Source organism: Micromonospora sp. NPDC048063, from assembly GCF_043202855.1.
Classification (GTDB): Bacteria; Actinomycetota; Actinomycetes; order Mycobacteriales; family Micromonosporaceae; genus Micromonospora.
The window spans coordinates 1-83,680 of sequence record NZ_JBIDBG010000024.1 but is presented as its reverse complement, the minus strand read 5'-3'; the positions used below and the strand labels follow the sequence as shown (position 1 = coordinate 83,680).

Genomic DNA, 83,680 nt, shown 5'->3' with positions numbered 1-83,680 from the left:
AAGAACCTAATGATCAGCCGGAATCGATCTGCCGAGCCGGCAGATGGTGCTGGAAGAAGTTGCCCGAGTGGTGCCCACTCAAGCTGCCGAACTCAGACATGCTCACCTCCGTCGTCGGCGGGGTGTCGACCAGCCGCGTCGGACCAATCCTGGCTGTTCAACCGCGCCCACCGACTGACGACCCGGCAGGGGCTTGCGCCGGTGCGCGCAGGTCGGGACGTCACCGTGACTGAACGCGGGCAGCGACCACGGCACCCGGGAGCGCCAGGAGGTCATCCACGCCAGGGTCTCCGCTGAGCGGTGCCCTTGAGTGGCGCTGCCGGTGCAGGCGCCAGAGTGCCCGGCCCTCTACTCGCCTCCGAGGTGGGACGGAAGGTCTGCGGTGACCGGCGACTCATAGGTTCTGTGGTGAAGGACGGTGCGGAAGGACCATTCCGCCGAGGTGAAGCTGACGTCGAGATGGCGGCCAGGTTCTCTACTTACCCACTTGCGCAGGCCGACGAGAACCGTCTTGACGGTGGAGGGAGAGACGGGAAGGAGCAGCACAAGTCTGGGCTGCTCGTCGGGTCCAGGGTGGTAGGGCGAATCTTTGGTTGTGATTGGCGCAGCGTCGACCTGCCGATGCAGTGCCAGGTACAGCATTAGCAGCTCATGCTGCCAGCGGGGATCGTCGTTGGGGAACCGGTCATTGGACGCCGCGAGAGTGAGTGTGGCCATCCCATCTCGATCTTCGTCGGGAATGTCGAAGAGTTGCTCCTGCTGAGGGCTGTCACCCTGTGAGCGCCGGCGCTTCCGAGGTTCGCGCAGTGCGGCCAGCGCTGTCATGCTCGCCGCGAAGTTGGCCATCGCGGCACCCTCACCGGCTGGAAAGGCGTCGTGCAGCAGATGGTCCGCCTGCCCGTGATAACCGAGGTCGGTCAGGTACTCGATCAACTCGATCGCCGCTGCTGTGCCGTCCTTCGGCGAAGAGGGGTGCACCATCCGGTTGCGCAGTTGGTAGATCCGACGCACCGCCTCGACATGGGCAGCAGGGGTCCGCTGGCGAAGCCGGCGGGCGCCGGGGGTGCCGAGAGAAGAACGCTGCAAGAGCTGCTCGAAGCGGTCCAGGTCGCCGTCGTGCTCAGTCACGGGACCCACCTCCCTGATGCGCTGTCTTCTCCTTCTTGCGCCACCGGTGCAGCACGCCCTCGATCGCTCGGACGGAGGTCTCGCCCAGCAGCTCGACCATCTCCTCCTGGCTGTAGCCGTCCAGGGTGAGTGCCACAACCGCGCGGGTCCGGGCGTCGGCTCTGGTGAGGTCGTCGCGGACCCGCTGATTTCCGACGGTGATGACCGCCGGGTCGTCGACGTTGCTCTCCACGGGCGTGATGAGCCTCGGGTCGCCACGGTCCTGCAGGTGCCACCGCCTGCGCTGTGCCCGGCGCGTACGCATCTGGTTGGGGAATTCGTACAGGCAGGCACCCATGAAGTAGGTGGCGAGGCTGGCGCCGCCCTCGAACCGCCAGCCGCCGCCCACGAGGGCGTTCTTGCGGAACCGGGGCAGTGCCAGTGCGACGGTCATGATGGCCAGCTCCTCCCGGGCGTCGGAGTCGCGGAACAGTTCCTCCAGCTCGGCCTCGCTGGGGTTGAGTGAGAACCCTCGCGTTGCGGTCAGGGTGAAGACGTAGCCGGAGTGCATCCAGCCGCGGAGCACTGCCATGCCGTAGGCGGCGAGCTCGTCCTCGAAGCGCCGGTACCGGGGGCCGGTGAAGTCCCCGGCGGCGAGGTCTGCCAGGAGGAGCCGGTCGGCCTCTCGGCGCTGCAAGTTCTCCTGCAACCGCCGGGTGTCGTCGGCGAAGAGCTTGTTCATGTTGGCGAGCACGTCCGGCAACGGAACGGGCTGCCCTAGGTTGAAATCGGCCCGGTCGGAAGGTTGTAGCGCAGCCGCGCGCGCCTCGCCCGCGGGCACCTCGCCCGCCGCGCCGCCGCCGCCAACCACCACATCGCCCTTTCGGTCGTCTCGCTTGTGCCGACCCCGGTGACGCATGGGGTCGGCTCCATCGCCGCCCGCGCCTGTGCACTCGCAGGCTCCCGCCCAGTCGCGACCGACGATGAAGACGACCCCTTGTAGGTGCGCCCGCGGGGGTCACCCCACGGACTTTCTCAAACTTTTTCTGTGAACCTTTTCCGCAGCTCACATGCCCTCAGAGCGTGGGGTGTCCCCCCGATGTGGACCTACAGCCGGGCGTCGTTCACCACCTGAATCGGAGGTTTCCGTGGCACCGTCGCCCCCCGGTCCGCTGCTGACTGTCCGCGCCGCCGTCGTGCTGCTCCTCGCGCTCGTCGTCGGCGTGCTCGCCGGCAGCCTGTCGTACCTGACCGACCATTCTGTCCCATCGGCTGTGCTCTGGGGCGGCGGTGCTGCTGGGGGTGCGCTGATGCTGTTCCACACCATCGTCGGGCGGTGAATCCCTCAGCGGGCGTGGTCGTGGTCGGCGCCGCGGTGGGCGGTGACCGGGGCGGGCGAGATGGGCGCGGCGGCCGAGACGTTTGTCGACGCTGCGCGGGGTGCGGGGAGAAACGCCTTGGCGGCGACCGAGGCTGAGTCGACCGTTGCAGTGGGCACAGCTTGGCGCTCGGCTCGAAGGGGCGGCGTGAGCTTTTCCCAGACCAGGTTGGTCAGGCCAGTGCGGAACGCCTCATCGCCATGCAGCTCGGCAAGCCGCACCACGGCGTCGGGGTTGTCGACCTCACTGATCGCCGTGGTCATCGCGGAGGCGTACGCGGTGGCGAACGCGACCTGGTCGTGGGCGTGGATGGCCGCTTGGACGTCGTCGACGCGGAACGCCTGCTTGCTACAGGCATCCAGCAGCGCCCGGTCTTCCGGGGTGGTGGCGGCGACGATCTCGGCAGGTGTCAGTGGGTCGGCTGGTTGGTGCTGCTCGGCTGCGGCCGTGGGCGTCACGGTCGGCGCCGCTGACGGCGACGGTGGAGGCGGTGCGTCACGGACTGCCTGGTGAACGGCCTGCCCGGCAGCCGTGTAGAGGGCCCGGCGCCAGGCCGGATCGTCGCACTTGAGCATCACCGCGACGGCCATCTCCGTGTTGCCGGGGTCGGCCAGCGCGTGGCTGAGCGCGGTGTCGAACGTAGCGGCGAAGGTGGGCAGATCGGTAGTGCGGGCGGCCTGCTGGACGGCTCTGTCGCCGGCGACGATCTGTACCCGGCGGTCGAGCCAGCTCTGTTCGTCGGGGGTCAGGCCCTCGCGCAGGTCGGTCGGCATCCAGTCGGTGACGATGACCGGCACCGCGGGCGGTGCGGTCGGCGTGGGTGGTGGTGGGGCGGCCATCAGGTCGATGACGGCGTTGATGGCGCGTAGCCGGCGGCGGGTGTCCAGCAGTTCGGCGCGGCGGGGGAAGGGCTGGTCGAGTTGCTCGGTGGCTCGGTCGATCTCTTCTTGTTGCTGAGCGATGCGCGCCTGCACGGTGGCTCGGGTGCTGTCGAGGTCGGTGAGCTGGTTCTCCAGCCGGCGCACCAGGCCGGTGGGGTCACCCTCGACGGCGGCGGTGAGGCTGATGGTGGTGGAGGAGTCGGGGATTCCGTGGAATTTCAGCGCGACGAGCATGCCGTCGCGGCCGGTCCAGAACACCGCGTCCACGCGGAAGCCGCCGAGCTCTGCCACGCCGTCGGCTTCGCGCTGGTCGGTGGAGGCGAGGCCCTGCGCGTGGGCGGTCAGGGCGTGTTGCAGGGCCCGGCCGGCCTCGGCGCGTTTGGTGAACCGGTGCCCGGCGACGGTGGCGGTGAACTTGTCGCCGCGAGTGTCCTGGCGGCGGCTGATCGCGTCGTCGAGGATGTCGACGCGGCGGGTGTCCTTGGTGATCCACGCCTTGAGGTCGCCGATCTGTCGGCGCAGCGCCGCCTGGGTGTTGTGGTGGGCGCGGTCGGCGCGGTCCAGGCGGGTGAGGTCCTGGGCGACCTGCTCGCGGTCCATCAGCAGCGGGTTGCCGGTGGCGATGGCCTTGATCTGGTGCGCCTGCAACGTCTCGTCGCTGACGTCCTCGATCTCGCGGGCGGAGGTGCCGCGCATGAGTTGGTCGATGAAGGTGCCCTTGCGGGCCACGGTCTGCCAACTGAAGGCGTCGAAGCTGCCGGCGACGACGTAGCGGTAGATGCTGACCTCGGCGTTCTGGTTGCCCTGACGCAGGATGCGGCCCTCGCGCTGGGTGACGTCAGCCGGCCGCCACGGGCAGTCGAGGTGGTGCAGCGCGACCGCGCGGGCCTGGACATTGGTGCCGACACCCATCTTGGCGGTGGAGCCGATGAGCACGGCGACGTCGCCGGATCGGCAGGCGTTGAACAGGCTGGCCTTCTTGGCGTCGGTGTCGGCCTCGTGGATGTAGCGGATCTTCTCCCGGGGCATCCCCCGCTCGACGAGCAGGTCGGCGAGGGCGTCGTAGACGTTCCACTTCTCCGGGTTGGGTGTGGACTGGTCGCAGAAGACGATCTGTAGGGCGCCCGGGGTGGGGTGCGGCACCGGCGTGGCGGCGTCGGGGTTGAGCAGGTAGACGGTGTCGCGGGTGTCGCGCCAGATCGCCGCGATCCGGTCGGCGGCGGCGTCGATCTTGCCGGGGCTGTTCTGCTCGCCGTCGATCAGGCGCATGTCCAGGGAGGCGGCGCGGGCCTCCCCGGAGACCTTGAGCATGTTGTCCTGCTCCGGCTCGACGCGGCGGTTGCGGATGTCGTCGACGCGCTCGTCGAGGCTGGAGATGAACTCTTCCAGCTCGGGTGACGGGTCGAGGGTCACGATGTGCGGGGCGCGTTCGCCGTCGTCCCGTTGGGTCAGCAGCGGCGTGGGCAGGGCCAGGTCCTCGGGCGTGCGGACGTCGCCGTAGGTGCGCATCATCAGCGACAGCTCGGGCACGTTGGTGTACTTGGCCAGCCGGGCGCGCATCTGGAAGCCCTGCCCGGTCGGGGACACCTCGATGGCGGTGACGACCTTGGCGAAGGTGGCGGCCCAGGTGTCGAAGTCGGTGGTGCCGGTGGCCGCCAGCAGGTCCGGGCGGAGTTGGCGGGTCACCACGTACAGCTCCCGCACGCTGTTGGCGATCGGGGTGGCGGTGGCGCCGCACACCACCCGCAGGCCCTGTTTGCGGCGGAGGTAGCTCAGCTTCATGCGGAAGTCGACCGCCCGGTCGGAGCCGTCGTGTCCGGCGTCGGGGATGGCGCTGGTGATGGTGTCGTTCTTCAGTTCGTGCAGCTCGTCGCGGTAGATGAAGTCGATGCCGGTCTGCTCGAACGTGACACCCGGGTCTCGGGCCCTGTCCAGCTTCTCCTTGATCCGTTCCTCTTTGCGCGCGAGGGTGTTCTGGAGCCGCTTGACGGTGCTGTTGCGCTTGGGGCTCTCGCCGTTGGCGATGGCCTGCTCACCGGCGCGGACGATCTTTTCGCGCAGTTCGGCCAGCTCTTCGTCGAGGAAGGCGCGCTGCTCGTCCGGGGACAGCGACAGCCGCTCGAAGAACGAGGCGGCCATGATGATCGCGTCCCAGTCGCCGGTGGCGCAGCGGGCGACGAAGCGGCGGCGCCGCTGGGTGCTCATGTCGTCGCGGCCGGCGGCCAGCAGCCGGGCTCGGGGGTAGATCTGGAGGAACTCGCGGGTGAACTGCTCCAGCATGTGGTTGGGCACCACGATGGCCGGCTTGTTGACCAGGCCGAGGCGGCGCTGTTCCATCGCGGAGATGGCCATCACGGCGGTCTTGCCGGCGCCGACGGCGTGGAACAGGCCGACCGCTGGTTCGGCGACGATGCGGGCCACCGCCTCTACCTGGTGCGGGCGGGGCACGAAGCCCACCGCGATGCCCGGCAGGGACCGGGTCACCCCGACGTAGGAGCGCGGCACGGTGGCGTTGAACATCTCGTTGTAGGTGGTGGCGACCTCGGCGGCCCGGTCCGGGTCTTCCCACACCCAGGCGCCGAAGCGTTCCTCCAACTCGATCGCCTTGGCCTGCGCCGCTGCGGTGGCCTCCACGTCGAGGGCCCGCTTGCCCTCTTCCACCTCCACGAAGACCCGGATCGGGGTCTTGGTCAGCAGCCGCTGCGCCAGGTCCGGCGCGGCCATACCCGCCGTGCCCCAGGTCGAGCGGGCCAGCACGCCGGCGCGCGAGCCGCGGACTCGCCAGTCGGATCCGCCGACGTGTTCCACCCGCAGCCCCGGGTCACGCAGCGTCTCGCGCAGGAACTGCTCGACGACGGCGGCGGGCAGGAACGGAGCGCCGAACGCCGCGTCGATCTCGCCCGGCCCGAGGTCGCGGGGCACGACACGGTGCAGCGCCCGCACGTTGGCCTCGAAACGCGGGTCTTCCTCGGCGGCGGCCTGGGCGGCGCGCAGCTTGACGCGCACGTTGCCCGACAGGTACTCCGGGGCCTCCACCAGCCGCCCCGTGTCGGGTTCGTCGTAGACCAGCTCGCCGAGCGCGGCGCGGGCCTCCGGCTCGCTGACACCCAGCAGCCGGGCCACCTCCGGCAGCCGCACCTCGCCGTGGGTGTCGACGCAGATCGCCAGGGCGTCCTGCGGGGTGTCGGCGCCGAGCTGCGGTGCCCGGGGCAGGATGACGCGCCGGGCGAAGATGTCGGCCTTGGTGGCGCGCTGGGTCGCTTCGTCGAAGTGTTCGAGGGCGAACACGGTGGCGGCGTGCGGGTCGGTCTGCCGGAACTTGCCCATTGGCGGGTTGATCCGGGCCATCTTCGGCTCGCCGGTCTCCGGGTCCGTGCGGCCGGTTGGACGCCGGGTGTACCGGTTGAGCGGCCCGTAGGCGGCTACGTAGGCGTCGTAGCGGTCGTTGAGCTGCGCGCGCAGCGCCGCTGGCGTGCCCTCGGCGGCCGGGCCTCCGTGCTCGTCACCGTCGTCGAGGGTGGCCGCCTCGGCGGACAGCAGGGCGGTCACGGTGTCGCGCAGCCCGAGCAGCGCCCGCAGCTCGGCGGCCTGCGTGGCGGGCACCTCGTGCGGCACGACCTGACCATCGGCGACCGTGGTGAAGGTGCCGTCGTCCAGGGCCTCGATGTGGCCCTCGGCGCGGTCGGTCGGCGCGAGCACCGCCAGCGGTTCGGCCGGCCGGTCGGCGTCGTCGCGGGGCGTCATGGCCAGCCCGTCGCGGCGGGCCTCGGCGACGACGTCGCGCAGTACCCGCGCCAGGTCCTCGGCCGTGTCGCCGCCCGCGCGCACGATCAGCTCGCCGTCGCGGTTCATGCCGCGCCCCAGCACCATCTCCCCGAGCACCCGCTCCGGCCGATCGAGGAAGTAGCCGTTGACGTGCTCAGGCTGCTCGGCGTCCGTGTCGAGGTCCAGGGGGCGGGTCTGCTCCCACGTCATTGCAGCAGGCTCACGGTCCGGCTCGCGGCGCCGCAGGATCAGCAGGTCGGTGATGGCCTGCGTGCCGGCGGTGGCCTGGTGCGCGCCCGAGGGCAGACGCACCGCGGCGACCAGGTCGGCCAGCGCGGCCATCTCCCGCCGGGCCGCCGGGTGCCGGGCGTCCATCGTGAAACGGGAGGTCAGCACCGCGACCAGCCCACCGGGCCGGGTCAAGTGCAGGCTCTTGATGATGAAGTGGTTGTGCAGCGAGTGCCGGCCCGGGTTGTGCCGCCGGTCGACCAGAGGCAACCGCGCGAACGGCACGTTGCCCACCGCCAGGTCGAACGCCCCGGACGGGGCCCGGGTCTCGGCGAAGCTCTCGGTGCGGATCTCCGCGTGCGGGTACAGGGCGGCGGCGATGCCGGCGGTCACCGGGTCCAGCTCCACGCCGACCATCCGCGCCGAGGTCGGGGCCAGGCCGATGAAGTTGCCGGACCCGCAGCCCGGCTCCAGCACCGTGCCGCCGTCGAAGCCCAACTCCCGCACCGCGTCCCAGATCCCCTGCACATAGGCGACGTCGGTGTAGTGCGCGTTGAGGACGGTGCGTTCCGCTGCGGCGAACTCCGCCGGCGACAGCAGCTCCCGCAACTCGGCTCGCTGCTCGGCGAAGCGGGCGTAGTTGGGGTGGTTGGTGCGGGCCTCGAACACCCCCGCCACCGCACCCCACCCGGACCAGCGGGCCAGCACAGCCTGCTCCTGTGCGGTCGCCGGCCGCCCGGCGGCCTGCACCTCCCGCAGGGTTCGCAGAGCGGCCAGGTTCGCCCGGAGCTTGGCCATCTCGCCGGCGGGCGCCAGGTCCTGTTGGCCGCTCGGCCGGAACGATTCCGTGGCATCAACCACCGCGGCGTCGGGCGCCAGGGCGGCGGGCGCCGGGTCGTCGGCGGCCGGCCCGGTGGTATCGGGGCCGGCCGCGCCGACGTCGTCGACCGGATCGGCTACCGGGTCGGCGTCACCGGGTCGTCGTTCTGGTCGTCCTCTTCCTCCGCGACCCGCTGCCACCACGGGTCGTTCGGGTCCTCCACCAGCGGCGTCCACGTCGGGCTCGCTGGCGTCGTCGACGCGCTCGGCGTCTCGCTCGACGGGTCGTCCGTCGCCGGGTCGATCAGGATCAGCTCGGGCAGGATCTCCTCCTCCGCCATCTGCTGCGCCGAGTTCAGCCGGCCCAGCTTGCCGAGGTAGCCCTCGTTCGGCTGGTCCGGACCGGCCAGCTCCCGTGCCCGCTGCTCGATCGCCGTCGCTGCCTGCTCCCCCAAAGTCGAGAAGAAGCTGTTCGGGTCCTCGATGGTCGCGTACCGCTGGGGCAGGTACGTCTGCCAGTGCCTCTGGGCCTGAGCCCCGTACCGGTTCATCCCGCGTCTCCGTCTCTGCTCGCTGCTGTTCCGGTGCTGATGTGGGCTGCTGGTCACCAGGAGCGGACGGAGGGCCGTTCGTGGTGCCGGCGCCGCTGAGCATCACCGGTGCCGGCGCGTCAACGGCGGTGTCCGGGGTCGTGGTCGCAGGTGCTGGTGGCGTGGGCATGACTGGCACACCCAGCCGTTCAGCGGCGTACGAGGCCCACCGGTCGACGAGTTCGGCGGGCTGCCCGTCGAGCATGGCGCGGATGGAGTCAGCGGCGACCGCCCGCCCCGCCCGCGTGACGAAGCCCCGCACGGCCCGGGCAACCCGGCTGGTGACCGCAGCCTCTACCAGCGGGTGGGACTCCACCACGGCGCTGGCACCGGGGTAGGCGAACCCGAGCGGACCTGGCCTGCTCGGGTGCCGGGCCACGGCAGGGGCGAGCAGTTGGTAGGCCCGTTCGGCCTGCCGGTCGTGCTCGTTTTCGAGCACGACGGTGACGCCGGCCGCCGTGTCGGCGTACGCGGTGAGCGCGGCGACCTGCGATCCGGTCAGCGCGGGCCCGGCGGGCGCCACCACCAGCGGTGCGTCCTCACCCAGCTCGTCGGCGCGTTCGGCCAGAGCGATGGCCTCCAACGCGGTGCGGGCCACGACGGCCCGGCCGGCCCGTTCGGGCTGCTCTGCCAGCCCGATGAGGCAGTCAGCCGGCCGGTAGACCGCCGTGGTGGGGCTGTGCAGCACCGGTGGCGCGTCGGTCGCCGCACCGGGCGGGGCGTAGCCGACCCACCCGACGACCGGTGCCCCGGCAGCACGGTGGTCGCGCACCCCGACCATCACCCGGTTGCGGAACCGGTCGACCAACTGCCCGCCGCGGCTGGTCGCGGCCAGGCCACTGGCCACGATCTCGGCGTCGGTAAACCCGCGCCGCCGCAGCTCGTTGACGACCGTCGCCGGCCGGTCCGGGGCGTATCCCACCGTCCAGCGCCCGTCAGTTGGCACGCCCTGTGCGGTCAGCCACCGCGATGGCCCTGGCGCGTCGTCGAGCTGCTGGCGGTAGACCTCGGCGGCGACGGCCTGGGCAGCGAGCAGCCGCTGCCGGACAGACTGGTCCACGGGCGGCGCCGGGGCAGGGCCGGCTACGTGCGCTGCCAGGGACTGTGCCCGATGCGACAGGTCATCAGCCCGGTCGACCGACGCGACGATCCGCTCGACCGTCGTGTCACGAGGCTCAGCCATCACCGGTCCTGGCCCGCGCCACCACCATCTGGCAGCAGCCCCGCCGCACGCAGTGCCTCGAACACCCGCTGGTGATCGCCCAGCACCCGCACGATCGCGTCAATCTGGTCCTGCAACCCGGTCAACGCCGCGTCGACGTCCCGCTCTGGCGTGGCCTGGCTGTGCGGCTCGCTCACGATTCCCCCGCATGATCGTTTCCGAGCACATCAAGGTAGCCGGCCGACGCATACGCCGCACCCCCGTTGCCGCGCCGCCGGTGGGCGCACCAGGGCCTCGCCGTAGCTTCCGAACCAAAAACAACTCCAGCCCTGGTCAGGGGCCCTGCGCGAACGCCTGGAGCCCAGGATGGTTATCCCATCTTTGACCAGCGCTGGAGTTGTTCTTGGTCCGGAAGCTCCCGCTTCGCCATCAGGAAGTCACTTCCCAGACCCGCCGGGGCGCAGCGGTGCGCCCCCGGATCGACGGACCGAACTCGGTCACCCCGAAGCAGCCAACCTGCGGGTCAGGATTAGCGCTGTCGACATGAACTGACGGGCGGCCCCCCTGAGTCAGCCCCTGCCGGTCAGGATGCGTCGAGCGCGCTCCAAGGCGCCAGGCGGATCGAGCTCGGCGCGGAGCCCGAGCAGGTATCCGGCGGCGCTGGTACGCCGCTCGCCCGCCGACCTGTGGGCCTCCCGGACAGCCGTGAAGGCTTGGACGGCGAGCATTCCGCCGGCGCCGATCACCGGCGAGAGATTGAGGGCGTGGGCGGCAAGGGCCGCCACCGCCGGCAGTTCCAGAGACTTCAGGCCGAAGATCGCCCTGACCGGCTCCAGGCCCAGGGCTCGTAGGCCGCGTTCGAGTTCCCGGACCGAGCTGCCCACGTCCGCCTCGACCATCGCGGCCAGTCGTGCCCGGAGGATCTCGGGATCCTCGATGCCGTCCAACTGCGCGAACTCGTCCCCCAGGCCGGTCAGGTGGGCACGGAACGCGTCGAACTCGACGGCCAACGTCCGCCGCGCCCGGACGATGTCCTGAGCGGACACCTGTTCCAGGCCGGCGGGCAGCACGGACCGCAGCGCCAGGCAGGCATACAGCACCGAGCTGGCAGACGAGGAGGCACCGGGCGGCCGGGTGTTCACCAGTGCCGCGCCCAACTCCTGCACCGTCCAGTCCTCGGGCAGCGCGAACAGCCGCGGATCGTGCGTCACTGGCAGCAGTTGGTTGGCCCGGGCGATCCGCTGCGCCAGGGAACAGGAGTAGACGGCCACGAGGCGCGGATGCATACCCACCCATGGCCCGTCGCACAGCCCCGTCAGGGGATCGAACCGTGACTTCGTTGCAAGCCCGCGATCGCGCAGCAGCCTGATGAGCGCCTCGTCGTCCCCCAGTTGGCTGGCGTGGATCCAGGCGAAACGTGATTCGTCCCAAAGCCACGGGTCGTGGCCAGAGCCACCGGCTCCCAGGTAGTCCGGGACCAGGTAGCGCCCCAGAGCCTGGGCGTCCTGCTGGACGAAGTCCCCGAATTCCCGCGCCATGCTCGCGGCCTGCGGGTACGGGTCGACGTCGAGAAGGAAGTCGAGCTCGGCGCGCAGCACACTGGCGGTCTCCGAGTCGCGCACCGGATAGTCCGGCGGTCGGACCCGCGCAACCTGTGGCAGGTAGAGGGCCGCCGCCTTCAGCCAGGTGTCGTCCTGGACATGGAAGTACGGGTAGTAGAGCCCGATGTCGCTCATCCGCATCCCTCCCGGATACCGCCGGATGATTGTCCGTGATCTATGAGGATGCCACGGTACGAGTCGCCATCTGGTTGGCCGGCGACCTGCCAGGCGACCGCGTCGACGTCAACGTCTGGGCGGCCCTCGGCCGAGGATTTCCAGTCGGTGATCGTCGCCGCGTGGACCGGCAGCGAAGCGGGCCCGCCCTCGTATCGAAGGGTGCCCGCTTCGCTTCGGGCTCTACGCCAGCCTCTCGACGCGCCGTAGCGTTGTCTTTGGTCCGGAAACTACGGGCAGCCCACCAGGGCAGCGCCCGCGCGTCGGTGCGGGTCAGTGCCCGCCGGTAGACCGGCGGTAGAACGACGCCTCCGGCGGAGCCTCTCTCGGAGATGCCCGGGGGCGACCGCCGGCGCCAGGTGGGTGAGTGGTCACCCAGGGGTGGGATCCCCTCGCGCCGGCCGCCCAGAGGGCTACCAGACCGGCTCCGGGACGACCAGGCCAAGCCGCTTCGCGGTCGGCTACGCCGAGCCTGGCCGTCCCGGAGCCGGCCCGGTCGATCGGAGATCGGCCGACACGAGGAGATCCCACCCCACCCCACCCCCAGCACCGTGCGCGGGCAAGCCCGCAACCCCGCCCACCACGGCCTACGCCGCGTCGTGCCGGTCGAGTACGTACTTGACGCTGCTCTTGGCCCACTCGCCCTTACCGGACGGGGTCGGGACCTTCTCGGCGTTCAGCCGCGCGGCGATGGCGGCCAGCGACAGCCCCTCACCGCGCAGTTCCGCCGCCCGGGTGGCCGAGGGCGGCACCGGCGCCGGCGGCCGACCCAGCCGTACACCCCGGTCCCGGGCCGCCGCCATTCCCGCCGACACCTCGGGCCGGCGCATCTCCGATTCGCTGCTCATGCCCCACAGCGTACGGCAAAAAGGTACAGAAAAAGACCCCCTGAAGCAGCTTTTCCTGTACCTTTTCCTGTACGATAGAGAGGCAAGGAACGGTCCGGCCAGGTGAGGCAACACCCGGCCGGACCAGGAAGAACAGCCCCTCTGCGAAAGGGAGTTCCATGACCCAGCGTACGACGATCCTCCGGGAGATCGACCACGACAACGAGTGCGTTGGCTGCGGCGCGCATTTCGCCAACCCGTGTTACCCGCTGTGCCCGTTCGAGACCGGCAAGTTCGGCCCGGCGGTCATCCTGCGGGCGGCCAACCGTCGAGTGCTCGACCACCCGGCCGGGGTCGGCTACGACATCGCCGGCGCCATCTTCGCCGCCGCCGTCGACCTGGCCGGCCGCGACCAGGCGCAGGCCCTCGCCGACGAGTCCCGGGAGGCGCTGGCCGACCACCTGGTCGGCCAGTGGGGGCCGAAGGCCCAGGCGATCCACAGCCAGGTGGTCTACCGCCACGGCCTCTTCGCTCACCCCGTCGAGATCGCGGCCTCGCTGTACGGCGCGGCCGACCAGGTCGACGGCAACGACCCCGACCCCAGCGACTGCTGACATCCGGCCGGGCCGGCCCACCGAGGGGCCGGCCCGGCTCCCACAAACCCAGTCAGCACATCGGAGGGATCGAGACCATGACCAGCACCACCCGCACCCGGCCCGCCCAGCTCGCACCGGTCCGCGTCGGCCGAGGCCGCGTCGTCCACCTCGGCAACCTGAGCAGCGTCACGGGCCCGGCCGGCGAGCCCCGCTACGTCCCCGGCTCGTGCGGGGCCGGCACCCGAGGCGACACCGTCACGGTCGGTGCCGCCGTCACCGCGCCGATTGACTGCCGCACCTGCACGCGCTCCAACCCGGTCCGCGTGGCCTGGATCAACGCCACGGTGATTGCGGCGACCAGCGAGCCGGTGACCCTGCCGCACACCGGACTGACCGTGCCGCACACCCAGCTCCGGGTCGACGGTCCCACCCAGCCCGGCCCCGGCCGCGCGGAGCAGTACCGGCTGTACCTCGGTGCCCGCTTCGTCGGCTGGATCACCACCCACCCGCACCGCAGTGCCACCTACCGGACGAACTCCCTCGGAGGCAGGGAACTCGACGAGTACGCCCAGCAGTGCCGGCTGTTCACCGGCGAGCCCCCCGCCGCCGTCGCGGACGTGCTGGCCGAGCTGGTCCGCGAGCACCTCGCCGCGGCGGACGTCGCCGAGCGGCTGGCCGCCTCCCGCACCCCGGTCCGGCTCATGCAGCACATCCTCGACGGCGACAGCCAGCCCGCCGGGGCCCCATACCCGATCACCTACGCCAGCGCCAGCGCACCGCTGACCACCGACCCCGCCTGGCACCGCGCGGTAGCCCGCGCCCTGCACCGCGACTCCCCCGCCGGCCCCGGCCAGCACTGGCAGATCTGGACCCCCACCGGCTGGACCCGCCTGCCCGACGTCGTCGACGTCGACCAGGACCTCGGCTGACCATCCCCGCGCCCGGGCCGCCGCCGGCCCGGGCGCGGGGACGCCGCCCGACCAGCGACACGACGGGGAGACCACCATGACTACCAGCCACCGAGCCGACGCCCGCACCATTCTCGCCACCGCCACCCCGGCCACCCATCGCCCGCTGCTGGCCTGGGCCGTGGGGATCACCGCGTGCGGTCACGCCATCGATCCCCTGACCTACTGGCGTACCCGAGACGCCCGGCGACTCGCCCCGGAGGGCGCTGGGCAGACGCTGCCCGCTGGCCGGATGCTCCGGCTTGACCGGACACGGATCGAGATCACCGACGGAGACCTCTACCGGCCGCTGCGGTTGAACTGGACCGACCTGGGCGCCGTCCTTGACACCGGCCGGGTCACCGACGACCTGATCAGCCGCTGCGAGCAGGCCGTCATCGACTGGCGCGACCACCCAGGCGGATTCCGGGGCGCCGGCTGGACCGACGTCGTCGACGCCTGCTCCCGCGCCGGACAGGCCGTGTGGGCAGCGTGCCGGCCAGCCGACCCCGGCGAGCAGCTCGACCTGTTTTCCCTCGCCGGCATCGAGAGTTGAGGCCAGCACCAGACCGGTGAGCACCTGGACGCCACGATCCCCGGGCGCGGACCGGCCGGACCAGAGTCGGCCCCGCGCCCGGGCGGCCATCGGTATCTAGCCGGCCAAGTCCATGGTCACGCGCCTGTTACCCGCATGACGACCACGGTCGCATCGTCATGACGCTTGCCCCGCCACCGCTGCGGATTCGGGTCGCTGTGCTCGCACTCTCGCACCGCACGGATGAGCGACTCGGGACCATCGGACTCGTGCAGTGCCATGACGGTCTGCCAACTCCATCCGTAGCGCTCTGTGAGACGGGAGATGCCGTCAGAGCAAAGAAGGACTCGGGTTGCAGCGTGTTGGGGCAGCGTGCCGACCAGGGCATGCTCAGCCGCAGCGGGCGACGACCCCAGCACCCAGAAGCCGCCCGGCTTGTTTCGGACGGTGGCGACATAGTCCGGTGAGTAGGTACGCACTTGGCCCTCGACGATCGGCGCATTAGGTAGGTGGTCAACCCGGTCGTCGATGACCGTCGTGTATATGTCCTGCCCTTGGTCGATGACCACTGCGCAGTCTCCGACGACCAGCCAGTCGATCCGGTCTTCGCGGACCCGGACGATCGCCCCCGTTGCTCCCGGTGAGAGCGGGTCGCTGAGGTCGCAGGTTGAGCCGTGATCGGCCATGGTGGCCTCTACGGCAGACCGGACGATCGTGGTGAGTGGCTGCTCAGGCTGCTGGCTTAGGCAACTGCTGAGGTGGATGCCGAGTCGGGTGACGACCCAGGTGACCGGGTGGATGCAGCCGCCTGTCTCTCCGGGGTATCGGCCCGCGCCGTCCAAGACCAAGGCCCACCCGTCGCCGACGGCGAGGTGGTCTTCGTTGGTGCTGTTCGGCGCCGCTGTGGTGGCGGCGGTGTAGGTGATGTGCACGTGCCGCCTTAGTCGGGGATCTTGAACCGGTACGACATCTGGACCATATCGCCCGCGATGATGGCGAGCATGACTTCGAGGGGGCGGCCGGTGACGTCGTACGTGGTGCGGGTCAGGTCGACGACCGGAGTTCCCGCCGGCAGGCGCAGCGCAACGCTTTCTGGGCCGGTGGGCATGCGGACCGACCACTCCTCTGTGATCTCGTCCAGCTCGTAGCCCGCGTCCTCCAGCCGCGCGAAGCTGCCGCCAGGGCCGGTGTCTTCGTCCTGGATTTGCGTGCCCTTGACCACGCCTAGCTCGAAGTACGAGTCGGCGAGCTGATTGGGCCTGTCGTCAACGAGGGTGGTACGCCGCCTCACCCAGACCGGGGTGCCCGCCGGGATCTTGAAACGTTCGGCGACCGCCGCGGGTGCTGGCGTCTCAGCTAGTTCACGCAGCATTTGACCAGCGGTATGTCCTTGGGCTGTTGCCTCGGCAGTCAGGATCGCCTGCCCTGACCTCCAACGGCTCTTGGCGTACCTGTCGATGCCGTGCCGACGGGCAGACGGCCGCTCCCGGACGAAGGTGCCCTTGCCCTGAACCGTGATGACCAGCCCTTGCTGCTTCAGCAGGTCGATCGCCTTGCGTGCCACAGCAAGGCTGACGAGGTTGTCTGCCGCCAGCTCGTCAAGCGTGGGCAATCGGTCTCCCGGGCGGTGGACGCCCGTTTCGATCTTCAGCCGAATGTCGTCAGCGACGCGGACTTGTAGCGGTCGAGCGTCTGTGGGGCCCGTACTCATAGACACAGACTAGACCGTCTGAAGGTCTGCATACAGAAAAGCTTGACCTGTGACCGATGGGCGACTTACCGTTGTCCGCACGTTGATAGGTCTGCATACAGACCTCGGACCTTTCTTTGGGCCACTGCGGTGACCAAAGAAAAGGCCCCGGCGGGATTGGGCCCCGCCGAGGCTGCGGCATCACACCCAAGGAGGCTCAGATGCCAGCAATGAGGGTACGTGCTGCCCGGAGCAATCCGGAGCAGACCCTACCTCGATCGATGGCCGGTGACGTGTCTGTGCTGGTGGCACGGGCGCAGGCCGGTGACGTGGAGGCGTTCGGTCTGGTCTACGACCGGTACGTCGACCAGGTGTTTCGGTCGATCTACCGGCGGGTCTCGGACCGGCAGGTCGCCGAGGACCTGACCTCGGAGACGTTCCTTCGGGCGCTGCGTAACCTGGCCAGCTTCCGGCGGCCGGGCGGCGACTTCGGCGCCTGGGTGGCCACGATCGCCCGGAACCTGGTGACCAACTACCAGGCGTCGCACCAGCGACGCGAGCGGCCGGTGGCGGAGCTGCGCGACGCGGCTTCGGTCGACCAGGCCCCGAACCCGGAGGCCGCCGCGATGGCGAGCCTGACCCGGGAGACGGTCCTCGCGGGTATCGAGCAGCTCAACCCGGACCAGCGGCGGTGCATCGTCCTGCGCTACCTGCGGGAGATGTCGATCGAGGAAACTGCCCAGGCGCTGGGCAAGACCCCGGCGGCGGTCAAGGCGATGCAGCACAAGGCGCTGCGGGCGCTGCGCGGGTTGCTGCCGGCGACGGCGGTGATGCCGGCATGACCACGATGACGCCGCTGAACAGCACCGACCGGGCCGCTGCTGTGCGGGCTGCTCAGGGACAGTCCGCTCCCGCTCAGCGGATGCCGATGGGCATCCGAGTTCTCAAGAGCCCCACCGCGCCGGCCCTGACCGCCACGAAGACCACCTCGACCACGCCGGCGACCCCTCGGGGCGTGGAGGACGTGCTGCGCATCGCCGCAGGCAGCAGTGCCGCGCGGACCCGCCAGCTGGCCGAGCGGATCAACCGCCTGGTGCAGGAGTTGACCGGGCGGGTCGAGGCGGAGGAGGCGACGCGCCAGGAGCGCGAGGCCGCCGAGAAGCGACGCCGCGAGCTGGCCGAGGCTGCGGAGAAGCTGGCGAGCCAGCTCGCCGAGGTGCGCCAGGAGCTGCGGGCGACCGGCCGCCGCGATTCCGCGGACTCGCCGCCGCGTAACCGCCGCGAGGGCGCCGCCCAGCGGGTGGCAATGCGCCAGTGGGCCGTGGCCAACGGCTACAAGGTCAAGGAGCGGGGTCGGATCTCGCGCGAGATCTGCGAGGCGTACGCGGCGGCTACCGGGTCGGAGGTGACCCAGTGAAGGCGCGGACGATGCTGCTCCCGGCCGCTGCGGTGCTGTCGGTGGCTGGGCACGTGTGGGCGGTGCGGACGGTGCGGGCGAATCGGGCCCGGCTGGCTGAGGCCCGCCGGATGGCGAGCACCGACCCGCTGACCGGGCTGGCGAACCGTGCCGGGCTGGCAGCGGCGCTGACCGATCTGGCCGGTGAGCCCTACGACGTGGCGCTCGTGGACCTGGATGGGTTCAAGCAGGTCAACGACACGTTCGGGCACGACGCGGGTGACGCGGTGCTGGTCGAGGTCGCGGCCCGGCTGTCGGCCGCGATCGACGAGGTCGACGGTGCGGTGGTCGCGCGACTCGGCGGGGACGAGATCGTGCTGATCTGCCCGTCGCCGGCGCCGATCGCGGGGCTGCTCGGCGGCGAGGTGGTGCGGGCCCTGGCCACGCCGGTGGTGCTGCCCGGCGGGCGGGAGCTGGTGGTGCGGGCCAGTGTCGGCGCGGTGTCGGCGATGGTCGGTGACGAGCCGTCGCGGGTGCTGCGCGCGGCGGACCTCGCGCTCTATCAGGCCAAGGCCGCAGGCGGCGACCAGGTCGCCGAGTACGACCGGGGGCTCGACCTGCCGGTGGTGGAGACGCGGCCGGTAGTGCGGCTGCGGGAGATGACCGAGACCGCCCGCGTGCTGGGGGGTGTGGCATGACGGCCCCGACCAAGGCGCTGGACCTGGCCGCCGCGCTGGCCAGCTACCGGACCAGCCTGCGCAAGGCGTCGGACGTCGAGTTGGAGCACCGGGCGGCGTCGGTCGCGGCGCTGCCGGGCTGGTTCGCCGGCGAGCTGCGCCAGGCGATCAACAACGAGCGTGAGTCCCGCCGGCTCGCGGACCGGCCGACGCCGGCGCGGACGCCGAAGGTCGCCGCCGGCCCGGCGGTCGCGGGAGCCCCGATCGCGGTGCTCGCGGGCCGGCTGCTGGCCGAGCACGCCGAGCAGGTGCCGCAGGTCCTGCTCTACTCCCCGGCCGTCGCGGTCGGCTTGGTCGGCGCGGTGGTCGGAGGCGGCCGGCTGGGGCGGTGGCTCGACGAGCGCCGTCATGGCCTGGCCGTGGACGTCGACGAGGCCGACCTCAACCCCCTGGGCAAGGAGCTACTCGCGCAGGTCCGGGCCCGCCGCGCGGCCGGTGGTGAGAGCTGATGCCGACGCTGCGTATCCCGACGCTGGCGGGTGTCAGCATCCGCGCGACTGGCCGGTCGAGCGTGATCAGTGACCGGCGCGGCACGGTGGTGTCGTACACCGGCCGTCTGATCCTCAACGGCCGTGAGGTGCTCTCGCCGGAGCAGGTGCGCGCCGATTGGGCCGCGCGGGGCGAGACGGCCCTGCGGGAGGCGGACCGGACCGAGCACAGCGACCCGGCCGGGCACGCCTGGGCCAAGGGCGTGTGCGCGGCCTACGCGACGGCGGTGCAGATCCTCGACGCGTGGTTCGAGCAGTTCGGGCCGGCGGGGCTGCTGCTGAGCGACATCGTCGTGGGCATCAAGGTGGCTCGGTCGGCGATGTTCGAGCAGGCGGGCGACGTCAACGACCTGGGGCGGCTGACCATCTCGGCGGCCACGTCGACGTTGCTCACGCTGGCCGAGAGCCTGGCCGTGACGGCCTCCTACGAGTGGGAGGTGTCGCGGTGAGCCGGATTCGTGCCGCGTTCTACGACCCGGAGGGCACCCGGTACGGCATCCCCACCTACTGGTGGCGGGGTGCGCCGGCCGGCTACGCCACGGCGCGTCAGCTGCGGGCGCAGGGCCTGCGCCCGGGCGGTCAGCCGGTCGCGGCGCAGGTGATGTGGCGGGGGGTGGGCGGCGACCGCGTCGCCTACCTCTACAAGGTCGACCAGGCGGCGACGAAGCGCACGGCCACGACGGCGCAGCTCGCCGCGATCGGCAAGGCGCTGGCCGTCCGCCGTACCTGCCCGACCTGCCTGGTCATGCAGCCCTACTACATTCCGCGCTCCCTCGGAGAGTGCCTGGACTGCGCCGAGCCGGCGATGGGGGCAGCTCGATGAAAGAGAAGCTGCGCGACGCGGCGACGGTAGGGCCGTGGATCGCCATGGCCGCCGCGGTGATTCTCACGGCCAAGGGTGAGTTCGACTTGGCGGTGCTGGCTCACTTCCACGCGTCCATCGCGTGGATGTTCCCGGTGATGCTCGACGTGTACGTGATCACCGCGTTCCACCGTCGCAGGTGGAAGGACATGGTCGTCGGCATGCTGCTGATGATCTTCTGTCAGGTCGCGGTGCACCTCCTGCCGGTCTTCATCGACACCGAGGCCGGCGAGGAGGTGCCGTGGGGTCTGGTGGTGGCGGTCGCGTGCATCGCGCCGATCGTGGTCGTCCGCGTCAAGATCCTCACCGGCCGCACCGGAAAGGAGATCGCGGCCGAGGAAGAGGCGGCGCGACGGGCGGAAGAGGTCCGGGCAGCACGGGCGGAAACGGCCGCCGCGCGAGCGGCGCAGGCGGAAGCCGAGGCGAAGGCGCGGGCGGAAACGGCGCGGGCTGAGGCGGAAACCGCCGCTCGTGCCGAGGCGGAAACCCGGGCGGCCGATGCGGAAACGCGGGCGCGCTCGGAGGCGGAAACGCGGGCGGAAATCGAGGCCGCCACGGAGGCGGAAATCGCCGAGCACGAGCGGGCCGCCGTCGAGGCTCGTGAGGCGGTGCGGGTGGCCGAGCAGCGGGCTGCCGCCGCGATCGAGGCGGCGCGGGTGGCTGAGGGGCGGCTGGCCGAGGCCCGCGACACCGCAGACCGCGCCGCTACCGCTCGGGCCCTGACCGAGCAGGCCACCGCCGAGCAGGTACGGGTGCTCACCGAGGCCGCTGAGCAGGCCGAACGCGACTACCAGCACGCCCTGGCGGAGGCCCGCTACACCAGCCAGGCCGCCCAGGATCGGGCCGTCGAGCTGGACGAGACGGTGCGGGAGCTGCGGGCGCAGCTCGACCAGGCGCACCGCTTCGCAGAGAGCCAGGCGGTCGCGCGGGCTCGCGCCGAGCAGGAGAGCCAGGCGATCACCGAGGCCCGCGAGGCTCTCGTCAACGAGCTGGAGCGCACCCGCCGGGCCCTCGCCAGGGCACAGGAAAAGGCGGAAGCAGGCTCGGCTCGGCAGCCGGAAATCGCGCGGTCGGTGCCCCGGAAAACTCTCGCGTCGGTTCCGGCTCAGTTGCCGGCCAACCTGCCCGAGGTGGACAAGGTCCGACCGGAAACGGTGGCGCTCATCCTGGCCGCCCGAGCGGAAAACCGGAACGCCACTCAGACCGCGCTGAAGGAAATCACCGGCATCTCCGAGCGCACGATCAGCCGGGTCCTCAACGCCGTACCGGCGGAAATCGTCGACCAGGTTCTCGAACTCACCAGCGGTCGCGTCGCGTGACCGGGGGCCGACCCGGTCTCCGGGTCGGGTCGGCCCGTGCAGCGCCTCATAACAGCTCATAACCGTGGGGCGTGAGCAGCCAAAACGCTTGATGGGAGGTAACGCGATGCAGACGGAGACGATGGCCGTGGCCCCGACGATCGAGGGTGAGGCGACCGAGACGGCGATGCCGGCTCCGGACCTGTCGGTGCTGACCGAGCAGCAGCCGCCGGTGGAGCAGGGCAAAGACGACAAGGTCAAGCCGCAGGAGTTGGCGGAGACGTCGCCGGCGTCGGTGGGCCTGGTGGTGGCGCTGGTGGTGGTGTCGATCGTCGCCGCCGTGGTGGTGGCGATGTGGATGGTGTCGCCGCTGATGGCGCTGCTGCTGGGTGCCGGGCTGATCGTGGTCGCGGTGCTGGCCGGCGCCGGCTGGTTGGCCTGGCGCAAGTACACCCGCCGGAGCAAGGACCGCTCGGGCCGCGACGGTGCCGGACGGGGCGACCGGCCCGGTAAGTCGCCCAACGGCCGGGGCAAGGGGGATAGCTGGTGGCCGTTTGGCCGCAGCAAGACCCCCGGCGGAGGCGGCAAAACCCCTGGTGGAGGCGGTAGAACCCCCGGCGGGAAGGCACCCAAGGGCGGTGGGAAGACCCCCAGCTCGGGTGGGAAGCCGGCAGGCGCCAAGTCCGGGAGCTTGTGGCCGTTCGGCCGCGACAAGACCCCAGGCGGCAAGACCCCTGGTGCCGGGAAGACCCCGAAGACCCCCAAGGGCGGGACGACCCCCGGCAGCGGTGGGAAGCCGGCCGGCACCAAGACGGGACGGTGGCCGTTCAGCCGCAGCAAGACCCCGGGCGGAGGCGGCAAAACCCCTGGTGGGGGCGGTAAGACCCCGGGCGGTGGCGGTAAGCCTCCGGCCAGCGCAAAGACCTCCGGCGGCGGCACGAAGCCGGCCAGCGACAGCGGCGGAAAGAAGCCCAGCGACGTGGGGCGTAAGGCCAAGACGGCGGGCGGGGCGGCGCTGCTGGGCCTGCTCGGGCTAGCCCGGCCCAAGGCCAAGAGCAAGGACGACAAGACCTCGGAGACGGGTGGGCAGAAGCCGGGCAAGGACGACTCGGCGAAGTCCAGCCAGTCGCGGCCGGCCCCGGGTGGGCATCGGCCGGAGACGGTGATTGACGTCGACCTGGACGACATCACCGTGCCGGGCGGCCGATCGAGCAGCTCGTCGAGTGGCCCGTCGGCATCAGCTCACCGCACGGCGCCGCGTACGGCTGCGCCGCCCTTTGACCCCGGTCCTCCCGCTGGCAGCGAGTGGATGGACCGGCCTGCACCGATGCCGCTGCACAGCACCGCGCACCACCAGACCCCTGTAATCAACCACCTTGGAGGACCAGAAATGAGCACCACGACCAGCGGAGACATCGACCAGGACGCGATGCGGGTGGCGAACCGCTACGCCGGGCTGATCGAGAAGGCGCAGACGCTGCAGGAGCGGGGGCGGGCCTGCCGCGACGCCGCTGACCAGTACCGCCGTGACGCCCGCGCCAACCAGGAGTCGGCCGAGAACCACAAGATGGCCGCCCGCACGATCCGCGACGCCAACGTCGCCCACGAGCACGCCGTGGCGGCGCGTGACGCGGAGGCGGAGGCGGCGCGGGAGATCCTCGCGGCCCGCTACTACGAGGAGCAGGCCGAGGAGTACGAGGCGCAGGCCCGCGCCATCGGTTTCTGACCGATTCACCGCGGGGGCCGCGCCGCACCTGGTGCGGCCCCCACCCCCTCCGGAACCCACAGGACCAGGCAAGACGGCAAGCGAAGGAGCAGCGTCGTGACGAAGCGGCGAGCAGCGGTAGGCATCGAGTGGAAGACGTTCTGGGCCGTGGTCGCGCCGTTCTTGTCGGCGGTGTGGGTGGTGGTGTGGCTGGTCACCGGTGCGCAGGTGTGGATCGCGGGGCTGGCCACGGCGCTGCTGGCGGCGGCAGCCGCGTTCGGCGCGAAGACGTTGGTGCGGATCAGCCCGATGTTCGCCCGCCTCGGTGAGCCGGCGAAGGCCCGGGTCGTGGGGTGGCTGGTGGCGGCGGTGACCGTCTACGCCGCCTGGTCGACCCTGGCGGTGTCGGTGCCGGAGATGTGGCCGGTGTGGGCCCTGGTCCTGCCGGCGCTGGGCGGCATCACGTGGGTGATGGCGCGGGCGCACGAGTACCTGCTGCGGTACGCGCCGCCGCCGGCCGCCCCGACGCAGGTGGCGCTGACTGCGACCGCACAGGGGCACCTCGCGGTGAGCGCCGAGGACCTGGCGGGCCCGCGTGAGGGTGAGCCGCATCTGGCGTGGCTGCTGCGCCTGGCGGTGCGCCGCGCCGGGCTGGAGTGGCTGCGCGTGTCCAACCCGCAGATGGTCGGCCCGGCCGATGCGCCGTTCGGAGCGAAGATCGAGGCGTGGGCGCCCATCGAGCTGCGCCGCGTGATCAACGGCAAGGTCCGCGTCGAGCAGGCCCCGCGACTGGACGACCACGACGCCCGCCGCATCGCCCTGGCCCTGCGTGACATCACCCGCCGCGACATCGCCCCTGACTGGGTGTCCATCAGCGAGGACCCGGGCCGCGTCGGCGTCTACACGATCCAGGCCAACACCGAAGACGTCATGAAGCGGATCCGCCCCTACCGAGAGCGCGTCGACGAGCTGGTCGACGCCGCCGGTCGGCCGATCTGGCGGCGGATCGCGGAGCCCTCGTACGCGCTGTGGGGCATGGACGGCATGCCCATCGGCGTCGACGTCGCCCGCCACGCCTGGATCCTCGGCGCGTCGACCGGCGGCAAGAGCGCCTACATCCACCGCGAGTGGGCCGACGTAACCCGCTGCGAGGACGCCCTGATCTGGGTAGCCGGCACCCGCAAGCTCTACGACCTGGTCGGACAGTGGCTGGAGCCCTACCTCGGCACCGATGTGCGTCCGCCGCTGGACTGGGTCCGCGCCGACGCCGAAGGCGTGCTGCAGATGCTCATCGCCGCGATGGAGATCGCTCGCTGGCGCCAGGACCAGCCCTTCTCCGCTCGCCACGGCTTCAAGCGGATTCTGATCTACATTGATGAGGCGTCGTTTGCCCTGAACACCAAGGCCAAGGTGCGCTACGACGGGGCCGAGGTCACCGCCGGTGACATGTACGCCGAGTGCACCAAGGCCGTCGCCTCCGCCGGGATCTACCTGATCGCGGCCACCCAGCGCGGGGTGCACCACCAGTTCGGCGACGCCGGCGGCGACGCGTCGGCCAACATCGGCCGCGAGATCGTGCTGATGTCCGGCGACGAGCAGGAGGCCGGCCGGGTCACCGGCAACTACAAGCTGCCCCCGCTGCGCCACCGCGGCGAGTGCTACGCCCGCCTCGGCGACGGCGACCCGGTCCGCGCGAAGATCGAGTACGTCCAGACCTGCGACCCCAGCAAGCCGGTCCTGCACGACGGCCCGAAGGTCGACGAGATTTCGTGGAATCGCCGCTTCCACCAGCGTGAGCTGGACGCCGGGTCGGCGCAGGCCGCCGGCCCGATCTACGCCGGCCGGCACCAGCTCGTCACCGACGACTACCTGGCCGACCTGCGCAGCGCCCGCGCCCGCAGCAAGAAGGCGCAGGCCAGCACCCCGGAGCGTGACGCCGCCCAGGCCATGTCCTCGGCCGTCGCCTCGATCTTCAGCAAGCTCGGCGGCAAGCCCCTCGCGCCGGCCACCCCCGCGCCGGCCGCCAGCGAGGCCCCGGCCGCCGAGCCGGTGGAGCCGACGCCGCTGGCCGGGTACCGGACCCGCGCCGACCGGGTCGAGGCGGCGGTGCGCCTGATCTGGCGCACCAAGAGCAAGGCGGCCACGCCGAAGGACATCCTCGCCGTGCTGATGGAGGGCGGCGACGACACCGCGACCCCGCAGTTGGTGTCCAACGCGCTGACGCAGCTGGGCCAGCAGGGGCGCCTCGTGCGGCCGTCGAACCCGGACGGGCGGCCGGTGACGGGGCAATACCTGCCGCCCGAGGCCGCCACCACCACCGTCACGGCCAGTAACGCATAACTCCTCATAACCGTGGGGCCACTCCCCCCGGCAAGGGGCCCCTATGCAGGGGCCTACCCCCCTCCCCCACGCCTGTTATGAGCCCGCCTGTTAGGTCACCGTCCGTATAGGAGAGCCCCATGTCCCGGGTCGCCGAACTGGAGTCCGAGATCCGCCGCCTGACGCGCCAGCGCGACGCGCAGCCGCCGGACACCCTCTACGCGCTGACCCACCAGCAGCGCATCGACGTGCTGTCGGTCGAGCTGATGGCGTGGCAGCTCGACGCCGCTCGGATGCGCGCCGCCGAGGACGCCATCCGCGCCGCCGGCCGCCGCCGCCACCGCGCCCACACCGGCCGCCGCCGCTGGCCGGCCGTCGCCGGCGCGAGCGGTCTGCTCGGCGGCGTGGCCACCGCCGGGCACCTCGCCGCCGACGCCGGCGGCCCGCCCCTGATCGGCGGGGTGCTGCTCACCGCGGCGGCGGCGGCGCTGGCGCTGACCGCCGCGGAGCGTGCCCACGACGCCCGCGAGGCTGCCGCCGCTGAGGCGGACATGCACGCCGCCCAGCACCAGTACGCCGCTGTCGTGGCCAGCCACGCCCGCGCGATTACCCCGGTCCGCCCCCTTGCCATCCACCACCAGGAGACGTCATGCGCCAGCCCGCAGCTCCCGGCAACGAGCCGGTCCACCGCCATCAGCACGACTCCGGCCTCTGGCCCCGCCGCTGCTGCGACCGCTGGCCGCCCGCCAACCGCGTCACGACCATCGGCACCGTCCTCGCCGACCGCCGCCGCCTGATGCACACCGCCAGCTACACCGCCTGGCTCCTGCTCGCCCTGGCCGCTGTCGTCGGCGTGCACGCGCTGCTGCTGCCGGCCACCACCGCCTGGGCCGGCGCCCACGGCATCTGGGGCTGGGCGCTGTGGACGGGCTGGGCCGCCGGATCCCTCGCCGCCGTGGGCCAGGGCGTGCTCGCCCGCCGCCGCTCCCGCACCGCCCTGTACGTGCTGCACGCCGCCGCCGCAGCCGCCGTGCTGATGGGCATCGCCGCCCCCGGCGGATGGACCCAGGCGCTCACCGCGACCGCCGGCACCGCCGGCGCGTGGCTGGTCGCCATGCTCGCCGCCCGCCGCTGACCACCGTCCGCTCGAACCCACCGAAGGAGAACCGCCGCGCACCCTTTCCGCCCGCCCGTCGATAGCACTCGCTGAGGAGGATTCATGACCACCACGACCACCGCCGCGCCGATCACCACCCCGGTGCGGCTGTACCTGAGCGACAACGACCCCGAGGCCCCCCGCATCGTCGCGCGGGTCGTGACCGGCTGGCCGGTCGCGCCCGGCCTGGCCGTCAACGTCACCGTCGACGACGACGGACAGCGCCTCGACGGCCGCTACAGCCTGACCCACCTGCCCAGCGGCCAGGCCATCGCCCAGAAGCTGTGCGCCCGCCACGTCGACCAGGCCGCCGTCGCCGCGATCGCCACCGGCGTCGACTGGACCGACGACGCCGAGCAGATCGTCGCCGACGAGCACACCGTCTCGCTGCGCCCCGGCCTCGCGGTCTGGGACTGGTGCGGCTACGACGACGCCTGCCGACCCGAGGCGTACCCGCGCCCCGACTCCCCCACCTACAACCCGACCAGCCGATAACGCCGCGCGGGCGGCCCCCCTGCCTACCAAGCCCGGGGCCGCCCGCCACCCCACTCAGCCCGCATTGAGCCAGAGGAGCACCCTCATCGTGCCTGATCCCGGAGACCCGACCTACCTCGGCGTCGCGTACGCCAGCACCTACGAGCCGCGCAGCCCACATGGCCCGCGTCGCCACTTCTGCATCCCGACCGCCGGTGCCTTCGCGGTGCTGGTCGAGATTTCCACCAGCCTCGCCAACAGCACCTCGCGCTGCACCGGCTGCGGCACCACCGACGCGGACTTCAGCGAGCTGGAGATCCTCGCCCGCGCCGGCGCGCACGCCTCCGCCTGCGGCCGGGGCACCGCCACCGCCGCTCTGGACGCCGAGATCGCCACCGTGCGCGCCGAGATGCTGCGCGTCGACCCCAAGGCCGCCGGCTACCTCCAGATGGCCGGGGTGCTGCTCGGCGCCGGCCTCGCGGTGCTCGGCGGCGCCGGAGCCACCGGCCGCCTGCCCACCGCCGCCTTGTGGGCCGGCGCGGGAACCGCCGCGGTGGTGCTGACCGCCGTGGTGCTGCTGCTGACGGTCTCCTGGCCCCGTCTCGGCGGTGACTTCGGGTTTCCCATCTACGCCGACTGCGACGGCGCCCAGGACGTGCTCGCCCGCCTCGTCGCCGGCAACGCCGACCAGGTCGCGCAGATGACTCCGCTGGCCCGCGCCCGCGAGCTGTGGTGGCGCTCCCGCACCCTCCGCGCCAGGTATCGGGCCATCTCTCGCGCGGTGCCGCTGCTGCTCGCCGGGTACGCCGGTGCCACCGTCACCGCCGCCCTGGCGATCTGGGCCCGGTGAGCACCATGCCCCACCGCCCGTTCGAGCTGCTCGTGCTCGGCACCACCGACGAATACCGCCTCGACGTCGTCACCGACCCCGAGCCCGACAACCCCCAGTTCGTCACCTACTTCACCGCCGTCGACCTCGACGCCGCGTGCCGCCAGGCGCAGCGGCTGCTCGACGCCATCGACGGCCCCACCGACCGCTACGGCGAGCTGTACGCCCACGACGGAGACGGCGCCGCCGTTTACTGCGACACCATTCACCGGCCCGAGTGACCATTCAAAGCGCGCGAATGGGCGGCCCCATTGTCCGGGCCGCCCATTCGGCTGCATGTATTCAAATTTTCTTTGCCATAAATCCCGCCCGGCTCGTGATGGTATGTCCAGATTTGCGGGAGGGATCTACACAGGACCCCCAGGGATCCCTGGTTTCGGCGCGTGTTGGGCCCCCTGCACGGCCGAACGCCGCCGTAAGATCCACGGGTTATAACCACGATCTGATCTTGAGGGAGCGCCCGCGCTCAACCCCTAACTCCACAAAAAAACAGAGCCCCAAACCCCTCTCGTTTGGCCGCGGTGAGGGTTTGAGGCTCTTCACAAGCTCGGAGGACACCATAGCACCCACCTCCGGGCTGGGTGCACTCTTGTCTCTCGACACCTTTTCGGCGTGTCGCGGCGACGCCTATGCGCGCCCAGTCCCCTCGCATGATGCTTCCGCGATCGCGGTGCCGCGATGATCACGGCACCGAACTTGACCACGCTGGCCGCCGACCGGGTGGCCGCGACCGGGCACTGCCCGGTCTGCGCCGCTGTCGGTCGGGCGGTGCTGGCTGCTCCTGGCCGGGAGCGGTGCACGGTGCACCTGGCCCGCCCGGCGGTGTGGGTGGAGACGACTCGTACCGGGCAGACCCGGCTGGCTGCTCCGACGGGTGCTCGAGTGCGGGTGGTGCACCCGACGGGTGTGCAGACGCCGTGCGTGTCGTGTGCGGCTGCTGGCCGGGACACGCAGGGCCTGCCGCGTGACGGTGACGAGTCGGATCCGCTGTGCATTCCGTGCTGGCGTAGTCGTGGTGAGCGGGAGCAGCGCCGCCAGGCGGCCGAGCTGCGCGCCGCCGTGGACGTCGTCGACGACGTCGATCCGGCCTGCGCGGCGTGCGGTGAGCCGGATCCGTCGCCGACGTGCTGGCTCTGTGGATACTCGTGGCTGGCCGCCGCCCGCGCCGCGTTCGAGCGGGACCAGGCCGCCGAGGCCGCCGCCGTCGAGCAGCGGTTCGTGCTCCTGGCCGAGCGTGCCGGGGCCGACGACCGGGTGGCCGAGTTGGCCGCGTGGGTGGATCGGCTGCGTACCACGGTGGAGTCGTACGCCGCCGGTGGCGGTCGCGGCCGTGCGGTGGAGCTGCTTGCGGACCTTCTCGCTCGGGATGCGGCGGCGCGGGTGTCCAGGCGTGGCCGCCCCCCGATGCTGCCCAGGGTCGCCGGCGTGCTGGCCGTCGACGCCGACTACCGCTCCGGCCGTCGTGCCCTGCCTGGCCGCGCCCGCTCGGCGGAGCTGGCCGACTGCACGCCCCGCGCGGTCACCGCGGCGTGGGCCCGGTGTGAGGCTCTCGGGTGGGCGGTGCGGACCCGGCAGGGCCGCCGGCTGTCCCTGGCCCAGCGCACCGAGTTGGGCCGGTACAACGACCGCGCCGAGTTCGACCTCGCGCCGGTGCATCGTGACCCGGCCGCCCGCGCCCCCTACGTGCCCCTCGCTCTGCTGGTGCTCGACGAGCTGCTGCAGCACGCCCTGGCGCTCCTGGCTGCCGCACAGGACGACGTTGACGCGCTCGTCGCCCGTACCGCCGACGTGGTCGACCACGCCGCGCTCGCCCGCCGCGTCCAGCTACGCCAAGCCGCCGAGCGGGCCCGCGAGGTGCTCCTGACCGACGTCGAGTCCATCGCCGCCGCCCAGATCGAGACCGGGAATTTCTTCCCCCCCCGCTTGGCGTCTCAAGGTGAGTACTTAAGTTCCTGCTTGTCTCGGGGTTTTGCTCAGCCTCCATCGATCGCTCACTCCACGCCGGGGGAGCCGAGTCGGGGGAAGATTGGCGCTTCGCGCTCACCAGCAGAACGAGCGCCACGATCCGTACGGCGTCCTAGGCCAATCGAGAGGGCGTGTGCGCCGTTACGACGGTCCCGGCCCACTCCGCAGTGGGCCGGATGGGCGTACAACCTGGCACGGGCCGCACAGCGGGCCTTCGAGTGGCTGGAGGCGGCGTCCCTGCCCCGGGTGGCGGCAACCCTGGGGTCTCGGCTCGGTCCGGACTGGACGATGCCGGACCTGCTCGACTGGATTCGGCAGAGCCGTGGCGGCCGGGAGTTGCTCGACGCGCCGAACCGGCCGCTGGGCTACCTACGGTCGCTGCTCGACGAGTCGCTGACCGGCGACGTCGAGCCGCCGCACCCGGCCCGCCGCTACGACGCGCACCGCGACCAGGTCGCTGCCGCGCGTCGGCGCGACGTCGTCGACCAGGCGGCCGCGGTGGCCACCGCCCGAGATGCCGCCCGCGTCGAGTGGCACCGCCGCGAGCAGGCCCGCCAGGCCGAGCGCGCCGGGCCCGGCACCGGCCGCCACGCGGCCCTGGCCGCCGCCCGCGCCGCCGCGCGTGGCGACCACGCCACCGCTCGCGCCATCGCGGCCGCCGACGCGCAGGACTGGCCGGCGGTTGCCCAGCCGGGCGCCGGCCTTCCCCCGACTCTGGACCACTAGCCCCGCACCACCCCGGTACCTCAGTACGACCCGGCCCCTGAAATCGCCTCTGCGGCGATCTCAGGGGCCGTTTTTTGCGATCATTACATCACAAGATCACATAGTATCTACTTTCTAAAATTAGATAATCGTTTCTACTTCCCAGAAATAGAAAGCCGGGTAAGATGGGGGCATGACGGAGACGAGTACGGCAGCCGCGCCCCGGGGCGTGCAGCCGACCTGCAAGTACGACCAGCGGCCCCTGGCCTACGCGGGCAAGGGCCGCCCGCCGGAGTTCTGCCCTGATGACGACCGGCGCCACCCGGGCGGGAAGTCCTGCCGGCAGATGTACGCCGAGCAGCGGCAGGCGGAGCTGGCCGCCGGCCTGGACAAGCCCCTGGCCGCGTATCGGGAGGCGACGGCGCGGGTGTTGCCGGCCGTGCAGGCCCTCGCCGGCGAGCTGGGCACGGTGGTGGACGCGATGCGCGACCTGGACGGCTCGGCGGTGGCCCGGGTGGAGCAGGCCGAGGTCGCCGCCGTGGCCGCCGTGCAGCGCGCCCAGAGCGCCGAGGACGACCGCGACAAGGCCCTGCGTGACGCTCGTGCCGCCCGCGCGGAGGCGGCCACCGCGGTGGAGGCCCGCAAGGTCGCCGAGCGGCGGGCCCGTGACGCCGAGGCCGAGGCCGAGCGCGTCCAGCGTGACGCGTGGCGGCAGGTCGCCGACGCTCGCGAGGCCCAGGGCCGCGCCGAGGCCGCCGCCGGCGAACGCGCCCAGGCCGTCATCACCGAGATCGGCCGCCGCGAGGCCGCCGAGCAGCGCGCCGCCGACCTCACCGACCAGCTCAAGACCCTGCGCCGCGAACTCACCGACGCTCAGGCCGAGGCCCGCAGGACCGACAAGGCCCTGCGGGCGGAGGTCACCCGCGCCGAGCGGGCCGAGGCCACCATCGCCACCGTCACCACGGAACGCGACGCCGCTCGCGCCGACGTCGCCCGCCTCGTCTCCGAGGTGGACACCGTCCGCGCCGAGCTGGCCGACCTGCGCAACCAGCTCACCGACGCGACCGTCCGCGCCGCCGCCGAGGCCGCCCGCGCCGGCGCCATCCAGACCGCCGCTGACGCCGCCACCGCCGAGCGGCGCGCTGCCGAAAAGGCCCTCTTCGAGGCCCTCGGCGAGCTGAGCCATCAGCAGGCCGCCACCAGCTCCGCCATCGACCGGGCCCAGCGCGCCGAGGCCCGCGCCGAACACCTGCAGGCCCAGCTCGACCAGGCCCGCACCGACCGGCCGGGCGGCAAGCGGTGAGCGCCGCCCCCCGACGTTGACGCACAGCCCCGGTAGCGGACCTACCCCGTGGGCCATCGGCGCGTCCGGTGCCCCGGCGGGAGTGGCCCGACCGGACCACGTGGGGGCGGGCCCTGCCCTCGAAAGCCGGCCGCCCCACCACTCTTCTCCCGAAGGAGCTGACCATGAGCCGCGCCCGATACGACCAACTCCAGCAGGACGCCACCCGACGTCGGCACGCCGCCGAGGACCAGGTGCTCAAGGCTGCCGACGAGCTGCGCACCGAAGACGACAGCATCACCGCCCGGATCGGCCCTTGGGGACCAACGGCAGTGGATCCGGCGCTAAGCCATAGCGTGCCTGGTCAGCCTCGCGACGACGGCTCTGACGCGGTCGCGCGGTCGGTGCGGATGTTGCGGTAGATCGTCATGGGGGTGACGCCGCAGGAGGTGGCGATCTCGGCCATCGTGAACTGGCGGCTGTCGTACATGCGTTGCGCCTTGTTGATCAGGGCTGGTGTCATCTTCGGCTTGCGGCCGCCGGTGCGGCCACGGGCGCGCGCGGCGGCGAGGCCGGCGAGAGTGCGTTCTTTGATGAGGGCGGCTTCATATTCGGCCATGAGGGCGAACATGCCGAAGACGAGCTTGCCGTGCGCGGTGGTGGGGCCGACCGGTCACCCGCCGCAGCGGCGACGGCGTCTCCCTCTACCTGCGCGCCGCCACTCCCCACCGGTACGCCACCAGACAGAAGGCAGAGATCGTGACCGACATCGACAACGCCGCAGCGACGTACGACCAGGACCACCGGCGGCTTCCCGGCGGCGGGTTCACCTGCGAGCGGCCGGACTGCACCCACGTCAACGGCCGAGCCGAGCTGATCGAGCGCGACCGGGCTCAGGAACTGGCCGACGTCGGCCAACAGCCCCCGATCCCGGCCTCGGACCGCACACCCGGCCCGGCACCCCTTCTGAGTGCGCGACGTCGCTGTACGCGATGGTATGACAGGAGTAGCCTGATCAGTATGACAAAGCGCCGAGTGACCGTCTCCGTGCCCGAGGACGTGGCCGAGACCCTGGAGCAGCAGCCCAACGCCTCCGCGTACGTCGCCCAGGCCGTCCGCGACCGCAGGCGCATGGACGAGTTCCGTGCGCTGATGGCCGATGCCGGGGTGCAGCTCACCGAGCAAGGCATGGCCGAGGCCCGTGCCCGCCGGCTACAGGTGCAGGCCCAATGGCCCCAAGAGCGCTACGACGCCGTACGCGACCGGGTGCGCCAACACATGCAGGATGAGGCGGACGACGCCAGCCGGCCGGCCGCGTGAGCGCCGAGGACGAGCAGCGCCCGGTCACGCTGGTGCTGGACCGCTCAGCGCTGCTGGCCTACCCGTACTCGATCCACGTCGGGGAACCCATCGGTGAGGCCATCACCGATGGCCAGCGCTTCGGCGTCACCGCCGTTACTGCCGCTGAGGCCCTGGAGCTGGCCGCCGACGCCAAGCACCGAAAGTACCTGTACCGGCTGCTCAGCCACGACTCCTGTGCACGGCTGCCCACCCGGGGCGAGTCGTGGCAGGAACTGTCCTACTGGCGTGGGCTCACCGGCCGCGTCGACCTGGCCGCGACGGTGATGGCCGCCCTGGAGCACCGAGCATCGATCCTGACCAGCGAGGGCAACCGGTACGGGCCCGAGGGGCACCTACCGGTCATCCACATGCCCGCGTAACCGCAGGCCACAGCGAGCCAGCATCAAAGGAAGCACCCGTGCCCCCCAGCAACTCGGGGACACGGGTGCTCTCGTTGGCTCGACGTCGACCAGGCCGCCTCGCCAAGCCCGCCGAGGTCGCAGGCCGCCGGTAGGAGCCGTCCCGAGACGGGGTATATAGCAGCGGCCCCCGGAAGACTGCATCCCCGGGGGGCCGCTGGTATGCCCAACGCCTACTGCGTCGCTTCCTGGCTGTCCGATGCCTTCAGGAGGAGGTTTGCCAGGGTTCGAAGATCCTCGGGCGTCATCTCCGCCCGTAGTGAATCCGCGACCTTCTCAGGAGTTCCGCCCAGGCGCCTGATGGCAGAGGCTGCTGCCGATTTTCGTGGGCGCTCACTCTTCTCGCTGCTGCCCTCAGAGCTCGCAGAGTCGGCAGTCCCGTTAACCGCGGTTAATTTTGGCTCGACCGTGGGCTGCTGTCGCTGACGCAGTTCGTCAAGCTGATCTGCGAGGGGAACTTGGTGGAGGTCCCGGACATCTCGGAGAGGTACCGCGCCGGACCTCAGCATCGCTTGCAGCTCTGGCGCTAGCTTTAGCAGATTGAGTCGTTGAGTCACCCAAGCCGGGGTGCGGGACAGTCGCTCGGCGGCGGCCTTGCCCGTCCCGCATTCCTGCACCAAGAGCTGAACCGCACGGGCCTCCTCGATCGGGTCCAGGTTCTCCCGATCGAGGTTCTCGGCCGCAGTGGCACTGACCCATGCCTGCCGGCTCTCGGCCAAGCTGTTCTTGACGACGATGTCCAGCGTCGGCTGGTTCGCCAAGAGCGCGGCAGCGCGGCGCCTGCCGCCGGTGACCTGAACCCAGGTCGCCCTGCCGATGGCAGCCTCGTACTCCGGATAAATACGCAGGAAGGCTTCCCGGGATACCACCGCACACGGCTGGAGCTGACCGTGCGTGCGCATCGAGTCCGCAATGCTCTCGATTTTCGCGTTGTCGGCGTCAAGGTCTCGGGTGTTCAGTGGGTTGGCCGCGACCTGCTGCACGCGAGCCGTGCGTGGCGCCGACTCGGCAAAGGTCGGAACCCGTGCCTCAGGAAGCGCTGGCTCGGTGGCGAGGTCCGACAGGTTGACTCGCTTCCCTGCCACGTCAGACCTCCTGAAGGTTTGGCGCGCCGGCCTGTGACGGGATTGGCGCCGCCCCGCCGTAGCCCATCTCCAGCGCCAAGCGGAAGAAGTCCTCGCGCGCTTCCATCGCCACGCGGTTCCGCGGGTACTGCGTTACCACCATGCCCTCGGCGGACGCTCGGGAGTGCAGCTTGTACCGGCGGATGACTGTGTTACACATGGGCCAGCCCTTGCGCTGGATGAACTGCGCAGTCTGCTGCAGATCGGGGAGTCCGTCACGCGGGTCCCAGCTGTTGACGACCACCCGGTACGGAATCCCGCGCGGCGCGATAACCGCTTCGATAGTTCTGGTGGTCGGGTCGTAGCAGAGCGGCTCCGGCACCATTGGCACGAGAACGTCATCGCACTCATCGAGCGCGACCTGGAGGATGCGCTCATCCTCGAGCGAGCCCGGCGTGTCAACGAAGATGTGCTCGTAGTGCAGGTTCCGCAGCCTGCGCAGGTCGCGCGGGTCGTCGACCTGGGCGAAGTCGAACGGCAGCCCTCCCTGCTGCTCCACGCGCCGTGACCACCAAACTGACGAGGCTTGGGGGTCCGTGGAGGCAACCATCACCGGGCTCTCCGGATCACCGATTGCCTCGGCGGTCGATTGGAGGATCGGCTCGGGGTTGACCAAGACGTCGTAGGTCACCGCTGCCAAGTTGACGGCGAGGGTGGTTTTACCAACGCCGCCCTTCTGGTTGGCGATGACATGTACCTGAGTCATGACGGGCTCCGTTCCGTTTGCTTCCCCTGGCCGTTTGCGGCCGGGGTACTTCGGATGTCCGCCCATGCTAGGGCGAACTCCGGCCTGCTCAGAAGCCTGGTCCCGTCGGAGAGTGTCTTGGTTAACCGCGGTTAATCGCGTACCTAGCTTCAGTCCATAGTGGGGCCTGGCGGTAGTGGGTAGTTCGGTGCGTCCTTGAGAGGGGAAGTGAGCGGCTGTCGCCCTGGCCCGCACTCGTTGCCACCGCACTCGTCGAGGGCGGTGGCGTTGCTGGCGGCGGTGGTCAGGTGCCGCAGGTTCTCCGGCACGCAGTCCAGCATGGCGGTCAGGCGAGCGGCGTGGGCGGTGGTGGTTACCAGGCACCCGGCGAGGATGCCCATCTTTTGGGCGCTGCCTTCAGAATGTACGTGTGGTCCTCATGTCGACGCGTCGCTGGATCCGCTGGGTCGTGGTGGTGATGTCAGCGGGCGCGGTAGCCGTCCCGGTCGTGCAATTCCTGGTGAAACAAGGTCTGGACCGAGCCGAGAAGATCACCAGCATCGGTTTCGGGCTCCTCGGGTCGGTGGGGCTGGTAGCTAGTTGGCTGACGACGCGACCGGGCAGGAAACCCGAGACCGCAGGAGGGGCGAAGTCGTTGGCTCCCGGGTGTCTGCTGCACCTGCGGGAAGACGGGCAGCCGCCACTGGTCGAGCAGGTCGACCCGCTCGACCTAGGCGTCAAATCCGCCATCGACACCGATGACCACGCCCGCGACCTTCCCCCCTACGTTTCTCGCACCGGTGACGAAAACCTGGAATGGGCCATCGCCGAGGGCGGGATCGTGCTGTTGCATGGCAGGGCAGCCGCCGGTAAGAGCCGCAGCGCTTTTGAGGCCATCCGCCGGCTACGTCCCACTCACCGGCTGCTCGTCCCGGCAGAGCCGGGGGCACTCAGGGAGCTGGTCGAGGCCGGCTATCCGATTAGCGACGCCGTGGTGTGGCTCGATGACCTGGAACGTTTCCTCACACCTGGAGGCGTCGACCAGGCGCTGCTTCAGCGATTGTGCCCCTCCGGGCGGGCCGATGTGGTGCTGGTGGCCACCATCCGCGACGAGGAACTTTCCCGCCTGGACCACGCCGCCACCCGAGGCCGCGATGGCGCAGAACTCGCCGCCGGCATGGACGAGGCTGCCGCCAAGCTGGTGGCCCAGATCCGCGGCCGACGCCGAATCCCGGTTGGCCAGCATCTCACCGACCAGGAACGTACAGCCGCCGAGACCACCGGCGACGACCGGATTGCCGCCGCGCTGGCCGCCGAAGTTGGGTTCGCCGAATACCTCGCCGCCGGTCCGGCGATGATGCGCCGCTGGTCCATCGGCGACGGACCCATGTTCGAGGTCGGACAGGCCCTCATTAGTGCGGGGGTGGACTGCCGCCGCGCCGGCTACACCGTCCCGGTCTCCCGCGACATCCTGGCCAAGCTCTACCGCCCCTACCTGTCCCCCGCCTGGAGACACCGCGCCGACCTGCCCACCATTGGTGAAGGACTCGCATGGGCGTGCGAACGTGTCCTTGGTGCCAACTCCTGCCTGCTGCCCCACGAGAGCGACACCTACACCGCCTCTGACTACCTGCTCGACCGCACCACCACCGGCCAAGGCCCTCTTGCCACCACCCCAGTCCCCGACCACGTCTGGACCACCCTGCTCGCCATTGCCACTGCCCGCCAAGCTGCCAACATCGGCGTGCAGGCCTACACCCCACGGCCAGACGTCGCCGAACAAGCCTGGCGTACCGCCGCCGACACCGGCCACCCCGGGGCGATGTTCTACCTGGGGGTTCTGTTTTCCGGGCGTGGTGAGGAGCAGGAGGCGGAGCGGTGGTATCGGCGGGCGGCCGACGCCGGCGAGACCGTGGCGATGAGCAACCTGGGGGTTCTCCTTGCCGGGCGTGGTGAGGAGCAGGAGGCGGAGCGGTGGTATCGGCGGGCGGCCGACGCCGGCAACGCCGGGGCGATGAACAACCTGGGGGTTCTGTTTTCCGGGCGTGGTGAGGAGCAGGAGGCGGAGCGGTGGTATCGGCGGGCGGCCGACGCCGGCGAGACCGAGGCGATGAGCAACCTGGGGGTTCTCCTTGCCGGGCGTGGTGAGGAGCAGGAGGCGGAGCAGTGGTTTCGGCGGGCGGCCGACGCCGGCAACGCCGGGGCGATGAACAACCTGGGGGTTCTCCTTGCCGGGCGTGGTGAGGAGCAGGAGGCGGAGCAGTGGTATCGGCGGGCGGCCGACGCCGGCGACACCGAGGCGATGTTCAACCTGGGGGTTCGGTTTGCTACTAAGCGTGGTGATGGCCGGGAGGCGGAGCGGTGGTATCGGCGGGCGGCCGACGCCGGCGAGACCGAGGCGATGAACAACCTGGGGGTTCTCCTTGCCGGGCGTGGTGAGGAGCAGGAGGCGGAGCAGTGGTTTCGGCGGGCGGCCGACACCGGCAACACCAGGGCGATGAACAACCTGGGGATTCTGCTTGCCGAGCGTGACGACGGCGAGCAAACCAGGCGGTAGCACCATCCGTGCCACCGCCGAGCGAATGCCTGGCCTCGATGTGATCCGACAACTGATGTACGACGCAGCTCCGCCAGGTGATGCGCGACAGATCCAGCAAGCCCGGGCGACAGGCCTCGCCGTAGCTTCCGGACCAAAACAACTCCAGCCCTGGTCAGGGGCCCTGCGCGAACGCCTGGAGCCCAGGATTGTCATTTCATCTTTGACCAGCGCTGAAGTTGTTTTTGGTCCGGAAACTACGGGCGGGCCAATCAGGCGGTGGTGGCGAGGGGCTTTACCAGAGCGAAGCCTGTTCGTCGGGCGACAGTGCGGTCGGCTTGGCGACCTTGCGAGCGGCGGGGTCCACCGGAAGGACCCCGGCCTGTTCCAAGGCGGGGCCGGTTACCAACGGGCCGGTGATGATGTCGGCGAGGATTGCCGCCTGGGCGGGTTCCAGGTCGATGAGCAGTCCCAGCACGTTGAGCAGGTCGATTAGCTCGATGGTGTAGTCGTCAGGCCAGTGGTCGAGTTGGATGTCGTTGAGCGCAGAAACCCGGCGGTCCCCGATCACCGGCCGTTCTCGGGTACGTCGGCGGTAGCTGAACCACTTGTCCAGCACGTTGACCCCAGACACCTCGTAGGCGCGCATCTGCGGGGTGACGTTACCGATCCGGCCGGTGCCAACGATCAGCTCGTGCTTGTCGGCGTCGTAGCCGAGTCGACCGTCGGGCATCTGCTCCGGGGCAGAGGGGATGGGGTGCCCGGCGAGTACCTTCGGCGCGGTGTCCCGGTCCAGGCGTGGGCTACGCCGGGGCCTGCCGGCTGCCGGGTTGTGGTAGCGCTGGCCGTAGCTGTGCAGCCAGAGCACTCGCTCGCCCGTCTCGACGGCCCGGCGGAACAGGTCGGGGTCGGCGGTGAGCGGGACGCGGATGCCGGGGGTGCTCAGGTCCTCGGCGAACGTCGTCGGGAAGGCGGGGTGCGCGAGCACGACGGCCAGGTAGGCGAACAGGTCCGCGGGGCGGACAGGGTTGCCGTAGGTGCGGGTGAGCAGTTCCAGCAGGCCGGGCACCACGTTGGAGGCCATCCCGTCCCGGTCCAGCCACAACGGATAGGCCCTGCCGCCACGTCCGTGGTAGTGGTCCAGGTCGGGCATCTCCCCGGTGAAGGTGACCGCAGGTCCGCTCGTCGGTGCGACGGCACGGATCGCGGTCAGGTAGACCTGCCGCTCCGAGCGCAGCGACCACAGGGTCGGGTTGGGTTGGTTAATCAGGCGCTTGTCCGGAATGATCCACTGGCGGTCGAAGGACCGGTAGCCGATTCGCACAGGCGGTGGGCAGGGGTCGGTCTCGTCACCGATCGGCGTGCGGGTGGCCGGGAAGCCCGGCAGTCCTTCAGCGAGGACAGTGTCCACCCTTCGGTCGCGCTTGTGTTCGGACAGCAGCATCGGCTTGTCCGCCGGCTTCGCCGTGGTCAGCGCGTGCCAGCGTTGGCGCAGTGTCTCCTGGTCCGGCGCGATCACCCAGGTCCGGCCGGGCATGGTCCCGGACCCGGAATAGCGCAGCAGGTCATCGAGGCTGGGGAAGCTGCTCCACTGGTCGCCGCCCGGGGGTAGGAACGGTGCCCGCCAGTCGTCGGGGCAGTCCAGCCAACCCTCACCAGTGAGGGTGACGGCACCGAGGGCGGTGAGCTTGTCCGACCGGTGGCCCTTGGGCAGGCTACGGAACCGTACCCGAGCCGGCTGGTCGGCGGTGGTCGACTCGTCGCGGGCGGCGAGCACGATGCAGACCGGCTGCTGAACGCCCTGGAAGATCCGGGTGTTGGCGTCGGCCTGGTGGCCATCGGGGGTGCAGTCGATGACCCAGATCTGGTCGGCCGTGCGGCGCAGGTAGTCACGCATCCGCTGGAAGCCCGGCCCGTCCAGGAACCCGGAGAGGGTGATGAAGCAGACGACGCCGCGGCGGGCCTCGGGGTGGTGGTCGAAGACCTTCCAGGTGGCCCACCGCCAGAAGTAGACGTACGGGTCGTAGAGGTGCTTGACGTGCGCGCCCACACCCCAGTCGGCGGGCGGAATGAAGTCCGCCAGGGGTGCCCGCTGGCCCACGTCCTTGTTGCCGGACTCGATCCACCCGCCCTTGCCCCGGGACTTGTTCTTGTACGGCGGGTTCCCGAGCACCACGAGGACCGGCTCTTCCCGCTTGATCTTGTTCGCGGCGCGACGTGACCGGGCAATCGGCTCGTACCAGGAGCCGAAGCCCTGCTCCTCCACGAACGGATTCGCCAACGTGTTAGTCACGTAGGTGCGAAGGGATCCCTCCGGCAGATCATGTGCCCCGAGGTCGGCCAGCTCCGCCAGCAGCCGCAACTGCGCCACCGCGAACGGCCCGAGCTGGATCTCGAAGCCGACCAGACGCGACAGCACGGCAGAGACGCCGGCCGGCACAGCACCCTCACCACGGTCCTCGGTGATGCGCTCCGCGATAACCCGAAGCACTTCCAACAGGAACGTCCCGGTACCCAACGCAGGGTCAATCAACGTGACGTTGTTGCTGGCCAACCCGTCGTGCAGGTCCAACCGGTCCCGCAGCACCTCGTCGACCAGCCCCGTCATGGCCCGCACCACCTCGACTGGGGTGTAGTAAGAGCCCGTTCTGCGGCGCAACGCGTTGTCGTACTCGGCGAGGAAGTCCTCGTAGAAGTAGAGCCAGACGTCCGTCTCCCCCCGGGAGATCGTCGGCCAGTCCACGGCACCCAGCACACGGCTCAAGGTGGCCACCGAGGTCGCCAGGGAAGCGTCCCGCACCACCGGGTCGGTCAACACCTCCAACGCCTTGCCGATCAGAGAGTGCCGGTCCGCCAACTTCCTGGCCGCCCCGTCGAGCCCTCCGGCCAGACTCACCCCTTGAACCCGCGCCAACAGCAGACCGAACGTGACCGTCTGGGCGTACCCGTCAGCGAACTCCTCGTGCGTTGCCTCCGGGAACAGCAGGTGACGCCAATCGTCGTACAGCCCCGTCAGCGTCGGATCCGCCCGGTCGAGCTGCTCAGCGACCTCAGCCCGCAGCAGACGACACAGCCGAGCGGTCACCTCCGCCAACTGCTTCGCGCTACGCGGCGGGACCGGCGCCCACGAGAAGAAGTCCTGGAACAGGGCCAGCAGCTGAGGCGGCGCGGCCAGCGCCTTACCGCTCGCGCCGATATCCCCGGTCAGGTGAACCACCTGACCGACCAGCTCCCCGTTACGCCACAGAGAGAACGAGTCACCATCGGAATAGATCAAGTTCGGCAGCGCCTGAAGCTTGCGCCACTGCTCCTTATCATGGGGGTTCTTAAACCGACGTGGATCCGCACCCTTCCCCGGCGCTTTCAGCTCGACAAACCCGACCAGCCCATGCCGATAGCTCACCGCGAAATCTGGGCGGGTCTTCAGGTCAGCCAGAGACGACTCGCCCACCACCACCAACGCCGCCGGATCGAGCCGACACAGCGCAGCGAGGTCCGCCAGCAGCTTCTCGACCGGACCACGAAGCTGGTCCTCCGGCTCACCCCGCACCGCGACTGCAGCGAGTTTGTCCTTCGCCGCCTTGCCGTAACGCGAGATCGCCGACTCCAGCGTCAGTCCGACCACATCTACCCCGCCCTCTACAGCCGGTCTGGCTTTCGATGCCAGCCGCCGATCATGACGACGCATTATGCTCGCCGCTTCGCCTGTCAGCAGCCCCCCTGGAGCAGACGCTGCCGAAGCTCACCGAGGCTGTCCGGCAAGCCACCATTTGGTGTATCTGCACGTCCGGCGGGCGGGTCATCGACGCGTACGCCGCCACCGCCACCGCCACCGCCGCTGCGGCGTGGGCGCAGGCGGACGCAGACGCTCCCGCGCCACTCGGGTGACGGCGGCGAGAGCTTCCTGCAGGGCGGCATCGGCGGCCTGCCGGCCAGCGGCGGCCGTCTTGGCCTGGTACAGGTTGTCCGCCCCGTACGCGGCCGCCGCTGCGGCGGCCGCTTCCGCCAGGCCGAGAACGGCGGCCACGAGGTCCTCGTCAGGGAGCAGCACGGCCTGGCTGACCGCGTCGGTAAACTGCCGGTACGGCGTGCCGACCAGATCCTCGGCGGCGGCCATCGACCGCTCATGCCAATCGAGGACGACCTGGCTGGCCCGCGTCATGCCGTAGGCCAGGCCCAGGGTGCTCCGTCCGGCCTGAAGCTCAAGGCATGCCTGGCCGAGAGTCAGCAGGCGCGGCTTCCACGAGTTCCATCGCGGCTGCTGCGTCGCCAGCGCCGACAGTAATGTGAACGTGGCGCGGGTCAGCTCTGTCGTTACGGCCTCGATCTTCTCGTCCGCCACCGCCCGCTCCTGCTCTGCGTGTCGCCGGCGGTTGGCCCGTTCGGTCATTCGCACGGCGGCCAGAGTGGACACGCCGGTGACCACCGGCGCCAACAGAAGACCAAGCGCGGTGATCCATGAGAGGACGGTAGGCTGCACCTGATCACTTTCCCCTACCCGCGCCACCGAGTTGGTCCGCCGCAGGTCCGGCCGACACACACCTTCACCCCTGGCGTGGCCGGTCACTGAGGCTCGCTGGCGGTGGGCGGGTTGAGGTCGCCGGCCCGGCCAGCAAGCCGACGGTGACGATGACCTGCGGGTACGGCCGGATCCGGCCGCGTACCGGCGGTCTGGTACCGGCGTGCCCGTGCTGCGGCACCTGGCCTGCTAGGGCCTGTGTCGAAGTCGGGGCCAGGGCTTGAGCTGGCTTGAGGATCTTCGCGTGTCGGAGATCGAGATATGGCTAGGTCTCCGGTAGATGGTTTAACGACCAAGAAAAACCGGAGACCACCGGAGACCTCGTGGACACCCTAGCGGTGACGAGGCGGCACGACCTGACCGACGCGCAGTGGGCGGTGCTGCAACCGTTGCTGCCGGCGCCGAAGCGGTCGGGTCGACCGTCGTTGTGGAGCAGACGGCAGTTGATCGACGGGATCCGGTGGCGGATCCGGGTGGGCGCCCCGTGGCGGGACGTGCCACCGCAGTACGGGTCCTGGTCGGCGGCGTATGCCGTGTTCCGCAGGTGGCAACGCGACGGAACGTGGCAGCGGGTGCTCACCGCGCTGCAGACCATTGCCGACGCGGCCGGCCGGATCACCTGGGACGTGTCGGTGGATTCGACCAGTGCCCGCGCCCACCAGCACGCTGCTGGGGCGAGGAAAAGGGGGATCTGCAGGTTGAACCACCCGGCGGTGTCATGGTTGAGCCGGCTGATCACGCGCTCGGCCGGTCCCGCGGCGGGTTGACCACGAAGCTGCACCTGGGCTGCGAGCAAGGACAGAAGCCCCTCGCCATCGTGCTGACCGCCGGACACCGCGGCGACAGTCCGCAGTTCATCCCGGTCCTGGACGCCATCCGCGTCCCGCGGCTGAACACCGGACGCCCGAGGACCCGCCCGGACCGCGTCCTGGCCGACAAGGCGTACACATCGAAAGCCAACCGGGCCTACCTGCGCCGACGCGGAATAGCAGCAACCATCCCGAGCAAGACGGACCAGGACGCTCACCGGCGAGCCAAGGGATCCAAAGGCGGCCGACCACCAGCCTTCGACCCGCACCTCTACCAACAACGTCACGCCGTGGAGTGCGGCATCAACCGACTCAAGCGCAACCGCGCCGTGGCCACCCGCTTCGACAAGCTGGCCGTCCGGTACGAGGCAACCATCCATCTCGCCGCCATCAACGAGTGGCTATGACCGGCTTCTGGCGATGACCTACTAGACGACGCATAGTACCGGGCCGTATTGTGTGGCGCATGATAGCGGCAGCAGGTGGGTCGGATGTCGCTTCCGAGCGGCAGGCCCAGCTACTGCGCGGCTGCCTGGACATGTGCCTGCTTGCGCTGCTTGCCGGCGAGCCGGCGCACGGCTACGAACTCGTCCGCCGACTCGACACCGCCGGATTTGGAACGGTGAGCTACGGCACCGTCTACCCGTTGATCACCCGATTGCACCGCTTGGGGCTCATTGCCAACGCGCTGCAGCCCAGTCCCAACGGCCCACCCCGCAAGGTCTATCGGCTCACCGATACCGGCCACGATCGACTGCGTGCTTGGCGCGAGCAGTGGGTTCAGTTCGCCAGCGTCGTGAACGCAACACTCGCCGTCCGTCCACCGAACCCAGGAGACGACCATGAGCACGTCGACGTCGGCCGTTGACAATCTCCTCGCCGCCGCAGACCGCGAGTGGCGCGCTCTCGGCATTCACCGTCGCGACCGGGTGACTCTGACGGCCGACCTCCGCGCCGAGCTTGAGGCAGCAGCCGCCGACGGGCTCGATCCCGCAGAGCTTCTCGGCGCTGACCCTACCGAGTTCGCCCTGCGAATCGCCGAGGAAGCCGGCGTGGAGCGCACCCCGCCGCGGTACGGCCAGGTACTCGGCGTTGCGACCGCAGGCGCGATGCTCTCCCTCGTCGTGGGCTACGTCGTGGTCATTAGCCTGCACCAGGCATTCGTGGCGGCATTCGACCTGCCGCGAAGCGTGCGCGTGCCGTTGTGGCTTGCCGCTGGTGTCTTCTACGGCGGCGTCGCAGCGGTTGTCGTCGCCGGCGCCGTCCTCGCCGTACGCATCGCCCTACGAGACGCGCCCCACATCCGACACACTGCGGCGCGGATGACACTGCTGCTGCCGCCCGCTATCGCAGCCGCGATCGCCGCTGCGGTCACATTCGCCTGGTCGCTCAACTTCCCGCTCACCCCATCGGCGATCGCGGCCGAGGTGGCGATTGTCCTCGCTGCCTTTCTTGCAGCAACGGCGCTGGCCCGCCGCTGGTCTGTGACGGCGGCGGGGTAATCCAGCCGGCACAACGGCCATAGTCTGAGCCAATCCTGCGCGTGGCCCCAATAAGAAGTGCTGGGATCGACTTCGACACAGGCCCTAGGCGCGGATCATGGTCACGGGCGTCGCGGGTGAGGGAGGCCGAGTCGCCTGCCGACGTCCTCTCCGGCAGTTAGGTAGTCGAGGCCGCAGTCGACCACCATGTCGCGTACCTGTTCGACGCTGGCGCGGGTGAGAGCGTCCAGGATGGCGCCGCGCATCCGGTTGTACCGCCGGTTGACCTGCTCCATGTCGACGTGCCCTCCGCTGCGAAGCACCTTCAGCATGGACAGGTGCTTGCGCGTCCAGTCGCGCAACTCAGAGCGCTCCAGATCGGTGAGCTGACCGGGAACCGGTTCCTTGTCCGCCCATTCCTTGCCGAACACCGTGTGGGGCAGCCGTTCGTAGTAGTCGACCTCGCCAGGGCGCGAGTAAGCCCAGAGAGCGACCGAGTCCGGGACTCCCGTCCAGCTGTCGCCGATCAGGACTGCGCCTGGAGGAAGCTCATACGCGTTTTCGACTGCGCGCGCCAGCGCCTTGCGCTCACCGGAGCCGTAAAGGGCATCCGTCTGTGTGATCGTGCCCTGGACGTGGCCGTACCATCCCTGCGGGGTGAGGGCCGGATCTAGCGTGGCGCCGGGCAGGAGGCCGCGGGGGGATCCGACGGTGCGATCCCATACTTGTCGGATCTTGGCGCACTCGGCGAGGTAACTTTTGCGTCGATCCTTCTGCTCCTCTGCCTCCCCGTGGGAAGCTGCCGGACCTGACTCACCCGTGGACAACCATCGCTTCAGCATGAACGAAGCGTAGTCATGCGATAACAAGCCGGCGGTCGTCGAGGCGTGCGCGCCGTCGAGCGATCCGAAATCTCATCTACGAACAGCTCTGAAGGAAGTCAGACAACGCCCGGACCCGCATCTGGCGACCGCCGAGCCCCGCGAAGCCGCATCTTCAACTCGAACACGTGCGTCCATCTGCCAGAGGATCGCGAGCGGGTCAACATCGTGAACAAGGAACTCTGTTACTTCGACCTCAGCGTCATCATCGGGCTTGACCTTCTCCCACACATCACTGGGCGTGGCGACCACTCGCAGGTCGTACCCATGCTCACCATGCCACCTCGAGGCCAAGACCGTCGCCAGCGTTCGGGGTGCGGATTCAACCCATGCGTTTCTCCAGCGAGTCAGGCGGCGCGCTCCGTTGCTGGCCGTGCGGCCGGAGTTTGGGGAGTGCGGCATCCGTGTTCGCCGCCCTCAGCGGATAACTGTCCTTATCCGCTGAGTCCGCCTAGGATCTCAGCGGATAACGTCTTTCAGCGGTGGCTGAAGGACCGGCTGAAACTCAGCGGATAAGAAGGACGGTGGCGGCTATGACCCGGACCGCGACGGCGAAGGTCGTCCCGCTACGACCCGACGGCCCGGCCGCTGCCGTCGACCGGGCCCTCGCGGCGCTGCACCGGCACCTCGACCGGTGCGCCCTGGCGGCCAACACCACCAAGGCGTACCGGGCCCGCGCCGGCGCGTACGCCGCCTGGCTCGGCCAGCACGCCGGCGAGCACCCGGACGCCTTCGTCGACCAGGTCGGTGCCGAGGCCGCCGTCACCGCCTGGCGCCGACACCTCATCGCCACCAAGGCCAGCCCGTCCACCGTGAACCAGGCCCTCGCCGCCGTCGACCTTCTCTACGAGGTCGGCGCCGGCCTGCGGCTGAAGGTCAAGCGGGCCCGGGTGCCGCGCCCCGGCGAGCCCGACGCGCTGACGCCGAAGGAGCAGGGAGCGGTGGAACGCGCCGCTGACCGCCGCGGCGTCCGCGACGCCGCGATCGTGACCGTGCTGCTCTACACCGGCGCCCGGGCGGAGGAGTGCGCCCGCCTCGACGTCGACGACCTCGCCCTCACCGCCCGCACCGGCACCATCCGCCTGCACGGCAAAGGCGACGAAGTCCGCCAGGTCCCGGTGCCGGCCCCGGCCCGCGACCGGCTCACCGCCTGGATCCGCCACCGGGGCGGTGAGCCGGGGCCGCTGTGGACCGGGCAACGCGGCCGGCTCACGACCTCCGGCATCACCCAGATCGTCCTCGCCGTCGGCGCCGACGTCGGCCTGCCCGGACTGCGCCCGCACCGACTGCGCCACACCTACGCCACCCGGCTCCGCCAAGGCGGCGCCGACCCGGCCCAGGTCCAAGCCCTGCTCGGCCACGCCTCTCTCGACACCACCGCCCGCTACTTCCGCGCCGGCGCCGCCGAGCAGGCCGCCGTCGTTGAGCGCATCTTCGACTAGTCCTCGCCCCATGACAGCGCGCCGAAACCGTCTAAGACGGTTACGGCGCACTTCGGCGTCGTAGTCTGCGCTGAGGGCCCGCGGTGACCACCGGGGCGGGGCACACACAAGCCAGCCCATCCCGCCTCAACCAGGCCCTCGGCGCCACGGCCTTGAGGTTCACGGTGATCGAGCAGGCGTTCGTTCGCTGGTCGTGCCCGAACGGGGCAGGTCGATGACGTTAGCTTCCTTCCTGGCGGTGGCGCCTACGGCTCGATGCGCACGACGCTTCTTCGCGGTAACGCTCGTGCGGCGCCGTTCCCGGTACTCCCAGAATCCGTTCCAGAGCAGCACCTTGTCGTGTGACTCGTGTGGCATGAGCACCTGGGCGAGGCCGATGACGGTGGTGCAGATGATGCCGAGGACGGTGACCGTCAGGAGAGCCCACCAGGGCGCGCCGATCGCACCGGCCATGATGTTGGCCAGTCCGGTGAAACCGAGTCCGCCGGCCAGGGTGGAGACCTTCATGCTACGGCCCCCCGGTTCGATCGGTGGAGCCCGTTCGACCTGATAGGTCTCTTCGATCCGATGGGCTTACGTCCGTTCTGGGGACGAATCGGGTTGGCGACGCGCTGGCGGAAGTGCGCTAGGCGGCGGTTCACCGCGCGCACAGTGAGACCAAGCTCGTCGGCGATCTGCACTTGGGTCATGTCGTGGGCCAGCATCCCGAGGATGAGCTTGGTGGTGGGCGTCGCCAGGTCGACGATCTTCTGGAGGTCGACGCGGATGCCCGCTATGGCAGCGGGGTCGGCGAGGTCGCGGGCGATGATCCCGCCGATCTCCTCGAAGTCGATCTCGTGCTGGGTTGCCAGCCGCTCCAGCTCCCCGGCGCGGGCCTTGGACCACTTTTTGTACGCGCGGGGGAAGGCGAGGGCGCAGGTGCCGATGAAGTAGGTGCGCAGCGAGGCGCCGCCCATCGACGCCTTCCACTTGCGCTGGCCGATGGCGCGGTGACGGAAGTTCTCGACCGCAGCAGCGATGATGTCGAGTGCTAGCTCGGTGCGGGCCTCGTCGGAGTTGGCCAGCACGACCATGTCCTCGGGCCGCATGGGGACCGCGCGTTCGGGGGCGTAGCGCTGCAGCACCTGCCGCATCTTGTTCCTCTTGAGGAACGCTTTGACCACGGGCAGGGCGTACAGCCATAGGTCGTTGAAGAGCTGACGGTGAGCGACGCCGTCCCACTCTCGTTTCAGAGTCATCTCGAAGCGGACCTGCTCGACGAGGCGCTGGTCGGCCAGCCGGGATTCCGCTCTACGGCGGTCCGGTGAGGACTCGAGCTCGATGTCCGCCTCGATTTGCTGCAGCAAGTCGGCGATAGGGTCGGTGAACGAGTTTTCGGCAGAGCGGACAATAAATCCCGCCCTGCCCTGCGGTTGCAGGCTGTCATACGAGGGCATGTCCCTCGCCTATGCGCTTCATGTGCTGAAAACCCCCATCGCCCTACTGTGAAGGCTGTCACACTTGGCGTCGGTGTCAGGTGGAGCGGGCCCCGGCCGCGCACCGCGCCGCGCACCGCGCCGCGCCTACCGCCCCGGGGGCCGCCAGCGGTGCTGGCGTACAGGTCCGCAAGGCCGCGGACACCGCCACCGTGCTGCGCGCTACGGGGCACTCGGCTGCCGACGCCTCGGGTAGCGCGGCTCCGGCCAGGCGGTGAAGGATCGCGAGGTGCTCATCAACCCGATCCCGGGGGCCAGTCACAAGGCCCTGCTCAGTGCGCTGACCGAACTCCGCTTCGCCATCGAAAACCAACAGGGCGGCGGTCAGCAGGGCGCCGAGGACCGCGCCACCGCCTACCTGGAGTGGGTCCAGGAGGCCCGTCGCCGGCTACGCAGCCAGATCCGGCCCAGCGACCTGGATCGACTCGTTCCCACGAAGAGCTACGAGGTGGTGCTCTCGTCGCTCTCCTCCCTGGCCGTGGCGACGACCGGCCCCCGGATCGTCAGGGCACTGGTAAACCAGCAGCTCACCGAGCGGGTGGACGACTTCGGCGCCACGATCGCCGACCTCCAGCAGCAGACGCAGCGATTCGAGGGCGACGACCTCTTGGTCGTGCTCGACACCAACGTGTTTATGCACCACCCGCAGGAAATCGAGGACCTCGACGTCCATGCGTTGATCTACCGGGCGTTCGAGCCGCTCCGCATCGTCGTACCAATGGTCGTGGTCGACGAGCTGGACCGCCTCAAGCGGACCGGGGACGGCAAGGGGCGGGCCCGCGCCCGGTACGGCGTCGCCTATATCGACCGCCTGTTCCGCAACGGCGGCCTGATCCGGCCTGCTGACCTCTCTGACAACGAAACTCCCCGAGGCCGGGTCAGGCTCGACGTCCTATTCGACTCACCTGGGCACCTCCGACAGTCGAGGCCAGACGACGAGATCATCGACCGCGCTGTCGTCCTGCAGACGCTCGCCGAACGGCCCGTCCACCTAGTCACCTACGACACGGGCATGGCGATGCGCGCCCACAACGCCGGCCTCAAGGACATCAAGCTGAAGCAGGAGCCTGAGATGGAAGAAACGAAGCAGCCGCGACGGCCGAAGCAGAGGGCAGCGGACCGTTCGGAATGATCATGGACTTTGGGTAAGGCAGAGTCTCCGACCCTCGGCTTTCAGACGGCGAACGACCGGGGTATGCCCCGCGGGCCGCAGACCGGCACATGTTCGGATCCTGACACCGCCAGCCGACCGCTCGTTGGTTCGGCGCTCGGTGTGCCAGCCGCACCGGCTGGACGCCATGCTCGGCGGCCAGCGCGGCGAGGTGCGGGTCCGATGGTTGCGCCGATCATGCCGGCCTGGCGGCGCCGGATATCTAAGGGTGCCAGATGGACGTGCCGGCGGTACTGGGTCGACCACCTACCACCTGCCTCTGGAATCCCCTGAGTCAGCGGCTGGGTTCCTCGCCTCTGGAGGCTCCACGGCTCGGCTTCGGTGGCGCCGACTCGGCGTCGCGCACCGCCGGCTGCCGGTGTAGGGACTGACGGGTGCTGGTCGGGAAGGCCCGCGCGGCCGCCGTGATCCCGGGAGAGACGTCGACGATCTGAGGCAGCGGCGTCTGCGGGTCGGCGAGAGGTGTCGCCAGCCGGACGATGTCCCGGAGCTCTCCGTACCACTCGGGGCCCATCTCGTCGGTGAGCTGCTTGACCGTGGCCGCGAACTTCTTGGTCTCCTCTGGGGTCCACTGCCGTTGGCGCTCAGCGTCGATGGCCACAGCGGTGCCTGCCAGCCAGCGCCACGAGCCGGCGGCGTCGAGGTAGTTGATGTGCAGCTGGTGGTTGCCGCGCCGGTAGACGGTGGCGACGTCGACCACCCGCTCCCGGTCGATCGCCTCGGCGGCCTGGCGGACACCCTGGTAGGAGGCGTCGTGGTTGTCCCGAGCGGTCAATCTGCCGTGGCCGAGCTTCTGGACCTGGTCGTGATAGCGGTGGACGATGCCGAGTCTGCTGAGCGGCTCGGGCACCGCCATGATCGCGGCCTCCACCCGGTAGCCGGCCGCGCGGAACATCGCCGCAGGCTCCAGGAAGTCTCCGGGGTCCCGCATCGTCGTCTCGATGATCGTGTCGACTCGCCGGTCGATGAGGTACTGCTCGGCCGCAGCCATCCACCGGCGTCCGTCCATGCTGGTGTACGGCGCGGCGTTGCGGTCGTCCTCCCGCAGCAGCCTGCTGTACTCAGGGTGGTAGGGCTTGTAGAAGTCGGAGTTGACCACGATCGCGCCGCCACGCTGATCGAGTTCACGCTTGACCGACTCGGTGGTCATGGTCTTGCCCGCGCCGGGCTGCCCGGCGACAAAGACGACCACCGGCTGGTCTTGGGACACCCCGTGGGCGAGTTCCTCCGACGCGATCTCCTCGCGGAAGATCCGCTGCGACTGCTCCTCGGGAAGCAGGTAGCGTCTCGGGTCGATCGGCATCAGGCAGCACGCCGACCGAGTTGCTCGGCCAGAGCCCGGTAGCGCTGCGTGGCGTCGGCGACCGCCTGGTGGTCGGTCGGCCGCAGCTCGTTACGCGCGGCGATGCACTGCTTCCGCAGGCTGACCAACTCCGCGACGGCGGCGTCGTCGTCGTGCTGCCGGGCGGTGGCAATGAGCGGGGCGATGGCGGCGGCCGCCTGGCTGACCGCCTCAATGGCGACCTCGTACGAAACGGACTCGGTCGAGTCCCACTCGAACTGGCCCAGGTTGGCCAGCACAGACTGCTCGGTCATGGTTCGTACCTCCTAGTTAGTCAGGACGAGCGTATCGGTGTTGATCAAGGTGTAGCGGGTCCGTTGATGCCGGGGGAATCACAGACCGTCGGCATCGGGAAGCTGAGCGAGCACTTCTGGTGGGCGCCGGCTCGACGGGCAGGTCCTACAGCTCGCCGAGGATGCGCTCGCGTTGTTCGGCGTACTCACCGTCGCTGATCAGCCCGTCGCGGTAGAGGGTGGCGAGTTGCCGGAGCCGTTCGGCGATCGGGCTGGACGGTGGTGTCGGATCGGTGTGCGGGTGTGTTGCGCGGTTGTCGGGATCCGACCCGACAGCCCCGCCAGCGCCGGGGACGTGCGCTGATGAAATGGTCTGGTCGACGGTGCTGGCGATGTTCCAGAAGCACTCGTCGAGGGCGGTGGCGTTGCTGGCGGCGGTCGTCAGGTGCCGCAGGGTTTCCGGCACGCAGTCCAGCACGGCGGTCAGGCGAGTGGCGTGAGCGGTGGTGGGCACCAAGCGCCCGGCGAGGACGTCCATCGTCACCGTCGCGGCGATGTCGGCCCTGCTGGCCAGCTCGGTGGGAGACACGCCGGCGAACTCGGCGTAGACGCACAGGTAGCGGGCCAGCGCCCGCCGCGCCGGCGGGGCCTGGGGGTCGATGGTGGCCACCAGGTGCCCAAGGCGGATCCGGCGGCGGGCGGCGGGCGGTTCCGGCAGGTCGATGATCGGCTTGCCGCGCAGAGCCGGCGCGGCGATGAGTTCCAGGTAGACGCACTGGCGGGCGTAATCCTCCCGAAGGGTGGCGACCTCCGCGGCGATGGTCTTCACCCGGAGCAGCTCGTCCCTGGTCTGGTGGAACTGCGCTTCGAGCTGGTTGGCGCGGCGCACCTCGTAGTTGCGGCTGTTCTCCGAGGCCCGCAGGTTGTCGATGTAGCGTGCAGTCTCCTCCCTGAGGCGGTCCTGCAGCCGGGCGATCTTGCGCTGCAGGACCGGCACGACCGGCTCGCTCTCGGGCACGTTGCGCTGGCCCGGTTTGCCAGGCGGCCGGCTGACCGGGCCGTTGTAGCCGTGGGGCCGGTGACCGCGCGCACACTCGTACCAACCCGCGGCGAGGGCCCGGATGCTGGCGATGTCGCAACTGTCCGGCAGACACCCAATGATCAGCTCGGTCATCTCCCACGTCGGGCCGAGGCGGTAACGGCTGAGCTGCTCGGACAGCTTCTGCCGGTTCAAGCCGGGAAAGTCCAGACGACGCTTGCGGGCGTTGCGGATAATCGCCGACTGCCCGCCGATGCCTAGGTAGTCGTCGATGAGGCTACGCACGTAGAGGGTGTACTCGGCAGCGTCGGGGTTGGCGCTGCGCCGCCGGATCGTGGCTTCGTCCACGACGTACGGGCGGGTGTTGCGGTCAGGCGAGCGGTGAGCGGCGGTGCTCATTCGGATCGTCCTTGAGGCACGAGAGGTGGGCCCGGCAACGGCGATGTTGTCGGGAGTCTGCCGGGTTCCCTTTCCCGACATTGCGGGCGCCGGGGAGGGTTATCCGTGCCGATCGGTGCTGACTGGCTGGTCGGTCAGGGTGCTCCGCGTGGGGTCGGTTGGCCGCCTGATCAGCGTGGAGCACCCGCCATCTATACATGATGCGAGACGGTGGTGACAGAGTGCAGTACACAGCCGGGTTCCGGCGCGCCGCAGCGGTTATCAGCGCACTGGTTGTGCGCCCTTACGCTCCGGCTGACGGCAAAAGAGACCGCCCAGGTCAACCCCGTCGGCACAAGCCCCGACACCGTCGTCCACCACGCTGGACCAGGCGCCCGCGCCCAGGGACGTCTCGCTGATCCGGTCCACCATCTGAGACAACAGGGGGTGATCTTGCTGGAGGCAGAAGGCGTGCGCTCGGCCGAGGCGCATCGCGGACCGACGCTAACCTTCGCGCACAACACCCACCTTCAGCGCCACCCCAGCACGATGCCGATGTCCGAAACGGACGTGTCGTGGGCCGGCGCCGGCGCGATCATCGCATCGCTGCTCGGCGACCGGCACGCGGTGATCGTCGGCAGCCTCGACGCAAGCCCCCACGCTCGGCATCGAGGCGCCCGCCCTGACGACCTACGAAGGCATCCTCCAGCAAGAGACCCGTCTGGCTGCCGGGTCGCAGCACCATCCGCCGGCCCGACAGGTGGGGTGTTGCCGGGCAGGGGCGTGCCGTGGGCGTCCCTGGCCTGCGGGTGGGGGCTGTCGATGGAGGACGCACTGGCCGTCCGGAAGCAGCACTGCCATCGTTCACCTCCTGACCGGGGGTCATCGACTGCTGAGACCGGTTGCGTCTCCGGGCCGGACGCACCACGTTAGGGTGCAGTTAGTTACGTCTTATGCGCGCTCGGTAGGGGTGCGAGTGGCTTATATCGGGTGAAAGCGCTCCCGTTTGACGGCGATTTTGTGACCCTCATGAGGGTCCCCAGCAGGCGTTGCTGCTGGTGAGCCGTCCATTGGTGACGTTCCGTGCTCCGACCATCACCAAGACGAGGTTGCGCAGCGTCACCAGGTGGGGCCTAGGCTGTACCCGGTTCGACGCAGGTTGGGTACGGCTTGAGTGCCGTGACCATTAGGCTGAGGACCGCACCGATCAATTCCGTCGCACACACCGCGCTCGCCGATCGGGAGCGCGGCTCCCGGGTCCACGCGGACCTACTGCGACGGAAGGACATCGGTGGAAACACCCTCGGGTCGGCGGCCAGTGCGCCGGCGCGGTAAGAAACCTCGGCGAGACGGCACCGACCGGTGGCGGATCATCGGGAAGGTGGCGACCGCGGTGACGCGGGTTGCCGCCGCCGTGGGGGCGGTCTACGCCGTCCTCCGGGATACGGGGCTGATGTGACCCATGAGCCCCGAACCGAAGTGACCCCACCTAAACGGCAGGGCCACGACTCGGTGCGTTAGCGCGGCGGAGCGGATCCCCGCTGGGAGGGAAGCCCAGTGGATCAGGGTCCGCCTCGTCCGTTTATAGAGCCAGGTTACAGCTCGTTTTACTCCAGCAAGTTACTTGTGGGTCCTACGCCAGACCAACTTGCAGTGCGAAGTTTTGCACAGGCTCCGACAGAGCGAAAGCCCAGCAAGGCAGCATCTGCACCCCTAAACCGGGGTCTTTATAGGCACTGAGCAGGCAAAACGCTGATGTGACGACGGCCACAACCCGTGTCCTAGGACGCGCTAGCTGATGCGCGAGATGCCATACCTACCGGTAAGTAGTGGGCGGGATGCCCGACATCGCCAACCTGCCAAACCCCGAGGCTTGCTGATGGCGAGCCCGGCCCTCCGGGCCTGCCATCAACACCCCCGGCTGGAGGACGACCCCCGGTTGCGTGCGCACACTATCCAGCCGCCGCAGATAGCGTCAGAGCGCAAGATCAACTCACTCGGCGAGGACTACTACCACGGCGCCGCGCCCGTAGCGACCGCCCAACTCGGACGCTCCGGCCGCTGCCACGCCAGGCCGTCCGCCGACCGCCACCGAGACATGCTCTCCACGGCGGCACCCCCGCCGTCGGCGACGCCGCGGCCCCCGGGATCGGCTCGTACGACACCGCCTGGCCCTCCCCACTGACCCACCTCACCTCGCGGTTCTTCGACCCGAGAGCCGGCGCACCGCCGGGTGAACCTGCGCGGCCGCGGTGACCCACTCCCGGATAGACCGTACTGCGGCTCCCGGGCGTCGACCCCGGTCTCGTACATCACATGAACAGGCCCGTCTCCTGGCCGTCGCCGTCGACCTCCGCCGTCACCGACACCCGTCCTGGCGGTGGGTATCGAGTCGGTGTCGTGTCCGGCCCGGCCAGCGCAATTGAGGTCACGGGGCGGCCCGGTCAGGCCGCCTGGTGCCGCGTAGCGCTGATGCGGAACGGGTGGGTGTACTCGGCGCCGCAGCCAGCGCACCAGGCCCGGAACAGCAGGCTGGTCGCGGTGTCGCCGAGACTTGGTTCCACCTCGTGGCGAGTGCCTTCGATCATGGCGTAGAGGCGCCGCCAGCGGATTGGGCAGAGGCAGGCCGCTGTGCTCATGCCGTTGCCTGCCCGTCCTCGGGATCGAGGGCTCGCCACTCTCGGGGCTTGGCGCCGGTGGCGTCGGCGACCTGGGCGACGTCGCGGTGGCTGTAGGCGGTGCGTACGCCGGAGATGGACATGCCGGCGGCTGCGGCCAGGTCGCCCAGCGTGTAGGGGCGGGGTTGGACGAATTCGCGGCCGTAGGCGATCAACTCGCGGATTCGCTGCTCGGCTTCCTCCTTCGCGCGGCGGGCACCGGCCAGCGCGCCGATCAGCGGGTCCTGGTCGCCTCCGTCCCACGCGGCCCGCAGGTTCTCGGCAGCACGTTCTTGGTCCTCGGCAGCTTCGTCCCGCGCCGCGAGAAAGCCGTCGTCGTGCTCCTCGCCGGGGTCGGGTTGCGGGATCGGGTACAGGATCGCGGCCACGTCGGTGAAGATGTCTCGTCGAGTCATGCCTACATTCTGCGCACTTGTTTGTGATGATCGCAAGATATTGCGCGTGCTGCATTTCGTGCCTCGCGCCCTCCGGGTTTCTGATCTTGTTTGAGAAACGATCGTTTCTCGGACGAGATCAAGATCTGCCGCCGGAGCGGGTGTATCGCGTCCGAAAAACCCGTCCGAGAAGTCGGCGTGTCCAACAACGCGACGACGGGTTTGTTGGGCACCCTGGGCGGCGTGACCGTCACTCCCACGTCCACCGAGGACGACCTGCTCGCTCCGACTCCGCTCGCAGGTGTGCTCGTCGGCTATGGGCGAGTCTCCACACGCGAGCAAAACCTCGCCCGCCAGCAAGCCGCACTGACTGCGGCCGGCTGCGCCAAGTGCTTCTTCGACAAGGCCTCCGGGAAGAACACCGACCGGCCCGAGCTAGCCAAGGTGTTCGAGTACATCCGGCCTGGCGACGTGCTCACCGTCGTCTCGCTCGACCGGCTCGGCCGCTCGCTGGAGGACCTGATCGGCATCGTCGGTCGGCTCAAGCGCCACGGCGTCGGTTTCCAGTCCCTGCACGAGAAGCTCGACACCACTACCGCAGGCGGGATGTTCGTCTTCCACGTCTTCGCCGCGCTGGCCGAATTCCTGCGGACCATCATCGTGGCCAACACCAACGAGGGCCTGGCCGCCGCACGTGCCCGCGGGCAACGCCTCGGCCGGCCGCCGGCCATGACCCCGGAGAAGGTCGCGTACGCGCTACAGTTGCTCGCCGAGCCGAACCGCACGATGACCTCGATCGCCAAGCTCCTCGGCGTCTCTCGTAGCACCCTGTACAGTGCGCTGCCTGGCCTTGTTCCGGCCCAACGCGACGACCAGGCCGCCCTGCACTATCCGCCGGCCGCGCCTTCGCCGGCACCCACCTGCCCATCCTCACCGCAGTGCAGTTGACCACTGGCCAACCGGAATGACGACTCAGCGCCGCCTGGTCTGACCCAGTCGCAGCGGAATTACGTGGTCGAGTGGAAGCGCTAGACGGGTCACTCTAAGCATGTTCGGGCTGTCGCCCCCACGGAGTAACCTCGCCCCGTGACCGCAGCACGCTCCTTCCAGCCCTTCAGGGACCGGCTCGCTGGGAAGCCTTTGGACACGACCCTCCACGACGGAGTGCCAGATTGGCTGGATCAGCCGCTCCGCGCATGGTTGAACCAAAGCATCAGCGAGTCGATGGCGCAGCGTGTCATGCTCCGACTTCATCTGTGGCAGGACTCCCGGTACTACGAGAAGCACAAGGACCAGTTGGTCAGGGATCCCAGCCAGGACCTGCTGGCGATCATCGACGCCGTGCTTCAGCTACATCCGGCATGGGGGTTGGACGGAGACCGGCTGTGGGACCAGCACCGCATGACGAGGGAGGACGTTGTCGGCTCCCTCGTTGCCCTGGACCTTCTGCTGAAGGATGGCGGGTCCCTCTACCGATGCGACTTCGAGCAGCACTGCTTAGTTCGCCGGGTGGATGACACGACGCAGGCTGCCGTCGACGCGGCGATCAAGAGCGCCTCCGCCTCTGCCGCAGATCACCTACGTGCGGCGTGGACTGCGGCGTACGGCCTGAGCCCCGACCCGGACAAGGTCTTCAACGAGGCGATCCGGGCGGTAGAAGAGGTGGCCTGCCCGTTCGTCGAGCAGAAGAAGGCCGCGGCGAACTCGGCCACCCTCGGGACGGTCATCGGGGAGCTGGGCAAGAACGCCCCGCACAAGTGGGAGCTGATGCTGCCAGGGAAGGACGGCCAGCCGAGCGAGGTTGGGCCAATCGTTTCGATGATGGAGGCGCTGTGGCACGCCCAGCTCTCCCGGCACGGCGGGGCGCCGAAGTCGCGCCGGCAGAACCAGGACGAGGCGGAGGCCGCTGTGCACCTCGCCGTGCTACTGGTGCAGTGGCTCTCGACGGGTGTCCTGCGCAAGAAGTCCTAGCGTTCGGGGGATGAGCGTGGACTGGGGTCGGCTGACGCCGTCGCTACGGGCGGGTGACTGGACCTGCGGCACGCACGGGCGGATCCGGCCATGTACCGACGGACCGGTGCCGACGTGCCCACACTGCGACGCGCTGGCCCACGAAGTGCGGATGAACAGGGCGGGACAGCGGCAGTTCGTCGCACCCACCCCCACGCACTGCTCCGGTGCCGAGCGGCACCCGTTGATCGTGGGAAATGTGTTCGTTGGCTGGACCTCGTGTCCATGCCCGCCGCCGAATACCCATCGTGGCCATGACAGATGGACCTGCCGTCGGTGCTCGTCAACGACGTACCACCCGCCCGTCAACGGCGACACCGGCACGGGCTGACCGAGCTCGCCTGCTCTCATGATTGCCGAGAGATGGCCCTTCACCGACGGCGAGACGATCGAGGACGCGCTCACCGTGTTCGTCGGCGCTGGACTGCTGCCGCCTGGTACCCGGGTGTTGAAGCAGACGCGGATGTTCAACCCGTACCCGTGGCAGCCGGACGGCTACAACTACCGGTGGACGGTGAGCCTGTGACCGCCGCCCATCTGAACCCCACGCTCTGGCATGACGCGGTGCTGCTGTTCGAGGTCAACTGCTCGCCGAGCCGATCCGCACGATGACCTCGATCGCCAAGCTCCTCGGTGTCTCTCGCAGCACCCTGTACACCGCCCTGCCTCGCCTCATTCCGGCCCAACGAGACGACCAGACCGCCCTGCAAGACGGGCCCGTCCGATAACGCCAGGTCGCCGCCGGCTGCCAGGCCCAACACCTCGGGGTGGCGTTACATCGTCGAGGCTGGCTCGCGGTAGGCGGTCTCTGCGTAGGCGTTGAGCAGTGTCTCGCCAGCTAGCTGTAGGTCAGCCAGTTGGGCCTCGACGGCAGCGGGGTCGCGGTACCGATCCTCGTGAGCCAGCGCCCGGGCAAACTTCTGTACTGCGGCCTTGAGGCCCTTGAGCTTGTTCCTGCTGACGACCCGGGTGCCAAGAGGGGCAGTACCTGCGGAGTCGACCACGTGGGTCGGATGTACGAGCACCGGCGTGATCTTTGCGTCGCCGCCGTAGTTGCTGCGGCACCAATTGACTGAGCCGCTGAGCTGGTTGATGTGGTCCTTCCAGATCTTCGGCGCGGTCGCGCCGGTCTTCGCCTCGATCACTACATACCGATGCCCGCCCATGCTCCACAGCACGTCTGGTCCAGAATTGAAGTCGCGCTCTGGCTGCTGGACGGTGAATCCCATGTGTTCGCCCAACTCGGCCAGAGCTGCCTCCGCCTCGGCTGTGCGCGTGTTGTCCCATGCGATGTCGTCCAACACGGCGGTGACGCCCAGTATGAGCTGCGGGCCGTTGTCGTACCGCTTGGTGAGGAAGTCAACGGCCTGCTGGGCTTGCGATGACGGCACCTCGATGCGCTGGAAAGCCACGCCGCCCCGGGGGCGTAGCACCGCGCGGTTGGCCTTTCTAGCTTCGGACAGGGCCTCCTGTGCTCCGGTTGGGCTGACGGCGTGTAGATACGTTGCGTAGGTCTCCCCAAGCCAGCCGGCTAGGGCTACGTCACCGGCCTTATGGGCTTCCTCGACCGCTTTTCGGGCATGGGTCACCGCCTCGCCGAGCCGGTCTTGGGTGGCGTGGTTGTAGGCGTGGCGCAAGTGAACGTCCCACGCCGAAACGGATGCGGGGCTGTAGGTCGCGCCTAGGAGCACTTCGCGGGTCAGGGCTCGAAAGCCCGGATCGTTGCCGATCACCTGCTCCATCACCCCGCCGATTGCGTTGATCGTGACGTCGCCGTCTTCCTCGAGTTGCCGGGCGACCTGACGGGACAGGTCCAGCTGAGCGCGGGTCGCCTGCGACATGCGACCGGCGATCTCCGGACGGGCGATCAACTGCGTCAGCCGGGGACCGAGCAACAGTACGGCGCACCGGTCATCGCGGCTGCGTACACCTCTGCCCATGCCTTGCTCCAGCCGCTGCAATTGGCGCGTCACCATCGCCTCGCTGTCGCGCAGCGCCGTCGCCTCGCGGCGCTCGACGCCGGTGTAGGCGAAGGGCAGGCTGTCGATGATCAGCAGTCGGCAGGCGTCGTCGGGCAGGTCGATGCCGTCGTACTGGTTAATCATGACGACCAAGCCGACGTGTCCGGCGGTAAGCCGGGCGACGGCTGCGCTGATGTCGTCAGCCATGCTGATGGTCAGGTTCGCCTGCGCCGCCCACTCACGAGACTTCTCATGGGAAGGCACCAGTACCACTACGTTGTGCGTGTTGGCGATCTGGAGGGCCAGCGCCCGCACCTGCTCGTGATCGATGTCAGGGTTTAGCTCTTGCGGCGACAGCACCAGCCGGTCGCCGAGGTCGGCAGCGCTCTCGGGAACGATCGACCTGCCGACACCTTCCGGGTCGGCGTCGAAGTGGGTGACCAGGACGCTGTCATCGGCCAGCGTTGCGGTCAGATAGATGCGCCGCTTCGCCTCCGCGAAACTGGGGATCTTCTCGATCGGTGGGCATAGCGGCACGATCTCGAATCGGTGGGCGGTCGCCACGGCCTGGCACCACGGGAGGATGTCGGCGATCAGCGGCCACGACCACTTGAGCGTCGAATCTTCACGGTGCGGGTGCAGGATCTGCATGACAGTCTCGTGCTTGTCTTGCCACCCCCAGAACGGCACTGGTACCACCGTACTCGGATCCGCGGTCTCGATGCCCAGGAAGCCGTTGAGGTCCTGCGACTTGAGTTCCTCCGTGAACAGGTCCACCAGTTGGTTGTAGGTTGGATGGCTTCGCGGGATGTGGAGGCGAGTCTTCTCCTCCGTTGACGCAAGCGCTGCGTGTGCATCATCGATGACAATCGACCCCACGGCGATCGGCTGACGCGTGCCGGGCACGGACAGGCCGAACCGTGTCTTGCCGTTGACCAGTGTGTTCATGGTGGTTACGCAGATCGCCTCTCCAGAGAGGAACTTCACCGCCTCTGGATCATCGACCACGGCCAAGCCCAGCCGGGCCGCTTCCTCGCGCACCCGCGCCGCCAGGTGGGGGTGCGGGGCCAGATACAGCGCCGGCCCCTTCTTCTCGTGCAAGCAGCACTGCAGAATCAGCAGTCCGACGACCGTCTTACCGCCGCCGGTGTTGGTCTTGATGACCACGTCACGCTGGTCCCGTACAGTCGACCAGGCGTCCAGAACCGTCTTCTGCACAGCCCGTAGATACCCGTACCCGCCGGCCTTGTTTGGCAGCGCGTCGAATAACGCGGCCGGATCGGTGATCTTGTAGATCGCGTTGCCGGTCGAAAGCCGACCAAAATCGAACCTCACGGCCCACCCCCTCTGCCCAAACCCCGGCGATCCTCCCACGAAGGTGTAGATCCGAGCCCAGACGGTGCCAGCCGAGCCGAAACGGCCGAGGCCAGACCTGCGCCGACGGTAAGCCAGCCGAGTCCACACCGGAGGAGTAGCGAAGAGCAGCACGCCGCTCTGCCAGAATCCCCCAATGGCGAGCCACATCGACCTCAGCAGGCTTCGCGAGCTGATTGACGTCGCGGCCGACAGGATCGCCCACGCGGGCCCTCACCGAGTTCTGCCTGATGGCTTCGCCCGAGTGGGGTTGCCTGTGCCGACCGAGGACGGCACCAAGAGCGAGCGGGCGAAGCGCAGCGTCACGGCCGTGCCCGGCGAACGGCTCCCGGAGGTCGCCCGGCTCATGCTTGCCCGAGGCGTCGTTGATCCGGGTACCCGCAATGCGATCCAGGACGTGTTGTGGGCCGCCGAGCCGGTCCTGCCAATCCCCAAGCGGACCAGGCGCGACGTCGCGCGCAGGCTGGACCTAAGCGAGTTCCTTCCCTTCTACAACCGTCTCAAGACGTTGCTCGATAACTTATGGGTCCTCGGTGAGGAACCCTTCCCGCTGCTGCTGTCCGACGGTGGCGGCTGGAGCTTGGGTGCGCAGATCGACCGCCATGTGCATCGCAACCCCGGCGATTGGACGGCCGAAGACCTGTTCGACAACCTCGGTGCCTTCGACACCTCTGACAAGCGGTTCGGTCTATTCCTGGAAGGGCTCGTCTCAGCCGAGACGCTCCCCGACGAGCCTGCGCAGCGCCGCATCGTCGCCGCTATCAACCCACTGCTCAAGGGCGTTGGGCTACTGCTGAGCGAGACCGAGGAGGTCGACGGCTACCCCGCTTTCCGCCTGCGCTCGACGCGGGCCCACGGCGGCCGACCGAAGACTCTGATCTTCGCGGCTCCGCGTAAGCCGGATCTGAGGCTGAGCGACGTGATCGACAACGAGATTGAAATCGCCACCGGAGCAGAACAGGTCTTGGTGTACGACCGACCAATCACGGGTGATGGCCTGCGCTGGTGTGACCTACAGGCATGGTGGAAAGACACCCAGGCGCTTGATGATGACGATGACGCCAAGAGAACGCTGTGGCGAAGGCTGCGACAGAGTCTGCCCGCTACGTCACCGCCGCAGCGGATGCTGTTCGACCTCTACCACGACATCCACGGCGAGCGGATCCACGAGTTGCCCGCGCTACTGCCAGAGGTGTGGTTGCACTGGGACCCCCAAACCGTGAAAGCCCGTGGGGCCGAGGCGATGTTGAACCTGCGTATGGACTTCCTCATGCTGCTACCGGGTGGACACCGGGTCGTCCTGGAGGTCGACGGCAAACACCACTACGCCACCGGTGAGATCGCGGACCCATCCGTGTACGCGAAGACGATGCGGGGAGACCGCGACCTCAAGCTTGCCCGTTACGACGTGTTCCGCTTCGGTGCTGCTGACCTAGACGAGAGGGCGACCGCGTGGGAGATGTTGCGCGCGTTCTTTGCCGATCTCTTCCGCACCCACCACGTTGGCTGACGGGACGTCGACTTCCTGAGCAGGAGACGCTCAGGGCAACGCGGACGAGGCGTTCCTGCGTCGGTTCCGGAGCGGGCCCACGCGGCGCTGCATCGGACCGGCATGCGTGGCCCCCCAGGGAGATGTCCGTTAGATGGACACGCTGCCCGCCGCCAGCTACCCACCGCGGCCATTACAGCTGGAGGGTCCGGGCACCGATCGGGCGGCGATGCCACGGAATCAGAAGGCGTCGGCGTCAGGGAGTTGAGCGAGAACCTCTGGCGGTGCTGGCTCGACGGGCAGGGGCCGGGGCTCGGTGTGCTTGTCCGGGCGACACCTGGTGAACGGGCCGTACTCGGCGGCGAGCGCGGTGAGGTGGGGGTCGAGGTGGTCGCGCCACCAGATGCTCATGCCGGTCTGTGGGTCGGACACCCGTAGGGTCTCCCAGGCCCGCCAGAGCGCGTACAGGCGGGAGATCGCCTCGGGGTGCGCCCACCAGCGGGGGCACCAGTTCAGCCCGGAGTCCGGGCCGGAGGCGAGGCGCCGCTCGACGACGTGGGCGAAGTAGTCCCCGACGAACGCCTCCACGTTGCGGTAGACCGGCTCCGCCTCGGTGGGCTCGGCGGCTGGCGGCGCGGCCGGTGGCGCAGTGTCGCTCGGGTCGCCGGCGAGTTGGCCGAGTAGGGCGCTGAGGTCGGCGACCGGGTCGCCGGCCGGTCCGGGCGGGGGCAGGGTCATGGGGTTGGCTCCGGCGGGGCGTCGGGGGTGAGGGTCCAGTCGGTGCGCTCGTGGGGGTCCCAGCGGGCGATCGACGCGCGGATCGCTGCCGCGTAGGGGCCGGTCTGCCAGGGGGCGGTGCGGGCGAGCGCGGGCGGGGCGCCGGAGGCGTAGACGACCATCCGGCCCCGGGGCAGGGCGTGCAGGTCGGAGACGTCGAGGATCCGTTGGCGGCGGGTGGCGTGGGAGACAGACCGTTGGCCCCACCCGGATCCGCTGCTGCTGGTCGACCTGGTCGTGACGTCGTGCTCGCCGATGAGCTTGGACAGCTCTTCCAGCCAGTCGGGGTCGGCGACGCCACCGCCGTAGGTGCGGACGTTCGCCGCGGACCAGAGTTTGCGCATGCCCTCGCGTCCCCACACGTCGACGCCCTGGGGGTAGGACTGGAGGATCGTGATGATGGGCAGGCCGTGGGAGCCGTAGTAGGAGTAGAGGGCCGGGAGCTGACGTAGCCGGCAGATGTTGGCGGCCTCGTCGAGGATGCTCAGCAGCGGCGGGTCGAGGCGCCGGCCGGGGCAGGTGCGGGCCCGCAGCTCGCCGGCGCGCAGGACGGCGTCGGTGAGGGCGGCGACCAGCGGGGCGGGGGAGCCGGGGCCGCCCTGGGACAGCAGGTACAGCACGTCGGTGGAGGCGGCGAACGCGGCCGGGTCGAACTCGAGGACCCCAGCGCGGGCCGGTGGGGTGACCCAGGCGGTGACGGCGGGCTCGGTCAGGCACATGAGCATCTTCTGGGCGCCGGCGTAGATGCCGCCGCGGGTCTTGTCGGGCATGTTGACCACCCCGGCGACCGCGTCGGCGGGCAGGTCGTAGCCGTGCTCGCGGAGCAGCATCGCGGGTTCGTCGTCGCGGGGGCTGACGGCCCACCGGTACGCGGCGAGGATGTCCCGACCGGACACGGCGGCCGCGAGGAGCAGGTTCGCCACCAGTTCCTCGGAGCTGGGGTCGAAGAAGGCGTCGCGGCTGACGCCGGGCTCGCGTTCGGCGGAGGCGAAGTGCTCGGCCAGGCGGCGGGCGTCGGTGATGGTGGCCACGGCCCGCAGCGGGTTCCACCACATGCCCTGCTCGGGCCCGAGGATGTGCTGCGGGTCGAACGCCCACACGGTCCCGCGGGCGGCGCGGATCTCGCGGGTGGCGTCGACGATGTCGCCCTTGACGCTGGTGACCAGGGTCGGGCCGGGGGCGGCGACGATGGCGGGGATCGCCCGGCAGGTGGTCTTGCCGGTGCGCGGGCCCCAGATGTCGACGGCCATGTCCTCCCACGACTGGCGCAGCGGCATCCCGCCCGCGACGGTGTGGGCGATCAGCACGCCGAGCTGGTCGGGGTCGGGCCGGTCGACGTCGGCGAGGCTGGGCCGCAGCCGCCGCCCGCTGTCGGCGACACCCTTCGGCCCGAGGTGCGCGAGGTCTCTGCGGCTGGCCATGCGGCGGGCAGCCGGGTCGACGCGGGTACGGCGCCGGCGAGCCCACCGCCAGGCGGCGACCCCGCCGACGGCCAGGAGCAGCAAAACAGTCACCTCGGCGACGGCGATGAGGGTGCAGGTGGTGGTCCAGGTGATGTCACCGCGCAGCACCGCGGCGGCGACCCGGATCGGCCCGCCGCCGGTATATCCGGGCGGGCGGGCCAGCACGACGGGCAGCCACGCGCCGCTGGCGAGGACCAGGACCAGTGCGGCGATGCCGCCGACGATCAGGCCCGCGTCGTCGTGGCCACCGCGCGGCCCGGCGGGCCGGCTCACGTCATCGTCCAGCGGAAGTCGGTGTTGCCGAGCCGCATCTCCGTCTCGGTGGGTTCCAGGTGCACCGGGATACCCGGCCGCGACCCGACCTTGATCAGGAAGTTTCCGCGCCCGACGGTGCCGCTGCCCTCGGCGGCCGTCCACGACGGCGGCGCCGACCAGGACAGCACCTCGCGCCGCTCGGCCTGCGACAGCGGCCGGACCCGGGAGACCGCGTCGAGTTCCTGCTCGGAACAGGGACCGATCATCAGCACCGCGGACCGCTCGGCGAAGCCGCGGGCCTTGGCCCGGTCGTGGGCGGTGGGCAGCGCCTCCAGGTCGGCCAGGCTGTGGGTGATGAAGGCGGTGCCGGTGCCTTTCTGCCGGTTCAGGCGGGTGAGGCCGTCGGCGCGGTCGACCAGGCCGTGGCCGACGCGCAGCGCCCGCCACAGCTCGTCGAGGACGGTGAAGAACGTGCGGGCCGGGGCGAGGCCGAGGTCGGCCATCAGGTGCGCGGCCTCCACCTGGGCGAAGCCGTAGGACCAGGTGGATAGCAGGGTGGCTGCGGTGCGCAGCTCGTCGGTGTCGTCGATGCTGGAGATGTCGACGCACACGGCGGGGGTGTCGAGGCGGATCGCGGTGGTGGTCTGTCCCTCGAAGGTGTCGCCGAGCGGACCGTGCAGCAGCGCCAGCAGGGTGCGGTGCAAGCCGGCGGTGTCCTCGCGGAACCGGGGGACGTCCCCATCTTCCTGCCATAGCGTGACCGCGCGAACCTCGGCCGGGGCGTCACGAATGACGCGCAGGACGTCGGAGAGCACCGGCGGGCTGTCGGTCTCCCGCTCGGCGAGGTAGCGCAGCGCGGCGGCTAGGACGGTGGTCTCGTCGGAGGTGACGGGCCCGCGCCGCACGAGGGTGGCCAAGGCAACGAGCATGTTCAGCCGCCGGTCGGTCACCGCGGCGCGCACGACGGCGCCGGTGCGCTCGTCAACGCGGTCGAGGACCTGCCGCCACGGGCCGGCATCCAGGGGGTTGATGCGGTCCAGGCCGGGCCCGACGCGCAGCACCTGCCCGCCGAGTGCGCGGACTAGCTCGGCGTAGTCGGGTTTGAGGTCGCCGAGGATCAGCGGCGTGACGCCTTGGGCGGTGAGGCCGAGGACCATCCGCCGCACGGCGGTGCTTTTGCCCATGCCGGGTTCGCCCTCGATCCACACCGACGGGTTGTTGATCAGCCGGGCGCGGGTGTACCAGCTAATCGGGTCGAAGCAGACCGCCGAGCCGGTGTAGAGGTGCCGGCCGACCGGCACGCCGATCATCGGGGTCGACGCGCCGGTGCCGAATGGGTACAGGCCGCAGACCTGCACGGTGGTGCCCCGGTACTCGGTGGGTGGTTCGATCCACGACCACCGGCCGCCGCCGGGTGCGGCGTAGCCGAGGCGGCCGGGCCGGCGGCCGGCTGGTCGACGCCGTGGCGGTGGCGGGGTGTCGTTGCGAGGGCTGAGGGTCATCGCCGCTGTCCTAGAAGGGGATCGTGGCGTGGGTGGGCAGGACCACGCCGGCGGGCAGACCGGCGGCGAACCCGGCGGCCTGGCAGCCGTACATCGGCCGGATCGTCAGGCGGGCCTCGCCAGCGCGGGCCCGGATGATGCCGGTGGCCTCGTCGAGCTGCTTGCCGTCGTCGGTGGCGGAGACAGTGGCCGTGACCAGCACGGTGAAGCGGACGACCCCGGCGCCGGTGGCTTCTTCCTGGGCGGCCTGTTCGGCGGCGGCCAGGTCGGTGAGGTCTCGGGCGCTGGGCCGCGGCTTCTTCGCGGCCATGAACCGGGCGTCACGCTTGTCGGCCTCCACCAGCCGTGCCGCGTCGGCGGGGGAATACGGCCGGTAGATCATGGTGACGCGTTTGCGCAGCAGTTGCGGGTCCGGGTCGGTGAGGCGGGCGAACAGCCGCGAGTACACCACCCCGCGCGGGGCCTCCACCATGCACCAGGTGCGCGAGATCCCGGAGTCGTGCCGGTAGGAGTCCCAGCTCTCCCGGGTGGCGACCGGGCCGGCCTGCGTCCAGTCGGGGGTGAGCTGCGGGTCGCGGGCGAGGTCGAGGGCGGCGGCCGGGTCGTAGGCGGCGCGCACCACCCCGGCGAGGCTGCGCGCGGACATCGGCACGATGCCGGCACCGGTGGCACCGGTCAGCCCGGCGTGCAGGTGCGGCAGCCGGGCAGCGACCTCGCGGCAGACGTCCTCGTGGGACATAGACCGGCCGGGCGGTGCGGTGTAGGTCAGCGACACGCGGGTGTCGACGCTCGCCGAGCCGGCCGGGTAGGAGTGGACGACATCGTCGAGGACCTGCAGGGCCAGTGACGGCGCGTCGGGTCGGGATGTGGCGGTGACCTCGGCGGCCAGGCGGGTGCCCGGGTCCGGGGTGGTCTCGACGGTGACCTGTGCCTGCACGAGCTGCGGCTCCCGCGACAGGGCCGCCAGCCAGGACGCGAGGTGCCCGACGCGGGCGTCGATGACGGCCTGGTCGACCAGGTCCATGCCCTCGGGTGCACACCGCAGGGTGACGGTGTAGTGCCGGCTCTGCGGCACCACGACGACGGCGACGAGCCCAGACCGGCCGGTTTCCACCTCGTAGACCTCGGAGCGGGCGAGCACCCCGGGCAGTTGGTGCGCGGCGGTGACCCGGGAGGCCACGCCGGAGACGTAGACGTGGTGGCGGCGGGCCCGCGCCAGCCACCACGCCACCCGCGCGGTGATGACCTGGAAGCCGGTGCGCCCGTTGACCCGGATCGCCAGCGGCGCGAGCACGAGCAGCCCGATGACGGCGGTGATCAGCGCGGCCAGCGTGGAGATCGGCAGCATCGCTGCGGAGAGCACCATGACCAGGAACGCGGCGATGGTGCCGGCCGGGCCGAGCCCGAACAGCCCGGCGCCGCGCCCGAGGCGCCAGTTGCCGTAGGTGCGCTGCTGCTGCTCGCCCGCAGGCGTCCGTACCTCGGTGCTCATGCACCCTCACCGCCCGCCGCTCCGGATGCCGTACCGCCGACCTTGCGCACGGCTGCCGGGCCGGCCTTCGCTGCCGCGATCCCGGCGGCGGCTGCTACACCGACCGGCCCGGCCGCCGCAGCGCCAGCGCCAGCCGCGCCGGCACCGGCACCGGCGCTCGCTGCGCCAGTTCCCGCCGTGCCACTGCTGGCTGCGGTGCCGGAGGTGCCGACCGTGCCCGGGCCGGCAGCGGGTGGGCGGGGCGCGGACACCGGTGCCGAAGGGCTGGCGCCGCCGGGGCGGGCCGCGCCCACGCCGCCCTGCCCGCCGGCCGACTTACCGCCGCCGGCGTTGCTCAGCCGCACCGCGCCGGAGGCGACCTGCCCGAGGCCGGAGACGGCGGCGACCGCGACACCGCCGGAACCGCCGCTGGACAGCACTGACACCGCCGGGGCGATGAGCCGCATCAGCGCCGGTAGCGCGACGATGGCCATGCAGAACATGACCAGGCCGGTGAGCAGCGTGGTGAGGTCCTGGCCGTGGCCGAGCATCCAGAACACCGCGGCGTAGATCGTGGCCGCCGCCGGCTTGTAGAGCACCAGGGCGAGCAGCCAGGTCAGGTACCGGTCGCGGATTGCCCGCCCGGACCCCGAGATGCCCGCTGAGGCGGCCAGCGGCAGCAACCCGGCCAGCAGTACCAGCCCGGCGCCGCGGGCCAGCAGCAACAACAGCTGCACCATCGTCGCGAGGAACATCATGATCGAGATACCGATGACCATCAGCGCTGACAGGCCGTTGATCGCCCCGGCCGGGGCGAACATCAGGAGCCGCTTGCCCAACTCACGGTCGGCGGAGGCGTCGAGGATCCAGTTGGAGTAGGCATCGCCGATACCGATGAGTAGTTGCACGGCGGGCACGCCGGCGCCAGCGAGCACGACCATCGTTACGAGGCCCTTGGCGAAGGATCCAGCCTCCCGGCCGTTGCGTTCCCACGCCAGCCGGATCGCGGCGAACAGCACCGACCCGACGGCGATCGCCGCCACCGCCCAGTGGGTGTAGGCGCGCAGGTAGGCGACGGTGCCGGATTCCTGTGCCACCTCGGGGGTGGGGATGGACAGCCAGCCGGTGACCATCGCTTTGAGCATCTCGGCGGCGGCCTGGGAGGCCTGCTCGGCCAGCTCGTCGAGGAACCGTCCCGCGGTACCTTCAAGCACGGCCCCGGGGATGCAGGTCGGGTCGATCGCGGGGATGCACGGCATCTACCGCGCACCCCACTCGACGACGCCGACAAGGTCGGAGGTTTCCCGGTTCACCGACGTCCACGCGCCGCCGGGCGGGGCGACCATGCGCCAGTCTCCGTCGCGCCAGCGCAGTGTCAGCGACAGCACGTGGTAGCGCGGCGTGCCGGCGGCCGGGGCGCGGAAGACCAGACCGATCACGGCGGTGTCCGGGGTGTAGAACTGGTACTGGTAGCCGGCGATCTGGCTGAGTTCGCCGGGCTGCGCCGGGGCGTCGCCCGCCTCGCGTAGCGCCGCCAGGAGCCGGTCCCGGTCGGCGGTCGGCTCGAACTGCTGCTGGATCGTGGGTTCCCACGACTGGCGGCCGGCGGAGAAGCCGGCCCGGACGCTGATCTGCGCGGCGGCGATCAGCGCGCCCTCGGGGGTGTGCGCGTAGCCGGACGCGGTCGTGCCGGTCCGGTTCGGGCCGGCGGAGGCGCTGACCGGGACGGCCGTCTGGCCGACCAGTTCCCACCGCACGTCGGCCGGCGCGGTGGTCGGCGCGGCCGTCGGTAGCGCCTCCATCGTGGTGCTGCCAGTCGCTGCTGGGCTGGGCGGCGGCGTGCCGGTCGCGGTGCCGTTACCACCGTCGTCGCCGCCGGACAGAACGGCGATCAGCAGCCCCGCGACGAGGATGACCACCACCAGCGCCGCGGCGGCGATGAAGCCCGGCCGCGTCCACGGCGGGGGCTGCGCGAAGTCAGACGAGCGTGACATGAGGGGCCTCCTGGCCTACGCGATGAGGGCCCCGACGATGGTGGATGCGCTGCCGATCAGGAGGCAGGCCGCGAACACCCACCCGAGCTGGGCGACGTTGGTGTCATCACCGCGGCGGTGCGCCAGGGCCATTTTCGCGGCGCTGTAGAGGAGCCCGCCGACGCACGCTGCGGTGGCGAGCCACGCGACCCACTGGAGGATTTCCAGCACGTTGCTCTGCACTACCCCGGGAGGCGCCACGCCTCCGCCGGGGTTCGGAACTCCACCGGGATCGCTGGGGGCAGGCTCGGCCAGGAGCTGCCCCAGGCGTACCTGTAGGTCCATGAGCGTCATCGGGTCTCTCCCGGTCTCGTGTGAATCTTCTGCGCGAGGGCATGGCGAAGCGTTTCGACGTCGGGGGGAGCGCCGACATCGCACGGGTCGTCGGCGGCCAGGAGCGCGTCGACCCAACCGACGCGCCACACCTGCGGCGCCCATCCGCCGAGCAGTTGCAGGCGTTCGGTGGCGATGCGCGGCGGCCGTCGGGGTGAGGCCGCGACGGCCACCACGCCCAGCACGGCCGTCGTGCTGGACATGCCTGCGCGGCGACGCCACTGTTCGATCGCGCCGGTGGCCGCCCAGGTGCCGTGGGCGGACAGGCGGCAGACCAGCACCACCTGGGCGGGCGGCACCATCGGCGTCGTCAGTGGCCACGCTCGACCGAAGTCGACCCCGAAGCCGACCAGCCGGGCCAGGGTGCTCGTACCCGCGCCGCCATGGCATCCGACCCACCAGACCGGCGGCCATCCACTCTGGCTGTCCGGAATCACCGCAGACGGTAGGTGCGGAGCGTTTCCGAGGCGTGTGCGGTGCGCGGCGACAGCAGCCGTCTTCACCGGCGGCCCCGTTGCGCGCAGATGCTCCCCGTCACCTGATGCCTCCCCCGCGTATCAAGGTCACCGACGAGTAGCCGACAGTAGCACCGCGTTTCTCAATGGATCTATGGTGATTGCTCTGCCGCGACAGGGACGCGAATGGCAGCACGGGGGAGGCGTCGTATGGCACGCAGAGCAGGCGCATCCGCGCGCATCAATGACGTGGGATGGTGGGTTCGGGCGGTGTTGGCCGCTGCGGGTGCGGTTGTGGCTGTGGCGTTGGCAGGGTGCGGTGCGGTGGCCGAGCCGGGCACGCCGGCGCCGGACCTCAGCGGCCCGGTGTACCCGACGGCCGGCGCGGCCGACGTGGTGCCGAAGTCGACCAGCGAGGCACCGGGCAGCGACGACCACGGCGACGAGCGGGCACCTGTCGCGCCGCCGCCAGCGGCTCAGGCGCCACGGGTGGTGGCGGCATTCGCGGTGGCGTGGGCGCGGCCGGATCTGCCGGAGGACGTGTGGTGGCAGCGGGTCGCGCCGCACTGTGAGGAGGGCTTCGCCGCTGTCCTGCGCACCGTCGACCCAGCGCAGGTTCCCGCGACCCAGGTGACGGGCCGCCCGGCAGCGAAGCAGGCGCCGAAGGACGGCGCAGCGGTGTACGAGGTGCCCACCGACGCCGGTACGTTGACCGTCACCCTCGCCGCCGTCAACGGACGGTGGGCGGTCACCGGCAACGACTTCGTCCGGGCGGTCCGATGACTCGTCGGTCGGTCGCTCTCGCGGCGGCGGTGTTGGCGGCGGTGACGCTGGTGTGCGGCGGAACGGTGGGACTGCCCCTGGTGCTGTTCGGCCAGGCGCAGGCGGAAGCGGCGGCGTGCGAGGTGCCGTCGGTGCCTGGCGCCTCACCAGTGCCAGGCGCCGGCAGGTGGGACAGCGCCCAGAGCACGAACGCGGCGACCATCGTGGCGGTCGGACGCCAGCGTCAGGTGCCGCCGCGCGGGTACGTCATCGCGCTGGCCACCGCAATGCAGGAGTCCACACTGCGCAACCTTGCCAACGCCACCGTGCCCGAGTCGCTGTCGCTGCCACACGAGGGCGTGGGCCGCGACCACGACTCGGTCGGGCTGTTCCAGCAGCGTCCCGGGTGGGGCACCGTCGCCCAGCGGATGACGCCCAGCTACGCGGCCGGGAAGTTCTACGAGGCCCTGGTGCGCGTCGACGGGTGGCAGCGAATGCGGCTGACCGACGCCGCGCAGGCAGTGCAGCGCTCGGGCGTTCCGGAGGCGTATCAGAAGTGGGAGGCCGACGCCGAGCAGCTCGCCGCGCGGGTGCTCGGTCTGCCGAGCATCGACGACATCGGCGGCGGTGCGCCGACGGCCCCGTGCGGCGTCGACGACCTGGGCCCAGTGCCGGTTGGTCCGGGCGGGTGGGTGCAGCCGCTCCAAGCGATGATCACCAGCCCGTTCGGTCAGCGCAACGGCCGCCTGCATGCAGGGGTGGACATGTCGACGTCGGACGTGCGGGGTGACCCGATCCGCGCCGCGTCGGCCGGGGTCGTGGAGCAGGTCAAGTGTGACTGGCACACCACCTGCGACCGTGACGGGCACACCGGTGCGCGTGGCTGCGGGTGGTACGTCGACATCCGCCACGCGGGCAACGTCGTGACCCGCTACTGCCACATGATCCAGCGGCCCGAGGTGTCGATCGGTCAGCGCGTCGCGGCCGGAGCGGTCATCGGACACGTCGGCAACTCGGGCGGTAGCTCCGGGCCACACCTGCACTTCGAGGTGCACGTCAACGTGCGCCCTGGCCCGTATCACGCCAACAGCCGCAACGCGGTCGACCCGGAGCCGTGGATGCGGGCCCGCGGCGTGCCGCTCGGGACCAGGTCATGACCGGCGCCCACACGATGACGGCCTCCCTCGCCGAAGCTGGGGAGGCCGTCATCGTGACGTGGGCGTGGCCGCTACGTGTGCGCCGGGACGTCGGCCGGCGTCATCAGCTCGTCCCGCCGATCCTGCACGGGTTGCGCCTGCCGAGGTGCGCGGCGCCGCCTGGACGTGCTGGACGACTCCGGTGCATCCAGGCCGAGCTTGGCCAGGTCGTCGGCGGTCCAGCCGCCGGCGACGGCGTCGGCGTAGCGGGCGGCGTAGCGGGCGTTAGCCTCACGCAGCGCGTCGACGAGCTGATCGCGGTCGTGGCGGGCGGTAGCAGCCTCGCCGACCAGGTTCGCGCGCTCACGCAGCAGTTGCAGCGCGGCCCGCTCGGTCTCGGTACGGACGGCCTTGGCGGACTGTTCGGCCATGGGATCCTCCCCCTGGATGCTCCGGTCTGGTGGATGTGGACGCCGAGCCTAGCGGTCAAGATCGATCCTCGTGGGCCCACTTTTGCGCCCCCGCTGGTGACCGCCGAAGGCGCCGTCAGTGTCCGCCGAGGACGTCGACCAGGAGCAGGGACGTGCCACCGGCACGTCGCACAGCGACGCGCCGCGTCGTTGACGCTGGGCGCTGGCGACCGGCCGTGCAGGGTCACCACGAGGCCGTCTCGTGGTGCGCGCCGTCAGGTGCGCTCGGGTCCGCGACCACGTCAGGTCGCGCACGCGCGACCCACCGGCCTCGCCGGAGCAAGTTGGAGTAAAAGTCTGACTTTTGGTCAGACGGGCCGCGTGGCGGCCGGGCAGTTCAGGGCGGCGTCGGCCCGCCGGGAGGGTGGTCGACGTGGCTGAGTCGCCGCAGGTCGGTGTGGTCCGGTTCGGTGCCAGTGAGCGTCGTCGGCGTGCCCACAACGACGATGATCCGCGCGTTCACCGGGTGACCGTGAGGTTGTCCGAGACGGAGATGGCGGCGGTCGAGGCGAACGCGGCGGCGGCCCGGATGGCCACCTCGGCGTACCTGGCGGAGGCCGGTTCTGCGCCGCTCGTGCCTGCCCCGGCCGGGCCGGGCGGGGGCGGTGAGACGGGCCCGCTGTTGGTGGAGTTGATGGGTGTGCACCGGCAGATGCGGGGCGCGGCGACCAACCTCAACCAGGCGGTGGCGCGGCTGCACTCCACCGGAGAGCCGGCCGGGGACCTGGCGGCCACGGCGGCGTACCTGGCGCGTATCGCGGCCCGCGTCGACGACCTCGTGACCGCGATCGCTGCCGCCCAGACAGGCCGGCGATGATTCCGAAGGTCACCTACGGCGCCAGGGTGCGGGGTCTGCTGGAGTACCTGTGGGGCCCGGGGAAGGCCGAGGAACATGTCAATCCGCACCTGGTCGCCGGGTACGACGACGTGGCGCTGCTGGCTCCCGGCCGGCACGACCGCGACGGCGAGCGGTGGTCGCTGGACGAGCTGGCGGCGCGGTTGGACGCGCCGCAGATCGCTGCCGGTGAGCGCGGAGTGGGGCAGTACGTGTGGCAGTGCTCGCTGAGCTTGCCGGCCCAGGAGGGGCAGCTCGACGACGCGACGTGGGGTCGCATCGCGGCCCGGTTCGTACAGGAGATGGGCTTCACCGGCGACGCCGAGCGGGCCGGGTGTCGGTGGGTCGCGGTGCGGCACGGGCTGTCGGCGAAGGGCAACGACCACATCCACGTGGTCGTCACCCTCGCTACCGAGGACGGGGCGCCGGTGTGGCTGCGGCAGGATAAGCGGCGCAGCCAGCAGGTCGCCGACCTCCTGGAGGACGAGTTCGGGTTGGGCAAGTGGACGCCCGGTCGGGCCGGTGCGACCCGGCGTCCGGAGCTGACCCGGCCCGAGGTCGAGCGGGCCCGGCGCGTCGACCAGGCGCCGGACCGGGAGCTGCTGCGCCGCCAGGTCCGGGCCGCGCTCGCGGGTGCCGGCAGCGAGGCCGAGTGGGTCGCGCGAATGCGGGGCGCGGGTCTGCTGGTCGCTGCGCGCACCGCGGCGACGGACCGGGACCAGGTGGTCGGGTACGCCGTGGCGCTACGACCTACCGGTACTGATAAGCCGCGCTGGTATGCCGGCCGCAGCCTGGACGGCGACCTGAGCCTGACCCAGATCCGCAAGCGGTGGCCCGACGCGCCGCCGGCGTTGGCTGGGCAGTGGAAGGCGGCGGATTCCGCAGAATCGACCGCGCTGCGCGGTGAGGACCGGATGGCGGTGTGGCGGTCGTCGGCCGCCGCCCTGGAGGCGATCAGCGGGCGGCTGGCCGGCGTCGCGCCGGGCTCGCCGCAGTGGCCGGTGGTGGCCCGCGCCAGCGCCGACCTACTGGCGCGGGTCGCGGCGGCCACCGAGCCGTCCGGGCGGGGACCGGTGACGCGGGCGGCTGACGCACTGGCCCGCGCGGCGGCACCACCGCGTCGCGCGCCGGCACCAGCGGCATCGACGATCGCCGCCGAGCTGGGCCGAGTCGCCGACGCGCTGATGGTCACCGGACCCGCCCGCGACGGCGGCGAGGCGGCGGTGCTGCTCGCCGTGGTCGTGCAGGCGGCCCGGCTGGTGGTGGCGCTGGCCGAGCTACGCGCGGCCGAGCAGCAGGCACACGCCGCAGGCGCGGCGGCCAGAGCAGCCGCTCACCTGATGCCGCTGCTCGCGCAGGGCTCGGTGCACGTCGAGCGAGACGTTCCAGGCCCGCGCGGCGGGCGCGAGGAGCCGAATACGACGCGGGCCCGGACCCGCGTCGACCCGGCGGCGGATCAGCAGACGCAGCGATGAGAGACGGGGAGAGGTAGTGGCCGACAACGAGATGGCCGAGATCCACCAGCGGGCCACCGCGGCGATGACCGCCGCGATCCAGGCTGCCGGCCAACTGGCCCAGGTGCTCATCGACGCCCGCATCGCGCAGCTGCAACGCGCCGCGCGGGCCAGCGAGGAGCAGGCCCGGCAGATCCGCGCGCAGGCTCGCGCGGCACAGCAGGCCGACGCGGCGGTGTGGCGGCCGGCGATGCGGCCGGCGTGGTGGCGCACCGCGGGGACGGAGGACATCGCGCGGGTGTGGCGGGCCGCATCGACGTGGCAGCACGTCGATCCCCGGGCGCAGCAGGCCCGGCAGGTGGTCGTCGACCAGCTCGCCAAGAGAGCGGGCCGGGCGGCCGAGAAGCCCGAGCCGACGCGCGAGCCGGACGACATCGAGGTGCTGTCCGATGCCGTCGACCGGGCGGTGCGCGAGGCTACAAATCGGTCGCGGCGGCCGGCGATGTCCGCCGAGGCGGTGCGGGACAGGCAGGAGCGGATGGCCGCCGAGGTCCGCAAGGCGTGGCCGTCTGGGCAGCGGGCCGACCGGGTGCTCGGGTGCGAGGCGTGGGGTGCGTTGGCGTACACGCTGGATCAGGCGCAGCAAGCTGGCCACGACGTGCAGCAGTTGCTGCGTGGTGTGCCCAGCTTCGTGGATCGGGCCCGGACCCCAGGGGCGTTTGCGTGCCGGGTGGTGCAGGACCAACTCGACGGGCGCATCGATCTCGGCACGGTACGTCGGGACCGGGACAAGGGCGACGTCGAGATGACGCAGGACGGTCGCTCCGGCTCCGAGACGTCCTCAACTGCGGCCAGCACTGAACCTGCGGCCAGGGCCGCGCTGGGCTTCCCCGTGTCCACCCAAGCGGCTGTAGCCGACGCTGTTGCAGACACCGACGCGGGCAAGGCCGGCCAGGGTCACGGTGGGCCCGCAGCGTTCCGGCGGGCCGCGCCGGGACAGGATGGACCCGCGCGGTGATGGTGCCGTGGAACCGGTGGCAAGCCGACCCGCACCGCAGCCGCGCCAGCGGCGAGGAGCGGAAGCGGCGCGGCAGCACTTTCTCTGGGAGGGGGTTCCGCTAGCGGGCCTGCCCGTTCTCCTTCATCCAGCGTCCGGCGGCCTCGTCGCACACATAGGCGGCCTGAACCACCGGCGAGCAGGTTCATCAGGTCCACCAGGCCGGCAACAAGATGATTATGGTGTCTCGAAAACCGGGACATTCGAGTAGTCGGCCAAGACGCCCTTGATGACCATGGCCTTGCGGTCACCGGGGCGCGTCTGGGACGTTCCTCGACACGACTCCGCCAGCACCTCTTGGTGATCATGTGGCCGCGTGCTGTCACACTGGCAGTCCTCTGTGGTGGGAAGGATGGTCTGGTGACTGGGGTGGAGTTGATTGTGGCGGCGTTGGCGGCCGCGGCGACGGCGGGTATCAGCAGTGGGGTGCAGGACGCCTACAGCGGGTTGAAGGGCCTGCTGGTCAAGCGGCTGGCCGGCCGTGACCGGGCGGTGCGGACCTTGGAAGCGCGGGAGACGGAGCCCAGGGTGTGGCAGGCCAGCATCGGCGATGACCTGCACGCGGCCGGCGCTGACACCGATGAGCAGGTCCTCGCCGCGGCACGGGCGGTGCTCGCTCAGGCGGACCCGGCGGGAACCGGGGCCGGGATCTACCACGTGACCACGAACTACGGGGCGATGGGGCAGTTCAACGCGCCGGTGACGTTCCAGCAGGGGCCACCGGTCCCCCCAGCCTGACCGGGGACGGTGCAGGGTCACCCGTCCCCGGTCAGGCTGACCCCCAGATCGCGGTCGCTAACAGCTACGGCCTGACAGGAGTGTTTAAGGCTCCGGTGACGGTCAACGGCCGTACCCTGGTGGTGTGGCCGCACCGGGTCGGTGTGGTGCCGCAGCTGGCGCACTGCCGGCAGGAACGCCCCGCCGACCAGGGGCTTGAGGCTGCTGCGGTCGGCAACGGTGTGGTGGTGTGTCAGGTGGCCACCGGCCTCGGCGGGGTCGGCAAGACCCAACTCGCCGCCGGCCTGGCGCACCGACTGTGGGACTGCGGGGACCTGGACCTGCTGGTGTGGGTGTCGGCGACGTCCCGCTCGGCGGTGGTCACCGCCTACGCCCAGGCCGCCGCCGACGTCACTGGCGTCGAGGACACCGACCCGGACCAAGCCACCGGCCGGTTCCTGGCCTGGCTGGCCACCACGGCACGGCGCTGGCTGATCGTCCTGGACGACGTGACCGATCCGAACGACCTACGTGGCCTGTGGCCACCGGCCACGGGGTCGGGGCGAACGGTGGTCACTACCCGCAGCACGGACAGCGCCCTGACCGTCGGCCGGCAACGCATCGGCGTGGGCGTGTTTACCCCGACCGAGTCCGTCAACTACCTGACCGCGAAACTCGACGGCGATCCGGTCCGGCTGGACCAGGCCGCTGATCTGGCCGACGACCTCGGATACCTTCCCCTGGCGTTGGGGCAGGCCGCCGCCTACATCCTTGACCGGACGAGCATGACCTGCGCCGGTTACCGACGCCGCCTGGCCGACCGACGTCGACAGCTGCCCGCTCTGGCTCCTCGGGTGTTGCCGGACGACTACCCGTACCCGGTCGCGGTGACGTGGTCGCTGTCCATCGATCGCGCGGACGAATTCCCCCCGCCCGGTCTGGCCCGGCCGGTGCTGGAACTGGCCGCCCTGCTCGCCCCCAACGGCATCCCCGCCGAGGTGTTCACCACCCCCGCCACCTTGAGTTATTTCGCCGCCCGCGCCGGCGGGCTGGTCGAGGCTGACGACGTCACCGACGCGCTCGACAACCTCGCCCGACTCAGCCTCGCCACCATCGACCCCGACGCCGGCACTGTCCGGGTCCACGGGCTCCTGCAACGCGTGGTCCGCGAAGCCACCCTCACCGACCACATCGCGCAGCTGGCCACCACCGCTGCAGACGCCCTGCAAGCCATCTGGCCCGCGATCGAACGCGACCGGGAACACGCCCAGGCCCGACGCGACAACACCACCGCCCTGCACACCCACACCGGAGCACTGCTGTGGAGCCCCACCCACGGCGCCCACCAGGTTCTGTTCACCGCCGGCCACAGTCTCGGCAAGACCGGCCAGGTCACCGCCGCCACCGCCTACTTCCACACCTTGCACACCACCGCCACCGAACGCCTCGGCCCCGACCACCCCCACACCCTGGCCACCCGCAACAACCTCGCCCTCTGGCGCGGTGAGGCCGGAGACCCCACCGGCGCCGCCACCGCCTTCGACGAACTCCTCACCGACCTTCTGCGGGTCCTCGGCCCCGACCACCCCGACACCCTTATCACCCGCAGCAACCTCGCCTCCTGGCGCGGTGAGGCCGGAGACCCCGCCAGCGCCGCCACCGCCCTCGACGAACTCCTCACCGACCTTCTGCGGGTCCTCGGCCCCGACCACCCCGACACCCTCACCACCCGCAACAACCTCGCCCGCTGGCGCGGTGAGGCCGGAGACCCCACCGGCGCCGCCACCGCCTTCGACGAACTCCTCACCGACCGACTGCGGGTCCTCGGCCCCGACCACCCCGACACCCTCATCACCCGCAGCAACCTCGCCTCCTGGCGCGGTAAGGCCGGAGACCCCACCGGCGCCGCCACCGCCCTCGACGAACTCCTCACCGACGGACTGCGGGTCCTCGGCCCCGACCACCCCGACACCCTCATCACCCGCAACGACCTCGCCTACTGGCGCGGTGAGGCCGGAGACCCCACCGGCGCCGCCACCGCCTTCGACGAACTCCTCACCGACCTTCTGCGGGTCCTCGGCCCCGACCACCCGCACACCCTCATCACCCGCAGCAACCTCGCCTACTGGCGCGGTGAGGCCGGAGACCCCACCGGCGCCGCCACCGCCTTCGACGAACTCCTCACCGACGGACTGCGGGTCCTCGGCCCCGACCACCCGCACACCCTCACCACCCGCAACAACCTCGCCTACTGGCGGAGACGTGCCATGCCGTAACGCTGCGGCCGGCGGCGCGCATCCTGAGGACATGACGACGAAGAAGACCCCGATGTCCGCCCGCGGCCTTGCCGGGGTGGTGCGCGCCGCGTACGACCCGGCCCGATGGACCAGGACGGCCTCCCGGGAGTAAGCAGCGAAAAAACAACGGCAGCGCTGGTCGGAGCTGGTTTTGTAGGCGGTAGCGCCGCCTCTGCCATCAGCCGGTTGACCAGCGTTGCCGTTGTTTTCGGGTCGGAAACTACGGCTGGGCCATGAAGGGCGCGGGGCTGCTGGTAGCGGCGCGCACCGCAGCGAAGGACCCGGAGCAGGTGGTCGGGTACGCGGTGGCGCTGCGGCCGGCCGGGGCGGGTAAGCCGACCTGGTACGCGGGGCGCAGCCTGGACGGCGACCTCAGCCTTCCCCAGGTCCGCAAACGGTGGCCCGAGGCCGAGCGGCCCTCGGCCGGTCAGTGGAAAGCGGCGGATTCCGCGGAATCGAGCCTGCGCAGCGAGGACCGGATGGCGGTGTGGCGATCCTCTGCTGCTGCGCTGGAGGCGATCAGCGGCCGGCTGGCCGGGGTTACTCCCGGCTCGCCGCAGTGGCCTGCGGTGGCGCGGGCCAGCGCAGAGCTGCTGGCGCGCGTGGCGGCGGCCACCGAACCGTCGGGACGGGGTCCGGTGAGCCGGGCCGCCGATGCGCTGGCTCGCGCGGCGGCGCCGCCGCGTCGCGCGCCGGCGCCGGTGGCGTCGTCGGTGGCCGGGGAGTTGGGCCGCGTGGCGGACGCGCTGCTGGTCGCCGGACACGCCCGCGACGGTGGTGAGGCGGCCGTCCTGCTCGCCGTGGTCGTCCAGGCGGCCCGGCTGGTCGTGGCGCTCGCCGAGCTGCGCGCCGCCCAGCAACAGGCTCACGCCGCCGGCGCGGCGGCGGCAGCAGCCGCACACCTGATGCCACTGCTCCAGTCGGGCGCCCCCTCGTCGACCAAGTGAATGTGCCGACCCAGAGCGGGCCGTCGCAGCGGCCGGTCCACACCGTGCCGGGCCCGGTCCGGTCCCGCATCGATCCGAGCGTCGACCGGGATCCGCAGCGTTGAGGAGGACAAGGTAGTGCCCGACAACGAGATGGCCGAAATCCACCAGCGGGCCACCGCAGCGGTCACCGCCGCGATCCAGGCCGCCGGACAACTGGCGCAGGTGCTCATCGACGCCCGCATCGCCCAGCTGCAACGCGCCACCCGGGCCAGCGAGGAACAGGCCCGTCGCATTCGCGCCCAGGTGCGCGCGGCACAGCAGGCCGACGCTGCGGTGTGGCGGCCGGCGACCCGGGCGTCGTGGTGGCGGCAGGCGTCGGCCGACGACATCGCGCGGGCCTGGCGGGCCAGCGCCGGGTGGGCGGACGTCGATCCCCGCGCCGGGGCCGCGCAGCAGGTCATGGTGGTGCGGCTCGCCGAGCGTGGTGTCCGCGTCGACACGCACACCGGTGCCCGGCCGGGAGACGCGGCGTGGCTGTCCGACCAACTCGACCGCGTCGCTCTCGACGACGGCGACCGCGCGACGGGCACCCGGCCGGTTGACGCCGGCGAGCGACGCCGCACCGCCCAGGAGCGCCAGGAGGCGATGGCGGTGCACGTGCGGGAGGTGTGGACCGCCGACCGGGCGGAACGGGTCATCGGGTCGGAGGCGTGGCCGGCGCTGGCGTACAAGCTCGACCAGTTGCAGCGCGCTGGGCACGATGTGCGTGACCTGCTGCGGCAGGTGCCCGGACTCGTCGACCGGGCCCGCACCCCAGCCGCGTACGCGTTCCGGGTGGTCGACGACTACGCCATGGACCAGAGCGCCGCCGCGGCGCGAGCCGAGGCCCACGGCGGCGAGGACCGCCGCGCCGTCACTCTCGACGGTGAGTGGCGGGAGGCCGGCCGCGCCACCGAGGAAGGCACTCGCGACAGGCGCCCAGATGCCGACCAGACTTCGACCGGGTCCGGTGAACGTGATGTGCGGGGGGCTCGGCTCGCGGCCCAGGCGTTCCCCCAGTCGACCGCAGCCGCTGTCACCGAAGCCGCGACGGCCGGCCGGCCGACCGAGGGCACCCAGGCGCCGGCGCGGCCCCCCTTGCCCGGTGTTACCGCTGAGGTGCCGGGCCGGTAGAAGCGCGGTGGAGCAAGTCGTCGAGCTAGGTCTTCGGGGACCAGATCGAGGGTTCCCTGCCTCACTGCGGCTCGCCGGTAGTGAACTGGACGGCAGTGAGGATAAGCAGAACAGTGCCGGCGAAGCCACCACCGCCGGTCAGTACGGCGGTAGGTGGGTTGAGGCCGCCAGCCCAAGCGAGCAGGCCAGCGGCGACGCCGACGAGGCCGGCGGTTTGGCGGCCGGCGGTCACCCAGGTCATCAGTCGGAGCATTTGACGCTCTTGGGTGATTTCTCGTTGCTGGTCGTGATGTCGCGGCTGATGCCGGACATAGCACAGTAGGAGGTGCCATGGACGGCAGCGAAGACCGTTTCACCGAGTTGTACGAGCGTCACCACGGTGACGTGTGGCGGTATGTGGCTCGTCGGGTCGTCGAGTCTGACGTAGGTGATGTGGTTGCCGAGGTCTTCCTCGTCGCGTGGCGCCGCCTGCGTGATGTTCCTGCGGAGTCCGCCCTGCCATGGTTGTACGGGGTGGCGCGACTGGTGCTGGCCAACGAGGCCAGGGGCCGTCGACGGTGGCGGGAGTTGACGCTGCGCGTAGCGGCGGAGCCGAATCAGTCGGTGGTGATGGATCACGCGGACGAGGTGATCAGCCAGCGTGACGCCGCGGTCGCGTTTGATCAGGTCCCGGCGGCCGATCGGGAAGTCCTTCGGCTGGTCGCCTGGGAGCGCCTGACCGCCGCCGAGGCGGCGGTCGTTCTCGGGTGCTCGCGGGCGACGTTCGCGATGCGGCTGATGCGCGCCCGCCGCCGGCTTCGGGCGCAGCTGAATGTGGTCGGTGTCGAGGCGGGGCAGCCGCCGCGGACGGCGCCGTCGATGTCGAATTGGGGGCGATGAGATGAACGCTGTCGATGAGGTGCGCCAACTGTTGGGCGGCTTGGATCCCGCACGGGACAGCCGGCCCGACGACGAGGAGCGTCGCGCGCGCGACCTGGCGCGCATTCTCGCCTCCGACCGCACCGGCCGCCCGGCCAGACGGGCGGTGCCGCGACGTCGTCTCCTGCTGGCGGCCGGCACAGTGGTCCTGGCGGTGGCTGCTGGTGGGGTAGCGCTCGAGACGGCCCGGGAGCCGCAGCCGGCGTACGCGGCCACCCCCGCGACCCTCACCTACGGTCCGCCGGCGAGTGCGGAAACGGCCCGAGCCCGGCTGCGGCGCCTGGCGGAGGTGGCGGCGGGGCAGCCGGCACCGCAGCGGCCGGCCGGCACGGTCGAGTACCTGGAGTCGGCGAACTGGTTCCTGAACTCCTCGATCACTGGCGGGCGAACGACGTCCGCTGTCGTACCGGAGCAGTGGCGCTCCTGGCGGACCGACGACGACGCCGGCCGGATGCTCAGGAAGGCACTGCCCCCGACGTTCCGCTCCGACGCGGAGCGCCGGGAGTGGAAGAGGCGCGGCGGCCGGACCGACTCGTCGGAGGAGACACGCGACTACGCGGCCGGCGAATTTCACAGCCGCTGGCGGGGCGAGGTTCCCACGGACGCCAACGCGCTCCGCGAGTGGCTCACCGCGGGCGCGTCCGCGCCGGAGGCCCCGGTGCAGTACCTGGAGGCTGTCGCCGAGCTCGCCGGCGTGCGGCTGCTGAACCCGGCGCAACGCGCGGCGGCACTCAGGCTTCTCGCCGACCTGCCGGGTATCACGGTGACCGGCACTGTCACCGACCGCGCCGGCCGGTCCGGGGAGGCGTTCTCGATCACCTCCGACGCTCACGGCCTACCCGCCCAGTACACCGTGATCGTCGACCCTGGGTCCGGCGTGTTGCTCGGCTACGAGGAGGTGTTGACCGAGAGGGCGGGCATGTTGAACGTAACAATCCCCGCAGTAATCACCTATCGGTCATATCTGGTCGCCGAGTACGCCGTGCGCCGCTGATGCGAGTTCGGTGGGTGGCGTCTCCAGGACGCCACCCACCCACCCAACGATAGAGATGTCGGCTGGTCGCACCGTGATCGACTCGTCGCTGGCGGCATCGAGCGTGGCGTAGTGCGCCTCCACGATCTTCCGCAGGATCACCCCGGGCTTCACGCCCCGCGCCTCCGCGTCGTCGATCACCCGCCAGGCGATGTCGCTCGGGTACCGGGCGGACATGTGATTCCGGCACCTCGAACCGGCACCACTTGGGCAGGTTCTTTGGGCGCCAGTGAGGTCGCGAAGGCGAGGAACTGCGAATTGCCGACCGACAT

The 83,680-nt window shown here is 70.6% G+C and carries 78 protein-coding genes and 1 pseudogene; 43 read left to right on the top strand and 36 right to left on the bottom strand.

Features of this window, described 5'->3' with window-relative positions:
* Window positions 1–348: 348 nt before the first annotated feature.
* Both ACGFZ2_RS31990 and ACGFZ2_RS31985 read right to left on the bottom strand, forming a co-directional pair.
* Window positions 349–1,128, bottom strand: a complete 780-nt coding sequence (locus ACGFZ2_RS31990; protein WP_393460280.1) for a hypothetical protein — start codon at window positions 1,126–1,128, stop codon at window positions 349–351.
* On the bottom strand, window positions 1,121–1,861 hold the full coding sequence (locus ACGFZ2_RS31985; protein ID WP_357462668.1) for a hypothetical protein: 741 nt from the start codon (window positions 1,859–1,861) through the stop codon (window positions 1,121–1,123). Before ACGFZ2_RS31985 ends, ACGFZ2_RS31990 begins: the two co-directional genes overlap by 8 nt.
* Before the next feature lie 394 nt (window positions 1,862–2,255).
* On the opposite strand from ACGFZ2_RS31985, the gene ACGFZ2_RS31980 reads away from it, so the two are divergent.
* Window positions 2,256–2,447, top strand: a complete 192-nt coding sequence (locus ACGFZ2_RS31980; RefSeq protein ID WP_393460276.1) for a hypothetical protein — start codon at window positions 2,256–2,258, stop codon at window positions 2,445–2,447.
* Window positions 2,448–2,452: 5 nt separating this feature from the next.
* Here ACGFZ2_RS31980 and ACGFZ2_RS31975 read toward each other — a convergent pair whose 3' ends face one another.
* The 6 genes and pseudogenes from ACGFZ2_RS31975 to ACGFZ2_RS31950 form a co-directional block, all read right to left on the bottom strand.
* Complete coding sequence (locus tag ACGFZ2_RS31975; protein WP_393460292.1) at window positions 2,453–8,380, bottom strand: helicase-related protein; 5,928 nt, start codon at window positions 8,378–8,380, stop codon at window positions 2,453–2,455.
* On the bottom strand, window positions 8,317–8,730 hold the full coding sequence (locus ACGFZ2_RS31970; protein ID WP_393460289.1) for a hypothetical protein: 414 nt from the start codon (window positions 8,728–8,730) through the stop codon (window positions 8,317–8,319). The genes ACGFZ2_RS31975 and ACGFZ2_RS31970 overlap by 64 nt, the downstream gene beginning before the upstream one ends.
* Before the next feature lie 730 nt (window positions 8,731–9,460).
* Window positions 9,461–9,952: pseudogene (locus ACGFZ2_RS31965) on the bottom strand (hypothetical protein); the annotation flags it as partial.
* Complete coding sequence (locus ACGFZ2_RS31960) at window positions 9,952–10,128, bottom strand: hypothetical protein (RefSeq protein WP_165942569.1); 177 nt, start codon at window positions 10,126–10,128, stop codon at window positions 9,952–9,954. The gene ACGFZ2_RS31960 and the pseudogene ACGFZ2_RS31965, both read right to left, overlap by 1 nt.
* 372 nt (window positions 10,129–10,500) lie before the next feature.
* Window positions 10,501–11,667, bottom strand: coding sequence for a DUF6236 family protein (locus tag ACGFZ2_RS31955; RefSeq protein ID WP_393460273.1), 1,167 nt, complete (start codon window positions 11,665–11,667; stop codon window positions 10,501–10,503).
* A gap of 626 nt (window positions 11,668–12,293) precedes the next feature.
* On the bottom strand, window positions 12,294–12,554 hold the full coding sequence (locus ACGFZ2_RS31950) for a recombinase family protein (protein ID WP_357462653.1): 261 nt from the start codon (window positions 12,552–12,554) through the stop codon (window positions 12,294–12,296).
* A gap of 158 nt (window positions 12,555–12,712) precedes the next feature.
* On the opposite strand from ACGFZ2_RS31950, the gene ACGFZ2_RS31945 reads away from it, so the two are divergent.
* The 3 genes from ACGFZ2_RS31945 (at window position 12,713) to ACGFZ2_RS31935 (ending at window position 14,632) form a co-directional block, all read left to right on the top strand.
* On the top strand, window positions 12,713–13,147 hold the full coding sequence (locus ACGFZ2_RS31945) for a hypothetical protein (protein WP_393460269.1): 435 nt from the start codon (window positions 12,713–12,715) through the stop codon (window positions 13,145–13,147).
* Window positions 13,148–13,224: 77 nt separating this feature from the next.
* Entirely contained in the window at window positions 13,225–14,058 is an 834-nt protein-coding gene (locus ACGFZ2_RS31940; RefSeq protein ID WP_393460266.1) for a hypothetical protein, read from the top strand.
* A gap of 76 nt (window positions 14,059–14,134) precedes the next feature.
* Window positions 14,135–14,632 carry a hypothetical protein gene (locus tag ACGFZ2_RS31935; protein WP_357462644.1) on the top strand — a complete coding sequence of 166 codons (498 nt, stop codon included), beginning with the start codon at window positions 14,135–14,137 and terminating at the stop codon, window positions 14,630–14,632.
* A 116-nt stretch (window positions 14,633–14,748) separates the two neighbouring features.
* Here the strand turns inward: ACGFZ2_RS31935 and ACGFZ2_RS31930 are convergent, their stop codons facing one another.
* Both ACGFZ2_RS31930 and ACGFZ2_RS31925 read right to left on the bottom strand, forming a co-directional pair.
* Window positions 14,749–15,543 carry a protein phosphatase 2C domain-containing protein gene (locus ACGFZ2_RS31930; RefSeq protein WP_393460263.1) on the bottom strand — a complete coding sequence of 265 codons (795 nt, stop codon included), beginning with the start codon at window positions 15,541–15,543 and terminating at the stop codon, window positions 14,749–14,751.
* A gap of 8 nt (window positions 15,544–15,551) precedes the next feature.
* Window positions 15,552–16,322 (bottom strand): GntR family transcriptional regulator, encoded by a 771-nt coding sequence (locus ACGFZ2_RS31925; protein ID WP_393460260.1) that lies wholly within the window; start codon window positions 16,320–16,322, stop codon window positions 15,552–15,554.
* A gap of 200 nt (window positions 16,323–16,522) precedes the next feature.
* Here ACGFZ2_RS31925 and ACGFZ2_RS31920 point away from each other — a divergent pair, with 200 nt between their 5' ends.
* From ACGFZ2_RS31920 to ACGFZ2_RS31845, 16 genes are all read left to right on the top strand, one after another.
* On the top strand, window positions 16,523–17,143 hold the full coding sequence (locus tag ACGFZ2_RS31920; protein ID WP_393460257.1) for a sigma-70 family RNA polymerase sigma factor: 621 nt from the start codon (window positions 16,523–16,525) through the stop codon (window positions 17,141–17,143).
* On the top strand, window positions 17,140–17,718 hold the full coding sequence (locus ACGFZ2_RS31915) for a histone-like nucleoid-structuring protein Lsr2 (protein WP_393460254.1): 579 nt from the start codon (window positions 17,140–17,142) through the stop codon (window positions 17,716–17,718). The genes ACGFZ2_RS31920 and ACGFZ2_RS31915 overlap by 4 nt, the downstream gene beginning before the upstream one ends.
* A complete protein-coding gene (locus ACGFZ2_RS31910) occupies window positions 17,715–18,395 on the top strand; it encodes a diguanylate cyclase domain-containing protein (protein WP_393460251.1) in 681 nt (226 codons plus the stop codon). Before ACGFZ2_RS31915 ends, ACGFZ2_RS31910 begins: the two co-directional genes overlap by 4 nt.
* Window positions 18,392–18,883: a hypothetical protein gene (locus ACGFZ2_RS31905; RefSeq protein ID WP_393460248.1), complete on the top strand. Its 492-nt coding sequence runs from the start codon at window positions 18,392–18,394 to the stop codon at window positions 18,881–18,883. Before ACGFZ2_RS31910 ends, ACGFZ2_RS31905 begins: the two co-directional genes overlap by 4 nt.
* Complete coding sequence (locus ACGFZ2_RS31900) at window positions 18,883–19,371, top strand: hypothetical protein (protein WP_393460245.1); 489 nt, start codon at window positions 18,883–18,885, stop codon at window positions 19,369–19,371. Before ACGFZ2_RS31905 ends, ACGFZ2_RS31900 begins: the two co-directional genes overlap by 1 nt.
* The gene (locus tag ACGFZ2_RS31895; RefSeq protein WP_393460242.1) at window positions 19,368–19,745 is read left to right on the top strand and encodes an RRQRL motif-containing zinc-binding protein; all 378 of its coding nucleotides are present in this window, start codon (window positions 19,368–19,370) and stop codon (window positions 19,743–19,745) included. Before ACGFZ2_RS31900 ends, ACGFZ2_RS31895 begins: the two co-directional genes overlap by 4 nt.
* Window positions 19,742–21,103, top strand: a complete 1,362-nt coding sequence (locus ACGFZ2_RS31890) for a hypothetical protein (protein ID WP_393460239.1) — start codon at window positions 19,742–19,744, stop codon at window positions 21,101–21,103. Before ACGFZ2_RS31895 ends, ACGFZ2_RS31890 begins: the two co-directional genes overlap by 4 nt.
* Before the next feature lie 106 nt (window positions 21,104–21,209).
* Complete coding sequence (locus ACGFZ2_RS31885) at window positions 21,210–22,808, top strand: hypothetical protein (RefSeq protein ID WP_393460237.1); 1,599 nt, start codon at window positions 21,210–21,212, stop codon at window positions 22,806–22,808.
* 96 nt (window positions 22,809–22,904) lie between these two features.
* On the top strand, window positions 22,905–25,127 hold the full coding sequence (locus ACGFZ2_RS31880; protein WP_393460234.1) for a hypothetical protein: 2,223 nt from the start codon (window positions 22,905–22,907) through the stop codon (window positions 25,125–25,127).
* Window positions 25,128–25,246: 119 nt separating this feature from the next.
* Window positions 25,247–25,903 (top strand): hypothetical protein, encoded by a 657-nt coding sequence (locus ACGFZ2_RS31875; RefSeq protein WP_393460231.1) that lies wholly within the window; start codon window positions 25,247–25,249, stop codon window positions 25,901–25,903.
* Complete coding sequence (locus ACGFZ2_RS31870) at window positions 25,903–26,241, top strand: hypothetical protein (RefSeq protein ID WP_393460228.1); 339 nt, start codon at window positions 25,903–25,905, stop codon at window positions 26,239–26,241. Before ACGFZ2_RS31875 ends, ACGFZ2_RS31870 begins: the two co-directional genes overlap by 1 nt.
* A gap of 84 nt (window positions 26,242–26,325) precedes the next feature.
* Entirely contained in the window at window positions 26,326–26,757 is a 432-nt protein-coding gene (locus ACGFZ2_RS31865; protein ID WP_393460225.1) for a hypothetical protein, read from the top strand.
* A gap of 88 nt (window positions 26,758–26,845) precedes the next feature.
* Window positions 26,846–27,586: a hypothetical protein gene (locus ACGFZ2_RS31860; protein WP_393460222.1), complete on the top strand. Its 741-nt coding sequence runs from the start codon at window positions 26,846–26,848 to the stop codon at window positions 27,584–27,586.
* A 5-nt stretch (window positions 27,587–27,591) separates the two neighbouring features.
* The gene (locus ACGFZ2_RS31855; RefSeq protein ID WP_393460286.1) at window positions 27,592–27,846 is read left to right on the top strand and encodes a hypothetical protein; all 255 of its coding nucleotides are present in this window, start codon (window positions 27,592–27,594) and stop codon (window positions 27,844–27,846) included.
* Window positions 27,847–28,303: 457 nt separating this feature from the next.
* A complete protein-coding gene (locus ACGFZ2_RS31850) occupies window positions 28,304–30,316 on the top strand; it encodes a hypothetical protein (protein WP_393460219.1) in 2,013 nt (670 codons plus the stop codon).
* Between the two features lie 172 nt (window positions 30,317–30,488).
* On the top strand, window positions 30,489–31,598 hold the full coding sequence (locus tag ACGFZ2_RS31845) for a hypothetical protein (RefSeq protein ID WP_393460216.1): 1,110 nt from the start codon (window positions 30,489–30,491) through the stop codon (window positions 31,596–31,598).
* Between the two features lie 343 nt (window positions 31,599–31,941).
* On the opposite strand, the gene ACGFZ2_RS31840 is transcribed toward ACGFZ2_RS31845, so the two are convergent.
* On the bottom strand, window positions 31,942–32,208 hold the full coding sequence (locus tag ACGFZ2_RS31840) for a helix-turn-helix domain-containing protein (protein WP_393460213.1): 267 nt from the start codon (window positions 32,206–32,208) through the stop codon (window positions 31,942–31,944).
* Window positions 32,209–32,336: 128 nt separating this feature from the next.
* Between ACGFZ2_RS31840 and ACGFZ2_RS31835 the strand changes: the two genes are divergently transcribed.
* On the top strand, window positions 32,337–32,897 hold the full coding sequence (locus ACGFZ2_RS31835) for a hypothetical protein (RefSeq protein WP_393460210.1): 561 nt from the start codon (window positions 32,337–32,339) through the stop codon (window positions 32,895–32,897).
* Complete coding sequence (locus ACGFZ2_RS31830) at window positions 32,894–33,298, top strand: hypothetical protein (protein WP_393460207.1); 405 nt, start codon at window positions 32,894–32,896, stop codon at window positions 33,296–33,298. Before ACGFZ2_RS31835 ends, ACGFZ2_RS31830 begins: the two co-directional genes overlap by 4 nt.
* A gap of 212 nt (window positions 33,299–33,510) precedes the next feature.
* Here ACGFZ2_RS31830 and ACGFZ2_RS31825 read toward each other — a convergent pair whose 3' ends face one another.
* Window positions 33,511–34,422 (bottom strand): ParB/RepB/Spo0J family partition protein, encoded by a 912-nt coding sequence (locus ACGFZ2_RS31825; protein WP_393460204.1) that lies wholly within the window; start codon window positions 34,420–34,422, stop codon window positions 33,511–33,513.
* A 1-nt stretch (window position 34,423) separates the two neighbouring features.
* Window positions 34,424–35,167, bottom strand: a complete 744-nt coding sequence (locus ACGFZ2_RS31820; protein WP_393460201.1) for a ParA family protein — start codon at window positions 35,165–35,167, stop codon at window positions 34,424–34,426.
* Between the two features lie 418 nt (window positions 35,168–35,585).
* On the opposite strand from ACGFZ2_RS31820, the gene ACGFZ2_RS31815 reads away from it, so the two are divergent.
* Complete coding sequence (locus tag ACGFZ2_RS31815; protein WP_393460283.1) at window positions 35,586–37,703, top strand: tetratricopeptide repeat protein; 2,118 nt, start codon at window positions 35,586–35,588, stop codon at window positions 37,701–37,703.
* A gap of 274 nt (window positions 37,704–37,977) precedes the next feature.
* Here the strand turns inward: ACGFZ2_RS31815 and ACGFZ2_RS31810 are convergent, their stop codons facing one another.
* Window positions 37,978–41,307 (bottom strand): type ISP restriction/modification enzyme, encoded by a 3,330-nt coding sequence (locus ACGFZ2_RS31810; protein ID WP_393460199.1) that lies wholly within the window; start codon window positions 41,305–41,307, stop codon window positions 37,978–37,980.
* A gap of 174 nt (window positions 41,308–41,481) precedes the next feature.
* On the bottom strand, window positions 41,482–42,162 hold the full coding sequence (locus tag ACGFZ2_RS31805) for a hypothetical protein (RefSeq protein WP_393460196.1): 681 nt from the start codon (window positions 42,160–42,162) through the stop codon (window positions 41,482–41,484).
* 362 nt (window positions 42,163–42,524) lie between these two features.
* Here ACGFZ2_RS31805 and ACGFZ2_RS31800 point away from each other — a divergent pair.
* The 3 genes from ACGFZ2_RS31800 (at window position 42,525) to ACGFZ2_RS31790 (ending at window position 44,512) form a co-directional block, all read left to right on the top strand.
* Window positions 42,525–43,417, top strand: a protein-coding gene (locus ACGFZ2_RS31800) for an IS5 family transposase (RefSeq protein ID WP_393460193.1) whose coding sequence is annotated in 2 segments (ribosomal slippage) — window positions 42,525–42,891 and window positions 42,891–43,417 — 894 coding nt in all. Because the reading frame shifts where the segments join, the coding sequence is not laid out codon by codon here.
* Between the two features lie 59 nt (window positions 43,418–43,476).
* Window positions 43,477–43,878 (top strand): PadR family transcriptional regulator, encoded by a 402-nt coding sequence (locus ACGFZ2_RS31795; protein ID WP_393460190.1) that lies wholly within the window; start codon window positions 43,477–43,479, stop codon window positions 43,876–43,878.
* A complete protein-coding gene (locus ACGFZ2_RS31790; protein WP_393460187.1) occupies window positions 43,853–44,512 on the top strand; it encodes a hypothetical protein in 660 nt (219 codons plus the stop codon). The genes ACGFZ2_RS31795 and ACGFZ2_RS31790 overlap by 26 nt, the downstream gene beginning before the upstream one ends.
* Before the next feature lie 101 nt (window positions 44,513–44,613).
* Here ACGFZ2_RS31790 and ACGFZ2_RS31785 read toward each other — a convergent pair whose 3' ends face one another.
* Complete coding sequence (locus ACGFZ2_RS31785) at window positions 44,614–45,333, bottom strand: hypothetical protein (RefSeq protein ID WP_393460184.1); 720 nt, start codon at window positions 45,331–45,333, stop codon at window positions 44,614–44,616.
* A gap of 572 nt (window positions 45,334–45,905) precedes the next feature.
* On the opposite strand from ACGFZ2_RS31785, the gene ACGFZ2_RS31780 reads away from it, so the two are divergent.
* Window positions 45,906–46,814, top strand: a complete 909-nt coding sequence (locus tag ACGFZ2_RS31780; protein ID WP_393460181.1) for a tyrosine-type recombinase/integrase — start codon at window positions 45,906–45,908, stop codon at window positions 46,812–46,814.
* A gap of 159 nt (window positions 46,815–46,973) precedes the next feature.
* Here ACGFZ2_RS31780 and ACGFZ2_RS31775 read toward each other — a convergent pair whose 3' ends face one another.
* Together ACGFZ2_RS31775 and ACGFZ2_RS31770 are read right to left on the bottom strand one after the other, a co-directional pair.
* Window positions 46,974–47,321 (bottom strand): hypothetical protein, encoded by a 348-nt coding sequence (locus ACGFZ2_RS31775; protein WP_393460178.1) that lies wholly within the window; start codon window positions 47,319–47,321, stop codon window positions 46,974–46,976.
* Window positions 47,318–48,250 (bottom strand): hypothetical protein, encoded by a 933-nt coding sequence (locus ACGFZ2_RS31770; RefSeq protein ID WP_393460175.1) that lies wholly within the window; start codon window positions 48,248–48,250, stop codon window positions 47,318–47,320. Before ACGFZ2_RS31770 ends, ACGFZ2_RS31775 begins: the two co-directional genes overlap by 4 nt.
* A gap of 268 nt (window positions 48,251–48,518) precedes the next feature.
* Between ACGFZ2_RS31770 and ACGFZ2_RS31765 the strand changes: the two genes are divergently transcribed.
* On the top strand, window positions 48,519–49,421 hold the full coding sequence (locus ACGFZ2_RS31765) for a PIN domain-containing protein (protein WP_393460172.1): 903 nt from the start codon (window positions 48,519–48,521) through the stop codon (window positions 49,419–49,421).
* Between the two features lie 313 nt (window positions 49,422–49,734).
* On the opposite strand, the gene ACGFZ2_RS31760 is transcribed toward ACGFZ2_RS31765, so the two are convergent.
* From ACGFZ2_RS31760 to ACGFZ2_RS31740, 5 genes are all read right to left on the bottom strand, one after another.
* A complete protein-coding gene (locus tag ACGFZ2_RS31760) occupies window positions 49,735–50,763 on the bottom strand; it encodes a zeta toxin family protein (protein ID WP_393460169.1) in 1,029 nt (342 codons plus the stop codon).
* On the bottom strand, window positions 50,763–51,056 hold the full coding sequence (locus ACGFZ2_RS31755; protein ID WP_393460166.1) for a hypothetical protein: 294 nt from the start codon (window positions 51,054–51,056) through the stop codon (window positions 50,763–50,765). The genes ACGFZ2_RS31760 and ACGFZ2_RS31755 overlap by 1 nt, the downstream gene beginning before the upstream one ends.
* A 145-nt stretch (window positions 51,057–51,201) precedes the next feature.
* Window positions 51,202–52,473, bottom strand: a complete 1,272-nt coding sequence (locus ACGFZ2_RS31750) for a hypothetical protein (RefSeq protein ID WP_393460163.1) — start codon at window positions 52,471–52,473, stop codon at window positions 51,202–51,204.
* Between the two features lie 2,423 nt (window positions 52,474–54,896).
* A complete protein-coding gene (locus ACGFZ2_RS31745) occupies window positions 54,897–55,040 on the bottom strand; it encodes a hypothetical protein (protein WP_393460160.1) in 144 nt (47 codons plus the stop codon).
* Between the two features lie 47 nt (window positions 55,041–55,087).
* On the bottom strand, window positions 55,088–55,525 hold the full coding sequence (locus ACGFZ2_RS31740) for a hypothetical protein (RefSeq protein WP_393460158.1): 438 nt from the start codon (window positions 55,523–55,525) through the stop codon (window positions 55,088–55,090).
* A 177-nt stretch (window positions 55,526–55,702) separates the two neighbouring features.
* On the opposite strand from ACGFZ2_RS31740, the gene ACGFZ2_RS31735 reads away from it, so the two are divergent.
* The 3 genes from ACGFZ2_RS31735 (at window position 55,703) to ACGFZ2_RS31725 (ending at window position 58,040) form a co-directional block, all read left to right on the top strand.
* Window positions 55,703–56,452 carry a recombinase family protein gene (locus ACGFZ2_RS31735; protein WP_393460155.1) on the top strand — a complete coding sequence of 250 codons (750 nt, stop codon included), beginning with the start codon at window positions 55,703–55,705 and terminating at the stop codon, window positions 56,450–56,452.
* A 276-nt stretch (window positions 56,453–56,728) separates the two neighbouring features.
* Entirely contained in the window at window positions 56,729–57,475 is a 747-nt protein-coding gene (locus ACGFZ2_RS31730; RefSeq protein ID WP_393460152.1) for a hypothetical protein, read from the top strand.
* 388 nt (window positions 57,476–57,863) lie between these two features.
* Complete coding sequence (locus tag ACGFZ2_RS31725) at window positions 57,864–58,040, top strand: hypothetical protein (protein WP_393460149.1); 177 nt, start codon at window positions 57,864–57,866, stop codon at window positions 58,038–58,040.
* Between the two features lie 247 nt (window positions 58,041–58,287).
* Here the strand turns inward: ACGFZ2_RS31725 and ACGFZ2_RS31720 are convergent, their stop codons facing one another.
* A complete protein-coding gene (locus tag ACGFZ2_RS31720) occupies window positions 58,288–60,810 on the bottom strand; it encodes a helicase C-terminal domain-containing protein (protein ID WP_393460146.1) in 2,523 nt (840 codons plus the stop codon).
* A 175-nt stretch (window positions 60,811–60,985) separates the two neighbouring features.
* Here ACGFZ2_RS31720 and ACGFZ2_RS31715 point away from each other — a divergent pair, with 175 nt between their 5' ends.
* The gene (locus ACGFZ2_RS31715; protein ID WP_393460143.1) at window positions 60,986–62,359 is read left to right on the top strand and encodes a hypothetical protein; all 1,374 of its coding nucleotides are present in this window, start codon (window positions 60,986–60,988) and stop codon (window positions 62,357–62,359) included.
* Between the two features lie 219 nt (window positions 62,360–62,578).
* Here ACGFZ2_RS31715 and ACGFZ2_RS31710 read toward each other — a convergent pair whose 3' ends face one another.
* From ACGFZ2_RS31710 to ACGFZ2_RS31675, 8 genes are read right to left on the bottom strand one after another with little or no spacing between them, the layout of a single operon-like run.
* Complete coding sequence (locus tag ACGFZ2_RS31710; RefSeq protein ID WP_393460141.1) at window positions 62,579–63,076, bottom strand: DUF4913 domain-containing protein; 498 nt, start codon at window positions 63,074–63,076, stop codon at window positions 62,579–62,581.
* Window positions 63,073–64,851: a type IV secretory system conjugative DNA transfer family protein gene (locus tag ACGFZ2_RS31705; RefSeq protein WP_393460138.1), complete on the bottom strand. Its 1,779-nt coding sequence runs from the start codon at window positions 64,849–64,851 to the stop codon at window positions 63,073–63,075. Before ACGFZ2_RS31705 ends, ACGFZ2_RS31710 begins: the two co-directional genes overlap by 4 nt.
* Complete coding sequence (locus ACGFZ2_RS31700; RefSeq protein WP_393460135.1) at window positions 64,848–66,335, bottom strand: ATP/GTP-binding protein; 1,488 nt, start codon at window positions 66,333–66,335, stop codon at window positions 64,848–64,850. The genes ACGFZ2_RS31705 and ACGFZ2_RS31700 overlap by 4 nt, the downstream gene beginning before the upstream one ends.
* Window positions 66,336–66,345: 10 nt before the next feature.
* Window positions 66,346–67,827, bottom strand: coding sequence for an SCO6880 family protein (locus tag ACGFZ2_RS31695; RefSeq protein WP_393460132.1), 1,482 nt, complete (start codon window positions 67,825–67,827; stop codon window positions 66,346–66,348).
* Window positions 67,824–69,020, bottom strand: coding sequence for a hypothetical protein (locus ACGFZ2_RS31690; RefSeq protein ID WP_393460129.1), 1,197 nt, complete (start codon window positions 69,018–69,020; stop codon window positions 67,824–67,826). The genes ACGFZ2_RS31695 and ACGFZ2_RS31690 overlap by 4 nt, the downstream gene beginning before the upstream one ends.
* 45 nt (window positions 69,021–69,065) lie before the next feature.
* A complete protein-coding gene (locus tag ACGFZ2_RS31685) occupies window positions 69,066–69,800 on the bottom strand; it encodes a hypothetical protein (protein WP_393460126.1) in 735 nt (244 codons plus the stop codon).
* Window positions 69,801–69,815: 15 nt separating this feature from the next.
* The gene (locus ACGFZ2_RS31680; protein ID WP_393460123.1) at window positions 69,816–70,133 is read right to left on the bottom strand and encodes a hypothetical protein; all 318 of its coding nucleotides are present in this window, start codon (window positions 70,131–70,133) and stop codon (window positions 69,816–69,818) included.
* Window positions 70,130–70,609, bottom strand: a complete 480-nt coding sequence (locus tag ACGFZ2_RS31675; protein ID WP_393460120.1) for a hypothetical protein — start codon at window positions 70,607–70,609, stop codon at window positions 70,130–70,132. Before ACGFZ2_RS31675 ends, ACGFZ2_RS31680 begins: the two co-directional genes overlap by 4 nt.
* A 342-nt stretch (window positions 70,610–70,951) precedes the next feature.
* On the opposite strand from ACGFZ2_RS31675, the gene ACGFZ2_RS31670 reads away from it, so the two are divergent.
* Window positions 70,952–71,410 (top strand): hypothetical protein, encoded by a 459-nt coding sequence (locus tag ACGFZ2_RS31670; RefSeq protein ID WP_393460117.1) that lies wholly within the window; start codon window positions 70,952–70,954, stop codon window positions 71,408–71,410.
* Window positions 71,407–72,546, top strand: coding sequence for a M23 family metallopeptidase (locus tag ACGFZ2_RS31665; RefSeq protein WP_393460114.1), 1,140 nt, complete (start codon window positions 71,407–71,409; stop codon window positions 72,544–72,546). Before ACGFZ2_RS31670 ends, ACGFZ2_RS31665 begins: the two co-directional genes overlap by 4 nt.
* A 71-nt stretch (window positions 72,547–72,617) precedes the next feature.
* On the opposite strand, the gene ACGFZ2_RS31660 is transcribed toward ACGFZ2_RS31665, so the two are convergent.
* Together ACGFZ2_RS31660 and ACGFZ2_RS31655 are read right to left on the bottom strand one after the other, a co-directional pair.
* Window positions 72,618–72,956, bottom strand: a complete 339-nt coding sequence (locus ACGFZ2_RS31660; protein WP_393460111.1) for a hypothetical protein — start codon at window positions 72,954–72,956, stop codon at window positions 72,618–72,620.
* A gap of 376 nt (window positions 72,957–73,332) precedes the next feature.
* Window positions 73,333–73,458, bottom strand: a complete 126-nt coding sequence (locus ACGFZ2_RS31655; protein WP_393460108.1) for a hypothetical protein — start codon at window positions 73,456–73,458, stop codon at window positions 73,333–73,335.
* A gap of 9 nt (window positions 73,459–73,467) precedes the next feature.
* Between ACGFZ2_RS31655 and mobC the strand changes: the two genes are divergently transcribed.
* From mobC to ACGFZ2_RS31620, 7 genes are all read left to right on the top strand, one after another.
* On the top strand, window positions 73,468–73,812 hold the full coding sequence (gene mobC, locus ACGFZ2_RS31650) for a plasmid mobilization relaxosome protein MobC (protein ID WP_393460105.1): 345 nt from the start codon (window positions 73,468–73,470) through the stop codon (window positions 73,810–73,812).
* Complete coding sequence (locus ACGFZ2_RS31645) at window positions 73,809–75,305, top strand: relaxase/mobilization nuclease domain-containing protein (protein ID WP_393460102.1); 1,497 nt, start codon at window positions 73,809–73,811, stop codon at window positions 75,303–75,305. Before mobC ends, ACGFZ2_RS31645 begins: the two co-directional genes overlap by 4 nt.
* 16 nt (window positions 75,306–75,321) lie before the next feature.
* Window positions 75,322–76,302, top strand: a complete 981-nt coding sequence (locus ACGFZ2_RS31640) for a hypothetical protein (protein ID WP_393460099.1) — start codon at window positions 75,322–75,324, stop codon at window positions 76,300–76,302.
* 399 nt (window positions 76,303–76,701) lie between these two features.
* Complete coding sequence (locus tag ACGFZ2_RS31635; RefSeq protein WP_393460096.1) at window positions 76,702–77,079, top strand: hypothetical protein; 378 nt, start codon at window positions 76,702–76,704, stop codon at window positions 77,077–77,079.
* 95 nt (window positions 77,080–77,174) lie between these two features.
* Window positions 77,175–79,334 carry a tetratricopeptide repeat protein gene (locus ACGFZ2_RS31630; RefSeq protein WP_393460093.1) on the top strand — a complete coding sequence of 720 codons (2,160 nt, stop codon included), beginning with the start codon at window positions 77,175–77,177 and terminating at the stop codon, window positions 79,332–79,334.
* A 254-nt stretch (window positions 79,335–79,588) separates the two neighbouring features.
* On the top strand, window positions 79,589–80,302 hold the full coding sequence (locus ACGFZ2_RS31625) for a hypothetical protein (protein ID WP_393460090.1): 714 nt from the start codon (window positions 79,589–79,591) through the stop codon (window positions 80,300–80,302).
* Between the two features lie 117 nt (window positions 80,303–80,419).
* On the top strand, window positions 80,420–81,457 hold the full coding sequence (locus ACGFZ2_RS31620) for a hypothetical protein (RefSeq protein ID WP_393460087.1): 1,038 nt from the start codon (window positions 80,420–80,422) through the stop codon (window positions 81,455–81,457).
* A 61-nt stretch (window positions 81,458–81,518) separates the two neighbouring features.
* Here ACGFZ2_RS31620 and ACGFZ2_RS31615 read toward each other — a convergent pair whose 3' ends face one another.
* Window positions 81,519–81,698, bottom strand: a complete 180-nt coding sequence (locus ACGFZ2_RS31615) for a hypothetical protein (protein WP_393460084.1) — start codon at window positions 81,696–81,698, stop codon at window positions 81,519–81,521.
* Window positions 81,699–81,787: 89 nt separating this feature from the next.
* Here ACGFZ2_RS31615 and ACGFZ2_RS31610 point away from each other — a divergent pair, with 89 nt between their 5' ends.
* On the top strand, window positions 81,788–82,336 hold the full coding sequence (locus tag ACGFZ2_RS31610; protein WP_357462680.1) for a sigma-70 family RNA polymerase sigma factor: 549 nt from the start codon (window positions 81,788–81,790) through the stop codon (window positions 82,334–82,336).
* A gap of 1 nt (window position 82,337) precedes the next feature.
* The gene (locus tag ACGFZ2_RS31605; protein ID WP_393460081.1) at window positions 82,338–83,369 is read left to right on the top strand and encodes a CU044_5270 family protein; all 1,032 of its coding nucleotides are present in this window, start codon (window positions 82,338–82,340) and stop codon (window positions 83,367–83,369) included.
* Here ACGFZ2_RS31605 and ACGFZ2_RS31600 read toward each other — a convergent pair.
* Complete coding sequence (locus ACGFZ2_RS31600; protein WP_393460078.1) at window positions 83,334–83,585, bottom strand: hypothetical protein; 252 nt, start codon at window positions 83,583–83,585, stop codon at window positions 83,334–83,336. The genes ACGFZ2_RS31605 and ACGFZ2_RS31600 overlap by 36 nt on opposite strands.
* Window positions 83,586–83,680: the final 95 nt, after the last annotated feature.

What these genes read in the sequence shown, in the direction of transcription:
- ACGFZ2_RS31970 (WP_393460289.1), bottom strand. Translation starts at nt 8,730, where the DNA reads ATGAACCGGTACGGGGCTCAGGCCCAGAGGCACTGGCAGACGTACCTG.
- ACGFZ2_RS31955 (WP_393460273.1), bottom strand. Translation starts at nt 11,667, where the DNA reads ATGAGCGACATCGGGCTCTACTACCCGTACTTCCATGTCCAGGACGAC.
- ACGFZ2_RS31950 (WP_357462653.1), bottom strand. Translation starts at nt 12,554, where the DNA reads ATGAGCAGCGAATCGGAGATGCGCCGGCCCGAGGTGTCGGCGGGAATG.
- ACGFZ2_RS31945 (WP_393460269.1), top strand. Translation starts at nt 12,713, where the DNA reads ATGACCCAGCGTACGACGATCCTCCGGGAGATCGACCACGACAACGAG.
- ACGFZ2_RS31940 (WP_393460266.1), top strand. Translation starts at nt 13,225, where the DNA reads ATGACCAGCACCACCCGCACCCGGCCCGCCCAGCTCGCACCGGTCCGC.
- ACGFZ2_RS31935 (WP_357462644.1), top strand. Translation starts at nt 14,135, where the DNA reads ATGACTACCAGCCACCGAGCCGACGCCCGCACCATTCTCGCCACCGCC.
- ACGFZ2_RS31925 (WP_393460260.1), bottom strand. Translation starts at nt 16,322, where the DNA reads ATGAGTACGGGCCCCACAGACGCTCGACCGCTACAAGTCCGCGTCGCT.
- ACGFZ2_RS31920 (WP_393460257.1), top strand. Translation starts at nt 16,523, where the DNA reads ATGCCAGCAATGAGGGTACGTGCTGCCCGGAGCAATCCGGAGCAGACC.
- ACGFZ2_RS31915 (WP_393460254.1), top strand. Translation starts at nt 17,140, where the DNA reads ATGACCACGATGACGCCGCTGAACAGCACCGACCGGGCCGCTGCTGTG.
- ACGFZ2_RS31905 (WP_393460248.1), top strand. Translation starts at nt 18,392, where the DNA reads ATGACGGCCCCGACCAAGGCGCTGGACCTGGCCGCCGCGCTGGCCAGC.
- ACGFZ2_RS31900 (WP_393460245.1), top strand. Translation starts at nt 18,883, where the DNA reads ATGCCGACGCTGCGTATCCCGACGCTGGCGGGTGTCAGCATCCGCGCG.
- ACGFZ2_RS31890 (WP_393460239.1), top strand. Translation starts at nt 19,742, where the DNA reads ATGAAAGAGAAGCTGCGCGACGCGGCGACGGTAGGGCCGTGGATCGCC.
- ACGFZ2_RS31885 (WP_393460237.1), top strand. Translation starts at nt 21,210, where the DNA reads ATGCAGACGGAGACGATGGCCGTGGCCCCGACGATCGAGGGTGAGGCG.
- ACGFZ2_RS31875 (WP_393460231.1), top strand. Translation starts at nt 25,247, where the DNA reads ATGTCCCGGGTCGCCGAACTGGAGTCCGAGATCCGCCGCCTGACGCGC.
- ACGFZ2_RS31870 (WP_393460228.1), top strand. Translation starts at nt 25,903, where the DNA reads ATGCACACCGCCAGCTACACCGCCTGGCTCCTGCTCGCCCTGGCCGCT.
- ACGFZ2_RS31865 (WP_393460225.1), top strand. Translation starts at nt 26,326, where the DNA reads ATGACCACCACGACCACCGCCGCGCCGATCACCACCCCGGTGCGGCTG.
- ACGFZ2_RS31855 (WP_393460286.1), top strand. Translation starts at nt 27,592, where the DNA reads ATGCCCCACCGCCCGTTCGAGCTGCTCGTGCTCGGCACCACCGACGAA.
- ACGFZ2_RS31850 (WP_393460219.1), top strand. Translation starts at nt 28,304, where the DNA reads ATGATCACGGCACCGAACTTGACCACGCTGGCCGCCGACCGGGTGGCC.
- ACGFZ2_RS31845 (WP_393460216.1), top strand. Translation starts at nt 30,489, where the DNA reads ATGACGGAGACGAGTACGGCAGCCGCGCCCCGGGGCGTGCAGCCGACC.
- ACGFZ2_RS31840 (WP_393460213.1), bottom strand. Translation starts at nt 32,208, where the DNA reads ATGTTCGCCCTCATGGCCGAATATGAAGCCGCCCTCATCAAAGAACGC.
- ACGFZ2_RS31820 (WP_393460201.1), bottom strand. Translation starts at nt 35,167, where the DNA reads ATGACTCAGGTACATGTCATCGCCAACCAGAAGGGCGGCGTTGGTAAA.
- ACGFZ2_RS31815 (WP_393460283.1), top strand. Translation starts at nt 35,586, where the DNA reads ATGTCGACGCGTCGCTGGATCCGCTGGGTCGTGGTGGTGATGTCAGCG.
- ACGFZ2_RS31795 (WP_393460190.1), top strand. Translation starts at nt 43,477, where the DNA reads ATGATAGCGGCAGCAGGTGGGTCGGATGTCGCTTCCGAGCGGCAGGCC.
- ACGFZ2_RS31790 (WP_393460187.1), top strand. Translation starts at nt 43,853, where the DNA reads ATGAGCACGTCGACGTCGGCCGTTGACAATCTCCTCGCCGCCGCAGAC.
- ACGFZ2_RS31785 (WP_393460184.1), bottom strand. Translation starts at nt 45,333, where the DNA reads ATGCTGAAGCGATGGTTGTCCACGGGTGAGTCAGGTCCGGCAGCTTCC.
- ACGFZ2_RS31780 (WP_393460181.1), top strand. Translation starts at nt 45,906, where the DNA reads ATGACCCGGACCGCGACGGCGAAGGTCGTCCCGCTACGACCCGACGGC.
- ACGFZ2_RS31775 (WP_393460178.1), bottom strand. Translation starts at nt 47,321, where the DNA reads ATGAAGGTCTCCACCCTGGCCGGCGGACTCGGTTTCACCGGACTGGCC.
- ACGFZ2_RS31770 (WP_393460175.1), bottom strand. Translation starts at nt 48,250, where the DNA reads ATGCCCTCGTATGACAGCCTGCAACCGCAGGGCAGGGCGGGATTTATT.
- ACGFZ2_RS31760 (WP_393460169.1), bottom strand. Translation starts at nt 50,763, where the DNA reads ATGCCGATCGACCCGAGACGCTACCTGCTTCCCGAGGAGCAGTCGCAG.
- ACGFZ2_RS31755 (WP_393460166.1), bottom strand. Translation starts at nt 51,056, where the DNA reads ATGACCGAGCAGTCTGTGCTGGCCAACCTGGGCCAGTTCGAGTGGGAC.
- ACGFZ2_RS31750 (WP_393460163.1), bottom strand. Translation starts at nt 52,473, where the DNA reads ATGAGCACCGCCGCTCACCGCTCGCCTGACCGCAACACCCGCCCGTAC.
- ACGFZ2_RS31745 (WP_393460160.1), bottom strand. Translation starts at nt 55,040, where the DNA reads ATGATCGAAGGCACTCGCCACGAGGTGGAACCAAGTCTCGGCGACACC.
- ACGFZ2_RS31740 (WP_393460158.1), bottom strand. Translation starts at nt 55,525, where the DNA reads ATGACTCGACGAGACATCTTCACCGACGTGGCCGCGATCCTGTACCCG.
- ACGFZ2_RS31730 (WP_393460152.1), top strand. Translation starts at nt 56,729, where the DNA reads ATGGCGCAGCGTGTCATGCTCCGACTTCATCTGTGGCAGGACTCCCGG.
- ACGFZ2_RS31725 (WP_393460149.1), top strand. Translation starts at nt 57,864, where the DNA reads ATGATTGCCGAGAGATGGCCCTTCACCGACGGCGAGACGATCGAGGAC.
- ACGFZ2_RS31715 (WP_393460143.1), top strand. Translation starts at nt 60,986, where the DNA reads ATGGCGAGCCACATCGACCTCAGCAGGCTTCGCGAGCTGATTGACGTC.
- ACGFZ2_RS31710 (WP_393460141.1), bottom strand. Translation starts at nt 63,076, where the DNA reads ATGACCCTGCCCCCGCCCGGACCGGCCGGCGACCCGGTCGCCGACCTC.
- ACGFZ2_RS31700 (WP_393460135.1), bottom strand. Translation starts at nt 66,335, where the DNA reads ATGACCCTCAGCCCTCGCAACGACACCCCGCCACCGCCACGGCGTCGA.
- ACGFZ2_RS31695 (WP_393460132.1), bottom strand. Translation starts at nt 67,827, where the DNA reads ATGAGCACCGAGGTACGGACGCCTGCGGGCGAGCAGCAGCAGCGCACC.
- ACGFZ2_RS31685 (WP_393460126.1), bottom strand. Translation starts at nt 69,800, where the DNA reads ATGTCACGCTCGTCTGACTTCGCGCAGCCCCCGCCGTGGACGCGGCCG.
- ACGFZ2_RS31680 (WP_393460123.1), bottom strand. Translation starts at nt 70,133, where the DNA reads ATGACGCTCATGGACCTACAGGTACGCCTGGGGCAGCTCCTGGCCGAG.
- ACGFZ2_RS31665 (WP_393460114.1), top strand. Translation starts at nt 71,407, where the DNA reads ATGACTCGTCGGTCGGTCGCTCTCGCGGCGGCGGTGTTGGCGGCGGTG.
- ACGFZ2_RS31660 (WP_393460111.1), bottom strand. Translation starts at nt 72,956, where the DNA reads ATGGCCGAACAGTCCGCCAAGGCCGTCCGTACCGAGACCGAGCGGGCC.
- ACGFZ2_RS31645 (WP_393460102.1), top strand. Translation starts at nt 73,809, where the DNA reads ATGATTCCGAAGGTCACCTACGGCGCCAGGGTGCGGGGTCTGCTGGAG.
- ACGFZ2_RS31625 (WP_393460090.1), top strand. Translation starts at nt 79,589, where the DNA reads ATGAAGGGCGCGGGGCTGCTGGTAGCGGCGCGCACCGCAGCGAAGGAC.
- ACGFZ2_RS31615 (WP_393460084.1), bottom strand. Translation starts at nt 81,698, where the DNA reads ATGACCTGGGTGACCGCCGGCCGCCAAACCGCCGGCCTCGTCGGCGTC.
- ACGFZ2_RS31610 (WP_357462680.1), top strand. Translation starts at nt 81,788, where the DNA reads ATGGACGGCAGCGAAGACCGTTTCACCGAGTTGTACGAGCGTCACCAC.
- ACGFZ2_RS31605 (WP_393460081.1), top strand. Translation starts at nt 82,338, where the DNA reads ATGAACGCTGTCGATGAGGTGCGCCAACTGTTGGGCGGCTTGGATCCC.
- ACGFZ2_RS31600 (WP_393460078.1), bottom strand. Translation starts at nt 83,585, where the DNA reads ATGTCCGCCCGGTACCCGAGCGACATCGCCTGGCGGGTGATCGACGAC.